This is a genomic window from Bradyrhizobium sp. WSM1417, assembly GCF_000515415.1.
In the GTDB taxonomy this organism is placed as follows: domain Bacteria; phylum Pseudomonadota; class Alphaproteobacteria; order Rhizobiales; family Xanthobacteraceae; genus Bradyrhizobium.
In genome coordinates, this window is record NZ_KI911783.1 from 6,486,396 (window position 1) to 6,597,191 (window position 110,796).

114 protein-coding genes and 2 pseudogenes (2 of these 116 running past the window's edge) are annotated in these 110,796 nt (G+C 62.8%); 43 read left to right on the plus strand and 73 right to left on the minus strand.

Features of this window, described 5'->3' with window-relative positions; genetic code table 11:
- The 9 genes from BRA1417_RS0131680 to BRA1417_RS0131720 all read right to left on the minus strand — a co-directional run.
- A protein-coding gene (locus BRA1417_RS0131680) for a DUF3363 domain-containing protein (RefSeq protein WP_027519222.1) crosses the window boundary here: on the minus strand, positions 1–622 show its 5' end (the start). Its footprint begins 1,142 nt before the window's first position; 622 of the gene's 1,764 nt are visible here — the first part of the coding sequence; the start codon lies at positions 620–622; the stop codon falls past the left edge of the window.
- Positions 623–872: 250 nt separating this feature from the next.
- Entirely contained in the window at positions 873–1,760 is an 888-nt protein-coding gene (locus tag BRA1417_RS0131685; RefSeq protein WP_245286298.1) for a lytic transglycosylase domain-containing protein, read from the minus strand.
- On the minus strand, positions 1,757–2,260 hold the full coding sequence (locus tag BRA1417_RS0131690) for a S26 family signal peptidase (RefSeq protein WP_027519224.1): 504 nt from the start codon (positions 2,258–2,260) through the stop codon (positions 1,757–1,759). The genes BRA1417_RS0131685 and BRA1417_RS0131690 overlap by 4 nt, the downstream gene beginning before the upstream one ends.
- Positions 2,257–2,721, minus strand: a complete 465-nt coding sequence (locus tag BRA1417_RS0131695) for a DUF2840 domain-containing protein (protein ID WP_027519225.1) — start codon at positions 2,719–2,721, stop codon at positions 2,257–2,259. Before BRA1417_RS0131695 ends, BRA1417_RS0131690 begins: the two co-directional genes overlap by 4 nt.
- A 289-nt stretch (positions 2,722–3,010) precedes the next feature.
- Complete coding sequence (locus BRA1417_RS0131700; RefSeq protein WP_027519226.1) at positions 3,011–3,892, minus strand: replication initiator protein A; 882 nt, start codon at positions 3,890–3,892, stop codon at positions 3,011–3,013.
- A gap of 22 nt (positions 3,893–3,914) precedes the next feature.
- Positions 3,915–4,196: an AlpA family transcriptional regulator gene (locus tag BRA1417_RS0131705; RefSeq protein ID WP_027519227.1), complete on the minus strand. Its 282-nt coding sequence runs from the start codon at positions 4,194–4,196 to the stop codon at positions 3,915–3,917.
- A 131-nt stretch (positions 4,197–4,327) separates the two neighbouring features.
- Positions 4,328–4,600: a DUF2285 domain-containing protein gene (locus BRA1417_RS45770; protein WP_245286373.1), complete on the minus strand. Its 273-nt coding sequence runs from the start codon at positions 4,598–4,600 to the stop codon at positions 4,328–4,330.
- A gap of 307 nt (positions 4,601–4,907) precedes the next feature.
- Complete coding sequence (locus BRA1417_RS0131715; RefSeq protein ID WP_027519229.1) at positions 4,908–5,102, minus strand: transcriptional regulator domain-containing protein; 195 nt, start codon at positions 5,100–5,102, stop codon at positions 4,908–4,910.
- A 164-nt stretch (positions 5,103–5,266) separates the two neighbouring features.
- Positions 5,267–5,539 (minus strand): hypothetical protein, encoded by a 273-nt coding sequence (locus BRA1417_RS0131720; RefSeq protein ID WP_027519230.1) that lies wholly within the window; start codon positions 5,537–5,539, stop codon positions 5,267–5,269.
- A 205-nt stretch (positions 5,540–5,744) separates the two neighbouring features.
- Here BRA1417_RS0131720 and BRA1417_RS0131725 point away from each other — a divergent pair, with 205 nt between their 5' ends.
- On the plus strand, positions 5,745–5,972 hold the full coding sequence (locus tag BRA1417_RS0131725) for a helix-turn-helix domain-containing protein (RefSeq protein ID WP_027519231.1): 228 nt from the start codon (positions 5,745–5,747) through the stop codon (positions 5,970–5,972).
- 58 nt (positions 5,973–6,030) lie between these two features.
- Here the strand turns inward: BRA1417_RS0131725 and BRA1417_RS0131730 are convergent, their stop codons facing one another.
- Positions 6,031–6,351 carry a DUF736 domain-containing protein gene (locus tag BRA1417_RS0131730; RefSeq protein WP_018458991.1) on the minus strand — a complete coding sequence of 107 codons (321 nt, stop codon included), beginning with the start codon at positions 6,349–6,351 and terminating at the stop codon, positions 6,031–6,033.
- Between the two features lie 625 nt (positions 6,352–6,976).
- Here BRA1417_RS0131730 and ltrA point away from each other — a divergent pair.
- Positions 6,977–8,503 carry a group II intron reverse transcriptase/maturase gene (ltrA, locus tag BRA1417_RS0131735; protein ID WP_027515706.1) on the plus strand — a complete coding sequence of 509 codons (1,527 nt, stop codon included), beginning with the start codon at positions 6,977–6,979 and terminating at the stop codon, positions 8,501–8,503.
- Between the two features lie 663 nt (positions 8,504–9,166).
- Here ltrA and BRA1417_RS0131745 read toward each other — a convergent pair.
- The 5 genes from BRA1417_RS0131745 to BRA1417_RS0131765 all read right to left on the minus strand — a co-directional run bounded on the left by BRA1417_RS0131745 (position 9,167) and on the right by BRA1417_RS0131765 (position 13,397).
- A complete protein-coding gene (locus tag BRA1417_RS0131745; protein WP_027519232.1) occupies positions 9,167–9,649 on the minus strand; it encodes a hypothetical protein in 483 nt (160 codons plus the stop codon).
- A gap of 133 nt (positions 9,650–9,782) precedes the next feature.
- Positions 9,783–10,706 (minus strand): DUF2493 domain-containing protein, encoded by a 924-nt coding sequence (locus BRA1417_RS0131750; RefSeq protein ID WP_027519233.1) that lies wholly within the window; start codon positions 10,704–10,706, stop codon positions 9,783–9,785.
- A 331-nt stretch (positions 10,707–11,037) separates the two neighbouring features.
- A complete protein-coding gene (locus tag BRA1417_RS0131755; protein ID WP_027519234.1) occupies positions 11,038–12,099 on the minus strand; it encodes a toprim domain-containing protein in 1,062 nt (353 codons plus the stop codon).
- The gene (locus BRA1417_RS0131760; protein ID WP_027519235.1) at positions 12,099–12,341 is read right to left on the minus strand and encodes a hypothetical protein; all 243 of its coding nucleotides are present in this window, start codon (positions 12,339–12,341) and stop codon (positions 12,099–12,101) included. The genes BRA1417_RS0131755 and BRA1417_RS0131760 overlap by 1 nt, the downstream gene beginning before the upstream one ends.
- Before the next feature lie 105 nt (positions 12,342–12,446).
- Positions 12,447–13,397, minus strand: a complete 951-nt coding sequence (locus BRA1417_RS0131765; protein ID WP_027519236.1) for an ArdC family protein — start codon at positions 13,395–13,397, stop codon at positions 12,447–12,449.
- Between the two features lie 1,612 nt (positions 13,398–15,009).
- Here BRA1417_RS0131765 and BRA1417_RS41250 point away from each other — a divergent pair.
- Positions 15,010–16,119, plus strand: a complete 1,110-nt coding sequence (locus tag BRA1417_RS41250; protein ID WP_051448422.1) for a hypothetical protein — start codon at positions 15,010–15,012, stop codon at positions 16,117–16,119.
- A gap of 47 nt (positions 16,120–16,166) precedes the next feature.
- Here the strand turns inward: BRA1417_RS41250 and BRA1417_RS0131780 are convergent, their stop codons facing one another.
- Positions 16,167–16,949: an enoyl-CoA hydratase/isomerase family protein gene (locus BRA1417_RS0131780; protein ID WP_027519238.1), complete on the minus strand. Its 783-nt coding sequence runs from the start codon at positions 16,947–16,949 to the stop codon at positions 16,167–16,169.
- 133 nt (positions 16,950–17,082) lie between these two features.
- Positions 17,083–19,173: a molybdopterin-dependent oxidoreductase gene (locus BRA1417_RS0131785; protein ID WP_027519239.1), complete on the minus strand. Its 2,091-nt coding sequence runs from the start codon at positions 19,171–19,173 to the stop codon at positions 17,083–17,085.
- Between the two features lie 250 nt (positions 19,174–19,423).
- Between BRA1417_RS0131785 and BRA1417_RS0131790 the strand changes: the two genes are divergently transcribed.
- The 4 genes from BRA1417_RS0131790 to BRA1417_RS0131805 are packed head-to-tail and all read left to right on the plus strand — an operon-like array spanning position 19,424 to position 23,693.
- Positions 19,424–20,380 carry a tripartite tricarboxylate transporter substrate binding protein gene (locus tag BRA1417_RS0131790; RefSeq protein ID WP_198034933.1) on the plus strand — a complete coding sequence of 319 codons (957 nt, stop codon included), beginning with the start codon at positions 19,424–19,426 and terminating at the stop codon, positions 20,378–20,380.
- Between the two features lie 15 nt (positions 20,381–20,395).
- The gene (locus BRA1417_RS0131795) at positions 20,396–20,866 is read left to right on the plus strand and encodes a (2Fe-2S)-binding protein (protein ID WP_027519241.1); all 471 of its coding nucleotides are present in this window, start codon (positions 20,396–20,398) and stop codon (positions 20,864–20,866) included.
- On the plus strand, positions 20,863–22,998 hold the full coding sequence (locus BRA1417_RS0131800) for a xanthine dehydrogenase family protein molybdopterin-binding subunit (RefSeq protein ID WP_027519242.1): 2,136 nt from the start codon (positions 20,863–20,865) through the stop codon (positions 22,996–22,998). The genes BRA1417_RS0131795 and BRA1417_RS0131800 overlap by 4 nt, the downstream gene beginning before the upstream one ends.
- A complete protein-coding gene (locus tag BRA1417_RS0131805; RefSeq protein WP_027519243.1) occupies positions 22,995–23,693 on the plus strand; it encodes a substrate-binding domain-containing protein in 699 nt (232 codons plus the stop codon). Before BRA1417_RS0131800 ends, BRA1417_RS0131805 begins: the two co-directional genes overlap by 4 nt.
- A 9-nt stretch (positions 23,694–23,702) precedes the next feature.
- On the opposite strand, the gene BRA1417_RS0131810 is transcribed toward BRA1417_RS0131805, so the two are convergent.
- The 4 genes from BRA1417_RS0131810 to BRA1417_RS0131825 all read right to left on the minus strand — a co-directional run bounded on the left by BRA1417_RS0131810 (position 23,703) and on the right by BRA1417_RS0131825 (position 27,422).
- Positions 23,703–24,509, minus strand: coding sequence for an SDR family NAD(P)-dependent oxidoreductase (locus BRA1417_RS0131810; protein ID WP_027519244.1), 807 nt, complete (start codon positions 24,507–24,509; stop codon positions 23,703–23,705).
- 24 nt (positions 24,510–24,533) lie between these two features.
- On the minus strand, positions 24,534–25,826 hold the full coding sequence (locus BRA1417_RS0131815; RefSeq protein WP_027519245.1) for a TRAP transporter large permease: 1,293 nt from the start codon (positions 25,824–25,826) through the stop codon (positions 24,534–24,536).
- Positions 25,817–26,365 carry a TRAP transporter small permease gene (locus tag BRA1417_RS0131820; RefSeq protein ID WP_027519246.1) on the minus strand — a complete coding sequence of 183 codons (549 nt, stop codon included), beginning with the start codon at positions 26,363–26,365 and terminating at the stop codon, positions 25,817–25,819. The genes BRA1417_RS0131815 and BRA1417_RS0131820 overlap by 10 nt, the downstream gene beginning before the upstream one ends.
- An 85-nt stretch (positions 26,366–26,450) precedes the next feature.
- A complete protein-coding gene (locus BRA1417_RS0131825) occupies positions 26,451–27,422 on the minus strand; it encodes a TRAP transporter substrate-binding protein (protein WP_027519247.1) in 972 nt (323 codons plus the stop codon).
- A 323-nt stretch (positions 27,423–27,745) separates the two neighbouring features.
- On the opposite strand from BRA1417_RS0131825, the gene BRA1417_RS0131830 reads away from it, so the two are divergent.
- Positions 27,746–28,522, plus strand: a complete 777-nt coding sequence (locus BRA1417_RS0131830) for a cyclase family protein (RefSeq protein WP_027519248.1) — start codon at positions 27,746–27,748, stop codon at positions 28,520–28,522.
- On the opposite strand, the gene BRA1417_RS0131835 is transcribed toward BRA1417_RS0131830, so the two are convergent.
- Together BRA1417_RS0131835 and BRA1417_RS0131845 are read right to left on the minus strand one after the other, a co-directional pair.
- Positions 28,519–29,247 (minus strand): Crp/Fnr family transcriptional regulator, encoded by a 729-nt coding sequence (locus BRA1417_RS0131835; RefSeq protein ID WP_007601607.1) that lies wholly within the window; start codon positions 29,245–29,247, stop codon positions 28,519–28,521. The two genes, BRA1417_RS0131830 and BRA1417_RS0131835, sit on opposite strands and share 4 nt — an antisense overlap.
- Positions 29,248–29,743: 496 nt before the next feature.
- On the minus strand, positions 29,744–30,454 hold the full coding sequence (locus BRA1417_RS0131845) for a helix-turn-helix domain-containing protein (protein WP_027519249.1): 711 nt from the start codon (positions 30,452–30,454) through the stop codon (positions 29,744–29,746).
- 148 nt (positions 30,455–30,602) lie between these two features.
- On the opposite strand from BRA1417_RS0131845, the gene BRA1417_RS0131850 reads away from it, so the two are divergent.
- Positions 30,603–30,920, plus strand: a complete 318-nt coding sequence (locus BRA1417_RS0131850; protein ID WP_027519250.1) for a cytochrome c — start codon at positions 30,603–30,605, stop codon at positions 30,918–30,920.
- Between the two features lie 6 nt (positions 30,921–30,926).
- Here BRA1417_RS0131850 and BRA1417_RS0131855 read toward each other — a convergent pair whose 3' ends face one another.
- From BRA1417_RS0131855 to BRA1417_RS0131865, 3 genes are read right to left on the minus strand one after another with little or no spacing between them, the layout of a single operon-like run.
- The gene (locus BRA1417_RS0131855; RefSeq protein ID WP_027519251.1) at positions 30,927–32,030 is read right to left on the minus strand and encodes an MlaD family protein; all 1,104 of its coding nucleotides are present in this window, start codon (positions 32,028–32,030) and stop codon (positions 30,927–30,929) included.
- Between the two features lie 3 nt (positions 32,031–32,033).
- Positions 32,034–32,801, minus strand: coding sequence for an ABC transporter ATP-binding protein (locus BRA1417_RS0131860; RefSeq protein ID WP_027519252.1), 768 nt, complete (start codon positions 32,799–32,801; stop codon positions 32,034–32,036).
- Between the two features lie 2 nt (positions 32,802–32,803).
- A complete protein-coding gene (locus BRA1417_RS0131865; protein WP_027519253.1) occupies positions 32,804–33,940 on the minus strand; it encodes an ABC transporter permease in 1,137 nt (378 codons plus the stop codon).
- A gap of 175 nt (positions 33,941–34,115) precedes the next feature.
- On the opposite strand from BRA1417_RS0131865, the gene BRA1417_RS0131870 reads away from it, so the two are divergent.
- On the plus strand, positions 34,116–34,391 hold the full coding sequence (locus tag BRA1417_RS0131870; protein ID WP_027519254.1) for a hypothetical protein: 276 nt from the start codon (positions 34,116–34,118) through the stop codon (positions 34,389–34,391).
- A complete protein-coding gene (locus BRA1417_RS0131875) occupies positions 34,392–34,880 on the plus strand; it encodes a phage holin family protein (protein WP_027519255.1) in 489 nt (162 codons plus the stop codon). It begins immediately after the preceding gene.
- Between the two features lie 9 nt (positions 34,881–34,889).
- Here BRA1417_RS0131875 and BRA1417_RS0131880 read toward each other — a convergent pair whose 3' ends face one another.
- Positions 34,890–37,583, minus strand: a complete 2,694-nt coding sequence (locus BRA1417_RS0131880) for a bifunctional acetate--CoA ligase family protein/GNAT family N-acetyltransferase (protein ID WP_027519256.1) — start codon at positions 37,581–37,583, stop codon at positions 34,890–34,892.
- Positions 37,584–37,653: 70 nt separating this feature from the next.
- Positions 37,654–38,493 (minus strand): universal stress protein, encoded by an 840-nt coding sequence (locus BRA1417_RS0131885; protein ID WP_027519257.1) that lies wholly within the window; start codon positions 38,491–38,493, stop codon positions 37,654–37,656.
- Between the two features lie 194 nt (positions 38,494–38,687).
- On the opposite strand from BRA1417_RS0131885, the gene BRA1417_RS0131890 reads away from it, so the two are divergent.
- The gene (locus tag BRA1417_RS0131890; protein WP_027519258.1) at positions 38,688–40,220 is read left to right on the plus strand and encodes a bifunctional aminoglycoside phosphotransferase/ATP-binding protein; all 1,533 of its coding nucleotides are present in this window, start codon (positions 38,688–38,690) and stop codon (positions 40,218–40,220) included.
- A gap of 12 nt (positions 40,221–40,232) precedes the next feature.
- Complete coding sequence (locus BRA1417_RS0131895; protein WP_027519259.1) at positions 40,233–41,204, plus strand: CHAD domain-containing protein; 972 nt, start codon at positions 40,233–40,235, stop codon at positions 41,202–41,204.
- Here the strand turns inward: BRA1417_RS0131895 and BRA1417_RS0131900 are convergent.
- Positions 41,201–43,051 carry an alpha/beta hydrolase gene (locus tag BRA1417_RS0131900; protein ID WP_027519260.1) on the minus strand — a complete coding sequence of 617 codons (1,851 nt, stop codon included), beginning with the start codon at positions 43,049–43,051 and terminating at the stop codon, positions 41,201–41,203. The genes BRA1417_RS0131895 and BRA1417_RS0131900 overlap by 4 nt on opposite strands.
- A complete protein-coding gene (locus BRA1417_RS41255) occupies positions 43,048–43,467 on the minus strand; it encodes a hypothetical protein (RefSeq protein ID WP_245286299.1) in 420 nt (139 codons plus the stop codon). The genes BRA1417_RS0131900 and BRA1417_RS41255 overlap by 4 nt, the downstream gene beginning before the upstream one ends.
- 184 nt (positions 43,468–43,651) lie before the next feature.
- Here BRA1417_RS41255 and BRA1417_RS0131910 point away from each other — a divergent pair, with 184 nt between their 5' ends.
- A complete protein-coding gene (locus tag BRA1417_RS0131910; RefSeq protein WP_027519261.1) occupies positions 43,652–44,380 on the plus strand; it encodes a CBS domain-containing protein in 729 nt (242 codons plus the stop codon).
- 45 nt (positions 44,381–44,425) lie between these two features.
- Here the strand turns inward: BRA1417_RS0131910 and BRA1417_RS0131915 are convergent, their stop codons facing one another.
- From BRA1417_RS0131915 to BRA1417_RS0131930, 4 genes are all read right to left on the minus strand, one after another.
- The gene (locus BRA1417_RS0131915; RefSeq protein WP_027519262.1) at positions 44,426–44,890 is read right to left on the minus strand and encodes a RidA family protein; all 465 of its coding nucleotides are present in this window, start codon (positions 44,888–44,890) and stop codon (positions 44,426–44,428) included.
- A gap of 15 nt (positions 44,891–44,905) precedes the next feature.
- Complete coding sequence (locus BRA1417_RS0131920; protein WP_027519263.1) at positions 44,906–46,597, minus strand: benzoate-CoA ligase family protein; 1,692 nt, start codon at positions 46,595–46,597, stop codon at positions 44,906–44,908.
- A 145-nt stretch (positions 46,598–46,742) separates the two neighbouring features.
- Complete coding sequence (locus tag BRA1417_RS0131925; RefSeq protein WP_027519264.1) at positions 46,743–47,234, minus strand: MarR family winged helix-turn-helix transcriptional regulator; 492 nt, start codon at positions 47,232–47,234, stop codon at positions 46,743–46,745.
- Between the two features lie 21 nt (positions 47,235–47,255).
- Positions 47,256–47,447: a hypothetical protein gene (locus tag BRA1417_RS0131930; RefSeq protein ID WP_156949011.1), complete on the minus strand. Its 192-nt coding sequence runs from the start codon at positions 47,445–47,447 to the stop codon at positions 47,256–47,258.
- Positions 47,448–47,511: 64 nt separating this feature from the next.
- Here BRA1417_RS0131930 and BRA1417_RS0131935 point away from each other — a divergent pair, with 64 nt between their 5' ends.
- Both BRA1417_RS0131935 and BRA1417_RS0131940 read left to right on the plus strand, forming a co-directional pair.
- A complete protein-coding gene (locus tag BRA1417_RS0131935; protein ID WP_027519266.1) occupies positions 47,512–48,687 on the plus strand; it encodes an ABC transporter substrate-binding protein in 1,176 nt (391 codons plus the stop codon).
- A gap of 29 nt (positions 48,688–48,716) precedes the next feature.
- Positions 48,717–49,172 (plus strand): cupin domain-containing protein, encoded by a 456-nt coding sequence (locus BRA1417_RS0131940; RefSeq protein WP_007601580.1) that lies wholly within the window; start codon positions 48,717–48,719, stop codon positions 49,170–49,172.
- Between the two features lie 2 nt (positions 49,173–49,174).
- Here BRA1417_RS0131940 and BRA1417_RS0131945 read toward each other — a convergent pair whose 3' ends face one another.
- The 4 genes from BRA1417_RS0131945 to BRA1417_RS0131960 all read right to left on the minus strand — a co-directional run bounded on the left by BRA1417_RS0131945 (position 49,175) and on the right by BRA1417_RS0131960 (position 54,566).
- Positions 49,175–50,425 carry a flavin-dependent oxidoreductase gene (locus BRA1417_RS0131945; protein ID WP_027519267.1) on the minus strand — a complete coding sequence of 417 codons (1,251 nt, stop codon included), beginning with the start codon at positions 50,423–50,425 and terminating at the stop codon, positions 49,175–49,177.
- Positions 50,426–50,479: 54 nt separating this feature from the next.
- Entirely contained in the window at positions 50,480–52,831 is a 2,352-nt protein-coding gene (locus BRA1417_RS0131950; RefSeq protein ID WP_027519268.1) for a bifunctional salicylyl-CoA 5-hydroxylase/oxidoreductase, read from the minus strand.
- 93 nt (positions 52,832–52,924) lie between these two features.
- Positions 52,925–53,761 (minus strand): enoyl-CoA hydratase family protein, encoded by an 837-nt coding sequence (locus tag BRA1417_RS0131955; RefSeq protein ID WP_027519269.1) that lies wholly within the window; start codon positions 53,759–53,761, stop codon positions 52,925–52,927.
- A 43-nt stretch (positions 53,762–53,804) separates the two neighbouring features.
- Positions 53,805–54,566, minus strand: coding sequence for an SDR family NAD(P)-dependent oxidoreductase (locus tag BRA1417_RS0131960; RefSeq protein WP_027519270.1), 762 nt, complete (start codon positions 54,564–54,566; stop codon positions 53,805–53,807).
- Positions 54,567–54,781: 215 nt separating this feature from the next.
- Here BRA1417_RS0131960 and BRA1417_RS0131965 point away from each other — a divergent pair, with 215 nt between their 5' ends.
- The 5 genes from BRA1417_RS0131965 to BRA1417_RS0131985 are packed head-to-tail and all read left to right on the plus strand — an operon-like array spanning position 54,782 to position 60,488.
- Positions 54,782–55,579, plus strand: a complete 798-nt coding sequence (locus BRA1417_RS0131965) for an alpha/beta fold hydrolase (RefSeq protein ID WP_051448423.1) — start codon at positions 54,782–54,784, stop codon at positions 55,577–55,579.
- Positions 55,580–55,591: 12 nt separating this feature from the next.
- Positions 55,592–56,881, plus strand: a complete 1,290-nt coding sequence (locus BRA1417_RS0131970; RefSeq protein ID WP_027519272.1) for an acyl-CoA dehydrogenase family protein — start codon at positions 55,592–55,594, stop codon at positions 56,879–56,881.
- Between the two features lie 2 nt (positions 56,882–56,883).
- Positions 56,884–58,407, plus strand: coding sequence for a class I adenylate-forming enzyme family protein (locus BRA1417_RS0131975; protein WP_027519273.1), 1,524 nt, complete (start codon positions 56,884–56,886; stop codon positions 58,405–58,407).
- The gene (locus BRA1417_RS0131980) at positions 58,404–59,492 is read left to right on the plus strand and encodes an NAD/NADP-dependent octopine/nopaline dehydrogenase family protein (protein ID WP_027519274.1); all 1,089 of its coding nucleotides are present in this window, start codon (positions 58,404–58,406) and stop codon (positions 59,490–59,492) included. The genes BRA1417_RS0131975 and BRA1417_RS0131980 overlap by 4 nt, the downstream gene beginning before the upstream one ends.
- A 3-nt stretch (positions 59,493–59,495) precedes the next feature.
- Positions 59,496–60,488: a 3-hydroxybutyryl-CoA dehydrogenase gene (locus BRA1417_RS0131985; RefSeq protein WP_027519275.1), complete on the plus strand. Its 993-nt coding sequence runs from the start codon at positions 59,496–59,498 to the stop codon at positions 60,486–60,488.
- Here BRA1417_RS0131985 and BRA1417_RS0131990 read toward each other — a convergent pair.
- From BRA1417_RS0131990 to BRA1417_RS0132015, 6 genes are all read right to left on the minus strand, one after another.
- Complete coding sequence (locus tag BRA1417_RS0131990; protein WP_027519276.1) at positions 60,485–61,531, minus strand: hypothetical protein; 1,047 nt, start codon at positions 61,529–61,531, stop codon at positions 60,485–60,487. The genes BRA1417_RS0131985 and BRA1417_RS0131990 overlap by 4 nt on opposite strands.
- Positions 61,532–61,569: 38 nt before the next feature.
- Entirely contained in the window at positions 61,570–62,337 is a 768-nt protein-coding gene (locus tag BRA1417_RS0131995; protein ID WP_027519277.1) for an ABC transporter permease, read from the minus strand.
- A complete protein-coding gene (locus tag BRA1417_RS0132000; protein WP_027519278.1) occupies positions 62,334–63,119 on the minus strand; it encodes an ABC transporter permease in 786 nt (261 codons plus the stop codon). The genes BRA1417_RS0131995 and BRA1417_RS0132000 overlap by 4 nt, the downstream gene beginning before the upstream one ends.
- Positions 63,116–63,961: an ABC transporter ATP-binding protein gene (locus tag BRA1417_RS0132005; protein WP_035968938.1), complete on the minus strand. Its 846-nt coding sequence runs from the start codon at positions 63,959–63,961 to the stop codon at positions 63,116–63,118. Before BRA1417_RS0132005 ends, BRA1417_RS0132000 begins: the two co-directional genes overlap by 4 nt.
- A 121-nt stretch (positions 63,962–64,082) precedes the next feature.
- On the minus strand, positions 64,083–65,777 hold the full coding sequence (gene ilvD / locus BRA1417_RS0132010) for a dihydroxy-acid dehydratase (RefSeq protein ID WP_027519280.1): 1,695 nt from the start codon (positions 65,775–65,777) through the stop codon (positions 64,083–64,085).
- Positions 65,778–65,855: 78 nt separating this feature from the next.
- On the minus strand, positions 65,856–66,839 hold the full coding sequence (locus tag BRA1417_RS0132015) for an ABC transporter substrate-binding protein (RefSeq protein WP_007601560.1): 984 nt from the start codon (positions 66,837–66,839) through the stop codon (positions 65,856–65,858).
- Positions 66,840–67,083: 244 nt separating this feature from the next.
- On the opposite strand from BRA1417_RS0132015, the gene BRA1417_RS0132020 reads away from it, so the two are divergent.
- Positions 67,084–67,914: an NAD(P)-dependent oxidoreductase gene (locus BRA1417_RS0132020; RefSeq protein ID WP_245286300.1), complete on the plus strand. Its 831-nt coding sequence runs from the start codon at positions 67,084–67,086 to the stop codon at positions 67,912–67,914.
- Positions 67,915–67,958: 44 nt separating this feature from the next.
- Here the strand turns inward: BRA1417_RS0132020 and BRA1417_RS0132025 are convergent, their stop codons facing one another.
- The 5 genes and pseudogenes from BRA1417_RS0132025 to BRA1417_RS0132045 form a co-directional block, all read right to left on the minus strand.
- Positions 67,959–68,504: a flavin reductase family protein gene (locus BRA1417_RS0132025; protein ID WP_027519282.1), complete on the minus strand. Its 546-nt coding sequence runs from the start codon at positions 68,502–68,504 to the stop codon at positions 67,959–67,961.
- Positions 68,505–68,513: 9 nt separating this feature from the next.
- Positions 68,514–69,743 (minus strand): acyl-CoA dehydrogenase family protein, encoded by a 1,230-nt coding sequence (locus BRA1417_RS0132030; RefSeq protein ID WP_027519283.1) that lies wholly within the window; start codon positions 69,741–69,743, stop codon positions 68,514–68,516.
- Positions 69,744–69,931: 188 nt separating this feature from the next.
- Positions 69,932–71,200, minus strand: a complete 1,269-nt coding sequence (locus tag BRA1417_RS0132035) for a CaiB/BaiF CoA-transferase family protein (protein WP_027519284.1) — start codon at positions 71,198–71,200, stop codon at positions 69,932–69,934.
- 234 nt (positions 71,201–71,434) lie between these two features.
- Positions 71,435–71,846 (minus strand): annotated as a pseudogene (locus tag BRA1417_RS45775) (GNAT family N-acetyltransferase).
- 62 nt (positions 71,847–71,908) lie between these two features.
- Positions 71,909–72,208 (minus strand): hypothetical protein, encoded by a 300-nt coding sequence (locus BRA1417_RS0132045; RefSeq protein WP_027519285.1) that lies wholly within the window; start codon positions 72,206–72,208, stop codon positions 71,909–71,911.
- 347 nt (positions 72,209–72,555) lie between these two features.
- Here BRA1417_RS0132045 and BRA1417_RS0132050 point away from each other — a divergent pair, with 347 nt between their 5' ends.
- The 3 genes from BRA1417_RS0132050 to BRA1417_RS0132060 all read left to right on the plus strand — a co-directional run bounded on the left by BRA1417_RS0132050 (position 72,556) and on the right by BRA1417_RS0132060 (position 74,957).
- Positions 72,556–72,747 (plus strand): hypothetical protein, encoded by a 192-nt coding sequence (locus tag BRA1417_RS0132050; protein ID WP_027519286.1) that lies wholly within the window; start codon positions 72,556–72,558, stop codon positions 72,745–72,747.
- Positions 72,748–72,829: 82 nt separating this feature from the next.
- Positions 72,830–73,174: a response regulator gene (locus BRA1417_RS0132055; protein WP_027519287.1), complete on the plus strand. Its 345-nt coding sequence runs from the start codon at positions 72,830–72,832 to the stop codon at positions 73,172–73,174.
- 244 nt (positions 73,175–73,418) lie between these two features.
- On the plus strand, positions 73,419–74,957 hold the full coding sequence (locus tag BRA1417_RS0132060; RefSeq protein ID WP_027519288.1) for an FAD-dependent monooxygenase: 1,539 nt from the start codon (positions 73,419–73,421) through the stop codon (positions 74,955–74,957).
- 727 nt (positions 74,958–75,684) lie between these two features.
- Here the strand turns inward: BRA1417_RS0132060 and BRA1417_RS44405 are convergent.
- Positions 75,685–75,850 (minus strand): annotated as a pseudogene (locus BRA1417_RS44405) (IS5/IS1182 family transposase); the annotation flags it as partial.
- A gap of 341 nt (positions 75,851–76,191) precedes the next feature.
- Here BRA1417_RS44405 and BRA1417_RS41260 point away from each other — a divergent pair.
- Positions 76,192–77,610, plus strand: a complete 1,419-nt coding sequence (locus BRA1417_RS41260; protein ID WP_051448424.1) for a hypothetical protein — start codon at positions 76,192–76,194, stop codon at positions 77,608–77,610.
- 564 nt (positions 77,611–78,174) lie between these two features.
- Here BRA1417_RS41260 and BRA1417_RS0132080 read toward each other — a convergent pair.
- From BRA1417_RS0132080 to BRA1417_RS41270, 3 genes are all read right to left on the minus strand, one after another.
- Positions 78,175–78,390, minus strand: coding sequence for a hypothetical protein (locus BRA1417_RS0132080; RefSeq protein WP_027519289.1), 216 nt, complete (start codon positions 78,388–78,390; stop codon positions 78,175–78,177).
- A 35-nt stretch (positions 78,391–78,425) separates the two neighbouring features.
- The gene (locus BRA1417_RS0132085; protein ID WP_156949014.1) at positions 78,426–79,193 is read right to left on the minus strand and encodes an imm11 family protein; all 768 of its coding nucleotides are present in this window, start codon (positions 79,191–79,193) and stop codon (positions 78,426–78,428) included.
- A 171-nt stretch (positions 79,194–79,364) separates the two neighbouring features.
- Positions 79,365–80,024 carry a hypothetical protein gene (locus BRA1417_RS41270; protein WP_245286302.1) on the minus strand — a complete coding sequence of 220 codons (660 nt, stop codon included), beginning with the start codon at positions 80,022–80,024 and terminating at the stop codon, positions 79,365–79,367.
- Between the two features lie 446 nt (positions 80,025–80,470).
- On the opposite strand from BRA1417_RS41270, the gene BRA1417_RS0132095 reads away from it, so the two are divergent.
- A complete protein-coding gene (locus tag BRA1417_RS0132095) occupies positions 80,471–80,671 on the plus strand; it encodes a hypothetical protein (RefSeq protein WP_027519291.1) in 201 nt (66 codons plus the stop codon).
- Entirely contained in the window at positions 80,668–80,874 is a 207-nt protein-coding gene (locus BRA1417_RS0132100) for a hypothetical protein (RefSeq protein WP_027519292.1), read from the plus strand. Before BRA1417_RS0132095 ends, BRA1417_RS0132100 begins: the two co-directional genes overlap by 4 nt.
- On the opposite strand, the gene BRA1417_RS0132105 is transcribed toward BRA1417_RS0132100, so the two are convergent.
- The 5 genes from BRA1417_RS0132105 to BRA1417_RS41275 form a co-directional block, all read right to left on the minus strand.
- Positions 80,868–81,137 (minus strand): hypothetical protein, encoded by a 270-nt coding sequence (locus BRA1417_RS0132105; protein ID WP_027519293.1) that lies wholly within the window; start codon positions 81,135–81,137, stop codon positions 80,868–80,870. The two genes, BRA1417_RS0132100 and BRA1417_RS0132105, sit on opposite strands and share 7 nt — an antisense overlap.
- 193 nt (positions 81,138–81,330) lie before the next feature.
- A complete protein-coding gene (locus BRA1417_RS0132110; protein ID WP_027519294.1) occupies positions 81,331–81,594 on the minus strand; it encodes a hypothetical protein in 264 nt (87 codons plus the stop codon).
- A 536-nt stretch (positions 81,595–82,130) separates the two neighbouring features.
- Complete coding sequence (locus BRA1417_RS45065) at positions 82,131–82,307, minus strand: hypothetical protein (RefSeq protein WP_198034878.1); 177 nt, start codon at positions 82,305–82,307, stop codon at positions 82,131–82,133.
- A gap of 114 nt (positions 82,308–82,421) precedes the next feature.
- On the minus strand, positions 82,422–82,613 hold the full coding sequence (locus tag BRA1417_RS0132135) for a hypothetical protein (RefSeq protein WP_027519295.1): 192 nt from the start codon (positions 82,611–82,613) through the stop codon (positions 82,422–82,424).
- 441 nt (positions 82,614–83,054) lie between these two features.
- The gene (locus BRA1417_RS41275) at positions 83,055–83,303 is read right to left on the minus strand and encodes a hypothetical protein (protein WP_051448426.1); all 249 of its coding nucleotides are present in this window, start codon (positions 83,301–83,303) and stop codon (positions 83,055–83,057) included.
- Between the two features lie 259 nt (positions 83,304–83,562).
- Here BRA1417_RS41275 and BRA1417_RS0132145 point away from each other — a divergent pair, with 259 nt between their 5' ends.
- The 3 genes from BRA1417_RS0132145 to BRA1417_RS0132155 all read left to right on the plus strand — a co-directional run bounded on the left by BRA1417_RS0132145 (position 83,563) and on the right by BRA1417_RS0132155 (position 86,678).
- Positions 83,563–83,748, plus strand: a complete 186-nt coding sequence (locus BRA1417_RS0132145; protein WP_007612773.1) for a hypothetical protein — start codon at positions 83,563–83,565, stop codon at positions 83,746–83,748.
- Positions 83,749–84,027: 279 nt separating this feature from the next.
- On the plus strand, positions 84,028–85,314 hold the full coding sequence (locus BRA1417_RS0132150) for an NRAMP family divalent metal transporter (protein ID WP_027519296.1): 1,287 nt from the start codon (positions 84,028–84,030) through the stop codon (positions 85,312–85,314).
- A 149-nt stretch (positions 85,315–85,463) separates the two neighbouring features.
- Positions 85,464–86,678 (plus strand): mandelate racemase/muconate lactonizing enzyme family protein, encoded by a 1,215-nt coding sequence (locus tag BRA1417_RS0132155; RefSeq protein ID WP_027519297.1) that lies wholly within the window; start codon positions 85,464–85,466, stop codon positions 86,676–86,678.
- Positions 86,679–86,684: 6 nt separating this feature from the next.
- Here the strand turns inward: BRA1417_RS0132155 and BRA1417_RS0132160 are convergent, their stop codons facing one another.
- The 4 genes from BRA1417_RS0132160 to rocF all read right to left on the minus strand — a co-directional run bounded on the left by BRA1417_RS0132160 (position 86,685) and on the right by rocF (position 90,031).
- Positions 86,685–86,981, minus strand: coding sequence for a hypothetical protein (locus BRA1417_RS0132160; protein ID WP_027519298.1), 297 nt, complete (start codon positions 86,979–86,981; stop codon positions 86,685–86,687).
- A 111-nt stretch (positions 86,982–87,092) separates the two neighbouring features.
- The gene (locus BRA1417_RS0132165; RefSeq protein ID WP_027519299.1) at positions 87,093–87,635 is read right to left on the minus strand and encodes a c-type cytochrome; all 543 of its coding nucleotides are present in this window, start codon (positions 87,633–87,635) and stop codon (positions 87,093–87,095) included.
- A complete protein-coding gene (soxC, locus tag BRA1417_RS0132170; protein ID WP_027519300.1) occupies positions 87,622–88,893 on the minus strand; it encodes a sulfite dehydrogenase in 1,272 nt (423 codons plus the stop codon). Before soxC ends, BRA1417_RS0132165 begins: the two co-directional genes overlap by 14 nt.
- A 160-nt stretch (positions 88,894–89,053) precedes the next feature.
- The gene (gene rocF, locus BRA1417_RS0132175) at positions 89,054–90,031 is read right to left on the minus strand and encodes an arginase (RefSeq protein ID WP_027519301.1); all 978 of its coding nucleotides are present in this window, start codon (positions 90,029–90,031) and stop codon (positions 89,054–89,056) included.
- A 257-nt stretch (positions 90,032–90,288) separates the two neighbouring features.
- Between rocF and BRA1417_RS0132180 the strand changes: the two genes are divergently transcribed.
- A complete protein-coding gene (locus BRA1417_RS0132180) occupies positions 90,289–90,549 on the plus strand; it encodes a hypothetical protein (protein WP_027519302.1) in 261 nt (86 codons plus the stop codon).
- Between the two features lie 18 nt (positions 90,550–90,567).
- Here the strand turns inward: BRA1417_RS0132180 and BRA1417_RS0132185 are convergent, their stop codons facing one another.
- Both BRA1417_RS0132185 and BRA1417_RS0132190 read right to left on the minus strand, forming a co-directional pair.
- Positions 90,568–93,309 (minus strand): EAL domain-containing protein, encoded by a 2,742-nt coding sequence (locus BRA1417_RS0132185; protein ID WP_027519303.1) that lies wholly within the window; start codon positions 93,307–93,309, stop codon positions 90,568–90,570.
- A 59-nt stretch (positions 93,310–93,368) separates the two neighbouring features.
- A complete protein-coding gene (locus BRA1417_RS0132190; protein WP_027519304.1) occupies positions 93,369–94,652 on the minus strand; it encodes a FecR domain-containing protein in 1,284 nt (427 codons plus the stop codon).
- 129 nt (positions 94,653–94,781) lie between these two features.
- On the opposite strand from BRA1417_RS0132190, the gene BRA1417_RS0132195 reads away from it, so the two are divergent.
- The 3 genes from BRA1417_RS0132195 to BRA1417_RS0132205 all read left to right on the plus strand — a co-directional run bounded on the left by BRA1417_RS0132195 (position 94,782) and on the right by BRA1417_RS0132205 (position 98,168).
- A complete protein-coding gene (locus tag BRA1417_RS0132195) occupies positions 94,782–96,575 on the plus strand; it encodes a ShlB/FhaC/HecB family hemolysin secretion/activation protein (RefSeq protein WP_027519305.1) in 1,794 nt (597 codons plus the stop codon).
- 155 nt (positions 96,576–96,730) lie between these two features.
- Complete coding sequence (locus tag BRA1417_RS0132200; protein ID WP_027519306.1) at positions 96,731–97,561, plus strand: alpha/beta fold hydrolase; 831 nt, start codon at positions 96,731–96,733, stop codon at positions 97,559–97,561.
- Positions 97,562–97,850: 289 nt separating this feature from the next.
- Positions 97,851–98,168 carry a c-type cytochrome gene (locus BRA1417_RS0132205; RefSeq protein ID WP_027519307.1) on the plus strand — a complete coding sequence of 106 codons (318 nt, stop codon included), beginning with the start codon at positions 97,851–97,853 and terminating at the stop codon, positions 98,166–98,168.
- A gap of 189 nt (positions 98,169–98,357) precedes the next feature.
- Here BRA1417_RS0132205 and BRA1417_RS0132210 read toward each other — a convergent pair whose 3' ends face one another.
- From BRA1417_RS0132210 to BRA1417_RS45075, 3 genes are all read right to left on the minus strand, one after another.
- The gene (locus BRA1417_RS0132210; RefSeq protein ID WP_027519308.1) at positions 98,358–98,699 is read right to left on the minus strand and encodes a phasin; all 342 of its coding nucleotides are present in this window, start codon (positions 98,697–98,699) and stop codon (positions 98,358–98,360) included.
- 131 nt (positions 98,700–98,830) lie between these two features.
- Complete coding sequence (locus BRA1417_RS45070) at positions 98,831–99,016, minus strand: hypothetical protein (RefSeq protein ID WP_027519309.1); 186 nt, start codon at positions 99,014–99,016, stop codon at positions 98,831–98,833.
- A 288-nt stretch (positions 99,017–99,304) separates the two neighbouring features.
- Positions 99,305–99,553 (minus strand): hypothetical protein, encoded by a 249-nt coding sequence (locus tag BRA1417_RS45075; protein WP_198034879.1) that lies wholly within the window; start codon positions 99,551–99,553, stop codon positions 99,305–99,307.
- A gap of 195 nt (positions 99,554–99,748) precedes the next feature.
- On the opposite strand from BRA1417_RS45075, the gene BRA1417_RS0132225 reads away from it, so the two are divergent.
- Positions 99,749–100,105 carry a hypothetical protein gene (locus BRA1417_RS0132225; RefSeq protein ID WP_007612800.1) on the plus strand — a complete coding sequence of 119 codons (357 nt, stop codon included), beginning with the start codon at positions 99,749–99,751 and terminating at the stop codon, positions 100,103–100,105.
- Positions 100,106–100,151: 46 nt separating this feature from the next.
- Here BRA1417_RS0132225 and BRA1417_RS0132230 read toward each other — a convergent pair whose 3' ends face one another.
- Together BRA1417_RS0132230 and BRA1417_RS0132235 are read right to left on the minus strand one after the other, a co-directional pair.
- Positions 100,152–100,727 (minus strand): hypothetical protein, encoded by a 576-nt coding sequence (locus BRA1417_RS0132230; RefSeq protein ID WP_027519311.1) that lies wholly within the window; start codon positions 100,725–100,727, stop codon positions 100,152–100,154.
- Positions 100,728–100,773: 46 nt separating this feature from the next.
- A complete protein-coding gene (locus BRA1417_RS0132235; RefSeq protein WP_027519312.1) occupies positions 100,774–101,301 on the minus strand; it encodes a GcrA family cell cycle regulator in 528 nt (175 codons plus the stop codon).
- A gap of 165 nt (positions 101,302–101,466) precedes the next feature.
- Here BRA1417_RS0132235 and BRA1417_RS0132240 point away from each other — a divergent pair, with 165 nt between their 5' ends.
- Positions 101,467–102,075, plus strand: a complete 609-nt coding sequence (locus tag BRA1417_RS0132240) for a S24 family peptidase (protein ID WP_007601486.1) — start codon at positions 101,467–101,469, stop codon at positions 102,073–102,075.
- A gap of 96 nt (positions 102,076–102,171) precedes the next feature.
- Complete coding sequence (locus BRA1417_RS0132245; protein WP_027519313.1) at positions 102,172–102,447, plus strand: hypothetical protein; 276 nt, start codon at positions 102,172–102,174, stop codon at positions 102,445–102,447.
- Positions 102,448–102,589: 142 nt separating this feature from the next.
- Here BRA1417_RS0132245 and BRA1417_RS0132250 read toward each other — a convergent pair whose 3' ends face one another.
- Positions 102,590–103,564 (minus strand): quinone oxidoreductase, encoded by a 975-nt coding sequence (locus BRA1417_RS0132250; RefSeq protein ID WP_027519314.1) that lies wholly within the window; start codon positions 103,562–103,564, stop codon positions 102,590–102,592.
- 223 nt (positions 103,565–103,787) lie between these two features.
- Between BRA1417_RS0132250 and BRA1417_RS0132255 the strand changes: the two genes are divergently transcribed.
- The 3 genes from BRA1417_RS0132255 (at position 103,788) to BRA1417_RS0132265 (ending at position 106,466) form a co-directional block, all read left to right on the plus strand.
- Positions 103,788–103,988: a hypothetical protein gene (locus tag BRA1417_RS0132255; protein WP_007612817.1), complete on the plus strand. Its 201-nt coding sequence runs from the start codon at positions 103,788–103,790 to the stop codon at positions 103,986–103,988.
- 148 nt (positions 103,989–104,136) lie between these two features.
- The gene (locus BRA1417_RS0132260; RefSeq protein ID WP_007601482.1) at positions 104,137–105,084 is read left to right on the plus strand and encodes a MoxR family ATPase; all 948 of its coding nucleotides are present in this window, start codon (positions 104,137–104,139) and stop codon (positions 105,082–105,084) included.
- A 5-nt stretch (positions 105,085–105,089) separates the two neighbouring features.
- The gene (locus BRA1417_RS0132265; RefSeq protein WP_027519315.1) at positions 105,090–106,466 is read left to right on the plus strand and encodes a VWA domain-containing protein; all 1,377 of its coding nucleotides are present in this window, start codon (positions 105,090–105,092) and stop codon (positions 106,464–106,466) included.
- 18 nt (positions 106,467–106,484) lie between these two features.
- On the opposite strand, the gene BRA1417_RS0132270 is transcribed toward BRA1417_RS0132265, so the two are convergent.
- Positions 106,485–106,667, minus strand: a complete 183-nt coding sequence (locus BRA1417_RS0132270) for a hypothetical protein (protein WP_027519316.1) — start codon at positions 106,665–106,667, stop codon at positions 106,485–106,487.
- A gap of 351 nt (positions 106,668–107,018) precedes the next feature.
- Here BRA1417_RS0132270 and BRA1417_RS0132275 point away from each other — a divergent pair, with 351 nt between their 5' ends.
- Both BRA1417_RS0132275 and BRA1417_RS0132285 read left to right on the plus strand, forming a co-directional pair.
- Entirely contained in the window at positions 107,019–107,240 is a 222-nt protein-coding gene (locus BRA1417_RS0132275; protein ID WP_027519317.1) for a hypothetical protein, read from the plus strand.
- A gap of 217 nt (positions 107,241–107,457) precedes the next feature.
- Positions 107,458–108,777, plus strand: a complete 1,320-nt coding sequence (locus BRA1417_RS0132285) for a dicarboxylate/amino acid:cation symporter (protein ID WP_027519318.1) — start codon at positions 107,458–107,460, stop codon at positions 108,775–108,777.
- 10 nt (positions 108,778–108,787) lie between these two features.
- Here BRA1417_RS0132285 and BRA1417_RS0132290 read toward each other — a convergent pair whose 3' ends face one another.
- Positions 108,788–110,161 carry a hypothetical protein gene (locus BRA1417_RS0132290; protein WP_027519319.1) on the minus strand — a complete coding sequence of 458 codons (1,374 nt, stop codon included), beginning with the start codon at positions 110,159–110,161 and terminating at the stop codon, positions 108,788–108,790.
- A gap of 97 nt (positions 110,162–110,258) precedes the next feature.
- Positions 110,259–110,796, minus strand: the 3' end of a protein-coding gene (locus tag BRA1417_RS0132295) for an allantoate amidohydrolase (RefSeq protein WP_027519320.1). Its footprint extends 722 nt past the window's final position; only the last 538 of its 1,260 coding nucleotides appear in the window; its start codon lies beyond the right edge, outside the window; it ends in the stop codon at positions 110,259–110,261.

Genomic DNA, 110,796 nt, shown 5'->3' on the forward strand with positions numbered 1-110,796 from the left:
GGGAGATCACGAGATCGGCCCCTTCCTGATCCACCCCCCGAACGAGCAGGTGGACGTGAGGGTTGTCAGTATTCCAATGGTCGACAGCCACCCAATCGAGCCGCGTCCCGAGATCGGTCTCCATCTGCCTGGCGAGATCGCGGGTGAACGCCTTCAGGTCGGTCATGTCGCCGGCATGCTCTGGCGAGACGATGAACCGGAAATGGTGCCGGTCGTCCTTGCACCGGTCAGCAAAGGCCGCGCTATCGGCACGGTCGCAGCCCTCATCGAACATCTCGGCTCTCTCGCCGCTTCGGGTCACGCCGTCGCGCTTCAGATATGACAGGTGGGCGGTCAGCGGGGCTGAACGGAAGGCTCGCCCTTTGTGACGAACCACGCGCGCCTTCACCACAACGCGCCGCGTCGGGCTGAACAATCTGGCGCGGCTAAAGGCGAGGCGTCCGCGGCCAAACGTGGAGCGCCCATAGGCCGCCGAACGCCTGCCCGCCGCGGTCTGACCCGAGGTGTGTCCCGCTTTCTTCGCCGCCCGCAGCACCTGACTGATGAAGCTCTTTTGCTTTGGCGCGCGTGTACTGCGGATGCGCCCGGGCCGAACACGCAGATCGCTGTCGCCTGCGGTCATGCCCGGGCCTCCAAGCGAGCGAAAGCGCCTACAGTGCCGAACTTGTCCTTAATTGTATTGTTCAAAATGCAAAGCGCGGCACGCGCGCCGACCGACCGGCACGCCGGAACGCAAGCCATGCCAATGGCTTTCGGTTCGACCGGCGAGCCCCTTTTATCTCGCCGTCCTGCTGTCGTGTTTGTCCACCGCTCTCCCCATTCCGCCCATTCTTCTCCAGAGCACGCCAACGCATGCGAGCTTGCGCGTTCCATCATTGCGCGCCTCCCGCATCAGATCTCGCGACAAACAACCCTGTTGCTTGTGGCACAATGGCCGAGACGTCGTGCACGGAGGCAATCGTCGGAGCCCGTTTCGGTGGACGCCTGGCAGCGCTCTTTGGGCCTTCAGGCCGCACAACGAAGAGCGCTCCCGCGGATGACCGCAGACGAGCGACTGCGCTGGAAGTAGTAAGGTCGCTGCCGATGACTGGCGCGAGCTTCAGCAAATAGGCTTCGGTCTCTGCTGGCAATGGGCGGCCGGCAAGACGCTCATCGTAACGAGCAGGCCCCGCGTTGTAGGCTGCAAGCAAGCCCGGCGCACCGTAACGGTCGCGCAGTTCGCGCAGGTACGCCGTACCTGCAAGTATGTTGTCATGAGGATCATAGGGGTCGTTGCCGAGGTCGTACCGCAGACGCAGCTCCGCCCAGGTTTCCGGCACGATCTGCATCAACCCCATGGCGCCCCTGGGTGACTTGGCGCGCACCTCTCCGGCGCTTTCGACGTCTATGACTGCCAGTATCCAGCGCACCGGGATGCCGAAACGACGCGAGGCGGCCTCAACGAAATCCGCAAATGAATTGCCAGTTCGGTAACTCGCTGTAGGGTCTGCCGGTCGCGTCTCGGCGAGAGCAGCAGCGTTAGTCTCGGTTAGTGCCACGAACAGCAGTACGGCAGCGCACAGGCTCATCTCGGACAAATGCAAGCGTGCCGGCGCGCTCGCGCCTGTCCCGCGAAAAGCAGCTTCGCGCCGGCCTTTCGGTCGCCCTGGACCGCCTCTGCGCGCGTCGGCCTTGCAAGCTTTGGCCGGGACGGAGGAATGGTCCTGCACTTGATCGAACAGAGGAATGGAAGGACGGAAACGTAGAATACGCACGATCACTCCTCCCACGTCCACACCGGGAGGGCACGGCCGATCACGGCCGATGCCGGAAGAACTCCAAAATATCGGCCGTCAAGCGAGTCGTCTGACTGCCAGTTCATGAGGAACAGCTCACCGTCGCCAACCACGCGACAACCCTGCCATTTCGGCAGCGGCCGGCCACGACCATCGCGCTCTCGCGCCTCGCCCATCACAATGTCATCGACCGAAATCGTGAGCCCGCTTCGGCAGACCGTCTGCCCGGGCAGCGCTAAGACCCGCTTGAGCATGGGGATGCCGACCGGCAGATAGCCGTTCAAGTCCAGAAAGGTCGCAAGCAGTTCCGGCGGCTGAACGGCGACCAGCTCAGTGACCTGGAACCGTTTTGCCGGTCGCAGCCGATAGAGACCGATTGGTACGCTCGCTGATGCATTCCAAATGTAGAGTGGAAGCGGCTCCAGGACGGTTGTCGCGACAAGCGCAGCAGCGGCTCCGAATGTTGCAGTCAGCGTCTTCCTCATCGCATCACCTTCTGACGATGACGCCAGGCTTGGTGGCGTGCCTTCGTGTAAGGGCGGGGGTTTTCGTTGACGGACAGGCGATTATGAACGTGATGCCAATGATCAGGCGCGACGGCGGCAGGATCGATGCCGAGTGCCTCAACGGCATCGATCATCTGCAGCACGCGCTCGACCTTCGGCCAGCCGGACAGACGTAGCAAAATCTCTCCGCCGGGTGTCACATAAGGGACGGTAGAGCAGCGCTGTGCCGGTGCAACCGCGCGCAAGATGTCGATCCGCGAAATGATCGTGCCAAAATCGTTGGAAGTCCAACGGACGAAGGCAAAGATGCTGCCGGGCGCAAATGACAGGACACGCCGGTGACGATCAAGCTTCCGTTCCTTGACGATGCGGCCGAACCGAATGCGGTTTTCGATGCGCTTCTCGAGCCACAACACTTCCACTTCCGTGAGATCGCTCATGCGGCGGCTCCCTGACGCTGGAGCTGGTAGCCGTGAGCTTGAGGCTCGGTGGAGAGTGTGCGTGGCCTGCAAAGGCAGGCTGAACTGTCGGACTGCCGTTGCCGAGCGCCGCCAACGTGGCTTTCGGCCTGCTCCGTTAGAAGAAATCCGAAGGATTTCTGGTTAGTGAAGTTAGACCAGCGGGAAGGCGCGGAAAAACAAGCTCTTAAGCTCGATTTCGGTCCCCGATAGCACCAGGATCGTGTCCCCGATAGCACGAGGGTTGCGGTCCTCGATAGCACGAGCTGATTCACAGGTTGTCCTCCGAATTTGGAATGAGACCGCGGCGGCGCAAGCGTGCCGTTAAGGGATCAACAGGCGTAGGTGCGAAGTTCAGTCGCTCCGTACCTTTCGGATCGCGCGTGAGCGCGAGCTGATAGCCGCGCAATGTCTGGCGCTGGACGATCTGGCGGACGTCGTAAGCAAAGAGCTTGAGCGGCGAGATGATGCGGGACTTGGCATAGAGGTGCACAAGATCAAAGCTCCAGCCGCCATCTTGGCGTCCACCGTGCTTGCGCACGAGCCGGTAAAGCCACCGCTCAAGCCCGCCCGTGAGATCGAAATAGGCGCGGTCGATTGTCAGAACGAGTGCGTCATCGATGACGCCGGCATAGAACCAATTCGGCAGGATCAGCTCGAGCCCAAATGGACGACCCTTTGCATCGGACGTCTCCTTCCACTCGTTGATCCAGGAGAAGCGATGCCGCCGGCGCTCTGCCGGCTGGCGGATCGAGGTCATCACGGTCGTTGACTGATGTCTGTCGAGACCTGCCTTCAGCCGGTCATAGTCGCTTGCGCTGGTGCCGCGGCCTACAAACGTCAGAATTTCGTAAGCCGTTGCAGCCATCAGGCACGACGGCTTTAATCCGGCGTTACGAGCTTCAACGATCTGGGAAGCGGCCGAGATCAGAACGTCCGCATCCCAAATGGTCGCCATGCCCTGTTCCGGCACCGCTTGGACACGAATTGCGATCGCGCAGGCACGGAAGTCGATCGGTGCAATCCGCTTCGTTTTTGCAAGCGAGAAGAACGGATAAGCCATCAGATCCTGCGCATCGCGCGGCGCGAGATCCCCTGGGAGCGCCCGAAAGAGCTTAAGGTGGTCACGCTCGGAATGTTGTTTGCGCCGCATGGTCACTGCCCTCACGCGACGATCAGCGACGTTCCTGGCCCGCATACGGGCGTAGCACCGGGTGCTTCTTAGCCGGAAGAACAGTGCCCTTGCCGGGATCCGACGTTGACGTCTTGGCGCCCAGATCAACCCATGCCTTCAGATCATCCAGGGCGTAGACAACACGTCCGCCAATCTTCCGATACGTCGGGCCGGTGCCGTACGTCCGGTGCTTCTCAAGCGTGCGTCCCGAGAGACCAAGATAACGCGCGGCCTCCGGTGTACGCAGGAAGCGCGGGGGCAGTCCGGTCATCGCATCGGGCATTTGAGCACTCCAAGGTGACGACGCACCGCGCATGGCGGGGTCGGCGTATGTGCGGTCATCATGGAGAAGCGCGGTCTCGGAGGGGGATGCCGAATATCGAGGGGTCGATTTTCGGCACCCCAGCAAGGACGCTACTCGTCCCTGCGCCTGGGCCGAAGCAGCTTGCGATATCCGCCGCGCACAAATGCGAGGCCGCTTTGTACAAGGCGACGGGTTCGGCTGCGCAGATCGTGTGTTTTCCAGCCGCGATCCGATATGCGCGGCTTGCCAAACAGAGCTTCTGCGATGTTGCGATAAGTCGCGCCAGTGAGATACGCCGCGGCCGCGCGAAGGGCTGCGCACAGTCGTTCACGCCGCTGTTTGGGAACGCGATGAAACGGAGGCCCTGGCGCGCGTCCATTCATCGCGCGCCACAGTCGCGTGGCGGCATGCGCGCGCGCCTCCAAATCGCCGTCAAACGGCAACTCGGCCACACAGCGAGCGCCTGCGATCAGCGGCTGTTTCGACCAGATGCGATGCTCCACTGAACCGATTTGCAGCACGGCGTGCCAGCCGTCAGCGGCTCGGCGCACCTGACCAGATGCAAGATCAAGCGGCGCCTGAGGCGTTGGGCTTTGACCAGGCGTTGAAGCGGTTACAGTGACCGGGACGACGGTCGGGAGAACTTCGGGCGCCCAAAAGATTGTCTGCTCGTGGAACGACCTCTGGGGGTCATGGGCGAAAGCAGAGGCCCCACCTCCTCCTGAACTCCTCGGTCACCGCGCCATCTGAGTTGTTAACGATGATCGCATCGTAGTCACGTTGGTAATCCACGTTCATACGAAGACCTATCCAGGCGATTTCAGTGATCTCGGCGTTCTCTAGGCTCTTAAACGAATCCGGCGACCGCCAGTCGAATTCAGGCATTGCTTCCGCCCCATTGCACTTAACGAACAAGGATTGCGGCGCAATAATTATGAACGAGGCGGTTGAAGGAAGCCCCTAGTTTGGCACCACGTGGTGCATGAGAATGACCACCGATTAGCGGGAGAAAATCGTTCTTGCTGCAATCTCCAGCCAGCGATTTTCTTCTATTTTGAGCCGGCGCCGCGTAAAAGACGTCCCTGCTCGGTGACCCATTTTGCGCGTGCAAGATGACTCTGATATGCGGTCCGCGCACGCTCCGGCTCTCGCTCTGGATCGATATGCAGGACGATTCGAGTGACCTCCTGCCAGTCCGCTCCCTGACCCTCCGCCTGCAAAAGGCGAATGTACGTGACGACATGCTGTTCGTCATAGGCCGTAAGCACCGGGTCATTCGGCGCACAGTCCGCCACACCTGGATCGAGGGAGGGTTTCTGCATCATACCCGCTTTAAAACTCCCAGAAACTACGCCATGGTTTGGTCGCAATCCAGACCTCCGTTGCCCGTTAGAATCCTGGATGTTCATTCAGCAGATCGGCAGCCAAAGGCGGCCGCGCTCATGGCTGACAATGGATAGCACGTTTTGATACGAATAGGAACGATCGTTCCTAGAACGATCGTTCCGGCTCAGTTCCCATATCGCCATGGATCTCAAAGAGATCATGGCTGTGAACCTGCGTCGGAAACGCCACGATCTACAAATGACGCAGGAGGAACTGGCCGAGCGCGCGTGTTTAAGCGCGCGTTACGTCGGCGCCGTCGAGCGCGGCGATGTATCGGCAAGCGTCACCGTGCTCGGGCAAATTGCTGAAGCTTTGGGGGTCGAACCGGGTGACCTGCTCAAAAAGGTTGCGCGGCTTAGCAAATCGTAAGCTGGCTCAGGTCAGCGCGCCCCGCCCGGCGGACCGGACGGGGCTTGGTGGGGTGCTCTTACTCGCCGTTTTTGCGCGGCCGCGACCAGAGCAAGGTGTAGCCTTCACCGCCTTCGTCATCGAACAGGTTCGCGTAGATCGGCGCGTTGAATGAGGGGTCGTCGAGCTTGAGCGAGAGGTAGTCGCGGCCTTCCTCCGAGCGCTTCGACCAAGCTGCACCGATCTCCGCCCTGCCCACGTAGATGCGGTGGCTAGGAGCGTTGTCGTTGGAGCGGTTGGTCTCGGCGACGATACGGACGCCCCTGGCTTGCAGGCTCAGGGTGACGATCTCGCCCTGGAAATCGTTGCCGACCTTCTTGAAGGAACCGATGTTAGCCATGTCACTTCTCGTGCGCCAAGAGTGACGGGTGGAGTCCGTCACGCGCACTTGTTGCCCCTGCGGGGTGGGAGACCCCGCAGCCCACGTGCCGCAAGCACGGGGGTTGAAGCAGACGGGTGAGGTAAGCCGGGTGCCTCCGGCGAGCCATAAATGAGCAGAACCCGTCAAAGTCGGACGACCCGGGACTTCCGTCCGAGGCTGGTCCGGCGAGCGTACCTGCTACGGAAAGAGTTATCGAACCGATGTTTGAAGCCTCGTTGCAACATGGAATCCGCCGAACCGGAAGTGGGCGGATCGGTCGAAGGACCGGAGGAGTGCCGATCTCCGCTGAGTGGACGGGGATCAGGGACGTGCGTGATCGCGCACGTCAGCCAGCGGCCCAGCTTGCGGTGACCGTTGGCCGGAATCCTCACGGGGTAGAGTCGGTCCCTAAGGCAGGTGAAGGGACGTCAGGTGAACTTGGGAACCTTGCCGTGTTCTCTCGCGCCGGATGGCGCGAGATGATCGAGGCGACCGATGATTGGCGCGGCAGGGGGCGGAGTCTTCGTATTAGTCGGAGGGCGGGAAAGCCGTCCACATGGCGAAGGGAGACAGTGGGTGAAGCAAGCCGGCAGGAGGCGGGCCGATGAGGCCCGGCGCGGTGAATACCGCGTTCGTCCTCGACATGCAGCGCAAGCTTCACAGGTGGAGTGTCGCGAATGCCGAAAAGGTGTTCGCGGATCTGTTTAACATCGTATGCGACCGCAGGACGCTTTTGGAAAGCTGGCGTCGGTTGACCCGTAACAAAGGCAGCCGCACACCGGGTACCGATGGCGTCACGCGGAAGACGGTCGAAGAGCGGCTGGGCGGTGCAGTACGGTTCATCGACGATATCCGCGATGAACTACGCAGCGGCACCTATCGGCCCGAGCCTGTCCGGCAAAGGCTGATCCCCAAACCGGGTAAGCCCGGCAAGGTGCGTCCGCTCGGCATTCCGACGCTCAAAGACCGACTGGTGCAAATGGCTTTGAAGCTCGTGCTGGAGCCGATCTTCGAGGCGGACTTCTATCCGACCTCCTATGGCTTCCGGCCCGGCCGGAGCACCCATGACGCGCTGGCGAAAATCCAGCGACGACTGCACCCCACACCCAGCGGCACTTCCGAGTACCGCTTCGTGATCGAGGGTGACATCAAGGGCTGCTTCGATGCCGTCGATCATCATGTGCTGATGGAGCGTGTGCGCCGACGCATCGGGGATCGCAAGGTCCTCAGGCTCGTGCTCGCCTTCCTAAAAGCTGGTGTCATGATCGAGGGCACCGTCCGCCACCCTGTTACGGGCACCCCGCAGGGCGGCATCATCTCGCCGTTGCTGGCCAACGTCTATCTGGCGGCCATCGACGAGAGATACGGACGGTGGTCGATGCGCCCTCGCGAACGACCGCAGAATGCAGCCGACCGGCGGCTTTACGATCGCCGGAGAAACAGGCCGACATTCTACGCCGTACGTTACGCCGACGACTTCGTCGTGCTGACGGACGGGACCCGCGAGGAAGCAGAAGCCGAAAAGTTTGCGTTGGCGCAGTTCCTCAAAACGGAATTGCGCATGGAACTGTCGATGGAAAAGACCAGGATCACCGGCGTCGGGGAAGGCTTCGACTTCCTCGGCTATCGAGTGGTGCAGACCAAGGCACGCCGCACCGGTCGTATGGTCGGTAATCTCTTCATTCCGAAGAGCAAGCTGAAAGACCTGCGCCACAAGATCAAGGTCAGGGTGAGGGCGACGCCGACAGGCCAGGCCCTTGCCGATCTCATCGACGATCTCAACCCGGTCATCACCGGATGGCGAAACTACTACCGCTACGCCACGTGGGCCACGCGGGACTTCGCCAGTCTGGATTGGTGGCTGTGGGAGCGCATCGGGCGATGGCTGCACAGAAAGCATCCTAAGACGACGTGGCAAGAACTGCGTCGTCGCTTCCAGGCAACAGCGCCCGACAGCCGCTGGCGATGGGTCGACGGACCGAAATCGCTGCGGTTCTTCCGGGAAGGCGGATCACTCCACTTCCCGCACCGGGGCATACGCATACCGAACGGATGGAACGATCCTGGCGAGAAGTTCCGCAAAGGAGCCGATCGCTTCTGGGCGTCGTTCAACACCCTCATGGACGCGTGAGGATCACACGCGGCGTAAGCCGCGCATGGAGAGCCGGTGGCTTGGAAACTTGCACGCCCGGTTCGGCGAGAGGGGCGCAGAAACCATCCGTCGCAAGACGGACAGGCGCTGTGCCCCTACTCTACCTGTTGTGTTTCGAGCCCGCGACCACCGCGGCCTCAATGGCGATCTAAAGGCCGAGGACGATCGGCGACGCACCCGCTTCAGGGCCGGAGCGCAGCGGAGGACGCCGTTGTGGCGACTTTCTTGTCTCGCGAGGAATGGGCGAAGCCCAGGGGAAGAAAGTCGCATCAACGGCGTTGCGGCTCAGACGATCGAAGCGCAGCCGGTCTTCGGCCAGATCAAGCCATCAAAGAGGCCACTTGGTCTGCGTGCTGAACCGCAATCTTGAGGAGAAGACTGGCGAATCTCGGTTGTGCTGCACAAGGGCTTGGTACGGTTCGGCGCAGAAAGAGAAACCATCCGCTGCAAACGACGGTGTTGTCTCCGAAGGACTGACCAGGGGCGACACGCCGCACTATCGCGGCAATGTGGATCGGACTTAAACGGCCGCGGCTTGGTCGAGGATCTCCGAGAAGAGCTGCTCCTCCCCACACAGGTCCCGCCCCCGTTCAACGCCCCGATCTATGGCGAACCTGTTCGATGACGAAGACGGTGAACGGGTCATCCCTCAGGCTTGGCGGCCGTAAGAATTGGCTGGCACGGATTCTGCCCCACCCCACCCGATTCAAACGAGCGGGTCTCTGCAAATGCGATCAATTGCGTCCACGCCGTGCCGCCAATGCAAACCGCGCCCAGGCAAGCCAAGACCTCACGCCAGGTCAACGAGGGCACTCCGAGCTGCGACGCGGCGGACACGACCTGATAGCCAGCGACGCCGGCAGGAACAGAAAATGCTGTGGCGATTGTGATGCGCAGGGCAAAGGATCTACTAGCGGCGACGGCGACCTGGCCAAGGACAAGTGTCAGCGCACCACCGGCCCTTCCGATAAGCAGGGCGCCAATGACACCAGCGCCGCTTCGAAACGCCGCCATTCCGATACTCAGTGCGGCAGAAAACGGCAAAGCGTACACTGCGAGCGCAAAGATCGCCCAGCAGAACAAGCCAATGCCGAGCGTGTTGAGAACAAGCCCAAGCGCGAGCATGGTGGTGGCTCCATGTGCACAGACTTACCGGTCGCGCCTTCCACCACCACCACGGCGCGGATTCGGACGTAAGATCGAAACGAGGCAAAGTTGCGGCGTGCAACTCCACCTTGTCTTCGACACGAGCCGGCGCTCATGCGCCGCCGAACTTCCAAACGGGAATGCCGAGCCGCTTCGCCTTGTCGGCGAGGTTGTCCTGGATTCCCGTGCCCGGGAAATGCATGACGCCGATCGGCAGAAGCTCAAGCAGAGCATCGTTGCGCTTGAACGGCGCCGCCTTAGCGTGTTTCGTCCAATCAGGTTTGAAGGCGATCTGTGGCACCTTGCGGCTCGTCGCCCATTTCGAGGCGATCAGTTCGGCACCTTTCGGGGACCCGCCATGGAGGAGGACCATGTCGGGGTGCTTGGTATGAACCTTGTCGAGGCGATCCCAGATGAGGCTATGGTCGTTGAAGTCGGGCCCACCGGTGAGTGCGACTTTAGGTCCTGGTGGCAGCATGACCTCCGTCTCGGAACGACGCTTGGCGGCGATGAAGTCGCGGGAGTCGATCATTGCCGCGGTGAGCGTTCGGTGATTGACCAATGATCCCGATCGTGGGCGCCAGGTTGAACCGGTGTGGACCTCAAATTGTTCGATGGCCTGGTCGCGGAAGAGCTCCAGGCAGTTGCGGCGCTCGATCAGCGTTATGCCTTCGGCCGTTAGGCGCTCGAGTTCGACCGATCGCACTTCCGAGCCGTCCTGCTCGCGCTGGCTCTTGTGCTGCGCTTGTTCGTTGTCGTCGAGCTGCCGCTCAATGCGGTCGACGGCCCGGTGGAACAGGTTGACAGTCGACCAGAGCAGATCGTCTAGGTCCGGCTCGAGCCGCGTGTCGGTCAGGGTGGCAACCAGGGCGTCAAACATGTCCGCTATGGCGCCGACGATCATCTTGCCCTCCGGGAGCGGTCTTGGATCGGGTTGGTCGTCGAAGGGACGATAGCCGAAAAGCTCTATTTCCGTGAGGATGTGGTCGGTCGGGGAAGAGGCATGCGGCGGTTCGATGTCGTCATGGTCGGTCATGGGAAGAGGTCCTTTGCCGGATCGGCCGCGACCATCGCGGCCTTCGTGGCGATCCTCTGACGGCGGGCGGACCGGGCCAGCACCCGACAGGGCCGAAGCGGCAGCGGAGGATGGCGGAGGCCGGCTATTTTGCTTCGCGATGCAAAGCGCGCGGCCAACCGCGTGATGTGTCTTCGCATCGCGGGCGCGCGGCGGAAAATAGCCGGACGTTCGCCATTGCCGGCCCGGGCCGCTTGCCGTTCGATCGCCCTCTAGAAGGCCGAGGTCGCGTCCTCTTCCGCTATTGGCCTCGCCTACGACCGGCCTATCAACGTCGATCGAAGACCGGGAGCTATTCCGCGGCCACCGTCGACGAATGCACGAAGCGGACGACGTCCTCTGGCACAAGCTGAAACCGCAGCGCTGCTCGGAGGGCTTCGAGACCGAAGACATGCAGATCTTCGTTGAAGTCGCCCAGCCGCGGCGATAGCGGGATCGCTTCAATACCGGCGTTTGCTGCGCGCTGGCTGAGAATTGCCAGCACCGCATCACCGGCGGCATCGGCATCGCGCGCAATGTAGAGCCGGCGCAGGCTAGACGGCAGCGCCATGGCGGAGAGGTGATTAGCCGAAAGCGCTGCCGCCATCGGCATCGTCGGCAGCAGGTAGCGTAGCGAAAGCATCGTCTCTATACCCTCGCCGGCAGCGAGCACGTTGTCCACCACGCCGAACCGAACGGCGTTGCCGAGCAGATCGCCCATGGTCCGTCGTGGCGTGTCGACCGGAGCCTTGCCGAGCCGAACACCATCAAAGCCATCCGGGTCGAGCCAAGTCCGGTGCACGCCGGTGATCCGACCATCAAGATCCGTGACGCGGGCGATCATCGCCGGCCAGGTTTCAGTCGGCAAAAGCTCGTCGGGCCGATAGTAGCAACGTGGGTGGAAGCGCAGGCTGCCATCATGGTGGACGCGGGTTATTCCGCGGCGCTGCAGGTACGTTTCAGCCAGTGTCCCCTCAATCGGGCTGGATATCGCAAAGAGCCGACTGGCGGCTACCTGCGATCCGGGCGGTACGGCTGGGGGAATAGGTCTTGGGGCGGGTTTCTGCTCAGAACGAGGCAGGTTCAAAAAGCGCCTCGCCTCCTCGGCGACCTCACGAAAGTCTCGCAAAGCCAGAGTTTCGCGGATGATGTCGAGCAGATCACCATGCGCGCCGGTTGCGGCATCGGCCCACTTGCCCGCCGCTCCCTTCGGCGATTCCTGGAGCCGTACAAATAGTGAGCGGCCCGGGTTGTTGTGGACGTCGCCGACCACCCAATACCGCCCCGCCCGCTTGCCATTGGAGAGATAGTGTCGGCATACCGCCTCCGCCTCGCGCGCGAGGCGGCGTGCCAGTTCGCAAGGTTGGCGGGACATCAGGCCGCCTCCTGCCAGCTGGCACCTTCGACTGGATACCGGTCGAGTATCTTCGACAGCATCTCTATGCCGCTTGCGTCCATCCGTACGAGCATCCGGAGCTTACAAAAGGTGATCTCTCCGAAGAGGCCGTGGCCTCGCAAGCTCTTGCGCATCTTGGACTTGGATCTCGACACTTCGATGCGCTTTCCACGGATCACTCCGACATCGGCCGACGTGATCTTTTGGACAGCTTTTGGCATGTTGATTCTCCACGACGGGCAGCCGAGCCTCTCTCTCGGCCTCCAACCCGTCACGGAAACGACCCTGCCCCTCTTACTCTTGTGCCGCGGCCACCGAGCAGAGCCTTACGCCGCCTGCAGGTCCTCCCTCGGCATGTCGCCGACGGGTTCAGGGAGAAAGCCAAGCAGATAATCGGCAACCTTGCTGGCCTTGGAAGCAGCCCGGATAATTGCACGACTGTCCTCGCGCAAGACTTCAAGCCAAGAACCGATATAGTCGGCATGCCGCACCGTCGGCACGATGCCGAGCGAGGCGCAACTGAACGCAGACGAGATTTCCGCAACCAGCTCCTCGAAGGCATACTTCCTAGTACCGTAGTTGCCTGACAGGTCACGGTTGAGACGCGATGGATGGCTACTGGCGTGCGCCAGCTCGTGGAGAGCCGTTCGATGCCAATTGATTGGTTCAAAATAGGCCTGCGGAGGCGGCACCTGCACATAATCTTCGGCCGGCATATAGAAGGCACGGTTGCCGCCGATGCGGAAGTCGATGCCGGTCGCCTTGATCAGGTATTCGACCTGCGGCTCGATCAGGCCTGGCGGCGGAGGCGGCGCCGTTGATGCGATCTCTGGAGCCAGGCCGCCACATTGATCACAGTTGAAGACCGTGAACTGCTTGAGGAACGGCATGGCCTGCGCTTCCTCGCCGGTCTCATGTGCGCGGCGTTTTTCGCTGGCAGGCACAAAGCGGTCGGCATAGACGACGGTCGTGCCGCGCTCGCCCTTGCGGACGTGACCACCGAGCGACAGCGCCTGGCGGAAGGTAAGCCAGCTCTGCCCTATGAATCCGTGTTCGATAGCAGCACCCCATAGAACTAAAATGTTTATGCCGCTGTATTGGCGGCCGGACGCCGCACTCTTCGGCAAGGCCAGAGGCCCCTTCGCCGCCGCGGTGCCCCAAGGCTGCACCCACGGCACTCGGCCAGCCTCCAACTCGGCGATAATCTTGTTGGTGATGTCGTCGTAAAGGTTGGCCCGGTCCTGGCCGATGCGCGCGTTAGGATAATGTCTGGACATCGCGGGTCTCCGCGACGGGGACCGCGAGCCTCTCTCGCAGCCTGTAACCCGTCACAGCAAAACCGCGCCGACACTCTGACTCTTACCTCTACCCGAGAGGATGCGAATCTGCGACGCAGTCCGCCTTCCATAGTGTTCATGGGCATTGAGTTGAGCTACCCAGGGCCGCAGGCCCGACCAGGCGTGCGCCTGGGGCGCATCGCCTCAAGGGAAAATGGCACCCGGAGAGCGTGAGCATAGCGACCCGAAGGGACACGCGGGTCCGAGTGCAGCGACGAGACCGGTTCAATAGCGGCACCCGGGAACGGGGCAGTGATAGCGATCGCCGCAAGGCGAGCCCCTTTTCCGAGTGCCCTCGGCGAGGAGCTCCGCTATCCCTGCGCGAGGGATCGAAGCCGGATGGCCGAGACGCAGCGCGGCTCGGTTCACAAGAGCCCGTTGCGGCGCAGCCGCACGCGCGCAAGCGGGAGAACTCGCCAGGGGTTGACCAGAGGACCTCGTTTCGTCGCGTGAGTTCGTCGGCGCGTCGAAATCCCTATCTACCTATTCCGGCGCAGTTATGGTTGCATTCGGCCTTGCATCGCCCATCCGGCTCAAGCGCGTCACGAGAGGCCTGCAGGTCACGGAGACCTGGAAGGACTCAGTCCCCAGTACGTGAGCAATAACTGAACCATTCGAGCAATAGCCGGCCAAGCAGTGCTCAGCCCAGCAATCATAGCCTGCTGAGTTCAACCCGCACGTTCAAATTCCGACGCTCGAAAGCGATCCGAAGGCTTCGATACAAGTCTTCCATCGAACCTGTCGGATTGACTATTGATCTATCATCCAAAGCAGTTGACTGCCTGCTACCGGCCTCAGCCAACGGAGCGCCGCAACTGTTCCCCTTTTCTTTCGCGAGCGACATTGGCGTTCTTGGAGAAACTGCACACCGAAGGCTTCCTTTTCGCGCGCCAATCCAACCTTTTCCCGCCCGGCCGCGCTTCGCGGTAGAGGTGCAAACTCTTTGGCGATAACACTCCGCTTAATCCGCGATCCGAACTCTCGCTCCCCCGACCAGGGGCAAAGAGCAATCTGGATCGACCAGATCCCGTCTCGTTCGTCAGTGAAATCAGCACATGTTACACCACGGGCATTCAGCAGTCAGATCAAACCGCTTAGGCTCGCCGCGCACCGCACGACCTGCCCGCTACCCTCTCGCTAGAACCTGGCCCACGATGATGAGGGCGGACATGGCCGCCGCCTACCTTGACTTTGGAGACACGAGCGAACTCATGCGCGCGATCAGCCGAGGAGACGCCCCCCCACCAATCGGCTTTCGCGGAACAGGGCGCCTGCGCCAGCCAGTTTGGTCGAAGGCGACTATGGATCACTTCGCAGCGTCGATCGGAAAAGGAGATCTTAAGCAGGGGGAAGATCTTTTATGCCTGGTGTGATATCGCTTGGGAAGGCACCGCGTCTGCCTCGGTATTGTCGCCGCAAAATATTGGCGAAGAATAGAATAGCCTACTATTTTGAACCCCCAACCTGGGCTCGTCGAGAGGGCTGCGATTTAAACCCTGAAGCTCTGGGCTGCGATTACGCAAGTGCCGTCGAGCGGGTAGAGAAAGTTCTCTTGCCGGCGTTCGACAGTTGGCACTCACGGGGTCTAAGCGACATCGTGCCGGCGACTATCGAACCCGGCACGTTCGATTGGCTCGTCGGCGTCTTCCAAGCTCACCAGAAGTGGACAGAAATCGAAAGCGCTACACAGCGGCACTACACAAAAAGTCTCGCGCTGTTCGCCAATCACGAGCTGAAAGATGGAAGTCGCGTTGGGTCTAAGCAGCTGTCCGATTTCACCAAAGCGTTCGTCGACGCAGTTTATGGAAAATTATTGTCCGTGACGAAAGTCGATAACAGTGGAGAGGTCGTCGTTCGCGAGCGCCGTCGCTATGTCAATATGGCTATGGCGTCGTGCCGCCGGGCTTGGTTCGTTGGTCAGCGTGCTCAAGAAAGGATCGTACCGGCGACCAATCCGTTTTCCCGGATGGGATTGAAATCTCGTCCGCCTGGGCGGCCCATAGAGCCCACACCGACCGCAACTTGGGATGAGCTCGTCGCCTTCAGAGCTGCCGCGAGAAGGCTTGATTACCGCTCGATCGCAACAGCTGCTCTACTGTCGTGGGAGTGGCTGCAACGAGAGCAGCACGTCTTTGGCGCCTTCGACATTTCGCATTATCGCCCCAGCGAGCGGCCAAATAGCGTCAGAATCGTCCATCCGAAGAATGGAGAGGAGGCCTGGTGGCCCCTAACGGACGAAACTGGCGCCCCTCTCTTCCCTGAGCTTATGGAGGAACTTGACGAGATCAAAAGGACCACCCTCTCCGGCCTGGTATTCCGGCGTGACCATGCGCATCGTCAGTCGGCAATCCCGCTACCATGGATTACCCCGCGCAAGGATCTCCGCCATCTACGTAGCGTGGTAAAAACAATTATCACAGAGGCTGGCCTACGTCAGGAGCTTTCTTTTCGGTCCTTCCGACACGGAGGATTTACTGAAGGCGCCGACAGCGATCTCACGGATGCAGAGTTGCGCGCGGCTGGCCGTCATAGATCAAGTCGCCAACTGCCAACTTACGCCAAGCGGACTGGCAGGCAGTTGATCATTGCCACAAAAAAGCGTCGCGAGGAGCGGACAAGATCTCTGCTTATTCGGCTCAACGCCAATCTCTCCTCCGAATAAGGGCAGTCGGCCGACGGCAGCGCCGACGAATGCGCTGAAAGGATCGCCTATTTTCCCGTCCATACCGGCTTGCGCTTCTCGCTGAACGCTTTCAGGCCTTCCTTGGCGTCCTCGGTCATCGCGAGCAGCGCGATCTGGCTTTCGGTGTAGGCGATGCTCTCGTCGAACGACATCGAGGCGATGGCGCGCATCGCGTATTTGCCGCGGCGGATCGCGGTCGGGGATTTATCAACGATGCGACCGATCAGCCACTCGACCTTGGCGTCCAGCTCGGCCGCGGGCACGACGTAGTTCAGCAGGCCCGCTGCCAATGCCGCTTTCGCGTCGAACGGCTCGCCGGTCAGCGCCCATTCGTTGACGAGCCGCGGCGGGGCGATGGACTGCAACAGGCTCAACACCTGCATCGGGAATACGCCGACCTTCACCTCCGGCAGGCCGAAGATGACGTGATCGGCGGCGACGGCCATGTCGGTCATGCAGAGCAGGCCCATGCCGCCGGCCATGCAGACGCCGCCAACGCGCGCAATCGCGGGCTTGGTCGCGTTCTGCGACAAGCGCAACAGATCGGCATAGTCGACATTCGGCTTCGAATGATCCATCGCGAAAGCCGCGCCGGAGTTCTGCAGATCCGCACCGGCGCAGAACGCCTTGTGGCCCGCCCCCGTCAGCACGATGATGCGGACATCCCTGTCGTCATGGGCGTCGCGATAGCCGCGTGCGATGCCGGCGATGACCTCGCCATTCAGCGCGTTACGTTTCTCGGGACGGTTGATGGTGATCCAGAGCGCCTGCCCGCGCTTCTCGGTAATCACGGCTGTGGTGTCGTTCATGGCACGCTCGCTTCCTTGGGCTCCCGTTTAGCGGCCATTTGCGGCAGCTCGGGCGGAAGGTGCAAGGACAAACTGCGGCACGGCGCCGCTTTAGCGCCTCGACACAAACTTGAAAGGCGATCGAAGCGCAGACTCAGGCTGCGACCGCTTTCCTGATCCAGACCTTGTTGTCGTGGAATGCGGCGCCGCCAATCGGCGCGATCGTGTCCGCCCCCGTCAGCATGTTGATGCCGCGGTCACCGATATGGTTCTTGTTGGGATGAACGGACTCCGCGATCAGCACGCCGCGCCGCACGCCCTCGAACAGCGTGGCGATCAGCGTGGTCTCGCCGCGGGTGTTGCCGAGCGTCACGGCGTCGCCATTGGCGATGTCGAGCGCGGCCGCATCCAGGGGATGGATCATCACGCTCGCCTTGCCCTCGCGCGCCTGGGAGGACGGCGTCTCGTTAAAGGTGGTGTTGAGGAAGCTGCGCGACGGGCTGGTGGCAAGCCGGAACGGATGGACCTGGTCGGAATGCTCGATCACCGCCCAATGGTCCGGCAGCGACGGCATCTTGTCGAAGTCACCCATCTTCTGGCCGAACGGCGGATGCGCCCAATCGGCCTTGAAATGGAATTTCCTGTCGGCATGGGCGAAGCCGTCGAGATAATGCGACGTGCGGAAGTCCGGCTGCAGGTCGCGCCAGAGATCGGCTTCGAGGCCTGCAATGTCGCCGTGGTCGCTCAGCTTCAGCGTCGCGTCGATCAATTCACGCGGCGTCAGCTCGAACCCCGGATGGCTGGCGCCAAGCCGCGGCGCCAGCGCCTGCAACACCTCGTGGTTGGAGCGGCATTCGCCGGGCGGGTCGATCAGCTTCGGTCCGACCGAGATGTGCTGGTGGCCGCCGCCGTAATAGAGATCGTCATGCTCCATGAACATCGTCGCCGGCAGCACGATGTCGGCCATCTCGGCCGTCTCGGTCATGAACTGCTCGTGCACCGCGACGAACAGATCCTCGCGCGCAAAACCCTGCCGCACCAGCGCCTGCTCCGGCGCCACCGTCATCGGGTTGGTGTTCTGGATCAGCATCGCCTTGACCGGACCCTTGCCGTGCAGGGCCTCGGAATCGCTGGTGAGGATGCGGCCGATCTGCGACTGGTCGAGCGCGCGGATGGTTGGGTCGATGGCGTCGTGGCCTTCGATGATGGATTCGTTGAAGTGCCACAGCGCGTAATTGTTGAAGAAGGCGCCGCCGCCTTCATACTGCCAGGCGCCGGTCACCGCGGGAATGCAGTTCGCGGCATGCATCTGCGCCGCGCCGTTGCGCGAGCGGGTGAAGCCGTAGCCGAGCCGGAAGAAGGTCCGCTTGGTCTCGCCGACCAGTTTGGCAAAAGCCTCGATCTCCGCCACCGGCACGCCCGAGATCGCGAAGGCCCATTCGGGCGTGCGCGTCTTCAGATGCGCCTCGAGCTCGCCGGGGCAGTCGGTGTACTTGTCCATATAGGCGCGATCGGCATAGCCGTCGCGGAACAGGACATGCATCACGCCGCAAGCGAACGCGCCGTCGGTGCCGGGCCGCAGGATGATCTTGATATCCGCCTGCTTCATGGTCTCGTTGTCGTAGATGTCGACGGCCGCGATCTTGGCGCCGCGCTCCTTCCGGGCACGGGCGGCGTGCGTCATCACGTTGACCTGCGTGTTGACGGGGTTGGTGCCCCAGATCACCACCAGGTCGGACAGCGCCATCTCGCGCGGATCGACGCCGGCGATCTTGCCGGTGCCGATCGCGAAGCCGATGCGGCCGACATTGGCGCAGATGGTCTGATAGAATCGCGAATATTTCTTCACATGCGTGAGCCGGTTGAGGCCGTCGCGCATCACCAGCCCCATCGTGCCGGCGTAATAATAGGGCCAGATTGAGTCCGCGCCGAATTCGCGCTCGGCCTGGTTGAAGCGTTCCGCGATCTCGTCCAGCGCCTCGTCCCAGCTGATCCGCGCGAATTGGCCGGAGCCCTTCGCACCCGTTCGGCGCAGCGGATACATCAGCCTTTCGGGATGATGAATGCGCTCGGCATAACGGGCGACCTTGGCGCAGACCACGCCGGCCGTATAGGTCTGCTTTTTCGAACCGCGGACACGACCGATGCTGCGTCCCTCGACCACCTCGACATCGAGGGCACAGGCCGACGGGCAATCATGCGGACAGGTCGAATGGCGGATTTCGATCTTGGCGTGCTGGTTCATGTCCAATTTGGTAACACCAAAGTACCTGTCAGCCGAGGGTATTTATCCGGCAACGCCCATGCGATTTGCTCAAGTCGCGCGCCGCCGGTTCCTGCCGCGACCGCGAAGAGCGGCGCCGCCACACCGAAAACCGCAGGATATTCCAGGCACCATCGGCCTTGTGAGGCGTCGACAGTCCGCCTCACCTGCCGCTACAGTGCCGGCCAACAAGAACGACATCAGGGAGGTGGGTGTGACGGCGCGACAATTCATGCTGGCGCTGGCCGCCGGCCTGCTCAGCGCATTCTCCGCAGCCCCGTCCCTGGCGCAAGACTATCCCAACCATTCGGTCCGCATCGTCGTGCCCTTCGGCGCCGGCGGGCCGGCCGATGTCGCGGCCCGGCAGATCGGCAACGCGCTCCAGGAGAGTTTTGGCCAGCCCTTCGTGATCGAGAACCGCACCGGCGCGGGCGGCGTCATCGGCACGGTCGAAGCGGCGAAGTCGCCCGCCGACGGCTACACGTTGTTGATGATGTCCAACACCCAGACCGCGAACGAATCCCTGCTGACGCCGGACAAGCGCAAATACGAGCTGATGCGCGACCTCGCGCCGATCGCCCCGGTGAACGCTTCCGATCTCGTCATCGTTGTGAACCCGCAAGTCGCAGCGAAGACGCTGCAGGAGTTCGTCGCACTCGCCAAGTCGCAGCCAGGCAAATTGAACTACGCCTCCTCCGGCCAGGGCACGCCCTATCACATGGCCGGCGAGCTGTTCAAAGCCATGGCCGGCATCGACCTCGTCCACGTGCCCTATCGCAACAGTGGCGAGGCACGCAGCGGCGTGATCGGCGGGCAGGTGCAGATGATGATCGACGCCGTGCCGGCGATGGCGCCGAACATCGGCGAGAACCAGGTCCGCGCGCTCGCGACCACCGGCAAGCAGCGCTCAGCGGTGCTCCCGAACGTGCCGACCGCGATCGAGGCGGGGCTCGCAGGCTATGAAGCCACGATCTGGCTCGGCCTGATGGCGCCAGCCGGCACGCCGAAGCCCGTGATCGACAAGCTCAATGCCGCCGTGAACGCAATGGTGAAGCGGCCCGACATCGTCAAGCTCTGGACTGCGCAGGGCGCGGTGCCGATGTCGATGACGCCGGAGGAATTCGACAAATTCCTGCGCGGCGACATCGAGAAGTGGGCCGACGTGGTCAAAAAGTTCGACAAGTCCTGAGACCGTAGAGCGACAATGCCCAGCATTCAATTCCAGCTCAACGGCACGGCCGCGGCCGTGGATGCCGATCCGGATCAGACGCTGCTCGACGTGCTGCGCAGCCGGCTCGGCGTTACAAGTCCGCATTTCGGCTGCGGAGCCGGCGAGTGCGGCGCCTGCCAGGTCATGGTCGGCGACCGCGCGATGGCCTCGTGCGACCTGCCGATGTGGTCGGTCGCGGACAAGGAGGTCGTTACGGTAGAAGGTCTCGGCACGGCGGAGCAACCGCATCCGCTGCAACGCGCCTTTATATCCGAGCAGGCGATGCAGTGCGGCTATTGCGTCTCGGGAATCCTGATCAGCGCGGCGGCGCTACTGAAGCGCAATCCGTCGCCGACGGAGGCGGAGGTGAAAGCGGCGCTTGATCGCAATCTGTGCCGCTGCGGATCGCACAACCGCATGGTCCGCGCCGTGCTGCGGGCGGCCGCGGAGATGGCGGCATCATGAGTGCGCCGTCCCCTGCCCCGACACTGCCGGTCAGCCTTGTTGCCAATCCCAAGCTGTCATCCTGGCTGAAGCTCGTCGGCGAAGGCCGTGTGGCGATCTCGCCCGGCAAGGTCGAGATCGGCCAGGGCATCGTCACGGCGCTAGCGCAGATCGCAGCGGACGAGCTCGACGTCGATATTGGCCGCATCGAGATGATCCGCGCCTCCACGGCGGCAAGTCCGAACGAAGGCGTCACCTCGGGCAGCCTTTCGATCCAGCAGTCCGGACGCGCGCTGCGCCACGCCTGTGCCGAGGTCCGCCAGCGCTTCCTCGCCGCGGCATCGGAGCGTCTCGGCGTCGATGCGTCGCTGCTCGACATCCATGACGGCACGATCTCGGGCCCCGGCAATGTCAGGACCAGCTATTGGGAGTTGGCCGGCGACGTCTCGCTCGACCACGACGCCAAAGCGGGCGCGACAGCGAAGATCGTCGCCAAACGCACTGTGGCCGGACATTCGGTCCAGCGCGTCGACATTCCCGACAAGGTGTTTGCGCGGCCGCGCTTTATCCATGACTGCCCGCTGCCGGACTTGCTGCACGGACGCGTGCTGCGGCCGGACATCTCGGGCGCCAGGCTGATCGCGCTCGACGAAACGGCGACGCGAGCCGTTCCCGGCCTCGTCGCGATCGTCTGCGACGGCGGCTTTGCCGGGGTGGTTGCCGACAGCGAGACAGCGGCGGAAGCCGCGCTGAAAGCCTTGCGCAAGGGGGCGACATGGTCGGCCGGCGAGCCGCTACCCGATGAAGATGATCTCGCCGGGTTCCTGATGAGCCAGCCGGTCGAGACCACTGTCATCGACACCAGGACCACTGCAGCAACGATAACGAAAGCTGCTCGCACCCTCCGCCGGCAATACATCCGTCCCTACATCGCGCATGCCTCGATCGCTCCATCCTGCGCCATGGCCCGATGGGACGGCGATCGTGTCCATGTCTGGACGCACAGCCAGGGCGTCTATCTGCTGCGGGCCGACCTCGCGATTGTGCTCAAGCTGCCGGCACAAAATATCGTCGTCGAGCACATGGAAGGCGCGGGCTGCTACGGACACAATGCCGCCGATGACGTCGCGCTCGATGCCGTGCTGCTGGCGAAAGCGGCCGGCGGCCGTCCGGTGCGGGTGCAGTGGTCGCGCCACGACGAGATGGCCCACGCGCCGTTCGGCGCGGCGATGGCGATCGAGATCGAGGCCGATCTCGATGCGGACAACGAGATCGTCGGTTGGCGCCATGCGATCTGGAGCAACGGCCACGCGGCGCGGCCGGGGCGCGCGGCGCAGCCCGCGCTGCTTGCCGCAAGCGAAATTGCGAACTCCTGGCCGCGGATGGTCTCGACCAATCCGCCCGCGGCCAATGGCGGCGGCGGCGACCGCAACTCCGTTCCGCTCTACGACCTCCCGGGCTGGACGATCACGAGCCACCGGCTCCTGACCATGCCGGTGCGGACCTCGGCGCTGCGGACGCTTGGCGGACAAGGCAATGTGTTCGCCATCGAGTCCCTGCTCGACGAGATCGCCACCCTGCGCAGCGAAGACCCGATCGCGTTCCGCCTGCGTCATCTGCGCGACGAACGGGCAAAGGAGGTCATTCGCGCGGCGGCACGACGTGCGCAGTGGAAACGGCAGAAGCAGGCCGGCATCGGTCATGGCGTCGGCTTTGCCCGCTACAAGAACACGGGGGCCTATTGCGCCGCGATTGCGGAGATCGAAGGCACTGATGACATCCGCGTCAAGCGGCTGACGCTTGCGGTCGATGTCGGCGAGGCCATCAATCCCGACGGCGTCATCAACCAGATCGAGGGGGGCGCGATCCAGGCGACGAGCTGGGTGCTGAAGGAACGCGTCCGCTTCGACCGCACGCGCATCACATCGACGTCCTGGACCGACTATCCGATCCTCACCTTCAGCGAGGTGCCAATGGTGGATGTCGAGATTGTCCAGCGGCCGGAGATCGAGCCGGTCGGCGCCGGCGAGGCCGCCCACGGCCCGGTGACGGCGGCGATCGCGAATGCCGTTTACGATTGCCTCGGCGTGCGCGTGCGCGACCTGCCGATCACCCGCGACAAGATCATTGCAGCCATGGAGCAGGCGTCGTGACGACAGTGAGCATTTTGAGTGGAGGCGCGGCGCAAGGCCTGGTGCGCGGCCTCAGCGATCCCTTCAAGACGCAGACCGGCTTCGGCATCGACGGCGAGTTCGGCGCGGTCGGCATCATGGCCGACAAGCTGCGCGCGGGAACGGCGGCCGATCTCGTGATCCTGACGCAGGCGCTGCTTGCAAAGCTTGCCGAGGAGACGCTCGTCGTGCCCTCCTCGATCTCGGATGTCGGGCGGGTCGAGACCGCGCTGGCGGTCCGGAGCCGCGACCCCAAGGTGACCGTGAAGACCGAGACCGATTTGCGCGAGGTACTGCGCAGCGCCGACGCGATCTACGTCCCTGATACGAAAGCCTCGACGGCGGGACAGCACGTCGCAAAGGTGCTGGATCAGCTCGGCATCGCCTATGAGGTCGCTTCGCGCCTCAAGATCTTTCCCAACGGCGCGACGGCGATGCGGGAGCTGGCGTCGTCCACTGCGACGCGTCCGATCGGCTGCACACAGGCGACCGAGATCATCGCGACCGACGGCATCATGCTGTCGGGAGCGCTGCCGCCGGGCTGCGAGCTCGTGACGATGTACACGGCCGGCGTGACCACGCGTACCGCACATCCGCAAGAGGCGGCCGCGCTGATCGCGTTGCTGACCGGCGCAGACCGCAAGGATCTGCGCCAGCGCGCAGGCTTCACCGGCTAGATAGCCGCCCTATGTGTGCAACTGGGTGAGGCCGGTCGGCGGTCCGTCCACGGCGGTCCAGCCACCATCGACGAACAGCGTGCTGCCGCTGACATAGCTCGCGGCGTCCGAGGCGAGATAGGCGACGGCGGTAGCGACCTCGTCGGCGCTGCTCCAGCGGTTGAACACGGTATGGCCGGCGTAGAGATTGTAGATGTCGGGGCGCTGCTTGAACGGGCCGGTCAGCGCGGTCTCGGCAATGCTCGGCGCAATCGCGTTGACGCGCACGCCGGAGCGTCCGACCTCGGACGCAAAGCCCTTCACCAGCAGGCCGATGGCTGCCTTGGTCGAGCCGTAGACGCCGAGACCCGGCTCGATGGTCACCGCGCGCACCGAGGAGCAGGCGATGATGCTGCCGCCCTTCTGCTCGACCATGATGCGGCCGAAGGCCTGGAAGAACCAGACCGTGCCCTTGATGTTGAGGTTGAGAACGCGGTCGAGATCCTCCTCGGTGTAGTCGAGGATGGTCTTGCGGATGTTGAGCCCGGGCGTCGTCACCGCGATGTCGAGCCGCGAAAATTTCTGCATCACGGTCTTGGCCAGCGCGTTGACGTCCGCGGCGCTCGCCGCGTCACACGCAGCCGTCTCGGCCCAGCCGCCCTTCTCACGAATGCCAGCGGCGGTTGCTTCAGCGGCGTCAAGCGCGCGATCGGCGCAGACGACACGGGCGCCGAGCCCGGCCAGCGCCTCGGCCGACGACTTGCCGATGCCCGAGGCAGCGCCCAGCACCACGGCCGTCTTGCCGGTGAGATCGAAGAGCTTGCGATAGTCAGTCACGGATCAATTCTCCCTGCGTTGCTGCTATCCCTTGTAGCCCATCAGCAGGCGGGGCAGCCACAGCGAGAACGCGGGGACGTAGGTCACGAACATCAGAGCTGCAATCAGGGCGGTGTAGAACGGCAGGATGGTGCGCATCACCGCGCCCACCGAGATGCCGCCGATGGCGCAACCCACGAACTGCGTGGTCCCGACCGGCGGGGTGTTCAGCCCGAGGGCGCAGTTGATCAGCATCAGCATGCCGAACTGCACCGGATCCATGCCCGCCTTCATCGCGATCGGCAGGAAGATGGGCGTGCAGATCAAGATGGTCGCGGCCATGTCCATGAACGTGCCCAGCACGAACAGGATGACGTTGATGAGCAGGAAGATGACCCAGGGCTGCGTCGAGACCCTGCTCATCATCTCGCCGGCGAAGTCGGCGACCTCGTAAAGCCCCATCAAATACTGGAACATGGTGGAGACGCCGATCAGCAGCAGCACCACCCCCGTCGTCTTCACCGCCTTGGCCGCAGCGCGCAGGAAGTTCGGCAAGGTCATGGTGCGGTAGATGAAGAACGTCAGCAGGATCGTGTAGGTGACCGCGACGGCCGCGGATTCGGTTGCCGTGAAGACGCCGGACAGGATGCCCGCCAGGATGATACCGACGATCAGAAGGCCGGGCAGAGCGGCCGCGAACGAACGGAAAACCGCGGGCCAGCCCGGGAATTTGCCGGCCGGATAGCCGCGCTTCACCGCGACCGCGTAAGCGGCGACCAGCATGCATACCATCAGCACCAGCGCCGGCAGGAGGCCGGCGGCGATCAGCGCACCGATCGAGACCTTGCCGCCGGCGGCGAGCGCATAGATGATCATGTTGTGACTGGTCGGCATCAGCGCTCCGACCAGCGAGGCATGGGTGGTGACGTTGACGGCGTAGTCGGTGTCGAAACCTTCCTTCTTCATCATGGGGATCATCACCGCCCCCATCGCCGACACGTCGGCCACGGGCGAACCGGACACGCCGCCGAACAGCGTGCAGGCGACCACGTTCGACATGCCGAGCCCGCCGCGGATGTGTCCGACGAGATTCTTGGCGAGCTGCACGATCTTGTCGGCGACGCCGCCATGCAGCATCAGCTCACCGCTGAAGACGAAGAACGGGATGGCGAGGAAGGAGAAGATGTTCATCCCCGACATCATCTGCTGGAAAATGACGGCGACCGGGAGGCCTTCGTAGAGGATGGTGCAAATCGCCGACAGGCCGATCGCGAAGGCGACCGGGACGCCGAGGACGAGAAAGCCGAAGAAAGTGGCGCCGAGAATGATCAATTCCATGAGGGGACGACCTCTTCGCCGCGCAGGAGGGCGATGATGTGCTCGATTGAAAAGGAGACGATCAGGACGCCGGATGCGATCAGCGGCACGTAGCGGATGACCTCGGGCAGCCCGAGATTGGGGATCTTCACCGTTCCGACCGAGGCTCCGAGGATCCAGCCGTTGTAGGCCATCGCGACGCCGAACCCGGCCACCAAAACGTGGATGACAAGCTCGATTTTCTCTCGCGCCTGGTCCGGCAGCATCACCAGCAAGCTGTCCATGCCGATATGCCCGGCATCGCGCACGCCGACGGCGGCGCCGATCAACGTGACATAGAGGATCAGAACCAATGCAAGGTTCTCCGTCCAGGTCGGGCTGGAATTGAGCACGTAGCGTCCGAACACCTGGTAGAAGACGATGGTGACGATGACGAGCAGTCCGGTCACCGACAGATACATCCCTAGCCGAGCGAGGGGAGCATTGATCCGGGACAGCAAGCCGGTGGACGGGCGTCCGGCTACGTCCAGTTCGTGGTCTGCGACGTGAGGGTCTGTCATCCGGGTCTCCTTGCAAGTCTCCTTGCGCGCCTCCACTGCGTCGGTCCGGCGTCGCCAGTCGGCGCGCCGGACCGACGCTATGGTCTTACTTCGTGTCCTGGATACGCTTGACGAGGCCCTTCAGCTTCTCGTCACCGGCGAACTTGTCGTACACCGGCTTCATCGCGTCGACGAACTCCGCCTTATTGGCGATCGTCACGACCTGAACACCGGCCGCTTCAACGGTCTTGCGGGACGCCTGCTCACGCTCGTCCCAGAGCTTGCGCATGACGGGAACCGATTCCTTGGCCGCCTTGCGGACCATCGCCTGATCTTCCTTGCTCAGCGTGTCCCAGACCGTCTTCGACATCACGAGAACTTCGGGCGCGAGGGAGTGCTCGGTGACGTTGTAGAACTTGGCGGCCTCGAAATGGCGCGAGGACTCGTAAGACGGCCAGTTGTTCTCGGCAGCGTCCACCAGACCGGTCTTGAGAGCGGTATAGACTTCGCCATACGGCATCGGGGTCGGATTGGCCCCGAGGCTCTGGATCATGCCGACCCACAGATCGGATTGCTGGACGCGAATTTTCAGACCCTTGACGTCCGCGAGCGACTTGATCGGTGCCTTGACGGTGTAGATGGACCGGGCGCCGCTGTCGTAATAGGCGAGACCGATCAGGCCTGCGGGCGCCATGGCCGCCAGGATCTCATCGCCGATCGGCCCGTCAAGGACGGTACGCATGTGCTGCGTGTCCCGGAAGATGAAGGGCAGGCACAACGCGATGGTTTCCGGCACGAAGTTGTTCAAGGGCGATGCGTTGATCCGCATCATGTCGAGTGCGCCGATCTTGAGCTGCTCGATGGTGTCCTTCTCGGAGCCCAGCGCACCGTTGGGGAACACTTTCACGCCGAGCTTGCCGCCGCTCGCCGCTGCGAGCTGCTTGCCCATGAACTTGACGGCCTCGACGGTCGGATAATCGGCCGGATGGATGTCGGCGGAACGGAAATCGCGTGCGGTCGCCAAGGGGGCTGAGACCGCCATCAGAGCGGCTGTGATGACCCCGGTAAGTATCTTCATCTGAGCTTCCTCCTGAGTTGATTATGTCGTTGGGCAGATGCTGCGGGCCGCCTTGGGTCGCTCCACTTCCGGTGTGAAGTCAAGCGCCATTGTCGTCCCTAGGGCGCGCGGCATTCTCTGTCCAAGCCAAATCCGGCATCGATCGATGCTAGAGTTGCATCGATGGATCAAGCCGGCTTTGGGCAGACAACCGGCCCATCGTCCCATTTTTCCGAAATCATCTGTCGTCTGGCGCGGCAAGCGTTCATGCGCGTTGCTTGACGCCGCCGGTGGGGCCCCCTCAAGATGCTGCGAAACAAAACGGACCATCCCGAGGAATGCCCATGCCGCGGAAGTTGATCGACATCTCCGTGCCGCTCAGAAACGACGTGACGGCGGATCCGCCGGGCAATCACCCGACGATCCAGTACATCGATCACCAGCAGGGCCTGCCGCGGATGCTGCAGTTCTTCGAGGGCCTCACGGCACAGGACCTGCCGGACGGCCAGGGCTGGGCCGTCGAGCAGGTCTCGCTCTCGACCCATAACGGCACGCATCTCGATGCGCCCTGGCACTTCCATCCGACCATGAATCGCGGCGAGCCGTCATGGACGATCGACGAGGTGCCGCTGGAATGGTGCTTTCAGCCCGGCGTGAAGCTCGACTTCCGGCGTCTCCCCGATGGCTATGTGGCGAGCGCCGACGACGTCGAGAAGGAGTTGAGGCGGATCGGGCATACGCTGTCGCCGCTGGAGATCGTCGTCGTCAACACCGGCGCCGGCGCCAGGTTCGGCCAAGCCGACTATGTCAGCTCAGGCTGCGGCATGGGCTATGAGGCCACCATGTATTTGCTCGAACGCGGCGTGCGGCTGACCGGCACCGACGGCTGGAGCTGGGACGCGCCTTTCGTCCATACCGCGAAGAAATACGCCGAAACGAAAGATGCCGGCCTGATCTGGGAGGGCCACAAGGCGGGGCGGCACATCGGCTATTGCCATCTCGAGAAGCTGCACAATCTCGACCAGCTGCCTTCGACCGGGTTCACGGTCTCGTGCTTTCCGGTGAAGATCGAGCGGGCCTCCGCGGGCTGGACCCGCGCCGTCGCGATCATCGACAGCTAGCTGTCGAGCCCGCTCTCGGCGAGTTCGCGCAAGGCATCCATGTCGAGCACGACGATGGCGCCGTGCTCGAGGCGAACCCAGTTGCGGCCCGCCCAGGCGCGCAATTGCTTGTTGATACTCTCGCGCGTCATCCCCACCATCTCGCTGATCTCCTGTTGCGTGATGGCAAGCGTGCCGCTGCCGGAGTCGAACTTGCGCTCTTCGGTGAGGCCGAGCAGCGCGCTCGCGAGCCGGCCCGGCAGATTTTGCAGGATCACCTGCTCGACCTGCTGGCTGGTCCAGCGCAGGCGCGCGCAGAGCAGCTCGATGAATTTCATTGCGAGCGCCGGCTGGCTCTTCACGAACGGCAGGAAGTCCCGGCGATCGATGATGTAGAGCTCGCAATTGGTGTTGGCGGTCGCATCGGCCGACCTCGGGGCGCCGTCGAGCACCGCGATTTCGCCGAAGATCTCTCCGGGACCGATCAGATTGAGAATGGCGTTACGGCCGTCGGGCGACGAAGAGGAAATCTTCACCGTCCCAGTGATCACCGCGAACAGATTGTTGCCGGGATCGCCCTTGGCGGCGATCGTCGCGCCGCGCTTCACCGTGGTGTGCTTGGCGTAACGGCAGAGCTGATCCAGCGCCTCCGGCTCCAGATCCGCAAAGATCGGGTGCTTGCGCAGGACCGATAATTTATTCCCCGCCGCTTGTCGGGGGTCGTCGCCGGTCTTGTCCTGAGGCACGCCACTGGGCTCCTAAGACTGCGAGGCACTGGGGTCCCTGCGTAGTCAGTGTAGCCCAGTTTTTCAACCGGAAAGCATGCTCTCGATTTGAGGCAAACGCGGCGAAAATGCCGCGGTCAGGTGCGAAGCCGGCAGCCGAAGGATGAGCCAATGCGTCCTAGGCGATGCAGAGTTGCAGGCGCCGCACGCCGCCTTGCGTTGAGGCGCTGCCAACCCTCCCGGACTCGCACGGCATAGCCCACGCCGCGGGCGCCGCAAATGCGACCGCGATCTCAGGAGCTTTGACGCTTGACGTCTGACTTGAGCCGGCCTGGACTGGTTTGCCGGTCTGCCCAGACCAGTGCCCCGGCGAATGTGACAAAGATTGCCACGACAAAGATGCTCATAAGCAACGCGTCAGCCGGCATGATGCCCTCCCCTGTGGTTTCAGGCATTATTCGAGGCACCCGGCCGAATGCATTGATCCCGATCAAAATCGAGCCGCGCTGCGTCGAAATCAGGCTGCGGCCAAGGCCTCGACCTTTGCCGCATCGAGCAGGCTGATCCCGCCATGAATGATCTCGATCACGCCGTGGCGCTCCAGCTTGGTGAAGGTGCGGCTGACGGTCTCGATGGTCAGGCCGAGGTAGTCGGCGATGTCCTGGCGGCTCATCGGAAGCGGAACCGTGTCCGACGCCCCCTTCAGCGAAACCAGCCGCTCGCGCCAGCCCAGCAGAAAGGCCGCAATTTTTTCGTCCGCCGAACGGCGGCCGAGCAGGACCATGTGGTCCCGGGCCTGGTTCAGCTCGCGAATTGCCAGCTCGTTGATCCGCCTGAGGAGGTGCAGCCGGTCCTCGATGAAGCGGCCGAAGGGTACCTTCGCGAACTGGCACACGGTCACCGCGCCGATCGCATCGGCCGAAAAATTGTGCCTGCCCGAGATATTCATCCCCAGGAAATCGCCGGGCAAGGCAAAGCCCACGATCTGCCGGCGGCCGTCGGGCAGCAGCTTGTACAGCCGCATGACGCCCTCGATGAGATTGTAGAACGAGGTGGTGATGTCCTCCTCGGAGAACACGGTCTCGCCCGAGGCAAAATGGACGCGCCGACCGAGATGTTCGAATTCCCGAAGCTCGACCGCATCCAACGACGAACAAACCGCTGATGCCCGAACGGCGCAATCGCTGCAGAGCTGCCAGTTCGGCTCAATCGTGACTACGGGCTTCATCGACCGCTCCAAGCGCCGGCTGCCCATCAGGCCCATTCCGCCGCGCAGCTGCATTTTACTGCACTGCGCCAAAGCCGGTTGACCCAGATCAATTTTGGAGGGAATCCCCGCCCTATTCTTCTCCCAGACTTAAACGGAGTCACTTTACATGCTGCAAGGAACGCTGCGTCACGGGTTGATCGGGTTGCTTCTGATGACGCCTGCCGTGGCGGCCCCGACCGCCGAACAACGCGGCAAGGCCTTTGCGCGCGCCAATTGCGCGCGCTGCCACGCGATCGACCGTGCGTCGAACAGTCCGCTCAAGATCGCACCGCCGCTGCGGGCCCTGCACCAGCGCTATCCGATCGAGAGCCTTGGGGAGGCGCTGGCCGAGGGCATCAACACCGGCCACGCCGACATGCCGGCCTTCGAGCTCAGTCCGGACCAGATCCACGATCTCCTGTCCTACCTCAAGACCCTGGAATAGCCGGCCTCACACCGCCTGCACCGTCCAGCCGATCAGCTCTTTCGCGATACGCGTGAAGGCCCTATCGAACGCTGCGACCGCTGGGACCGGTTCGACTTTGTCGAGCTTCTCGCTGGTCTCGACGAGACGCGAGGCGATCACCTTGCCGTTCTTGTCGACGATCCGGGCCGACAGGCCGATCTCGACCCGTGTCTCCCCTTCGGTGGCAATGCGGAAGCGCCTGATGTCGATCAGCAGCTGATAGTCCGCTTGCCCGAGATCGGCCGTTCGCAATGGCGCGTGGGCGATGTCGTAGTTCTCGAAACTGTCGATCAACCGCGCCTGCACCAGCTTGGGAATGCTGTCGGCCCAGAGGAACTCGGCAAAGCCCGGATTGTCGCCGCCAGGGGCGAACAGCATGCGCTGGGTCTGCAGCATGGCGACCGCGGTCGGCTCGGGGACCGCCAGTGACGCCGAGAGCGTCTTGCCGGCCGGACCGAGGTTCTGCGGCGTGCGCAGGTCGTAGGTGACTTTCTGCGCCGGCGTTCCGCCGCCGGTCATCTTCTCCAGGCCCGCCAAAATGCCGTCAATCTTGCCGGTGTTGCGCGCAAGCCCGTCGGAGAAGGTCTTGAGATTGGCGATGGTGTCCTTCAGCGGGCCCGAATTGTCCTCCAGCACGGTGTCAACCCGCCGCAGTGCATCCCGCGCGGCCTGCGTCATGCTCTGGCCCGCTCCGGCCTCGGCAATCAGGGTCGGGGGCTCGCCGGATTTGGTGACGATGATGCCTCCCTCCAGCGTCACCACCGGCACGCCGGTCAGTCCCTGGAAATCGAGCCCGACCCTGGTGTCGGCGCGCACCGGGGTGGTTGAAGCAACCGATATCGTCGCATTGACGAAGCGCGGATTGTCCGGCGCAAGCCCGAGCTGGGTGACCTCACCGACGCGGATGCCGTTGAACAGCACGCCGGCGCCGACCAGAAGACCGGGCACCGGGCCCTGGAATTGCACGTGATAGCTCGTGCGCGGTCCGATGCCGCCGGTGTTGTTCAGCCAATAGACGAAGCCGAACACAGCGAGGATCGCCGCCAGGACGAAACTGCCGATCAACACGTAGGGAGCGCGGGTTTCCATGTCTCATCTCATCTCGTGTTGCAGCATCTGCGAGCGCTTGCCATGGAAATAGGCGCGCACCCAGGGATGCTCGGATTGCAGCAGTTCGCGCATCGGACCGATCGCCACGATCTTGCCATCGGCGAGAGCGGCGACCCGATCGCAGACCGTGGTCAGGCTCGCCAGATCATGGGTGACCATGAACACGGTGAGGCCGAGGGTCTTTTGCAGGGTCCCGATCAGCGCGTCGAAATCACCCGCCGCGATGGGATCGAGGCCCGAAGTCGGCTCGTCCAGGAAGAGGATCGGCGGATCAAGTGCGAGCGCGCGCGCCAGCGCGACGCGCTTGGTCATGCCACCGGACAGCTCCGCCGGATATTTATCGGCGTCCTGCGCCCGCAGTCCGACCATTTCGAGCTTGGCGATCGCGATCTCGTCCATCAGCTCCTGCGACAGGACGAGATTCTCACGGAGCGGAAACTGGATGTTCTGCCGGACCGTCAGCGAGGAGAACAGCGCGCCCTGCTGGAACAGGATGCCCCATGTCGTGGCCGCGCCTTCGGTGCGGCCGCCGATCGGCCGTCCCGTGACCTCGATGGTCCCGCCTTGGCGCGGGATGAGGCCGATGATAGTTCGCATCAGCACCGACTTGCCGCCACCGGACGCCCCCACGAGTCCGAGGATCTCACCCCGGCGCACGTCGAGCGACAGATGATCGAGCACGGTCTGCCGGCCGAAGCCGACCACGAGGTCGCGGACGCGGATCGCGAACTGCTCCTGCGATTCGCCCATCATCACATTCCAATCGAGGCGAAGAAGATTGCGAACAGGCCGTCGAGCACGATCACCAGGAAGATCGACTTGACGACCGACGTCGTGGTCTGTCGTCCCAGCGACTCGGCGCTGCCCTTCACGCGCAAGCCCTCGCTGCAGGCGACGATTCCGATCACCAGCGCCATGAACGGCGCCTTCAGGATGCCCACCTCGAAATGGGCGACCGAGATCGCGTCGTGCAGCCGCGCGATGTAGATCGCCGGCGCCATGCCGCCGTAGAACTGCGCGACCAGGCCGCCGCCATAGAGTGCGGCGATCGATCCGATGAAAGCAAGGATCGGCAGCGCAATGACCAGGGCCGCAACCCGCGGCAGGATCAGGACGTGGACGGGATCGAGGCCCATGGTCGAGAGCGCGTCGATCTCCTCGCGCATCTTCATCGAGCCGAGCTCGGCGGTGTAGGCGCTTCCCGAGCGGCCGGCGACCATGATGGCGACGATCAGCACGCCGAGCTCGCGCAGCACCAGGATGCCGACCATGTCCACAGTGTAGGACTCCGCACCGAACCTGCGGAAATGGAAGAAGCCCTGCTGGGCGATGATGGCGCCGATCAGGAAGGTGATCAGCACGACGATGGGGATGGCCTGCCAGCCGATGCGGTAGAGCTGATAGATCAACGATGTCAGTCGCAGCGAGCGCGGCCGGCGCAGCACGCCGATCACGGCCATGAACAGCGCGCCCAGCATTTGAAGAAAGATCGTGATGTCTTCGCGCGCGCCGACCGTGGACTTGCCGAGATCGTTCAGCCTGAGCAGAACAGGGTTGGGTGCGGGCGTCGGCGCCGGCGTGTGGCGGTTGACCTGACGCACCTCGTCCATCAGGCCACTGAAATGGTCGGCGACACCGATAAACTCGGCCGACCTGCCGGATGATGAAGCTCTGCGCGACAGCTTTTCCAGGACCCAGGCGCCGAGCGTGTCGAGCGCGCTGACGCCTGACATGTCCAGCGTCACGGTTCTGGATCGATCGACATCCGCCCCGACCGACCGGGACAACGTCTCCAGCATCGACACATTCGCGGCAATCCACGGCCCTTCCGGGCACAATTTCAGCTCTTCGCCGGAGGGCGTTGCCAGCAACAGCGGTTCGGAGTTCACGCTTCCACCTCATCGGGACAACCGGGTCCCCATTCAGCCGGTCATTCTAGGCCGGCATGTGGCAGCCGGTTTGACCTGTCTCAAGACCACGACGCGTCTGCCTCCTTGACGCAAATCAAGCGCGGTCGCGCCGGCGGGTCCTAAGTTTGATTCCATCAACGGGGAAATCAGATCCATGTTCGACAGCGACAGGATGAGCGAAGAACTGCGCACGCTGAAGGTTGACGTCACACGCTTGCTGAGCACCGCCGGCGAGGAGATGTTCGACAGTTCGAAAGCCCGTGCGGAGGCGCTTGCCGATCAGATCAAGGCTGCGCTCGCCGAGCTCGGCGAGACCGTCGACGAGGAGCAGGAGCAGCTTCAGGGCCTCATTACGGACCGCCCGATCACATCACTTGCCTCGGCCTTCGCGCTCGGCGTGGTCGTCGGCTTCATGCTGCGGAGGCACTAGGTGAACACGGAAAATGTCGTCAAACATCTGCGTGTGCTCTGGCGTACCGATAGGATCATCGCGGACATCAGACTGCGCCACCTGCTGATCGGCCTCGGCCTGCGCGCCTTTGCGGCGCTGATCGCCGCATTCGGGCTCCTGATGCTGGAGCTCTCCGCCTATTTCGCACTGGTGCAGATCTGGAGTGCCATTGGCGCGGCGGCCATCCTCGGCACCGTCAATTTTGCCATCGCCGCAATTCTCTTTGTGATTGCCGGCCGGCCTCCTGCAGGCTGCGACATCGAACTCGCCAACGAGATTCACGGCGCATCCATCGAAGCACTTCAGCTCGAGGCACGCACATTCCAGGCCCAGGTGTCGGGGGCCGTACATCATCCGCTCAGCACGATCTTGCCCGTGCTGGTGCCGCTGATTGCGGTCCTGATCAAGACTTTGCGGAAAACGGCCAACGAGGCCCCCGCCGCAAATCCGGCTGAAGCGCGCTCATAGCGGTCGCGCTCAGAGTTTCAGCCTGACGTCGCAAATATCCGGTTCGGTGGGATCCGGCTTCACCTCGAAGCCGAGCTGCCGGCACATTTCGAGCATGGTGGTGTTCTCCCTGAGAACATCACCGGAGATCGCTTTGAGCCCCTCCGATCTCGCGTAGTCGATGATCAGCTGCATGAGCGCCCATCCCAGACCCTTGCCCTTGAGATCGGACCGCAACAGGATCGCATATTCACCGCTCTCGTAGATCGAGTCCGAGTGGAGTCGGACCACGCCAACCATCTCACCGGTCGCCTCGTCGAACGCGATGAAGGCCATCGCGCGTGCATAATCGAGTTGGGTCAGGCGCGCGATGAACTCGTGGGTGAACTCCTTCATCGGCGCGAAGAAACGCAGGCGAAGGTCGTGCGCCGTGACATGACGCAGGAATGCGTGGATGGTCGGCTCGTCCTCCGGACGCAGCGGCCGCGCGAAGATCCGCCAGCCCTCCTTGAGCTTGAGGCGGCGCTCCCATTGCGACGGATAGGCCCGAACGGCGAAATTGGCAGCGCCGGAGCCCGCAAACTTCCTTTGCGGCAGCCCGACCGCGACGCGGGCATCGACCGCGGTCACGCCGGTTTCATCCGCCAGCAGCGGATTGATGTCGAATTCGCGGATCCCGGGAATGTCGGCGGCCATCTGCGCCAGCTTGACCAGGACCATGGCGACGGCGTCGGGCTTCACCGCCGGCACGTCCCGGTAAGCGCGAAGCAGCCGTGACACACGCGTGCGGTCGATCAGGTCGCGGGCCAATTGCAGATCAAGCGGCGGCAGCGCAAGCGCCTTGTCGTTGATGATCTCGACCGCGGTCCCGCCGCGCCCGAACACGACGACGGTGCCGAAGGTCGGATCGTCGGCGAGGCCCAAAATCAACTCGCGCGCCTTCGCCTTCACGACCATCGCCTGCACGATGACGCCCTCGATGCGGGCTTGCGGACGCAGCTTGCTTGCCCGGGCGAGGATGTCGGTGGCGGCGGCGCGCACCGCGTCGGGCGTGGTCAAATTGAGCACGACGCCGCCGACATCGGATTTGTGGACGATGTCGCGCGACATGATCTTCAGCACGACGGTGGCGCCTTGCGCAAAGATGTCTTTCGCGTAGGCCACCGCCTGCTCGACATCCGCCGCGGCGTGTGTGGGCACCATCGCGATATCGTAGGCTTCGAGCAGGTGCTTGATCTCGACGGGTTCGAGCCATTGGCGGCCATCTGCGATGGCAGCAGCGACGATCTGCTTCGCAGCACGTGCGTCCGGCACGAACGTATCGGGCATTGCGGGTGGAACCTGGCTCAGCTCCTCCACGACTTCGCGATGCCTCACAAGGTACATGAAGCCGCGCACGGCGTCGTCCTCGGTCGGATAGTTCGGGATGCCCGCGCCGGACAGTGTTTCGATGATGTTCTGGTCTGCCCCGATCCAGGCGGCAAGCACCGGCTTGGCCCAACTGCGGTGCTTCTCGCGATATGCCTTGACGCGTTCGGTCACCATCGTTGCGATATCGGCAGCCGAGGCGATCGCGGTCTGCACATTGAGGACGAGGACCGCATCGTTGTCGGGATCGGCGAGCAGCACCTCCAGCGCCGCCGCATAGCGCGACGCATCGGCGTCGCCCACGATGTCGACGGGATTTGCGCCGGACCAGGTCGGCGGCAGCGCGTCATCGAGTTTCTTTCGGGCGTCCGCCGAGATGGTCGCCGGAATGCCGCCGAGCTCTACCAATCGGTCGATAGCGAGGACGCCGATGCCGCCGCCATTGGTCAGGATGGCGAGGCGCTTTCCCGCCGGCGATTCGACGCGGCCGAGCGTCTCGGCGCAATCGAACAGCTCGCGGAGATCGGAGACCCGCAGGACGCCCGCGCGCCGGAACGCCGCGTCATAGACGGCGTCGGCGCCCGCGAGTGCACCGGTATGGGTGGCGGCCGCTTTCGCGCCTTGCGCCATTCGGCCGGACTTCACCACGACAACGGGCTTCACACGCGCCGCGGCACGCGCGGCCGACATGAACTTGCGGGCGTCCTTGATGGCTTCGATGTAGAGCAGAATCGCGCGGGTCTTGTGATCCATCGCGAAATAGTCGAGCAGATCGGCAATATCGACGTCGATCTGATCGCCGATCGAGACGATGCCGGAGAAGCCGACGCCGCGCTGTGCGGCCCAATCGACCATACCGGCCGCGATTGCGCCCGATTGCGAGATCAGCGCGAGATTCCCCGGCCCCGGCATGTGCGCGGCAAAGCTCGCATTGAGGCTCACGCCGGGCATCATGATGCCCAAGCAGTTCGGCCCGATCAGCCGCATGCCGTATTTGCGGGCCGCAGCAATGGCGGCCTCGTGGAGGGAGCCCGGTCCGTGACCGAGCCCGGCCGAGACGATCAGGGCACCCGCCGAGCCGCGTCTCCCGGCTTGATCGACAATGCCGGGAACCGCGCGCGCCGGCGCGGTGATGACCACAAGCTCGGGCACGAACGGCAATTGATCGAGGCTGTCCACGGCCGCGATGCCGCCGATCTCGGCATGGCGCGGATTGACGAGGCCGAACTGCCCCGTGAATCCAGCCTTACGTATGTTCTCCAGAACGGCGCGTCCAACGGAGACCGGGCGGGCGCTGGCACCAACGAGCGCGACCGAACGCGGCGACAGCAGGTTCTTCAGACGATAGGTTGACATGAAAGCAAATGCGCCCGGTCGGTGGCGGTTCCGATGGTTGACGATCAAGCCCGATAGACTGGCGACCCGCCTAGTACGAGATCATAACCCAGCACGGTGGCTCGCCAATGACAGTCTTTGTCACACCGCCCCAAACGATCTCGTTCAGGCGCGAATGATGGTAGGCGCCCATCACGATCGCATCGATGGAATGGGAATTCGCCCAGCTTCCGAGCACCTTGCCAGTCGAGCTGCCGTTGCCCTTCGCGGTTTCGAACGAGGCGTAGACCCCGTGTTCTCTCAAATGATCGACGAGAGCCGTCCCGGACTGCACGATCGCGTCGGACTTGTCGTCCGCCACGGTCACCACGCGAACTACGGCGGCTGCCTGAAGGATAGGCAGCGCGTCGCCGACCGCACGCGCCGCACGCGCCGAGTGATCCCAGGCGATCATGACGTTCTCGAATTCCGGTCGCAGTTCGTCCACATGCTGCTCCGGGCAGAGCAGCACCGGCCGCCCGGATTCGAACAGCAGCGTCTCGATGATGTGCTCGGTTCGGCTGTCGTGTGGCTTTACGGGGACCAGCGTGAGATCGCTGAAGCGCCCGTATTCGGCCAGGACTGACGCGATCTGGTCTGCCGGAACCCTGGCCGACCGGCTTTGAGCGCGAATGCCGGTGCGGGAGGTTGCACGGGTGAACGCACCCAGGAGATCCTGCGTGTCGCCCGCCCCAAGCGATCCGTTTGCCTCGGCCGCATCGGAATCATCCGGGAGCATCACCTTCGGCCGCACGAAAACATCCTCTTCGAGCGCAAGCGCGGTGATCCTGGCGCCGAGGTCGGCGGCAACGGCCACGCATTTCTCGATCGCAGCAAGGGCCGGGCCGCGTGGCTGGCCGACGAGCGGCAGAAAGACGTCCTTGATGGGCATCGGGATTCTCCTCAGGCGCCAGAATAGGCTGGCTTTGGTCGGGACGCTTGATCCTCGTCAAGCCCGGGAGCTCCCGACCGGTCGGAGGGAGACACGCGTTGACCGAAGTCAAGGACTGGCCGCGGTCTGCTTCTATGGATTACCCTGATCGCGGGGCGAGCCGCCTTCCGACGCATCTGGACGTAGCAGCTGGAATGACAGACGATTCTGCGACCCAGGACCGTATCTTTGCGGCGCTCACCGATTCCGCTGGGCATCCGAACGTGAGGCGGATCGATACGCACGCAGCTTCGGTCTTTCTCGAAGGCAAGCGCGCTCTGAAAATCAAGCGCGCCGTGAAATTTCCGTTCCTCGATTATTCGACGCTCGAGAAGCGCAAGGCGGCGTGTGAGGAGGAGATCAGGATCAACCGGCCGCTGGCGCCGCAGATCTATCACCGCGTCGTGCCGATCACGGAAGAGCCCGATGGATCGGTGAAGATCGACGGAAGTGGCCGGCCGCTCGAGTATGCGGTCGAGATGTCGCGCTTCGACGAAAGCCGGACGCTGGATCATCTGGCCAAGGCAGGCCCGCTGGATGCAAATTTTGCCTCGGCTGTCGCCGACGCGATCGTGGCTTCGCATGCGCAGGCTGTTCGCGCCGACGGATATGCATGGGTTTCCTCCATTCCCGGCCTGATCGATGGCAACAGCAATGGCCTGCGGACCGGCAATCATTTCGAAACCGAAGAGATTGCAGAACTCGGCAGAGACTCGCAAGCAATGTTCCTCCGCCTCCGGCCTTTGCTCAAAGAGCGCGGCCGTCAAGGCTTCGTGCGCCGCTGCCATGGCGACCTGCATCTTGCGAACATCGTGTCGATCGACGAGCGGCCGGTGCTGTTCGACGCGATCGAATTCGACGCCCGGATCGCAACCACTGACGTGCTCTACGATCTCGCATTCGGATTGATGGACCTGTTGCACCACGATCAGCCACGCGCGGCCAACATCGTGCTGAACCGTTATCTCGCCGCGACGCCAGTCGAAAATCTCGACGCGCTCTCCGCACTGCCGCTATTCATGTCTATCCGGGCGGCGATCCGCGCCCAAGTCGCGCTGGCACGGCTGAAGCCGCCGCATTCCGATGATCCCAGCATTCTCGACGAGGCACGGCGCTACTTTGGCCTCGCCCGCGCGCTGATCCAGCCGCCCGCTCCCCGACTGATTGCAGTCGGCGGACTGTCAGGCACCGGAAAGACGATTTTGGCACGCGCGCTCGCGCCGGACATTACGCCGCAGCCGGGCGCCGTCGTGCTGCGCAGCGACCTCGTCCGCAAGCAGATGTTCGGGGTCGAGGAAACGGACCGGCTGCCGGCATCCGCATACACGCCGGCGGTCACGGCCCGCGTTTACGACATGTTGGCTCGGCACGCCGGGCGGGTGCTGGCGCAAGGCCATTCAGCGATCATCGATGGCGTGTTCGCCCGCGAGGACGAACGAGACGCGGTCGCCGCACTGGCGCGCGAGCGCAAAGTGCCGCTAAGCGGCCTCTTTCTGGTTGCGGACCTTGCGACCCGGCAGGCGCGGATCGGCGGCCGCCGGGGCGACGCATCCGACGCCACGCAGGAGGTTGCCGCGCTGCAAGAGCACTATAATATCGGCCATGTCGGTTGGGCGACCATCGATGCATCCGGGACGCAAGAGCAGACGCTCCAGAACTGCCGGGACGCGATCGCCGGGAGCAAGTAAGGCAATCTGCAAATGGCGCGACCCAGCACGAGTTCGACGGCCGCGCGCGTTAAGCCTTCGGCGAGGCGCAATGTCCTGCCCGGCCGCCTCAGCCCGAGCATGGTCTGCGACACGGCCTTCCGGATCATCACTCGCCGTCACCTCGCCGCTGTTCTCGCCCAGCATGACGGCACCTGCCGCGGCGACCCCGAGGCGCTGCACCAGATCCGGATTGCACTCACGCATCTGCGCACCGCCATCCGCTTCTTCTCGCCGATGGTCGATGACGCCGTGCGGCCGGAGGTCTGGACCGAACTGAAATGGTTGAACAGCCAGTTCGGCATGGTACGGGACCTCGACGTAGCGATCGAGCGGGTCATCGCCGAAAGTGGCGGCGAGTTGACCGTGATTGCCGAGCTCCAGCACTGGGACGAGAAGCGCGCCGAGAGCCATCGCCAGCTGGCGCGCGCGCTGCAATCCGCGCGGTATCGCCGTCTTGTCGGACAGACGTCAGCCTGGATCGAGAGCGGCCCGTGGTCGACCCGGCGCAGCAAGGAAGCCATCAGGCTGCGCCGCTGCACGCTCGCCGACCACGCAACAGCGAAACTCACGGAATGGGAAAAGACGCTGCTCAAGAAAGCGCGCAAGCTCCGCAAGCTCGACGTCGAGAAGCGGCACAAGCTGCGGCTTCTCAACAAGCGGTTGACCTATTCGATCGAGTCCTTGGACGACCTATTCGCCGACGAATCGCTGGCCAAGCAGAAGTCGATCCTCAAGCAATTGCGCAAGGCGCAAAAATCTCTCGGGCAATTGAACGACGATGCGCGAGGGCAGGCCCTGGCGGCGTCGTTGAACGAGACCGTCCCCGAGGCGGGCATTCGCTTCCGCAATCGCAAGCGCGAAAAGAAACTGTTGCGGACCGCCTCGCGCGCCTACCACAAACTCGACAAGGCCAAGCCGTTCCGCTCCGCCGACCTTGCGCCGAATGCGGAGCCTGAGGACTAGGTGTGGACGTAGTCTCCCGGCGCATCGGGCAGGCTGTCGACGTTCCCAAACCCCATCCGTGGCGACTCACCGAGTTCACCAGAGCGGGCAGTCAGCCATCTGGACCATTCTTGCCACCAAGATCCCTGTGCGCGCGGTGCCAGTTTCAGCCATTCATCGTGGTCGACGTAGGGCGCATCCTCCGCCTTGGTCATGACTTGGTAGCTGTGCCTGGGCTCCTCAGGAGGCGCGACGATGCCGGCGTTATGACCTCCACTCGTCAACAAGAAGGTCACATCGGCATCGACCTGATAGTGAATCTTGTAGACGGACTGCCACGGGGCTACGTGGTCCCTGACTGTGCCGACGACAAACATCGGCGCGTGGATGTCGGAGAGTGATATGCTCTTGCCGTCGACGCGGTAGCGACCTTCAGCCAGGTCATTGCCGAGGAACAGCTTGCGCAGGTATTCGGAATGCATGCGATAGGGCAAGCGCGTAGCGTCGGCGTTCCAGCTCATCAAGTCGCTCGGCGGTGCGCGCTCGCCCAGCAGATAGTCGTGCGAGAGCCTCGACCAAATTAGATCGTTGGAGCGCAGCAGCTGAAAGGCGCCCGCCATCTGCGTCGTATCGAGATATCCCCGCTCCCACATCATGTCTTCGAGAAACGAGACCTGACTCTCGTTGATGAAAAGCGTCAGCTCGCCCGCTTCGGTGAAATCTGTCTGCGCAGCGAGCATCGTGATCGTCTTCAGCCGGTTATCGCCGTCGCGCGCCATCGCGGCGGCCGCGATCGACAACAGCGTGCCACCGAGGCAGTAGCCAAGGGCATGAACTTTCCGGCGCGGCAAGATGCAGGCGATCGCATCCAGCGCAGCAAGGACGCCCGATGTGCGATAGTCATCAAACGCCACGTCGCCATCGCTCGCGTTCGGATTGCGCCAGGATATCGCAAATACGGTGAAACCCTCGCCGGTCAGATATTTGACGAGCGAGTTCCGCGGCGACAGGTCGAGGATGTAGTATTTCATGATCCAGGCTGGCACGATCAGGATCGGCTCCGGCCGCACCTTTTCGGTGGTGGGATGATACTGAATCAACTCGATCAGCTCGTTGCGATAAACCACCTTACCGGGCGACGTCGCGACGGTTTTGCCGACAACGAACTGTTCGTTGCCTGCCGGCTTCCCCGCGGAGAGTATGCGCATCAAGTCCCTGGACCAGTTCTGCCAGCCGAGTACGAAATTCTCTCCTCCGCTCTGTAAGGCTTTCCGAAGGACCTCGGGATTGGTGGCGGCAAAATTCGATGGTGCAAGCATGTCGAGCATCTGGCGCCCTGAGAACTCGACGATTGCCTCATTCGCGGGCGTGACGCCGCGTACGCCGGTCGCGGCATCGTGCCACCAGCGCTCTCCGAGGAGAAACGACTGCGCCATCAAGTTGAAAGGAGGGCTTTGCCATAACGGCCCTGCGAAGCGACGGTCCTGCGCTTGAGGCTTGATCACCGACCAGGGGTTTTGGCCTGGTGCAGCGGCATGCGCGACGGCGTCGAAATATTGGGTGCTGTCCCGAACGATGTCGCGCGCCCTTTCCAGTTGGCGCTGCGGTGCTGCTGCAAGATGCGAACTCCAATCGAGATAGGCGAGCGACAGCGCTAAGGGCGAAATTCCACCCGTGAATCGCGCCAGCATCGCATGGAAGGCCCGATCGAGCGGATATGGTTCGGGCACGGACGGCGCATCGGCAGCCGGAATAGGCTGCTGGACGACCGCGGCCGGCGTTGCGGAACTCTTTACCAGATCGAGGGGCGGCTCGGACGCCAGTTGCCCTTCAGCCAACAGGAGGTTCGATGCCTGCGCAACGTTCATGGCTGAATATTCTTGTTCGTTTCGGACTTTCCGTTAGCGCCCGCGCCGGTCACTCGCGACCGCGGGTTGAGCATGCCGAAGATGGCTGCCGCGACCCGTTCGCCATGCCGAAGATACCGATCGCAGTCGCGACGAATGAAGTCGAGCTGATGCTGGCTGCATTCCTGGTACATGGTCGTCCAATCCTTCACGGAGTGAGAGCCGGCCAGTTTCGACGCGAACTCCGCAAACAAATGCGTTTCGGTTTGCGTTCGGTCCAGGAATTCGTTGGCCATGAACACGACCTCTTCGAATATGAGCCCCTGCGCACCAAGAGCGGTATCCAGTGCACGCTGGTTCGCGCTGGCTAGCCCTGCAATTGGATTTAAAGGCAATGGTTCGGCCGCAGGCTCTTGCAACTGGACGAGCTCACTCACGATCAGTCTCCTTGGGGTGCTTCTCCATCAGGGTACGGCCAACCCGGCCGGGAACGTTGAGCTGCATCAAGTCGGGCTACGCACCCGCCGCGGCGGACTTTCCTCGCTTGACCTGCATCAAATCGAGTGGCGATGCCGAGATTAAGCTGAACTTCAGACGTCATCACAATCAGCGGAGTCCGCCATGCGTGCCCATCAGATCATGACCCGGTCGGTCATCTCGGTTACCCCCGACACCAGCATCGTCGAGGCGGCAAACATCATGCTGAAGCGGCATGTCAGCGGTCTCACGGTCGTGGATGATGCCGGCAAGCTGGTCGGCGTAGTCTCGGAAGGCGACTTCATCCGCCGCAGCGAAATCGGAACGGGACGCAAACGCGGGCGCTGGCTGCGGTTCATTCTGGGATCCGGCAAATCGGCCAGCGATTTCGTCCACGAGCACGGCCGCAAGGTCTCGGAGGTGATGACCTCTTCACCGGTGACCATCACCGAGGATACGGCGCTTGCCGAGATCGTCGATCTCATGGAACGGAACAATGTGAAGCGTCTGCCGGTGATCCGCGGCGACAAAATCGTCGGCATCGTGTCGCGGGCGAACCTGCTCCAGGCGGTGGCGGACCTCGCCCGAGACGTACCCGACCCGACCGCGGACGACGATCACATTCGCAGCCGCATCATCGATACCATGGAGAAGAACGAGTGGTGCCCGTTTGGGCTGAACGTCATCGTCCGTGACGGCATCGTTCATCTCAGCGGCGTCATCACCGAGGAGCGCGCGCGACAGGCCGCGGTCGTCGCAGCGGAGAACGTCAGCGGCGTGAAGAAGGTGCACGACCATCTTTGCTGGGTCGACACCATGTCAGGAATATACCTGAACTCGCCCGAGGACGATGACCTCGCCAAAGCAAGCTGACCAGGCAAGCTGACCAAGCCAAGCTGAGCGCGCACCGACCGCAGTTCAGCGCGGGATGACGGCGGTGGCTTCGATTTCGACGCGCGCCGCTTTCTCGACGAGGCGGACGACCTGAACCAGCGCCATCGCCGGGTAGTGCGCGCCGAAGATGGTGCGATAGGCCTTGCCGAGCTCTTTCAGGTTCGTCAGGTACTCGTCCATGTCGACGACGTACCAGGTCAGGCGCACCAGATGCTCGGGCTGCGCACCGGCCTCCGCGAGGATCGCGGCGATGTTGCCTAGCGTTTGGCGCACCTGCGCGACAAAACCCTCCGCGAGACGCTCCTCGGCATCCCAGCCGATGACGCCGCCAGTGACGACGATGCGTCCCTCGGCGGCCATGCCGTTGGCATAGCCTTTCGGCACCGGCCAACCGGACGGCTGGAGCACCTGCGCCCTGGCGCAGGTTTCATCCTCGGCTGCTGTCGGCAGCACCGCGAGATGCGGGCCTTTCGGCGTCGTTACGGACAATTCTCTATCCTTCTCTCATCCCGCCGCGACGCCGGAGGAGGTCACCGCGGTCTGCGCCAGTTGCCGCAGGGCAAAGCGCTTTAGTTTGCCGGTCTCGGTCTTCGGCAGTTGCGTCACGAACTCGATCGCGCGCGGATATTTGTACGGCGCGATCTCGCGTTTGACATGCTCCTGCAACGCAGCCACGAGCCCGGCGTCCGGCGTTACGCCCGGCGCGGCAACGACATAGGCCTTCACGATCATGCCGCGCGCCTCGTCCGGCGCGCCGACGACCCCGCACTCGACGACGGACGGATGCGTGAGCAGCGCCGCCTCGACGTCCGTGCCTGCGATGTTGTAGCCGGCCGACACGATCATGTCGTCCGAGCGTGACTGGTACCAGAAATAGCCCTCGCTATCCATCAGATAGGTGTCGCCCGTGATGTTCCAGCCGTTCTGGACGTATTTGCGCTGCCGCTCGTCGGCGAGATAGCGGCATCCGGTCGGCCCGCGCACGGCAAGCCGTCCCATCACGCCCGGCGGAACGTCATTGCCGGAATCATCGACGATCTTCGCTTCATACCCCGGCACCGGCTTGCCCGTCGCACCGGGGCGGATCTCGTCCTCGGTCGCGCTGATGAAGATGTGCAGCAACTCGGTCGAGCCGATGCCGTCCATCAGCTTGATGCCGGTCGCCTTCAGCCAGGCATCGAATGTCGGCTTCGGCAGCGTCTCGCCGGCGGACACGCATTTGCGAAGCGAGGAAATATCACGGCCCGGAAGCTTGGCAATCATCGCCCGGTACGCGGTCGGCGCGGTGAAACAGACCGTGGTCTTGTACTGCTCGATCGCACTCAGAATCTCGTCGGGCGCCGTCTTCTCCAGAACGACGAAGGAGGCGCCGATGTGCATCGGAAACAGCACGCCGCCGAAGCCAAACGTGAAGGCGAGCGGTGCCGAGCCGACGAAGCGATCGTTCTGCTCCGCGCGCAGGATGTTGCGCGCATAGCCATCGCAGACCGCCAGCATGTCACGGTGGAAATGCATGGTGCCCTTGGGATCGCCGGTCGTGCCCGACGTGAAGGCGATCAGGCAGACGTCGTCGGAGGCGGTATCGACAGCTTTGAAGTCCGGACTTGCATCCCCCATCAGCGCCTCGAGCGAGTCGCCGGCGCCGTTGCCCCAATAGACTACGCGCTTGAGGCCGGGGGCTGCGGCTTTCGCCTTCTCCACTTCGTCGGCGAGCTTGCCGTCGCAGAGCGCGAGTGTGATCTCGGCCTTCTGGATCGGATAGGACAGCTCCTTGGCACGCAACAGCGGCATCGTCGCGACGACGATGCCACCGGCCTTGATCACCGCGAGATAGGTCGCGACCATCATCGGATTGTTGGCCGAGCGCAGTAGCACGCGCCCGCCGGTGACGAGACCAAGCTTGCCGACCAGCACATTGGCGATACGGTTCACGAGCGTTTGCAGCTCACGATAGGTGTAGCTGACGGCCGGGCTGATCACGCAGGGAGCGTCGCCATGTCCCTGTTCGACCCAGCGGTCGAGGAAGTAGCTGACGCAGTTGAGGCGGGGCGGATATTGCAGTTCCGGTCGCGTGAAGACGAATTCCGGCCAGAGCTCGGGTGGCGGAAGATACTGCCGCGCGAACGTATCGACATGGGCTGTCGCGGCATTGTCGTCATGCGAGCCCGAGACTTGAACCTTGGCGGCGTTGGCCATCGCACGCTCCTTTCAGCATGGAAAGCACCCGGCAGCACTAACTTGGAAACATTTTAGGCTTAAAGCAATTTCGTGCAATAGCGGATTTTGGGCATCCGTGCTTTTTCGGGCGGCAAATGGGATGGATGGGCACGTCAGCCGCGGACTAGGCCCGGCGGCGACCGGCCGATTTCTGCGCCGATGCCTTGGTCTTGGCGAGCAGCCGCATCAATTCGCGCACCTCCTTCGGCGTCAGGTCGGCGAAGAGATCGGCGATCCAGGTCTCGTGTTCCGCGGCCATTCTGCGAAATTCGGCGCGACCGAGTTTGGTCAGCCGGATCACCTGGACGCGGCGGTCCGTCTCCGACGTGCGGCGGTCGAGATGACCGGATTCCACGAGGCGCTCGACGAGACCGGTTACGTTGCCGTTCGACACCATCATGCGCTTGGAAACGTCGGACAGCGTCATGCCGTCGGGTGCCTTGTCGAGCTGCGCCATCAGGTCGAAACGGGGCAATGTGACGTCGAAGCGCTGCCGCAACCGGCCGCGGACCTCGCCCTCGATCAGGGTCGTGCAGGTCAAGAGGCGTAGCCACAGCCGAAGCTCCTCGGCGTGATCCTCCGGAGTTTCGACGGCCTTGGTCTCGGAATCGAGCATGTTGATGCAGTCACTCACGGCCTAGCATTGGCGCCCGGCACGGATTCCCAACATTTTCAGCTTCAAATAAATCGAAGCCGGCTGCAAGCCTAAAGCCGCAACAATCGACCGCATGCCGATTTCTTTAGGCTTCAAATAATTGGCGCGCCGCTTGCATGCACCGCTGCCCGCAGATGACGACGCTTTGAGCTCGCTTGCCGCGGCAGCAATCATCGGCATAAACTTGGATTGGAGTAGCGGCTTGCAACGCAAGTCCTGTTGTCACGGGGGAGAGATCATGAAGACGCAAATGACGTTGGCCGCAGCCGCCTTGCTGCTTGGCACCGCGGTGAGCCCTTCCCTCGCCCAGGAGAAAATCAAGCTGGGTGTGATCGTAACCCTCTCGGGACCCGCCGCCGCGCTCGGCCAACAGGTTCGCGACGGCTTTGCGCTCGGGGTCAAGGATCTTGGCGGCAAGATGGGCGGCCGCGATGTCGAGGTCGTCGTGGTCGACGACGAATTGAAGCCGGACGCAGGGGTCACCAAGGTCAAGGGCCTTCTGGAGCGCGACAAGGTCGACTTCGTGGTCGGTCCGATCTTCTCGAACATCCTCCAGGCGATTCACCGGCCGGTCACGGAATCGAAGACCTTCCTGATCAGCCCCAATGCCGGCCCGTCGACGTTTGCCGGCAAGGACTGCAACCCGTTCTTCTATGTGACCTCGTATCAGAACGATCAGGTGCACGAGATCCTCGGCAAGGTCGCGCAGGATCGCGGCTACAAGCGCATGTATCTGATGGTGCCGAATTATCAGGCCGGCAAGGACTCGGTCGCCGGCTTCAAGCTCGACTACAAGGGCGAGATCGTCGAGGAATCCTACATGCCGCTGAACACGCTGGACTTCCAGCCGGAGCTTTCCAAGATTTCATCGCAGAAGCCGGATGCGCTCTTCACGTTCATGCCCGGCGGCCTCGGGGTCAATCTCGTCAAGCAATACCGGCAGGCCGGCCTTGCCGACAGCATTCCGGTGCTCTCGGCTTTCACGGTGGATGAATCGACCTTGCCGGCGCAGCAGGACGCCGCAGTCGGCATGTTCGGCGGCGCGAACTGGGCGCCCAATCTCGACAATCCCCAGAACAAGAAGTTCGTCGCCGCCTACGAGGCCGCCTATAACGGCGTGCCGGGCACCTACGCCTTCCAGGCGTATGATGCCGCGATGCTGATCGACAGCGCCGTCAAGGCCGTGAAGGGCGACCTCTCCAACAAGGACGCGGTCGCGGCCGCTCTGAAAAAGGCCGACTTCACCTCGCTGCGCGGCGCCTTCAAGTTCAACACCAACGGCTATCCGATCCAGGATTTCTACCTTACCAAAGTCGCCAAGCGCGCGGACGGCAAGTTCCAGACCGAGATCGTCCAGAAAGTCTTTGAGAATTACGGCGACCGCTACGCCAAGGACTGCAAGGCGGCGAACTAAGCCGCAGGTCGCGTCGAGGGAGGATCACAATGAAGAGCGAAATCACCGGCATCACACGGGCCAATGAGGGAATCCAGGGCATCTCCTGGAACATCCTCGGCCAGACCTATGTGCCGAAGAGCAATACGGAGCACAGCTTCTCCTGGCATGCGACGCTGCCGCCGGGCACGTTCGTGCCGCCGCACATTCATCCGGACCAGGATGAATATCTCTACATGCTGGAGGGCAAGCTCGATTTCATGCTCGGCAATTCCGAGTCACAGGCGACCGCGGGCGACCTGATCCGGCTCGGCATGGGCGTGCCGCACGGCATCTTCAACAAATCGGAGCAAACGGCGAAGGTGCTGTTCTGGGTGTCACCGACACGCAAGCTGTTCGACCTGTTCTGGGGCCTTCACAACATGAAGGAACAGAAGCCCGAGGACGTGGTGGCGATGGCGGCCGAGTTCAACATCCACTTCCTGCCGCCGCCTCCCGGCGGCTAGCTTCAGGCGCGCACCGCCGCAAGTCCCGGCACTGCGGCGAAGCCGGCCTTGGTGGCATAGCCGCGCACGATCGCCTCACGCTGAGAATAGCTCAGCACGTTGTCGATATTGTCGAAACCATCAGGCGCGAGCTGCTCGACGGCGTCGATGACGCCCTCGGGGCCGCCGCGCCGGTTGGAGCGGACGATGTCCGCAGTCATGGGCAGGCGCTTCTTCTCGTATTCAAGCAAGGCTTGGCGCGGGTGCTCGGCGCGCACCAGCGCGTCGGCGAGGCAGCGCGCATCGAGGATGGCCTGCGAGGCACCATTGGAGCCAACCGGATACATCGGATGCGCGGCATCGCCGAGCAGCGTGACTCTGCCCGATGACCAATAGGGCAATGGATCGCGGTCGCAGGTCGGATATTCGTAGAACTCGGGCGTGGCCGAGATCAGGCTCTTCACATCGACGTAAGGCACCGAGAAGCGCGCCACATGCGGCATCAACTCCTCGCGCCGGCCCGGCCGCGACCAGTCTTCCTTCCGGGGCGGCGGGGCATTGCCCTCGCCGACCTTCACCAGCACCGCCCAATTGGTGAGACGGCTCGCCGGGCTCGATCCCTCCGCGATCGGATAGATCACCACCTTGGCGTTGAGGCCGCCGGCGACGATCATCGATTTGCCGGTGAGGAATAGCGGCCAATCCCGCGCACCGCGCCATAGCATCAGTCCGTTCCAGCATGGCGGCCCCTCGCCCGGGAACAGCGTGTCACGGACCCGCGAATGGATGCCGTCAGCACCAATCAGGATGTCGCCGCGCGCGGTATGGATGTGCGCGCCAGCGCGATCGAAGAAGTAAGCGGTGACGCCGGCCTCGTCCTGCGTGAAGGCACCGAGGCGGCAGCCGGTGTGGATGGCCTCCGGCCCGAGCCGCTCCTCGACAGCCCGATGGATGACGCCCTGAAGGCGGCCGCGGTGGATCGAGAATTGCGGCACATCGTGGCCGGCGTCGATACCGCGGGCCTCGCGCCAGACTTCCTGGCCATGGCGGTTGAGGTAATAGAGCTGGTCGGTGCGGATCGCGACATCGTCAAGCTGCTGGAGCAGACCAAGGCCCGCCAGCTCGCGCATGGCATGGGGCAGCGTGTTGATGCCGACGCCAAGCTCGCGGATGGTGTCGGACTGCTCGAAGATCTCGCAAGCCAGGCCCCGCGAGCGCAGCATCAATGCGGTGGTGAGACCACCGATACCGCCACCGACGATAATCGCCTTCATCGCCCTCACTCCACTCGGTACACACCAGGCAACGGGCTAAATTCGCACGGGCGGTCACTCCGCCGCAAGCGGCTTTGTCGCCTCCGCCTTGAGCTCGGCCCGGGTCTTGGGCTTAGCCTTAATTCTCAGCTCCTCGAGATCCTGCCGGTCGCGCACGCTGTTGCGGAAAATCTGATCTTTTCCGGGAAGATATTGCGGCGGGCAGAACGCGTCGTCCGCCCCGTACCAGGCCGCCGCCCGCATGGTGAAGGAGGGATCGACCAGATGCGGCCGCCCGAGCGCGACGAGGTCCGCCCGGCCGGCAGCCAGGATGGTGTTGGCCTGGTCCGCCGTCGTGATGTTGCCGACGCACATCGTGGCCACGCGCGCCTCATTGCGGACCTGGTCGGAGAACGGCGTCTGGAACATGCGCCCATAGATCGGCTGCGCATCGCGCACGGTCTGCCCGGTCGAGACGTCGACGAGATCGACGCCGGCTTCGGCAAACGCGCGCGCGATCGCCACCGCATCATCGCCGCCGATGCCACCCTCGGCCCAGTCGGTCGCGGAAATGCGCACCGACATCGGCTTACGCGACGGCCACGCGGCCCGCAGCGCCTCGAAGATTTCGAGCGGGAAGCGCAGGCGGTTTTTCAGCGAGCCGCCATACTCATCCGTGCGGGTGTTCGTCAGCGGCGAGATGAAGCTCGCAAGCAGATAGCCGTGGGCGCAGTGCAGTTCGAGCATGTCGAAGCCACAGCGTTCGCCGCGCTCGGCCGCCGCGACGAAAGCATCTCTCACCGCGTTCATGCCGGCCCGATCGAGCTCGCGCGGAACCTGGCTGTCGGGGAAATAGGGCAGCGGAGACGCCGAAAACACCTCCCAGCCGCCCTCCTCGAGCGGACGATCCATGCCGTCCCACATCAGCTTGGTCGCACCCTTGCGCCCGGCGTGCCCCAGCTGCAGGCAGATTTTTGCGGCTGAATTGGCATGGACGAAATCAACGATGCGTCGCCAGGACGCCTCCTGCTCGTCGTTCCACAGTCCTGTGCAGCCGGGCGTGATGCGGGCCTCGCGGGCGACGCAGGTCATCTCCGTGAAGATCAGGCCGGCGCCGCCGATCGCGCGCGATCCATAATGCACCAGGTGGAAATCGGTCGGCACGCCCTCCTTCGCCGAATACATGCACATCGGCGACACCACGGCGCGATTGGCGATCTCCATCTCACGCAGCCGGAAGGGCTGGAACAGCGGCACCATCGGCTTTTCGGTGTCGACGTCGAAACCGCTGTCACGAACACGCTTGGCAAACGATCTTTCGACCTCCGCCACGAAGTCAGGAGCGCGGAGTTTCAGATTGTCATAGGTGATCGCCTTCGAGCGCGTCATCACGCCGAAGGCAAACTGCACGGGATCGAAATCCCAGAAGCGGTCGACATGCTCGAACCAGACCAGCGAGACGTCAGCGGCGTGCTGCGTCTTCTCGACCTCTTCGCGGCGGCCGTGCTCGTAGACGTCCAGCGCCGCCTTGATGCTGGGCGCCTTCTCCATCGCCTCTGCCAGCGCGATCGCGTCTTCCATCGCGAGCTTGGTGCCCGAGCCGATCGAGAAATGCGCGCTCGCCTTGGCGTCCCCGAGCAGAACCATGTTGTCCTTGACCCAGCGCTTGCTGCGGATCATCGGGAAGTTGCGCCACGTCGAGCGGTTGGTGAGCAGTTGGTGCCCATCGAGGAACCAGCCGAAGATCTCGGCCATTCGCGTAGCCGACTGGGTCTCGTTCAGCCCTGTGAGTCCGGCGCGTTCGAACGTGTCGGGATCGGTCTCGAAAATCCAGGTCGAGTGCCCGGCTTCATATTGATAGGCATGGGCGATGAACGGTCCCCACTCCGTCTCCTGGAAGATGAAGGTGAAGGCATCCAGCGGCTTGGTCGAACCCATCCAGGCGAACTTGTTGGCACGGAGATCGACCTCCGGCGCGAAATGATCGACGTATCTATCGCGAAAGCGGCTGTTGATGCCGTCCGCGACCAGGATCAGATCGGCGTCGGCGAAGCGTGATTCGTCCTCGACGTCCGCTTCGAAGTTCAGGACGACCCCCAGTTCGCGCGCGCGCGCCTGCAGGATCAGGAGCAGCTTTTGCCGCGAGCAGCCACAAAAGCCGTTGCCACCGACCCGATGGACCGTTCCGCGGAAGTGCACGGCGATGTCGTCCCAATAGGCGAATTCCTGGGTGATGCGGCGGTAGCTGGGAAGGTCGTGCTTCTCGAAATTATCGAGCGTGGCGTCCGAGAACACCACGCCAAAGCCGAAGGTGTCATCGGCGCGGTTGCGCTCGTACACCGTGATCTCAGCGCTCGGCCGCTGCTTCTTCAGCAGGATTGCAGCGTAGAGACCCGCAGGTCCGCCACCGATGATCGCGACTTTCATGGGAGCCTCGCCAATTCGACCCGGCGAAACTATTTTAAGCCTAAAATAATCTCGCGCAAGTCCCCAATGCGACCGGCTGCCGCAAAGCCCGCCCTAGTCGCCCCTGAAGACCGGCTTGACCTTGTTGGCAAAGGCCTCGAAGGCCCGTTCGAAATCGGCCGTTGTCATGCACAGCGCTTGAGCAACGGCTTCCGCCTCGATCGCCTCCTCCACCGACATCGCCCATTCCATGGCCAGCATCCGCTTGGTCATGGTGTTGGCGAAGGTCGGTCCCTCAGCAATCTGCTTGGCCAGTAGCTGTGCCTGGGTCAGCACCTGCTCCGGCGGGACGAGGCGGCTGAAGAAGCCCCAGCGCTCACCCTCCTCCGCAGTCATGAACCGGCCGGTGTAGAGCAACTCGGAAGCGCGGGACTGTCCGATGATCCGCGGCAGGATCGCGCAGGCGCCCATGTCACAACCGGCAAGGCCCACCTTGTTAAAGAGAAATGCAACCTTGGCCCCGCTCGCCGCAAGCCGCATGTCCGACGCCATGGCGATGATCGCGCCAGCGCCTGCGCAGATGCCTTCAACCGCAGCAACGATCGGCTGCGGACAGGCCCGCATCGCCTTGACGAGGTCGCCGGTCATCCGCGTAAACGCCGTCAGCCCCTTGGTGTCCATCTTCACGAGCGGACCGATGATCTCGAACACGTCGCCGCCGGACGAAAAATTGGCACCAGCGCCGGTCATGACGATGGACTTGACCGCATCGTCGAACGCGCAGGCGCGAAAGAAATCGGTGAGTTCGCGATAGCTCTCGAAGGTCAGCGGATTCTTCCGTTCCGGACGATTGAGCGTCACGGTTGCAACACCATCGACGACGGCTAGCAGGAAGTGCTGCGGCGAATAGTCCGAAAGCGGTAAGGTCACGGGATTGGCTGGTCTGCTCATACGATCTCCTTGGCTTTCTTGTTCCGTGCCGGTGCCATGCGCGCTAAATCTCACCACCGGCAACGGCGATCGCCTGCCCGGTGATTGCGCCGGCGCCCTCGCCGCACAGCCAGAGCACGGTATCCGCGACCTGCTGAGGAGAGATCAATCGTCCCTGTGGATTATGCTTTGCGAGCTCGGCAATGGCCTGCTCGCGGCTACGCCCCGTCTTTTTCATGATGTTCTCGATGCTGCCGGCGACGAGATCTGTGTCGGTGAAACCGGGACACACTGCGTTGATGGTCACATTGCTGCCAGCCATCTCGAGTGCGAGGGACCGCACGAGACCGACCACAGCGTGCTTGGCCGCGGTGTACGCGCTGACATAGGCATATCCCTTGAGCCCCGCCGTCGACGCGATCGCGACGATACGGCCATAGGGGCGATCTTTCATCCCGGGCAGCACAGCGCTGACAGCATGGACCACGCCCATGAAATTGACATCCATCATGCGCGCGAACAGGGCGCTGTCGGATTTGGAGAACGGCGCGGACTCGGCGCTTCCCGCGTTGGCGATCAGAATATCGATCGGCTGGCGTGCACTCGCTTCGCCGATGGCGGCTTTCAATGAGGTTTCGTCCGAGACGTCGGCGACGGCCGCAAAATGCGCTGCTCCTGCATTGACAGCTTCTTCAAGCCTCGCAGCGTTCCGCCCAAGAACGGTCACAGACGCACCGGCCTCGACGAGCGCTGCTGCGATCGCGCGACCGATGCCGCGACCGCCACCGGTCACCAGCGCGTGCGGCGAATGCGGTAATCCGGACATGCGCTGGCTTCCTTGCATTCTGCTGATCGCTCTTCTCGATATATTTTAACCTTCAAACTTTTGCAAACGAGGCTCGCTCGCCCTTAAGAACAACCGCACACCGAAGAGCGGCCCGAAAATTGCTTTAAGTATAAAATTATCGCTTCCCATCCCTCACAGGCCTGTTAGCATCGAAGGGCCAAGCAAAAGGATGTCGCGTGTCGCAGCCTGCGCCAATGATAACAAAGGACGGCCGCTTCGCCTATGAAGCAGCGGGCGATCCGGGCGGGACACCTCTGATTTTCCTGCATGGCATCGGCGGTGCGGCACGGGCGTGGCGGCAGCAGCTTGCCACATTCGGTGGCCGCTTCCACACGATTGCATGGGACATGCCAGGCTATGGCGGATCGGCGCCGCTCGCCAGCGTCAGCATCGCTGCCCTGGCGGATGCGCTTCAGCAATTCATCGAGCAGCTTGGGGCGAGCAAGCCAATTCTGGTGGGCCATTCCATCGGCGGCATGATCGCCCAGAAATGGCTGGTGCAATTCCCAAAACTGGCGCGCGCGGTCGTGCTGGCGCAGACCAGCCCGGCGTTCGGCAAAGCCGACGGCGATTGGCAGAAATCGTTTATCGCCGCACGGCTCGGGCCACTCGATCGCGGCGAAACGATGAAGTCGCTGGCGCCCTCTCTGGTGAAGGAACTGGTGGGCGACGATCCTGATCCCAGGGGAATGGAGCTTGCACGGGAGTGCATGGCAAGAGTGCCCGAGGCGAGCTATCGCGCCATGATGCTGGCCTTGATCGGCTTCGACCAACGCAGCACCCTCAAGGATATTTCCATCCCGACGCTGCTGCTGTCCGGCTCCAAGGACAACAACGCGCCGGCGCCAATGATGGCAAAGACGGCAACCTACATTCCATCTGCCAAGTATGTCGAGTTGGCCGGTGTCGGCCATCTCGCCAACCTGGAGCGCCCCGATGCCTTTGACGAGGCCCTCGGCCGGTTCCTGAACTCCGTCGCGATCAACACGTAGGATGACTGCGCAATGACCATGCAAGTCAGCAAGACCATCGGCGCGACTGACAAGGTCGCGCTGGATGCGCCGATCTTCGATCCCGTCGCATTCCGACTAAGCGACGAGCAGGCCGGCATCATCGCGCGGGCGCGCGAGATCGGCCAGAGCGTATTCGCCGGCCGCGCCGCGACTTACGATCGCGAGGCCATCTTCCCGTCGGAGAATTATCGCGACCTGCATCGCGTCGGCTTGCTCGGCATTGCCGTGCCCAAGAAGCATGGCGGGCTCGGCGCGGATTATCAAACCTATGCTTTGGCGGCAGCCGAAATCGGCCGCTATTGCGGCGCGACTGCGCTCACCTGGAACATGCACGTCTGCTCGACGCTGTGGTCGGGCCCGCTCGCCGACGATCTCGATATGGATACAGAGACCCGCGCCGAGCACGAGGCGCGACGTGCAGTCCACTACAAGCGCATCGTCGAGGACGGCGCGATCTATTCGCAGCCTTTCTCGGAGGGCGGTGCGGCAGCGGCAGGCGGCGTCGCTTTCGGCACGGAAGCACGGCCGGTCGAGGGTGGCTGGATCGTCAACGGCAAGAAGATCTTTGCATCGCTCTCCGGCCATGCCGACTATTACGGCGTTCTCTGCACGGAGATCGAGGAAGGCGAGAAGGCTTCGCGCCGCAATACGCTTTACCTCGCCATCCCCTCGAAATCGGACGGCGTTTCGGTCGTCGGCGACTGGGATCCGCTCGGCATGCGCGGAACGGTCTCGCGCACGCTGCTGTTCAAGGACGTGTTCGTGCCCGCAGATTCAGCGCTGATGCCGCGCGGCGTCTATTTCCAGGCCGCGATGCGCTGGCCGCACATGTTCCTGACGCTGTCGCCGACCTATATGGGCCTTGCTCAAGCCGCCTATGACTTCACCGTGCGATATCTGCGCGGCGAAGTACCGGGCATGCCGCCGGTCAAGCGCAGGATGTATCCGACCAAGCAAATTGCGGTCGCGCAGATGCAGATCAAGCTCGAGCAGATCAAGGCGATCTGGTTCCAGGCAGTCACCGAAGCGCGCGCCAATCCGAGCAAGGAGCAGGTGCTTCGCGCTTATGCCGCACAATATTCGGTGATGGAGGGTGCCAATGAGCTCGCCGCGCTCGCGATCCGTACCTGCGGCGGTCAGGCCATGCTGCGCTCGTTGCCGCTGGAGCGGATCTATCGCGACAGCCGCTGCGGCTCGCTGATGCTGCCCTGGACAGCCGAGCTCTGCCTCGACCGGATCGGGCGCGAGGCGCTGTACGAGGCCGGCGAAACGGACGACTGACGGTGGACCTCTGCAGTCTGATCGATCGCAACGCGGCGTTCGCGCCAGACAAGACAGCCATCGCCTTCGAGGGCGGACGGTTGAGCTATGCGGCATTCGCTGCACGCATCGAGCGGACGGCGGAGACGTTGAAGCAGGAGCTCGGCGTAGGCCGGGGCGACCGCGTTGCGATCCTCAGCCTGAACCGGCCGGACTATCTGGTTCTGCTCTATGCCTGCGCGCGGCTCGGAGCGATGCTGGTGCCCCTGAACTGGCGGCTCGCTGTCGCCGAGCAGCTTTTCATCCTCAACGATGCCGGCGCCAAGGTCCTGGTGCTCGAGCAGGCATTTGAGGGGGTCCTTGCCGAGCTCGAGGGGACCGCAATCGTCGGGCTCGATTTCGAGCCGCCCCGCGGCATGACGTTCGAAAACCTGTTGGCTCGGAGCCGGGGCATCGGCCGCAACCCGCACACCGATCTCTCCTGTCCGCTCCTCATTGTCTACACATCGGGAACGACCGGACGGCCCAAAGGCGCGGTGCTGCGCCAGGAGGCGTTGTTCTGGAACGGCGTCATGAGCCAGCACATGCACAACATGACGTCCGATGACCATGTGCTGACGCTGCTGCCGTTCTTCCACGTCGGCGGCCTCAACATCCAGACCACGGCAGCAATCCAGCTGGGCGCGACGGTCACGGTTCACGCACGCTTCACGCCGGACACCGCGCTTGCAGCCATCGAACGGGAACGCCCGACCTTGACCGTGATGGTGCCGGCGATCATCCAGGCGGTGAGCGAGCATCCCGCCTGGCCCACGACCGACCTTTCGTCACTCAAAGCCGTCGCGACCGGCTCGACCATCGTGCCGCCGCATCTGATCGACCGCTTCGTCGCGCGCGGCGTCCCGGTGCTTCAGGTCTACGGCTCAACGGAAACATGCCCCATTGCAGTCTACACCCGGCTTGGTGGCGATCTCTCGCGCGCGGGGTCGACCGGACTTGCCGGCCTGTGCTGCGAAGCGAAAGTGATTGATCCCGCCGGCAACGAGGTGCCGGCGGGAGCGCCGGGGGAGATCGCGGTGCGCGGCCCCAACGTGTTCTTCGAATATTGGGGCAATGCGGACGCCACGCGCGATGCGCTGCACGACGGCTGGTATCGTACCGGCGATATCGGCCTGTGCGACGCGGACGGCTATTTCTGGGTGCGCGACCGCAAGAAGAACATGATCATTTCCGGCGGCGAGAACGTCTATCCGGCGGAGGTTGAACGCGTCTTGCTCGAACATCCCGATGTCAGCGAATGCGCCGTGATCGGCCGGCCCGATCCACGCTGGGACGAGGTGCCCGTCGCCTACGTGATCCCGCGAACCGGCTGTCGGCTCGCAGCAGACACGTTGAAAGTTCATCTTCAGGCACAACTCGCCCGCTACAAGGTTCCGCGCGACATCGTTTTCGTCACCGACCTGCCGCGCACCGCGCTAGGCAAAGTCCAGCATTTCCTGCTGAAGCAGCTTGATGCGCAATCGCGCACGCAAGGAGAAGCATCTTGAAGATTGCGGTTCTGGGGGGAGGAAACGGCTCTTTCGCGGCCGCAGGCGATTTTGCGCTGTCGGGACATGAGGTCCGGTTCTGGCGCCGCGACGCGGACCAGGTCGCTGCACATCGCACCGCCGGCTCGCGCATCCTGGTGAAGGATCATAACGGCCGTCACGACGTGAAATTGGCGCTGGTGACGACCAGCATCGCCGAGGCCGTCAACGGCGCAGAGCTGATCCTGTGCCCCGCCCCCGCCTTCGCACAGCCTGATATCGCCCGGCTGCTTGCTCCACATCTGCGGGATGGACAGGTCGTGTTTCTGCCGCCAGCAACGTTCGGCTCGATGGTCTTCGCCCAGGCTGCGCGGGATGCCGGCAACCACGCCAAGGCGTGCTTTGCCGAGACCGGAACCTTGCCCTGGCTGACCCGCAAGCACGGCCCGTTCGAGGTCGCGATCACCATCCGCGCCAAGCGGCTGCCGGTCGGCGTTTTCCCGCTCGATCAGGCGCCGCGCGCCCTTGAGGTGATCGGACAGGCTTTCCCCGGCGCGGTCGAGCCGTGCGGCGATGCTCTTTCGGGTGCGCTGATGAACGCAGGTCCGATTATCCATCCGCCCCTGATCGTGATGAATGCAGGCCCGATCGAGCATTTCGACAAGTGGGACATCCACAAGGAAGGAACGCAAGCCGCGATTCGCCGTGTCACCGACGCGCTCGACGCTGAACGGATTGCCGTGCGTGAGGCGCTCGGATATGGCGCACCGCATTTTCCGCTCGCCCATCACTATGCTAGGGAAGGCGAGGTGTGGATGTACGGCCGCGGCTCGCACGACCGGCTGACCGATTCCGGCGACTGGCGCGAGCGGATCGTGCTGACCGAGCACCGCTACATGAGAGAAGATTTGCGGCTTGGGCTATCGCTGCTGGCCTCAGTCGCCGGCCTGGCGAGCGTGGCTACGCCGCTGGCCAAAGGATTTCTGGCCATCGGTGGCGCAATCTGCGGTGAGGATTTTACGCAAGGCGGCCGAACCCTCGCGACGCTGGGCCTCGGCAATCTCGGCAAGGCCGCTTTGCAGACGCTTCTTCGCAAGGGATTTTGACCGATGACCAACCGGGCCACAATCGCCTGTCTCGGGGCCGGCCGCATGGGCCGCGGCATCGCCGTCGCGTTCGGCTACGCGGGGCATATGGTCACGATGATCGACATCAAGGCCCGTTCAGCCGAAGATTTCGCCAGGCTGGAGGCAGATGCGCACGTCGAAGTCAGGAAGACCTTTGCCAGCCTGGCGAAGCTGGGGCTCCTGACCGAGGCGGATGTCGATCCGCTGATCGCGCGGGTCTCGGTGGTGCCGGCCAGCCAGAGCGATGCGGCACTGTCCGATGCGGGAATAGTCTTCGAAGGGGTCCCCGAGATCGTCGAGCTCAAGCGGGATGTGCTGGGGGCGGCCTCAAAACAAGTCGGCCCCGATACGATCATCGCATCGACGACGTCGACCATCCTTGTCGACGATCTCTCAGGCGCGATCGTGAATCCTCGCCGGTTTCTCAATGTGCACTGGCTCAATCCGGCCTATCTGATCCCGCTGGTCGAGGTTTCGCCAGGCAAGGCCACCGATCCCGCTGTCATCGACGAGATCAAGGCGCTACTCGAAGGCATCGGCAAGGTGCCGGTGGTCTGCGCAGCGACTCCCGGCTTCATCGTCCCGCGCATCCAGGCGCTGGCGATGAACGAGGCCGCGCGCATGGTCGAAGAAGGCGTCGCCAGCGCAGAAGACATCGACAAGGCGATCCGCTACGGCTTCGGCTTCCGCTACGCCGTGCTCGGGCTGCTCGAATTCATCGACTGGGGTGGCGGCGACATCCTCTACTACGCCAGTCGCTATCTCGAAGACGCACTCGGCAGCGACCGCTATCGCGCGCCGGACGTCATTTCACGGAACATGCAGGAGGGCCGGATCGGCCTGCGAACGGGCGCAGGCTTTCTCGATTATTCAGGTATGGACATCGACGCCTATCGGGCAAAACGGCTTCAGGCCATGGTCGACCTGCTCCGTCACTTTGACCTGGCTCGCCCGCCGGTGCTCGATCGGAACTAGCCGAACACCTCCTGCAGCACCCCTTCACGCACCACGGCGGCACCATCGAGCTCGATCGTCGTCCCCATCATCGGCAGATCGAAATGGCCCGCCGTGTACCGGCCGGCGAATTCGTTGGCACCGGTCGAGAACAGGAAGTTGCCGGAGACGGCACGAATTTCCGTGCCGTTGGTGTCGCGCTGGTCATACATCGACAGCGCCTCGTAGCGCGCGGCCGGATTCATGCCGAAGCCGACATGCGACACCGCATAGGCTTCCCTATCGCCCCAGGCGGCAAGATAGGCACGCATCATTGCGGCATCCGTGCCCTCGCCTTCCAGCTCGACGACATAATCGTCCTTCAGTGTCATCTTCACCGGCGAGGTCAGGTAACGCTTGAAGGTCAGGTTGATGTCGCCGGGCGCCATCACCAGCGTGCCGTTGATCGTTCCGCTCTTGGGGAAGCTGACGACGATGCCCCCGGGCCAATGCGCCAGCGTACCGGGCTTGTCCGTCCAGCCCCACACGCCGACCGTGGACGCGCCAACCATATCGACGTCGAGCGCCGTGCCGGCTTTTGACGTCACCCGCATCCGCTTGGTCCCGCGCAGCATCTTCGCCGCGGCGCGAACGCGCTTCTCGAGCGCGGAATCCGGCACCATCCGCTCCAGCGCCTCGGGATGCTCGTTGGAAATCACCAGGATGCGCGCGCCGGCTTTGAGGATCTCGGGTGTCTCCACCGCATGCATCAAGCCCTCTATGGTGCAATCCACCACAAAGCCGGCTTGTTGAAGCGCAGTGATGACCGGGCCAAGCCGCTGGATCGCCTCGCTCGCCCCTGTCGAGCGAACCGGAACGATATTGCGGTTGCGCGGGGTCGGCATGACCACGTGAAACGGGCGGGCGCCCATCCGCAGCAGCGCGAGCTCCGCCAGATGAACATTCAACGCACGTGACTGGGTTTCCGAGAGGATCGCCGCGGTATCGCCGGCCTTGACGGCGCATCGCTCAAAAATCTCGCAAAATGCGTCGATCCATTTTGCCTCGATGCGATCAGCCAGCATGGTCTACTCCCGGTCTTCCTGTTTCTTCTTCGTCAGTTTCATGCTTCGGGGAAACCCCGCAGCAGATAGGCACGCACTGCCCCCAGCAGGCCATTGAGGATCAAGCCCAGCAGCGAGATCGTGATCAGCGGAACGAACATATCAACGGCCTGAAACGTCCGGGCCGCCGTGACGAGGACGTGTCCGAGCCCGTCGCTCGACGTGATCATCTCGGCCAGAAACACCACGATGCAGGAAATGACAAGGCCGATCCGGCAACCGGTCAGGATCGACGGCATCGCGGCCGGCAGCACCACCTTGAACAGGATCTCATAGCGCGGCGTTCCCGCCGCCATGGCCGACCAGATCAGCTTCTGCTCCACCGTCGACGCGCCGTAATAGGTAGACAACAGAATGGGAAAGAGTGCATCCGCCGCCACCAGCGTGATCTTCGATCCGTGACCGAAGCCGAGCAGCAGCAGCAATGCTGGATAGAGCGCGACCTTTGGCAAGGGTGCAAGCACGCGAACGATCGGCCGAACCACGGCGTTGATAGCCGGATTGGCGGCAGCGGCGATGCCGATGCTGACACCGAGCACGACCGCAATCGCGAAGCCGGCAAACAGCCGGATCAGGGTCGCCGCGATCTCCTGCTGAAACGTCCAGGTCAGGAGTTGCTGAAGCAGCCTGCTGAATACGTATCCAGGCGGCGGCAGCAAGACCGCAGGCGCAAAGCCAAACGATACAAGGCCTTGCCACAGCGCGATCACCAGCACGATCGGCGCAAGCCCGAGAATGATGCTGGTGGAGCGAAGCTGCGGCATCATGAGAAGCTCAGCGGCATGTCGAACTGCGGTTCAGACCAGCGCACCAGCCTTGCGCGGACCCGCTCGAAGATCGCATCCAGGCAGATTCCCATCGCGCCGACGATGATGATCATCGCAAAGACGGTGTCGTATTGGCCCATGTCGAGAGCGTTGAACAGGATGTTGCCGGCGCCGGACTGACGGGCGATCATCTCGCTGGTGATCATCGTGATCAGCGCCAGCACGAGTCCGGTGCGGCAACCGGTCAGAATTTCCGGCAGCGCCGCCGGCAGTACGATCCGAACCAGCCGTTGTGCAGGCGAAAGCCCCATCGCGGCACCCGACCACAGCATCTTCTCTTCCACCGCCTTGGCGCCCTCGAAGCTGTGATAGATCACGGGCAGGCTGACACCGAGGAAGATCACCAGCGTCTTCGTGATGTCGCCGACGCCGAGCCACAGCATGATGATCGGCATCAAGGCGGCCTTCGGCACCGGGTAGATCACCATCAGGAGCGGATTGAAGAACGCCGCGACGGCCCGGCTGCGGCCCATCAACAGGCCGAGCGGAATGGACACCGATACCGCTATGCCAAACCCGACCGCCATGCGGCGGAGCGAGGCCAGGATGTTGATCAGCGATTCCCTGTCGCCGAGAATGTCCGGAATCGCCCGAATTGCTTCGATCGCCGTCGGAAAGCTGTCATTCTTCAACGCGAGGGACGCCGTCTGCCAGATCGCGAGCAATCCGATGCAGGCAAGCACCGGGGCAGCCCGTCTCGCCAAGACGGCGGGCGATATCATGACGGAGACCCGACAGGGTCGGTCTCGTCGAACATCCGCTCGATATCGACAACGTATTTCTGGTAGCGTGGATCGAGCAGCAGCTCGCTGCGTCGGCGCGGCCGCGGCAGATCGATGTCGATGACCTCGCGGATGCGGCCGGGAGACTTCGACATCATCACGACCTTGTCTGACAGGAACACCGCTTCGTCCACCGAATGAGTGACGAACAGCACCGTCTTGCGATCACGCCCCCAGATATTCAACAGATCATTCTGCAGCCGCGTTCGCGTGTGAGCATCGAGCGCGCCGAACGGCTCGTCCATCAACAGAACCTCAGGATGGTAAGCCAGGGTTCGAGCCAGCGCTACGCGCTGCTTCATGCCGCCGGACAGCTCCTTGGGATAGAAGTTCTCATAGCCCTTGAGCCCGACCATTTCGATCAAGGCCCGGCTCTGTGCTTCCGCCTCGGTGGTGCGCACGCCCTGCTGGCGAGGGCCGTACATCACATTCCCCAGCACGGTCTTCCACGGAAACAACGCGAATTCCTGAAACACCGGGCCGCGATCCGGCCCTGGTCCCGTGATCGTCCGTCCCTTAATCTTTGCTGAGCCGCTGGTCGGGTTGACGAAGCCGCCGACGACGTAAAGCAATGTCGACTTGCCGCAGCCGGACGGACCAAGGATGGAGACGAAGGCTCCCTCCTCGATCGCCAGAGAGATGTCCGATAGCGCCACGTGATCCTTGCGCGCCGAGGTCTGAAATACCTGAGAGACACGCTCGATCTCGATGATCGCAGAAGCCGGTTTTTGCGGCGTCACCGGTCTCACCCATTCGCTCGATCTCGAAGGCACTACCTTCATCCCGTCTCACTTCATTCGCGCGAACCCTGCGCAACAGGCTTGCTGAATATCCTCCGCCAGCGACGCGAGCTTAGCAAGAAACTTGCCAGACCATTGGCTGTTTTCGGGCAAGTGCGCCGCGTCATCCGAACCAGGGCCATTCCGCGGGCCCCTCATGCGTCACGGCTCCGCCCGGTGCCTGGCCAACCAATCGCGCATATTTGGCGAGGGCGCCGGCGCGGTGACGAAGCGGACGCGGCTTCCAATCGTGTCGGCGAGCAGTGAGTTCTTCCTCGTCGACCAGCATATCCATCCGCCGGTTCGCAGCATCGATCCGGATCCTGTCGCCATCGCGAACCAGCGCCAGCGGACCGCCGACGAAGGCCTCGGGAGACACATAGCCGATGCACATTCCGCGCGTGGCGCCGGAGAAGCGTCCATCCGTGATCAGGGCCACCTTCTCGCCCATGCCCTGTCCATAGATCAGCGCGGTGACGCCGAGCATCTCGCGCATGCCGGGGCCGCCCACCGGCCCCTCGTTTCGGATCACGAGAACCTCGCCCGCCTGATAGTTGCGATCACGAACCGCAGCGACGCAGGCCTCCTCGTCTTCGAAAACGCGCGCCACGCCTTCAAAGAACTGACTCTTCAGGCCCGCGACCTTGATGACCGCGCCGTCCGGACAGAGGTTTCCCTTCAGCACGGCGACGCCGCCATCTGGCATGATCGGCGCGCGAGCGGCGTAAACGACCTCTCCGTCAGGTGCATTGGCGGCACCGTACTCTTCGGCAAGTGTACGGCCTGTGACAGACAAGCAGCTGCCATCAATATGCCCGCTCTGGATCAGCTCCCGGATCACCACGGCGGCACCGCCGATATCGTAGACATCCTTCGCTGTATATTTGCCTCCAGGCCGCAGGTTTCCGATCAGCGGCGTCCTTGCAAAAACCTCGCCGACATCATCGATCGTGAATGCGATGCCGGCCTCGTTCGCGATCGCCGGCAGATGTAGCGCAGCATTGGTCGAACCGCCCGTGGCGGCCACGATTGCCGCACCGTTTTCCAGGGATTTCCGCGTCACGACGTCGCGCGGCAACGGCCCGCCGCGCTCCAGCATCTCCATGACGAGGCGCCCGGCCCGCCTGGATATCTGCGCGCGTTCGGCATAGACACCCGGCACCATCGACACGTTGGGAATGGTGAGGCCCATCGCCTCCGACACCATCCCCATCGTGTTGGCAGTGAATTGGCCGGCGCACGCGCCGATGGTCGGCAGGCAGGCGCGTTCGATCCGTTCGAGCGTGGCGCCGTCGATCTCTCCGGTCATGAAGCTGCCGACAGCCTCATAGGAGTCGAGCACGGTCAGGGTCCGCCCGTCCACGCGGCCCGGCAGCGCGCTGCCGCCATAGATGAAGATGGACGGCACGTTGCACCGGACCATGCCCATCATCACGCCGGGAAGCGTCTTGTCGCATCCGCCGTATCCGATCAATGCATCGTAGGCGAGACCATGAACGACGGCTTCGACCGAGTCGGCAATCAGCTCCCGCGAAAACAAAGAGAACTTCATCCCCTCGTGATTCATGCTGATACCGTCGGAAACCGATACGGTCGAAAACTCGCGCGGCGTGCCGCCGGCCTCTTCGATTCCGGTCTTGGCCGCTGCGACCTGAAAGTCGTGCGTCATGTTGCAGGGCGTCTGTTCGCCCTTCATGCTGACGACGCCGACCATCGGCTTGGAAATCGCAGCGTCGTCGAGCCCCATGGCGCGCATGAACGCGCGGTGCGGAGCCCGGTCGAGACCATCCGTCGTGATCCGAGATCGGAGCTTCTTCATACGTGAATCTTCTTCATGCAACGTCCCGGATCATCCTGGATGCCGCGACGTTCTCGCTCGGTTCATTCGCGCGATCGCCTATTGCAGCGGAGCGACAATCGTCGAATGCTTGAATTGCGCGACATCCAATTTCGGCAGCATCCCTGTCTCCGCGTAGATGTCCAGCATCTTCTGGATCGCGGGGAAATTCGGTGCAGCGCCCGGATCGCGGCCAAAATCATTGTCCTTGAGCAGATAGGTCTCGAGAACCGGAATAGGTGCTTTCAGGACTTCGTTGACGACCTTCAACGTCTCTTCGCGGTTTGCCAGCGCTTTCTTCATGCCAGAGGTAATGTCGCGCACGTAAGCCTTGACCAATTCCGGATTCTTGTCGACGAAATCGGCACGGCAGGCTTCCAGGATGTGCACGATGTTCGGCATAGCCTGCGACAGCGAGAACAGTTTGCGCGTGCCGCCCTTCGCCTCCGCGCGCGCGGCAAATGGCTGGTTCATGTTGACCGCATCGACGCGGCCCTGCCGCAACGCATCTTCGGAGACGGCAAAGCCGACCTCGACCAGCTTGATGTCCTTGGCCGGATCGATGCCATTCTGCTTCAGCAACAGATTGAACGGGCCCTGGGTGCCGCCGCCGATCACGGAGATCCCGACCGTCTTGCCTTTGAGATCGGCGATGGTCTTGATCGGGGAGTCGTCCATGACAGCCCAGTAGACCGAGAAACCACCGGCCTTCTCGAAGACGTGCTGCGCCACGATGTAGGCCTTGAGGTTGCCGCCAACCACGCCGTTGGCGAGCGACAGCGGTGCCTGCGTCGCGCAATCCAGCGCGCCGGCCGCCAAGGCCTGCGTCATCGGAGCGGTGCCCTGAAACTGGGTCCATTCGATGTTGTAGGCCTTGCCGATATTGGGAAACTCAGCCGGGCGGCGCATCATCCAGTATTTGGATTCTTCGGCCGGAATCGTCCAGCCGACACGAATTGTCTGCTGCGCCCATGACGGGCCCGCGCTCGCGCTCACGGCCGCTGCCGCCCCCAAAGCCAGGATCCACTTCGAAACGGTTCGCATCGTGCCCACTCCGCTGCCCAGGCGCCGACCGGCGCCATCCAACCCGACCGCGGCAAATGTTTCATGGTTCAAACAATCAAGCAAGCCATGCAGGCCGGGCGGTTTCGTCGTGGGATACGCCCTATATGGTAGTGCAGCGTCGCACAGCAGCAGATGGAGGCAACCTATGGCTGAGGCAAGCAAGACAAACCCGCAAGGCGTCGAGCGGCTCGGCTATCTCGGCCTTGGACTGATGGGGACACCGATGAGCCGGCGCCTGCTCAACGCCGGCCATCAGATCACTGTCTGGAACCGTTCGGAAGGGAAGATGGCCGCGCTCGTCGAAGCCGGTGCGACGCGCGCAGCCAGCCCACGCGACTTGATAGAGAGCTCGGATATCATCTTCATGTGCGTGACGGATGCTGCCGCCGTGGAAGAGGTGATCTTCGGGCCCGCGAGCATCTCAACAGCGCCCGGCGCGGGTAAGCTCGTGGTCGACTTCTCGTCCATCCATCCCGATGCTGCACGGGACCTTGCAACGCGATTGTTAGCTGCGAACGGCGCGGGCTGGATCGATGCGCCGGTGTCCGGTGGTACCAAGGGCGCCGAGGAAGGCACGCTCGCCATCATGGCCGGCGGAAAAGCCGGCGATATCGAGCGGGTCCGCCCCTACGTGCTGGCTATGGCACGCAGGTTCACCCACATGGGGCCGACCGGCGCCGGCCAGACCACAAAATTATGCAATCAGGTGATCGTCGGATGCGCGATGGCAGTTCTTGCGGAGGCGACACGCCTTGCCGTGAACGCCGGAATCGATGCCAACCGCTTGCCCGAAGCACTCGCCGGGGGGTTCGCTGACTCCATTCCGTTGCAGCTGTTCGTTCCGCGAATGGTCCAGGGCATTCACTCACCGCCGCTTGGTCACATCGCCACAATGCTCAAGGACCTCGATACCGTCGCCGATGTCGCGCAGACGACGTCGACCCCGGTGCCCATGGCCTCGCTCGCCGGACAACTTTTCAGGCTCGCCAAGGCCGCGCGAGGCGCGGATGCGGATGCGCTCGAAATCTACAAGCTTTCGGCAGGGGTGCGCTGAACCGTCGAGCGCGAACTGAAGCACGCTTGCAGTGACTGCTTGCGCTAGCCGTCGGCGAGAAATCGGCCGAACGCGCCGCGCGCGAAGAGCAGCGGCTCCTTCGCATTGTAAGTATAGGCCTCGACCGCACCGAGAAAGATCACGTGGTCGCCGCCGTAATAGCGATTGACTGAGCGGCATTGAAAATTGGCGACGCTCTCGGCGAGCACCGGCGCGTTGCCGAGGCCCGGCGTCCACTCGACACCCGTGAACTTGTCATCAGACGATTTGGCGAATTTGCTCGCAAGCGCCTGTTGCGAAACGCCAAGAACGTTGACCGTGAAATGACTGGCGTTCTGGAAGATGGTCAGACTAGAGGAATAGACGACGAGGCTCCAAAGAACCAGCGGCGGATTCAGCGAGACCGAGGCAAACGAATTGCACGTCAGGCCATAGGGCTTGCCGTCAGGCGCAGCGGCCGTGATGATCGTCACCCCCGTGGCGTAGGTTCCTAGCGCACTGCGGAAATCACGGGGATCGATCGGCGAGTTGTCGCTCGCGAGTTCGTTGGCCGGATCGGGAACGGCCGGCTGCTTCGGCAGATCATTCATCGGCCGGCCTCACAGCGTGAGATTCTCGGACGGCAGGCCTAACGCCACGCGTCCATAGTTGGTCCCGGCTGCATCGAAATTGAACGCGAGATGCGAATTGATCGCGTGCGCATCGCGGAACTGCCGCTGCAACGCGCCCGTCGTGAACAGGCCCCGTGCTCCGCTCGCGGCAAACAGCATCGACACCGCATCGGTGCAGAAGTTCACTGAAAAGGCCCCGTCGCGCCGATATCTGGTCTTGGTCGCCATATCGGGGATATGACCCCGCCGTGCATCCTCCATGGCATTCAGACAGGCCGATCGCATGATCAGGCGTGCAGCGTCGATCTTCGCCGAGGCCTCGGCGATCTTGATCTGGGTGCTTTGAAAGTCGCTCAGCCTGGCGTGGTTGTAGGTGGAAATGCGATGACGGACGACCTCCGCATAATCGTCGAGACACGCCTGCGCGTTCCCCAGCGCGACGCCGGAGAGGACGTAGGGAAACAGCGAGAACACGGGGAGCGCATACAGTGGGTTGGGATTGAGCTTGCTTCCCGGCGTCGGACCGCCGTCAAGATCGCCGACTGCAACCGTCATTTCCTCGGGCACGAAAGCGTCCCTGACCTCCACGTCGCAGGACCCTGTCCCGCGCAGACCCGCGACGTTCCAGGTGTCGAGGACCTTGTAGTCGGCTTTCGGCAGCAGAAATATCCGATACTCGATGCCGTCCGCCTCGTCGTCGGAGTAGACGACGCTTGCAAGCATGTTCCATGCGCAGGAGGCAACGCCCGAGGAGAACGGCCAGCTGCCATGGAGCCGGTATCCGCCCTCCACTCTCGTGGCACGTCCGGCGGGAAAAATGAACGAGGACGCGATCAGTGCGTCCGGATCAAGGCCCCAGACCAGATCCTGCGCCGTCGACTCGAACATGCCGAGCATCCAGTGATGGCTCGCCAGATTGGCCAGATTCCACGCCACCGACGCGTCCGCCCGTCCGAGCAGGTCCGCGCAGTCGATCAAGGCGACATAATCGAGTTCTGCGCCGCCAATGCGCTTCGGCTGAAGCATCCGGAACAGGCCCGCGTCGTGCAGATCCTTCTCCGTTTCGGGCGGCAGATGCCGCAGCTCTTCCGTCCGCGCCGCCCGCTCTCGCAGCCGTGGGACGAGCGCGCGGGCCTTCGCGACCATTGCCACATGGGCAGGTTCATCGGATCGCGCCCCCGCGGCCCGACCTACGCTCGGCTCTTGACCAGGCGCCATTCGTATCCCTCGCTTTCATGCATTTATGCGGCGAGACCCTTGCCAAATCAAGCCAAGGCCGCGCTGGCTGGGTATGGTCGCCCTGAACCCGGCTGCCAGGAAGGATGCGATGCCGCGAAGGCGCCAGCATCGCCAAGCCGTGATCCGCAAGCCGCGCGAGGCCTGGCCTGTAGGATCAACGCTCAGGCTCAGCCCGACGAGGCAGGTTTGCCCGAGCCGAAGACGCCCATTTGGGTGAACTGGGATATCCGACGCTCGTCGTAACCGAGCGTGTCACGCAAGACCTGCTCCGTGTGCTCGCCCAGCAATGGAGCAGCCACAGGATCAATCGGGCCGGTCAAGCTCATGGCAATCGGCGGCTCGATGTTCGGGACCCATCCCGCCGTACGATGTGGAATCCGGTTCAAGCGATGGCGCGCTCGCGCCTCCGGTGCATTGAACCCCTCCTCGACCGTCCGGAGATAGCCGACCGGGATATTGGCCAGCTTCATCTTGGTCATCCAGTTCTCGAGGGTGTCGCTTGCAAAGACCTCCGCGATGGCTGCTCGCAAGAGCTCCTTGTGCTCGGAACGCGCCCTGCGCGTTGCAAACTGCGGATCGGTGATCAGATCCGGCCGGTTCAGCACCTCGACCACCAGCCGGCGATAGAGCCGGTCGTTCGCGCAGGCCATGTAAAGCGGCCCATCAGAGGCCTCGTACACGCCGACGGTAGGGGAGCCACTCGGCGAATTGCCAAACCGGCCGGGATTTTCGCCGTTGATCAGATAGGCCATGCCATAGAAACCGGTCATGCCCATCGCGACGTCGAACAGGGCGACCTCGACATGCTGACCGCGATCGAGCCGATCCCGCGCCAACAGCGCCATCAGGATGGCGTTGCAGGCAGACATCCCCGTCGCCATGTCCACGATGGGCGGGCCGGTGCGAACCGCAGGGCCATCGGCAAATCCGTTGAGCGACATGAAGCCGCTTTCCGCCTGCGTGATCGGATCAAAACCGGGACGCGAGGCAAACGGTCCGGTGCGCCCGTAGGCGGAGATCGAGCAATAGACTAGCCGCGGATTGAGCGGCGCAACAGCTTCATAGTCGAGGCCAAATTTCTTCATGACCCCGCCGGAAAAGTTCTCGACGACCACGTCGGCCTTGCGAATCAAATCCAGCGCAATCTCACGAGCCTCCGGCACGGTAAGGTCGAGCGCGATGCCGCGCTTGTTGCGATTGAGGCTCAGATAGGCAGCACTCTCTCCACCGATCTCGGCGTGTTCATACGCACGCGTGTCGTCGCCCCCGTCTGGATTCTCGATCTTGATGACGTGTGCGCCGAAATCAGCAAGCGTCTGCGTACAGGCCGGGCCGGCAACCACACGCGTGAAATCGACGACCAGCAGACCATCGAGCGCGGTAGGCGCGCCCGTCGCCCGCGACGAACGTTCCGGCAATTGAGGCTTGGTGGGCATCGACGGCGCTCCCTTACATCGGCTTATCGTTGCCGAATTTTCCACAGGAGCAAACTTAAAGCCCGGCACCGCGGACTTCGCAAGTCCTTCGCCCGCATCGCTTCAATACGCAAACAGGGCCGGCAGCTATCAAGCTGCCGGGCCTTGAACGTTCCGTGTTTCGCTTCATCTCGCGCGAACCATTTTTGCGTTGCGTGAATCGCGTTCCGCACCACGGGAAACTTGGCTCCTCGTTCAGCGAAGCGGCTTTCGCCAGTACCGTATGCGGCCAAGCCCAGGGCACATGGGGTTCGAAAAGCCGATAGCCCGCCCGGATGAATTATTGGCAGACACCGGATTGTCCGTCGTATCCGGGACGATGCTGTCCCGTCCAGTACGCCGTGCCCTTGCCTCGATCACCCGCATCAGCCTGCACTGGAGGTCACGTCCCCGGTGCCGCTGCAACACACCCTGGAGCCATTTCGAACGTGTGTTGACGGGACGACATCGGCGAAGCTACTGGCTCATCGCCGTGATAGGCAAGCCACCACGCCCCTAACTTGAATTGCGGCAAGGGAGCCGCATTGAAGTACGTCAACCGGTGAAGGTCAACCAATGTATCGGCGATGTCGCCATCGGATGCATCGACGATGCGAATTCTGTGCATGAGACGGTCCGTTGGGTGACGACGACGTGAGTGGAATGCAGCAATGTCGTCGCGGCTGAGGCTCACTTGCCGAGCACGACCTTGACGCTTAGCCCAACCACACCCATCAGACCGGTGGCGATCACCGTAATCACGGCCTTGAGCGTGTAGCTCTGCGCCTGCTCGACGCTCGTTCGCCATCGGCGCAGATGCTGAAAATCCGCCCTTAGCTCCTTTCGATCGTCATTATCAATTCCGAAAGACGCCAGCATCGATGCCACCGTCCGCAATACGATGGCATCAAAGTTCGCCTGCTGAAGCCTGTGTTGCTCAGCCAGCATCTCGGCAACCATCGCCCTGACTTCATCATCTGTCATCTTCACCGCTTGATGATCCTTTCAAAGTTCTCGAAGCCGCGCGTAGCGAAGTAGGAGACACCAAATTGGCTCCGGAGACCGCAGCGGCGCGAGCACTGGCCCGGCGCCGTGGGCCCCCACGTTCGCGCGTCCGCGACCAGCAATGGTACGGCCGGCGGCGCACCAGGTTCGACGAGTGGCTGCAACGCGCCGCGGTCATCCGATCTCGATCGAGACGAAAAAACCCGCGGCGGAAGCTTTCCGCGCGGGTGAACCAAACTCGTTTCGATGATGCCATTCTGCCAGTGTTTTCGCTCACGTGTCAAACGAACGAATTCGCTTAAGCCGCGTTAGGCGATCAGGAGGGCCGGCAGATGACACTCAAGACGACCTCACAAAACACGTCGCCAAATCTTCCTGGACGAAAGCCGCGCAGCGACAAGGAGCGGGACACGCTAGAAGCCGTCGTTGAGGACGCCGGCGACAAGGACTGCGATCTCGTGAATGGCGAGGGCGGCCCCATCGACCTTCCCACCAAACCCGGCCATTTGTCGAAGGACGATTAGGCCGCTCCGCAGACGGGGGCGCATCTCGCCGGAACTTACGCCACGGCGGCCGCGTTTATTCCTTCAGAAGGAACGTTGTGCGATGAGCCATACCGTACTGGTTGTTGACGACGATCCCAGCGTGCTCGACGTCATCGTTGAGATGCTGGAAGATCTCGGCTGCGAAGTCATCAGCGCCCGGAGCGGCCACGATGCGCTCGACCGGCTCAAGCAGAACCAGGATATCTCCATCCTCATCACCGACATCAACATGCCTGGCATGGACGGTCATGAACTGGCCGAGCGGGTCAGGCGAGACCGCCCGGAACTGAAGATCCTGCAATTGTCCGGGCGTGAACCCCGGCGCGACGGCCTTCCCATGATCAGAAAGCCGTTTTCGTTCGAGGAACTCGCCAGCACCATGCAGCGGACCACCGGCATCTGCTGAAGGTCGCAAGCCCAGAAAACCCAAAACAAAACCCGCAGCGGATCGCGTCCGCGCGGGTTGAACCAAACTCTTTTTCGATGATGGCATCATGCCGGTGTTTTGCCCGGCGTGTCAACGCGGCGAACGCGGACAAAGGATTCTCTCTTCCCACTCAGATATGTGGTGTGCAACGGGCTTGCTTCAAGCCCCCGACCCTGCCGTAGAACCCTCGACCCGAACACCATCCAACACCGAGGGTCATCACATGCCTGTACTGCTTCCGACGTCCCGGACGCGCGACCACGTCAAAGGGGCTGGCGCCCGCCACGCTCAAGACCAAGTGAAAGACCACGCGGTGGTGATCGCCGGCGCTGGCCCGACCGGCATGATGCTGGCCGCGGAGCTCGCGCTCGCGCATGTCGACGTCGCCGTGGTCGAACGGCGCGCCGACCAGGAGCTAACAGGCACGCGCGCCGGCGGCTTGCACGCGCGCAGCATCGAGATCCTCGACCAGCGCGGCGTCGCGGATCGCTTCCTGCGCGAAGGACAGATCACCCAGCTCGCGGGCTTCGCCTGGACCAGGCTCGACATCAGCGACCTCCCCACCCGCCACGCTTACGGGCTCGCCCTGCGGCAGAGCCACATCGAGCGCATCCTGGCTGACTGGGTCAGCGAGCTCGCGGTGCCGATCTATCGCAACCGCGAGGTGACGTGTTTTGCGCAGGACGAGACCGGCATCGACGTGACGCTCTCCGGCGGCGAGACCTTGCGCGCAAACTATCTGGTCGGCTGTGACGGCGGCCGCAGCCTGGTGCGCAAGGCCGCCGGCATCGACTTGGTCGGCACAGGTCCGACGCTGAGCAACCTCATGGCCGAAGTCGAGATGCGAGTGGAGCCGGAATGGGGCCTGCGTCACGACGCGCTCGGCTTTCACGGCCTCAGCAAGACCGAGAGCGGGCGCGTGCTGGTCGTTGTGACGGAAGCGACGCTCGATCGCACCGGCGCGCCTGGCCCCCGCGATCTCAGCGAAGCCCTCGTCGCCGTGTACGGCACCGACTTCGGACTCCACAGCCCGTCCTGGATCTCCCGTTTCACCGATGCGGCACGGCAGGCCGTGTCCTATCGCAGCGGACGCGTGCTAATCGCCGGCGATGCCGCGCATATCCATCACTCTGTCGGCGGGCAGGGCCTCAACACCGGTCTGCAGGACGCGGTCAATCTCGGTTGGAAGCTCGCGCAAGTGGTCAAGGGTTTGTCGCCCGAAACCCTGCTCGACACCTACCACGCCGAGCGCCATCCCGTCGCCGCGCGCGTGCTGCGCAACACCATGGCGCAAATCGCCCTGCTCCGCCGCGGCGAGGACGGCCTCAAGGCCGCGCGCGAAATCGTCTCCGAACTGCTCGGCATGGACGAGCCGCGTAAGCGTTTTGGCGCGATGATGAGCGGGCTCGACGTGCACTATGATCTCGGCAAAGGACACGCACTGCTCGGGCGCCGCATCCCCGATCTCGATTTGACACTCGAAGGGCGTCCGCTGCGACTATTCACGCTGCTGCACGACGCGCGGGGCTTGCTGTTCAATCTTGGCGAGAAGAATAGCTTCGATACCGCACCATGGGCTGATCGCATCAAAACAGTGGATGTCAAACACGACGGCGCCTGGGAGCTTCCGAACGTCGGACAAGTCGCAGTACCAGGCGCCGTGCTGGTGCGGCCGGACGGGCACGTGGCCTGGGTGAGAGATCAAGGTCATCACGGACTTGCGGACGCGCTGACGAGGTGGTTCGGGGCGCCTGCGGCTTAACGAGAAGCAGTGCACCCGCCGCCGAAACAAACAGCCCGCGGTTCGCCGCAGGCTGTTGAGTATCAGGTTTTTGCAACGCGACTCAAGATTCGGAGGTTGCGCCGCTCATCGGCTTTCGGTGCGGCTGCGTTTCCGGGCAAGCCAAATTCCAGAGCCGGCCTTTCCGGTTCATATGCTAGCCCATCGCCGATCCATTGTGGCCATCCGGTGCCCCTACCTGCTTCAACGCGACTTCGACGCCCCTTTCGCTTCCGTGCTCATGCCTCATCCTGCGAACTGCTTTAGAGCGCGGCTGGAACTTCACAATTTCAGACATAGGGAAAATGCCTCTACAGTTTCAAATCAGTTATTCGAGACGCAAAATCCGCGGCGCAAGGCCCGGCGCGGGCGAAAACAAACTCGTCTCGATCATGTTATTCTGCCAGGTTTGCCCGACGTATCAAATCCATTGGGCTCTACGATGCTATGCTGTCCATCGTTGAGAACACCCGCTTCACTTCAATAGCAGCCGCCTTGTGCAACCGAAGTAAATGGTGCGACGCGTCCAATAGCGGCCCTTGTTGAGCATCGTTTCGCATGTCCGCTAAGGGCCCAGCCCCTGTGAAAACAGTGAAACTTGAGGCCTACCGGCGCATTCCGCGGCCACCGGGGCTTTGATGCGATGGGATCGACCTCCTGACAACCAGAAGCTTCATCTAGGGGCTGATTTGGCTGCGAAGAGCCGACCTCATGCCTGCATCGCCCCTAGCAATCCGCCTACGCCCACGATCATAATCGCGCGCTTGATGTTGTAGGCGAGCACATTGAGCGCCATCTCGATCGCCACCTTTGGCAACTTTGTGGTGAGAAAGTGTGTTGCTCCCATTCAACCCCTTCATCGTGCCGAACGGATGAGATCACGCGAACGGCCTTGCAACCGGCGCGGCCCTTTAATCGACACGAGGAGGCGCAACTAATGCTCGCCGGCGACCAAGCGGTCAACGCATCTTCCACGGGCGCGTTCGGCGAGGTGAGGACCATGAAGGCGGCCCAATGCGAACTCGCGTCCCTGCGGCCGGCCCACTTTAAACGATCATCAGTTCCACTAAGGCTTTGCTAACCAAGCAATCTTTCTGGGAGAAATTGCCCCATGGCAGAACCGCTCTTTATGAAACTGGAAGTGATTGCTCGTCTAGGTTGATCACAAAAAAGAAGTCGCAGCGCCTTCAAAGACCCCAACAGCAAAAGCGATCGCGTGAAAAAAGACACTATCGGCACGTCGGCCGATCCCGGCCTCTGCATCAGTCCTAACGAGACGTTGCCCACGAACTCGCCGCTTGCGATCGGCCTAGTGATGGTGTGCGGGTTTGCAGGCCTTGGGCTCCGTTACCTCGCCCGGGAGCACGCGACCGACGACGCCTTTCAGTTCCTGATCCCGTGGTATGTCTTTGCGCGCGATCACGGAGTCGCCGGGCTGGCCGAAGCCTTTACCAACTACACGCCGTTTTACAGCTACCTCCTGCTGATTGCCACCCGATTTGATTGGCTGGGCGAGCCACTTTCCCTCGTGAAAGCGATCTCGGCAGTCTTCGAGTTGGGCTGCGCGATCGCCGTGGCCCAGATCGTCTGGAGAGCGACAAGGCTGCCATTGCGCGCCTCCCTGGCCTTCTGCGCTGTCTGGCTTGCACCGACGGTGATCTTCAACGGCGCAATGTGGGCGGAGAGTGATTCGATCTGGACCTTCTTCACGCTGGTTTCCGTCGCGCTGTTCATGCGGGATCGAAACGGCGTTGCGTCATTTGCGATGGCCTTTTCGGTGAAGGCTCAGGGCGTGTTCCTGGGACCCTTCGTGCTCGGCATGATTCTGCGCCGCAGGATTCACTTGGCATGGCTCGCCACCGTTCCCGGGATCTATGTGGTTCTCGCCATTCCGGTTCTCGTCGCCGGCAGATCCCTGACTTCCGTGTTCGCAGTCTATTTGGACCAGGCTCACACCTTCGATCGCCTCACCATGAACGCAGCGAACATCTGGGTGTTGGCTGGCGGCATGCCGTACGCGATTGGAGTCGCCCTCGGCATGGTGCTCGCGGCGGCAAGCGGGCTCGCCTTGTCGATCTTCATCGCGCGCTCCCGACGGGCGGGGCCGGAGTTTATTCTGCTCGCCGCATGTGTATCGCTCATGCTCATGCCGTACCTGCTCCCGAAGATGCACGAGCGGTATTTCTACGCGTTCGAGCTTGCGTCGATCGCCCTGGCCTGCCTCAATCCGCGCTATGTCCCCTTCGCGGTAATTGCCCAGGTCAACGGCATGTTATCCTATCTGGCGTTCGAAAGCGGAATCGTCCTGGGCGTGCTGCCGGCGGCACTCTGCAACACCATTCTCGTGTACTACCTCGTGCTTGATCTTTGGCGCGGCGAACGTGGATTTCGTTTTCCGAGCCTTGCCTGGCTCGGCTTCATCGTGTCGACCGCGGGACTGTTCGCCTATCTGGTCTTCGAGGGGCCCGGTTTGAACATATCGCCCGTGTACCTGCTCACCACCGGTCTCGTCACAGCTGCGGCGCTGCTGCTCCTGAAAGAGTCGCAACAGGCGCCCACCAGCGGTCAAGAAGCAGGAACACCTGGCGTTGCGGAAGAGCAGCTAGTTAACTTAACCAACGAGACGTTCTCTTAGGTCATTATCGCCGGTTCGAGAGTATGAGCGTCGTTTCAGGTCTTCCCCGAGAAGCGAACAATCGCCGAACCAGTGGATAGGGCTCAAACGGGCCAAAAGGAGTCTTCCTCACATCGCCGGTTGACTGGCTTGAGCGCACCTAAATGTCGGTCCCTGTCATCGCGCCTTAAGAGTTTTGTATGACTATATTGGCACGGGCTTGTCCGATGCTGATGAAAGTGAGTGTCAATAACTGCTTTTTTCGGGCTTGGTATTCGTAATGGACGTCGACGGGAAAGCTACGTTCGCGTTCGAGGCGAAGAATTTCCGGAAGGCGTTCGAATTATACCAAGAGGACTGGTTCGTGAGGACCTGATGATGACGTCGAACGGCGTGCCGCTTTGCTTCTCGACGGCGAAGTTGATAGTTCGCAGGGCTGACGAGTCCGAGATTGTCATCTATCGGAACGCCGCACTCCAGGCTCAGACCGAAGACTTGGTCCTAGCATATCTGGTCAATTTAGACCGAGCATGGTTCGTGATTTCATGAAATCCAGCCTTTCAGGGCGGTCGCTGCTACCCACTCTCAGGGGAAGAGCACTGCAAGAACGCCGTCGACGAAGGCCTGACACTCAGCGTGCGTTTTGAAGGCGCCCTTGTACTTGCCGAACAGGAAAACCGTTCGGCCGTGTCCCTTTCCGAAGAAGTATTGGCCCACGTGCTGGCCGCTCCCATCCTTGAGTTCAATGGTTAGGAGGCTCTGGGCTGATTTGAGGTCCGTTTCGGGTAGCTTAATCTGCACGGTATGTGTCCCCAGGATTGAGCTGCCCCGACAGTTTAGTATGACCTGCACTGACTATGCATCAGACCGGCCGACTTGCAGGCATCCTTCATGTCTTGATCGCATACGACGTCAGCCTCGCTATGAGCCATACGAAAGATATGGGCTTCGCCGACTGCAGCCTCCGTAAAGACCAGCTTGGAGCCAAGCATGGTCAAGTAGACCTTCTTTCCGAATTGGAGCGAGCGAGGATTGTCCTCAGTTCGGATGGTCAAACGCGATTGCGATTCATCAAGTGCATCAAGGACGCGAACAACATCGCAGAGCCAATAGTCCGGGCCATCGTAACTACCATGCGGCACTCGCACCGTGCACGGCACAAACACAAAGGCCCCCGGATCAAGCCGCTCCAATACTGCTTTTGTCCGATCCGAAACGAGCCACCATCCGTAGTAAGGCTCCAGGTCAATCGGCAAGCTGCCAGCCGATCTATCAACCACGAAGGGCGCAGGCGTGGTAGAAGCCGGCAGGCGGAATACCTTGTAGGGAGGAAGGATACTTTCGTCCTCGAGCCAATAGCCCGCCTTGCCTCCCACGCCGTAGTCGGGACCCATTTCGTAAAAGCGGCGCTTTCGCGCTCTGGGTCGTTTCGCGATAGAAACTGCCCTTTCCTCGCCCATGACTACATCCCATTGAACATGATGCCCATCGGGGCACGGCGAAGGACTACCATCCACTGCCAATAAAAAAGCCCGCGGCAATCCCCGCGGGCTCAAATTCATCTCGATGATGGCATTCTGCCAGTGTTTTGCCCGACGTGTCAAATGACCTATCCTCAATGGGATGCACGCAGCTCCCCTCGCGTATCGTTCCGGTCAATCATGCCAAACCGTCGGTACAGAAAAGAACAGGCAAGCCTTCGAATCGATCGGAGGTCTGGTAGCGGGCCGAGAAGCGCTCGCGCGAATCTCGACCGAATGTATCGCCGTCTTTGATCACAAGCCCGTGCTCAACCAGATAGAGGCAAGGCCGTCCACCTTGTTGATCAGTGTTGGAAGCGTCAGCTTGTGGGTCTCGAACTCGATTTCACGCTCAGCAAAAGCTGACAGCCCCATCGTTACTGCTCCGATGCCTGTCTTTGATCGGAACGGCAATATGTCCACCCACAGTGAGGAAGGATAGTCTGGATACGGCGCAAACGATCGGCTGGACATGTCCAACCATAGTTCGGCGGATCGTGCGACCTTGCCATTCCATACAACAGCGCAACATTCCGGCATGGTCGCGATCAATGCGCCGATGACAGCCGTCGTCAGACGAGCGGCGGGCAACGGACGCTGATTTTGGCCAAGCACTGAGACGATCAGATGCCCACGGTGCCGCGCCGCGGCCGCCTTAGCCTGCGGCCATGTCGTGGAAGCGCGCGACCACAAGCCGGGATCGTCAGGAATGCGCGCCGGCATGGACATGACGGCAACGAGGTCGTTGCCGCAGCGAATGAGCGGCGAGTTTGCCTGAACCTGTTGCGCGTCTCCGTTCTCAGCACCCTCAGTTGCCAGCTCAGGATGTCGCGCACGGATGGCCTTGGCAACCGCCAACATATCCGGCGTCACGGGATTATCCAATAAGACCAGAGAGAGAATCGAGTTACTCATCGACTGCCCCGGAAAAATTGCGGCGAGCCCGACAACTTCCGCTCGCGCCCAGAGGTTGAAACTTTGCTTCGTTAGAACAAATCAAGAACGTCGTCAATCGGTATTCCTTACCTGCATCATGAGACCACGCAACATCGATCGATCTAACCAATTTCGCCGTTGTCATTTGATGCAGGAACATTCCCGCCCTTGCCAAGTTTTCCCGATACCCTTCCCCAAGGGTGACCCCAAGGGCCCCAGCTCAATGCCCCCAAGCCCCCCGCGAGCTGGGGCCTCTTTTTTTGCCGCGCTGCACTTCCAAAAGATTCTTCCAAACAACTAGCAAATGACAACGACGGCCCGAAACCGGCGGCCTAGGCTTGATCCATCACCGCGCCTCACTCGGCATCGATCGGCAACGACAACGCCGGGGTCGCGCTCCCGCCTGCTCGCACGATGGACATGCCATGCAGAAGCGCCGACGTTTCAAGCAGACCACGACACTCACCGAACGTCTCGCCGAGGAGGCCGCGCGGCTTCGCGAGGAAGCGCGCACGCTGGCGCCGGGGCGCCGCCGCGAGATGCTGCTGCGCCGCGCGCGGCAGGACGAGACCGCCATGCACATCGACGCCTGGCTGCATTCGCCAGGGCTCAGGGCACCGACATGATGCAGCAATATCGCGCTTATCTCGTCGGCGACAACGGCGTGTTCCGCTCCGCCGAAGCGTTCGAGGCCGCGTCGGATGCGAACGCCCTCACCTTCGCGCAGCAGTTCACGCGGCACGGCAAGGTCGAGGTCTGGCAGCTCGGCCGCAAGATCGCCGTGCTCGAGCCCGAGTCATTCCCGCCGGGCGTTCTCACGCGTCAATGATCGCGTGATGCCGAGGGCGTCCTGAAGGTCTCGAAGGCGAACGAGAACTTGACCTGCATCACCGGACCTTTGGCATCGCGGACGTCGATCGCCATGGTCTGCCTGCCGCCCGCGGGCGGCGCGGAGAGGATGGCATCGCGCGCCATGTCCGCGACCGACTTGGCGGCCTCCGCCTGAACGGCCCGCGCGCTGGCCAGCTCCAACCCTTCCTCGTCGAGCGCTACACCGGTGTCGTCGCGCAGGTCGAAATAATATCGGGGCATGCGGCCTCCTTTGCCCGTAATAGGTCCGAAGCGGCCAAAGGGTTTCCGGCGCAGCGAAAAAATCTGGCGGAATCAACAGGTTCCTGGAACTCCGCGTTCCCGTCCGCGCGCGACGCGGAAGCACCTGGTGTCGCGTGCGTGCCCGGTCTCTTCAGGAGATGGAAGCGAGCGGGGCGAACCGACATTCGGCCCTTCACTCCTCCGCAAGTTTCCCGACGATATAGGCATCCACCGTCTCGGCGAACGAGCGCTGCACGCCGACCGCAGTCCCATGCTGGTCGAGCGCGTCGCGCTGGAGCACGCGCAGGCCACGGCCGCGCATGCAGGCCGGCGCCGTGTTCAGATATTGATCGATGGCACCTGTCGCGAGCGGGATGGCCTTCGGGTCGCCCCTTGCGATCAGAAGTCGCAAGAGGCTCTGGCATTCGGCAAACCTGGCATGGGATGAGCGCCTCACGCGCGCGATTTCGCCGGCCGCTTCACCGGCTGGGTGTGGGTGCCGAACAGCGCAAGCAAAAACGCGACTTCTTCCTTCGAACCGACCTGGATCATGATGATCTCCTTTTCGCTAGGTTGGTCGGACGCAGCCGGCGGGGCGTTCGAGACAATCTGGTTTCAGCACTGTTTCAGGCGTGTTTCGTCGGGGCGCACCATGTCCATGGTCGCCTGAATAGGAACAGCTTGTGGGATCAGAAAGTTATTCGGGCGTCGGTCCGGATGCACGACCGGCACCCCCAACGGCCTCAGCTCGCCCCCCGGGCTGGGGCCGTTTCTTCTCCCACGCAAATTCAACGCGAGCGCGCGTTCCGGTCTCGCATGGGTTTCTCCCAGGACAGCTTGTTGCAACCGGAACACCGGAAGATGGCGATCGCCCCCTCGGGTGAACTGACCGCGTCGATGAAGGTCATGGGCTTGTTGCACGCGGCGCAAATCGGCCGCTGCCTGGTGTCTTGATTCGCCATGCGCGCAAACGCGGGACTGCGGAAGAGGTTTCTATCGTTCTGGAGGTTCAGGGTGCCAGATTTTCGGAACCTGTTGCTGAAGTAGTGCCATCGATGCCGCGATCTGCTCGCGAGAACGGCGCAGCATTTGTCGTGTCGCCTGGCTTGCATCGAGCTGGTGCATTTTCTGCCGGTCGAGATACGCCTCGAATTCCTCGCTGGTGAGCATGACAAGCTCCCGTGTTGCCGCCCATTCGCAGACTAGGTCGAGAGACGATTGAGGACCGCTCAGAAGTGAACACATCGCGGGATGGCCGCCTGCGGGCTTTCGACCCAGCCGGTCTCAGGGTCCGCGCTTCTGCGTGACGAGCCGCAGCGCGATGCCGTGCTGCCAGGCGCGCACCCTCACGGCGGCTTCGCTGCGACCAAGCTCGCCGGCGATCTCGTCCGGCCGCCAGCCGGCTTCGGCCAACGCCTTCAGCCGCTCATGCTCTTCCGCTGTCCACTTCTTCAACAACGGGTAGCGTGATTGCATGGTCGGAAGCTGTCTCGCCTGCGGGATCGATGCAGGCGACAAGCGCGCGAAACGGGCGAAGTTCCTATCGGACGTTGCCATGAGATCTGCGACGGGGCGTCCCGCAGATGGGCCGACGACGGCGCTCGCTCAGATCCAGACGTCCTCGTCGCACGAGTCGCACCGATAGATCAGGATCGAGCAATCGCGCCTCACATCGAAGATCGAGGTCAGGCAGCGCGTATCCCTTTCGCATTTGGGGCACGCCGGCCTTGGCTTGTAATGGTGATCCGGCCGCGTTGCCGGGCCTGCTTGCTGTTCACTGCTCATCTCATTCCTCGTTGGAGGACTGAGTTCCTAAGTACCAAAGTGGACATCCGTTCCAATCACGCGGGTGGCGCTTCGAATAGAAGAGAGGGCCTGGACGCCGCATGATCGCGCGCGCTGATCATCGGCTTTGTCCTAAACGATCAAGCGGGTTTGTCCTGAACGATCAAGCCGGCTTGCTGTTGGCGGGTCCCCCCCCCGCAGTTCGTCCAGGCTCTCGACGGTGCAGATGCGCGCGGCGCGGCGGGCCAGCTCGTCGTAATTTTGCGCCACCTTGCGCAGCACGTCCCGCGTCTCGGGATATTCGCAATTGTCCGCCTTGGTGCGGAATTCTTCCGCCCGCATCCGCCAGTAGCGCGGAGGGTGCATCCGCTCGGCTCCCATGGGCCACTCCCCTCGATTGGTCCAACTGTTCATGTTTCTTAATGAAGAGCACGTCCGGGAGTTCCCGCGCAGATGTTCCGATTCCGATCACACGTGCAGATTGCGCAGGGATTGCAGCTGACGACGACAGCATCTCGCGGGAAAGATCGACTTTAGTTCAAATGCAGCAAGGCGGATTCGGCAGGATGCAATGGGTTCGCGCCATGCTGGAACATGTCCCTTGCGACAGACGCAACGGGATAGCTCGGAGAGACCGTCGATGTATGTCGTCGCCGCCGCGTTGCTGGTGCTGTCGGGACTGTTCTACTCCGCGAGCCATCACGAGATCGGCTCGTTCGGCGTGACCATGTGCACCTATGGCAGTGCGTTCTGCGACAACCCGCTGATCGTCTTTTCCGGCGCCGCGCTCGCCGGCGCCTGGGGCATGTTCGTCAGCATCAAATAGTCCGACCGCACGCGCTCAGGGACAAACGTCACGCCGGCGTACGTGCGGGGTTGTCGGTTTGCGCGACGGCCGGCCAGGCAGTCCTCGCGCTTGGGATGCGCGCAAAAGCGGGCACCCGGGAATTCTTCGATGATGCACTTATACAGTGTTTTGCCCGACGAGTCAAACTAAGATTCGCTTTATCAGAAATGAGCGAAGAGCGCGTTACGCGTGGCCCGGGAACCTTGTTCCCTCCTTAGCATTTGTGAAGGACGCGCCCCGACCGAGGTCCCTCCTGCCATGACCGACAGTGCCCTCACCCCGACGAAATCCGCGCCGACGCTGTTGCAAAGGCTGGGGCCGGGTCTCGTCACCGGGGCGGCCGACGACGATCCGTCCGGCATCGCCACCTATTCGCAGGCCGGAGCGCAATTCGGTTACGGACTGCTCTGGACGGTGTTTCTGACCACGCCGTTCATGATCGCCATCCAGCTCGTCAGCGCCCGGATCGGCCGCGTCACCGGCAAGGGGCTCGCCGCCAACGTCATGCAGATCGCGCCGCGCTGGGCGGTGCTGTCGCTGGTCGCCATGCTCGTCGCCGCCAACACCTTCAACATCGCAGCCGACATCGCCGCGATGGCGGAGGCGCTCTCGCTCGTGATCGGCGGCCTCAACCACGAGCACGCGCTGATCTTCGCGGCGGGCTCGACCCTGCTGCAGGTGTTCCTGCCCTATCGGCGCTATTCGCCGGTGCTGAAATTTCTCACCTTGGCGCTGTTCGCCTATGTCGCGACCGCCTTCACCGTCAAGATTCCGTGGAGCACGGCGCTGCTCGCGGCGGTGTGGCCGAAGACGAATGTCAGCGCGGACTATTTCATGATGGTCGTCGCCGTGCTCGGCACCACGATCAGCCCGTATCTGTTCTTCTGGCAGGCCTCGCAGGAGGTCGAGGAGATGAACCAGGGCAAGCGCGACAAGCCGCTGCGCGAGTTGAAGCGCGGCGGCAGTCCGGAGCTGGCGCGCATCCGGGCCGACACCCTCTCCGGCATGCTGCTCTCCAACGGCATCGCCTTCTTCATCATCCTCACCACCGCGTCGGTGCTGCACGCGAATGGCGTCACCAACATCAATTCGGCGACGGAGGCCGCCGAAGCGCTGCGGCCGCTCGCCGGCGACTTCACCTTCGCCCTGTTCGCGACCGGCATCATCGGCACGGGACTGCTCGCGATTCCGGTGCTGGCGGGCTCGGCCGCTTACGGCGTGGCGGAGATCTTCGGCTGGCGCGCGACGCTGGAGGCGAAGCCCGACGAGGCGGTCGGCTTCTACACCATCATCGCCGCGGCGACTGCGATCGGCTTCGGCTTAGGGTTCACCGGGATCGATTCGATCCACATGCTGGTCTGGAGCGCCGTGCTCAACGGCATCGTCGCCGTTCCGATCATGGCCATGATGATGCTGATCGTCTCGAGCAAGGCGATCATGGGCCGCTTCAAGGGCCGCTCATGGCTCGTCGCGCTGGGGTGGCTCGGCACCGCGCTGATGGCCCTGGCCGTGCTCGCTTTGCTCGGCTCGTCCGCGATCGGCTGACTAGCCTTGCGACAATAGCCGCAAAACGTCGCGTAAGGGCTGCAGCGGGCTTCACGCCGATCCGTGGTTGGCCTAACAATTGCGGCCAAGGCCGGGTCTACGACGAGGCTTCAAGAAAAAACAGAGCCCGGCCGGCGACAGGGAGCGACATGACCAGATCATCAAAAGCAACGAGTCTCGAAATTCTCGCCTGCGACGCCGGCTGGCGAAACTACCACTTCGTCAAGCTGACGACCGAAGACGGCATCGTCGGCTGGAGCGAATTCGACGAGGGCTTCGGCTCGCCCGGCGTCGGCGCTGCGATCCAGCGGCTGTCCGCCCGCGTCGTCGGGCAGAACGTTTTCCGGCACGAGCGTATCTACGCCGAGCTGTTCGCGGCCACGCGTCCCGCCGCCGGCGGCGTAGTGGCGCAGGCGCTCGGCGCGATCGAGAATGCGCTGCTCGATGCCAAGGCGAAGTGTCTCGGTGTGCCCTGCTACGAACTGCTCGGCGGCAAGATCCGCGACCGTGTCAGGGTTTATTGGTCGCATTGCGCGACGTGGCGGATCAATCATCCGTCCTGGTACAAGCCGCCGATCGAGAACCTCGACGGCGTCAAGGCAATGGGACGCGAAGTGCGCGAGAACAAGTTCACCGCGCTCAAGACCAACATCTTCTCCTACGACGACGGCAAGCCAACCGGTTGGCGACCGGGCTTCGGCTCGCCCTTCGCCCCCGAGATCAACGTCGATCGCAAGATCCTGCGCGACCTGCGCATGCATCTGGAAGCGATCCGCGACGGTGCAGGCCCTGAAGTCGACATCCTGCTTGACTGCAACTTCAACGCCAAGACCGAGGGCTATCTGGAGATCCTGCGCACCATTGCGGACCTCGACATGTTCTGGATCGAGATCGACAGTTTCAATCCGGAAGCGCTTGGTTACATCCGCAGGCAAAGCCCGCATCCGATCTCGTCATGCGAGACGCTGTTGGGATTGCGCGAATTCCTGCCCTATTTCCGCGAGCAGGCCATGGACGTCGCGATCATCGACACGCCCTGGAACGGCGTCTGGCAGTCGATGAAGATCGCAGCCGCTGCGGAAGCGTTCGAAGTCAACGTTGCGCCGCATAATTTCTACGGTCATCTTTGCTCGATGATGAACGCGCATTTCTGCGCCGCCGTGCCGAACCTGCGCATCATGGAGATCGACATCGATCGCCTCGCGTGGGACCGCGAGCTTTTCACGCATGAGCCCGAAATTCAGAACGGCCATTTGGTCATTCCGGACCGGCCCGGCTGGGGCACCGATCCGAACGAGGAAGCCCTTCGCGCGCATCCGCCGAAGACCAGCGGCGGATTGCTCAACTACGGCCGCAAGGGCTAGGGCGTCTTACGGCGTCACTGGATTGACGGTTGGGGACGTCTTTGGCCCCGGCCGCGCCGGCTCGATCGGTGATTTCGGTTCGGTCGGGAGAATTTTGGCGCCTGCGGCGCGCGCGGCTTCACCCGTGGTTGCGTACATCGCAACGTGGGCGGGCTGCGTCTTGGCCCGATTCCATGGTCCGTGATCGACGACGAGCATCGCAGCAATCGTCACCGCGGCCACAATCAACGCGATCACGCCGGGATGGCGAAGCGCTGAGGACATGGAATTTGCGAAGCGATCCGTTGCCATCGTGGAATCCATAGGTTTTTCCTCTCGCAGGTTAATGCAATCGGGTCCTGCGAGTTCCGCCCTTGGTCAATGCAAGTTCCAAGCGGGAACCTGAGCGCCACAAGGCATAGCGCCACAAGGCATTCAGTGTTTCACATCCGGCCGGGTATCGCCGACGAACCGGTCGCGGTTCGGCATTTTGACAGCCGCAAGCGATTTGGCATCGAGCGTCGCATCCGCTCCTACCAGTCCATTCAGGTTCAGAATATACGCGGAGACCGCATAAACCTCCTCATCGCTTAACGATTGCGGCGCGTTCTGCGGCATCGCGCGGCGGATGTAGTCGAACAGCGTCGGCGCATACGGCCAATAGCTACCGACCGTGCGGATCGGCTTTGGCGTTGCGATCGTGCCCTGGCCACCGACGAGCCGGTCACCGAGCCCGCCCTCGCCCTTGTCACCATGGCATGATGCACATTGTTGGGCGAACACCTCGCGCCCATGGCTGACCGAGCCACTTCCGTTCGGCAGATTGCTGCCGTCGCGGCCGATGTCGATATTCCAGCCCGCGATCTCCGCAGCTGTCGCGGGGCGTCCGAGGCCGTACAGGCTTTGTGCTTGCGCTCCGCTCGCGAACGCACACAGCAAGATGACGACAGCAATGCCGCAAGTCTCACGCCAGCGCATTGGTCACCTCGCCGTCAGCCGCGATGCGCCACGGCCAGATCGCGTTATTGTGGTAGAAATAGTTCTCGCCGCGCACCGCGAGCAACTCGGAGAGCGTCGGCTGCACATAGCCGGTCTCGTCGATGGCACGGCTCTGGATCACGGCAGGCTTGCCGTCCCACTGCCAGGGCAGGCGAAAGCGTGTCAACGCTCGCGTCAGCACCGGCTCCTGCAATTGCGCCGATTGCCAACTTTTTCCCTCGTCGACGGACACTTCGACGCGCGCGATCTTGCCATGCCCGCTCCAGGCGATGCCGGTGATCTCGTGGAAGCCGGGCGCGCTCAGACGTTGGCCGCCGGAGGGCCTCGTGATGATCGACTTCGCCTCCATGTAGAACGAAAATTCACGCGCGGTGCCGTCCGGCAGCAGGTCTGTGTATTTCGAGGTCTCCTCGCGCGAGTAAACCGGCTCGGCCGTCACATGCAGGCGGCGCAGCCACTTCACGCTCATATTGCCCTCGAAGCCCGGCAGGAACAGCCGCAGCGGATAGCCCTGCTGCGGGCGCAGCCGCTCGCCGTTCTGGCTGTAGACCAGCATGGCGTCCTCGAGGCATTTCTCGATCGGGATGCTGCGGGTCAGCGCAGCAGCGTCGGCGCCCTCGGCGACAACCCATTTGGCGTCCGGCTTCAACCCGGCCTCCTGGAGCACCAGCTTGAGGCTGACGCCGGTCCATTCTGCACAACTCACCAGACCCACAAGGTCTGACGCGGTCTTGCCGTAAGGCTTGCTGTAGCCGGGATTGCCGGAACATTCGAGAAAGTGGACGTGCGATTCCGACGGGAAACGCCTGAGATCGTCCATTGTGAAGATCAGCGGGCGCTCGACCAGCCCGTGCAGTATCAGCCGGTGCTGGGCCGGATCGATGGTCGGAACGCCGCCATGATGCCGCTCATAGAACAGTCCGTTCGGCGTGATGATGCCATCGAGCTCCTGCAATGGCGTCCGGCTGGAGGCCGAGATGTACTGCTTGAGAGTCTTCGAGATGTTCTTAACGACGCCCTTCTCGAACGACGATGGCGCGCCATAGAGCTGGCCCCCTGTCGGCTCGCCCGGCGCCTTCATCCATTCGGGAATGTTGGGTGGAAGGTTGTTGGTCCCGGCGGCAACCGATGCGCCGGCGCCCAGGACAGTACCACCCGCAGCGGCAGCGCTGCCGCGCAGAAAGTGACGGCGAGTCGTCCCCGCGGATTTGTCGTCGGCGTCGCTCGTGCTGCTCATGTGCGGACCCTCGGATGAAGCGCGACCCGCATGAAACATTCTGCGACGAGCATTTGCAATTCGCACCTGTTTCAAAAACAGGCGATTTCGATCTGGACTGATCTAAATCCGGTGCCGACGACGGCAATTCTCTTCTTCGCAACGCAAAAACGGCTCGTCGTCACTCGCCCGGCGCGATCGCATTGCTCGGGGTTGGCCGGTCGGCGATCTGCTGGCCGAACAGGCTGCCGATCAGTTCGACCGCGGTGCGCGCGGTGCGGCCACGCTCGTCGAGGAACGGATTGAGCTCGACGATGTCGACTGAACCGACTACGCCGGAATCGTGCAGGAGCTCCATGATCAGATGCGCCTCGCGATAAGTCGCTCCACCCGGCACCGTCGTGCCCACGCCAGGTGCGACGCTGGGGTCGAGAAAATCGACGTCGAAGCTGACATGCAGTACGCCGTTGCTGGCCCTGACGCGCTCTATGACGCGGCGGATCAGCACGGCGACGCCGAATTCGTCAATCTGGCGCATGTCGACAACCCTGATCCGGCGCGAGCGCATCAACTCCTTTTCGAGCTTGTCGATCGAGCGCGCGCCGAACAGGTCGAGCCTGTCGGGATCGATCGAGGCGCGCGGATCGTCGCCCAGCAATCCGTCGAGGCCGGGTTCGCCGCACAGAAATGCCGCGGACATGCCGTGCATGTTGGCAGTGATCGTCGTTTCCGGTGTGTTGTAGTCGGCATGGGCATCGAGCCAGAGCACGAACAGCTCGCGTCCGCGCTCCTGCCAGTGACGTGCCATGGCATTCACCGACCCCATCGACAGCGTGTGATCGCCGCCGAGGAAAATCGGCAGCGCGCCGGTTTTCGCGATCTCGTAGCCTCTACGGCTCAGCACGCGCGTCCAGCGCTGGATTTCGCGGTAGTGATTGGCATTCTCCGGGGGCCTGTCTGCGAGGTCCCGGAGCTCGGCCACCGAGAGATCGCCGTAATCGACGACCTCGAAATCCAGGCTCTCGAGCAGTGTCGCAAGGCCGGCGGTGCGGAGCGCCGCAGGGCCCATCAGCGTACCGCGCTGCGAAGCCCCCATGTCGATGGGAGCGCCGAGCAAGGCGATGCGCCGGGCTCGATCCGTTGTGGTCCGGTCGGTCACAGCTGTCTCCTGAGATCAGCAAGATTGAGCCAGCCTAACAGAGATTCGCATCCGTCGTTTCACGGGGGCAGTCCGCGCAGGGGCGCATCGGAACAAAAGCCCGCGCGCCGAATTGCTCATTCAAGGCCGGTACCCGCCGTAAAAACCACGGCGCCTGTCGCGGATAGCCAAAGGTCATCTGACCCGCTGTTCAGAACGAGCGCTCGCGCGGATAGCCAAAGGTATCGGCCTCCGTCACATGATCGGAGGTCGCGCACTTGAGCACGGAGATCCCGCAGTCCACCTCACATCCTGGCATGGCCGAGCGCGCCATCGATGCCGCGACGGACGTTTCCCGCACCATCGGTGAAGTCGCGGGTGGCCTGCATGCAGCTGTCGACCGCATGACCTCTGCTATCGACGAAGCGCGAAAGCCGGGCCGGCCCCTCGCGACCGTCGCTGCGATCACGCGCGAAGCGCCACTCGCCAGCCTGTTCGTTGCTTTCCTGTTCGGGGTCGCGGTCGCGCGTCGGCGCTAGAAATCGAGCGGGCCCCGTTCAGGCGGCGCTGACGGCTTCGCACTCGGCTGCGAGGAATTGCCGCTCGAATGCTTCCGCCGGCATCGGACGGCCGAAGAAATAGCCCTGGCCTTCCTCGCATCCCATGCTCACCAGGAAGTCGGCCGTAGCGCGATTCTCGATGCCCTCGGCCACGACCGTCAGGCCGAGCTGTTTGCTGAGGCCGATGGTCGACCCGACGATCGCGGCATCGTCGGAGTTCGCGAGCAGACCGAGCACGAACGACCGGTCGATCTTGAGCCCATCGAGCGGAAACTTCTTCAGATAGCTCAGGCTCGCATAGCCAGTGCCGAAATCGTCGAACAGGACGCGGACGCCGAGCTGCTGGATGCGCTTGAACATGTCGAGCACGCGAGCTTCATCGTGAAGCAGGATGTCTTCGGTGACCTCGAGTTCGAGCAGCGATGGGGTGAGCCCCGTCGCTTCGAGCATTTCCGCAACCGAATGCGCGAGGTCGCCGGAGTGGATCTGCGAGGGCGACAAATTGATCGCGACCCGCACTCTGTCGCCGGACAATTCCCAGGCGCGTGCCTGCCGGCAGGCGGTCTCCATCACCCAGTTTCCGATCCGCTCGGACAGGGCTGAGCTGTTGACCACCGGCATGAACTCTCCCGGCGAAACGTAGCCGCGCACGGGATGCCGCCAACGGATGAGCGCTTCGGCTCCGACCAAGCTGGCGTCGACCAGGCGAACCTGGGGCTGGTAGAACAGCTCGAACTCGCCCCGGTCCGCGGCAAGCGCCAATTCGCTCTCGAGCGTCAGCCGGTTTTCCAGCTCCTCCCGGATCGCGCTCTCGAAGACCACATAACCGCCGCGCCGCGTCAGCTTTGCCTTGGTCAACGCAAGATGGCCGTTGCTCAGGAGCTCGTCGGCGCTGTGTCCGCCTTCCGGATGGACGGCGACGCCGATGCTGATCCTGACGCGATGCTGCCGCGTGCCGGTCGCAAGCGGCGCTTCGAACGCGCGCGCGATGCGCTCGGCGAATTCTGCGATCGGCTCGTCGCCATCGGCGCCTTTGCGCGCAATGGCGAATTCGTCTCCGCTAAGCCGGGCAACGACAGCGCCGTCGCCCGCCTCGGCTTTCAGGCGACCAGCGACCGCCTGCAGCACGAGATCTCCGGCGGAATGACCGAGCATGTCGTTGATGCTCTGGAAGCCGTCAAGCCCGATCACGAGCAGCGCGACCTCGCAAGGGCGCTGCCCCGCATCCGCGATCTTGCCGACCAGTCTGGCATGCAGCGTGTTGCGGTTGGCAAGACCGGTCAGTGCGTCGTACTCGGCGAGATATCTGACGCGTTCGGCCTCGCGCTTGCGGACCGAGATATCGCGCAGGATCGCTCCGTATTGAAAGCCGTCCGTTCCCTGCCAGCCCGAGAAGCTCGCCTCGACCGGGAAAGTTTCACCGTTCTTGCGCCGTCCTTCGAACTCGACGACGACCGCCCCGCCGGGGACCAGGAGGGCCTGGCGCGCGGCATCGCGCATGGACGGCCTCGCGTCACCGTCCACTGACACGGCGCACAACGTTTCGAACGGGCGGCCGATGATCTCGGCGGGCATATAACCGAAGATCGCACTGGCGCCGGGATTCCACACGGTGATCAGCTGACCTTCGTCGGTGCAGACGAGGCCATCGCCGAGCGACATCGCGATACGATGAAAGCGGCTTTCGGCGATGCGCCCCAGCAGACCGCGGAAATCGATTTCGTCGAGTGCGATTGCCGTCAGATAAGCGACAATCGCGATGTGGAACAGCGATGTGTCGATGATGAAGGGCCATCTTGCCTGCACGAGGACCGCAACTAGCTCGAAGGCCGCCCCGGCCGAGATCAAGATTGCGACGCGAATTCCCGGTGCGAAGCGGCGCCACGAATACACCATCAGCAGGCAGATCACCGCGAGACCCAGGATCATTCCGGTATCGGAAGTCCAGCGCAGCATCCGGTTCTGGAGGATCGATTCCGCTGCCAGCGCCTGGAGGATGGGTCCGGAGATGATGCGCCCGTTAGGAACGCTGAAGCGGTCGCCGAGTTCGAGCGCCGTCGCTCCAATGATGATCTTCTTGTCTCTCAGCCTGTCGAGAGCGGCGGCTTTGCCGCGGAGCACGTCGACATAGGAGACACTTGGAACGGAGCCCGCCCGAATGCTGAAATCGATCAGGAACGGCGACCGCCGATTGGCGTCCTGCCCGGCCAGCACGACGGCCATCGACGGCATCAGGGCATCGCCGAGCTTCTCGCCGAACGGATATCGGCGAACGAGCCCGTCGGATTCGATGGCGACATTGACCAGCGCGGGCCACGACTGGTTGCCGAACGGCTTCAGGGGGCGATTGATGTGAGCTGCGCCGCCATTCGGCGCCGGCTGCTTGAAGGACGGCAGGATGGTCGAGCCGCCTGCCTCACGCAGCGCGTTGACGAAAGCCTCGTCGGAGGCCGGATCCGATGGCGAGCTGAAGTCGACGTCGAAAGCGACGTCCTGTGCCCCCGCGGCCTCTAACCTCTGCAACAGTTCCGCGTGCAGCCGGCGCGGCCAGGGCCATACCCCGATCTGGTCGATTGAGGGCGCGTCAATGGCCACCACGACGACGTTGCCGCTCGCGGCACGCGATTGCCATGTGAACCGCAGGTCGGTCAGCGCGTTGCGAAGCGCACCATGCCACCCCGTGGACAGCACGATCGCCAGCGCGGTCACGACTAGAATATGCGGACGATAGCGCTTCACTCCGATCCTCCCGCGCACCCGCTTCTGCGGTTGCGCCCCCTCATCCCCAGGAAATCGCCTCAGTGCTTGTTGTGGCCAAAGGCATTGCCGTGGCCATTGCTGCCGTTGCCGCCGCCATTGCCGTTGCCGTTACCGTTGTTGCCCCTGCCGTTACCGGTGGCACCGTTGTTGCCGTTACCGTTGCCGGAATTCCCATTGCCGGAATTGCCGTTACCGGAGTTGCCGTTGCCGGAGTTGGTCTTGCCACCGGAATTTCCGCTGCCGCCGCCAGAGCCGTCGCTGGACGCACCGGCCGTGGTCGCGGCTATTGTCGTGCTCGCAGCCGACGAGCTGGTGCTGCCAGCCGTCACGCCGCTGCTCGTGGTTACCGCAGTCTGGACGGTGCTGTTGGATGCGTTTGTGCCCGCTTTCGAGTCGCTCCAGACCGTCTCGGTGCTGGCGTGCGCGTTGCGCACCTGTCCGGGGGCACCGCCGCCATGGGCGAGCCCATGCGTGACCTTGTGGACGTTCAGCTTGACCTCGCCGAGCGAGTTCGAGATGCGTACGACGCCGGGCTTTGCAGCAGCACCACCCTTGGACGCGTGAGCTCCAGCCGCCTGTTGCGATGGCTTGAGCGCGCCGGCCGCCTTGGTGCCCTTGTCGATCGGACCGAGCGCATGGATCGCATGGCCGTTCGCGGGGTTGCGCGGGGCCGACAGGCCCGATTTCGGCACGGGGACGCGCTCGATGCTCGAGGCGCGCGGCTTGCCGTGCTCGATCGGATTGAAGGTCCCGGCGCCGCTCAGGCTGAGACCAGGCTTGCCATGCTCAAAGACGGTGGCGGCCTGCCCCGGCAGGACCTGGGCGATCTGTCCCGTCTTGAAGTCGGAGACCTCGACCTGGCCGCGAAGCACGCCGACCTTGGTGCTGCCCGCGGTCACGGTGACGCTGAACTGCGTTCCCTTGACGACAGCGGCGAGATAAGGCGTCTCGACCTCGAAATGCTTGAGATTGCGCTTCTCGACCTCGAGCAGGATCGAACCTGCCTGCTGGATGATGGTGGTCGAAAGGCCCTCCTTGCTCTCGGTCGGCAAGCCGACCACCGAGTTGGGAGAGATCAGGATCGTCTCCTCGCCGCGGACGAGCAGCACGCGGCCATTGCGTCCGGTGCGAATGGTGTCGCCGGGCTTGAGCGCCTCCTGCTGATTCAACGAGACCTGCTGCGCGCCGCTGGTGGCGACCCAGACCTCGCCGGTGGCCTTGCCGACCGACCAGACGCCATCGTCGGCGGCGGATGCGGCGGAAGCCGTCCCCAGGATCAGCGCAGCCGCGAAGGCGCACCGCATTCCAATTTTGCTCAGCATGACGATCCTCAGTCCGCGTTACAGCCGCCTTGAGGGGTATCCGAAATCATTCAACATAGGATTATCGGGAAGCGGCCAGCGGAGCGGTCGCGTTAACGGTTCATTGACCATAAAAAACTATGAAAAATCATGTGGCTAACGAACCCTTACCGCTTCACGGGCACATCTCCGTCAAACTACGGGGACAGACTCGTTGCGCGCGTAGGGAAGCGGCACCTCGTTACCACAGCGGTGTTGTTGGCGCCGTTCTTCGCGGGAGTCCCTCAGGCTTTCGCACAGGCGAACCAGCCGGGCTTCGATCCGCGCCAGCCTGAGAAATATTTTGAAAACCAAACCGAGCGGGAATCGCTGAGCCGCCCTCCGGTCAGGCTCCCAACAGTCGACCAGCGCAACACCGGCGGCGATACCAAGCCTCAGTTCGTGCTGCGCGGCGTCAACGTCAGCGGAGCCCGGGCCGTTTCCCCCGATCGCATTGCCGCGGTCTACCAGCCCTATGTCGGCAAGAAGGTTTCGCAGGCCGATCTCGCCGCGATCGCCGGCGCGATCAGCGATCTCTACCGTGCCGATGGTTTTCACTTGAGCCGTGCGATCGTGCCGCCGCAGGATATTGCCGACGGTCTGCTCCGAATCCGGGTGGTCGAAGGCGCTATCGTGCAGGCCGAGCTGAAAGGCGACGGCGCCGAGCAGTTCGGCGTGCGACCGATGCTTGGGCCGGTTCTGGCCGAGCAACCGTCGCGCCTGGCAACGCTGGAACGTCAGCTCTTTCTCGTCAACGGCAGACCTGGCGTCCGGATCACCGATACCGCACTGGAGGAAATCGGCACTGCAACCGGCCGATTCCGCCTCATCGTCTATTTGAAGACCTGGCACGTCTTCTCCTCATTCGGTCTGGACAATCTCGGCTCATCATCAGTTGGTCCGTGGCAGACCTACGCGACCGGCGCGTTCAACTCCTATCTCACGCCCGGCGACACGCTGGCGGTCAATCTGTCGACCATCGCCAACGATCCCCGCCAGCTCGGCTTCGCACGGCTGTCCTACGATGCGCCCGTCGGTGTCGACGGCGTGCGTCTCGGCGGGTCCGTCCTGTACAGCGCGGTCAGACCGGGTGATGCCCGCCGCCTCGACAGCGACATCACCACGACCGAGGCGTTCGAGCTGCGTGCCAGCATCGTCCCATTGCAGTCGCAATTGTCCTCGCTGACCCTCACCGCGGCGACGATGTTCAGCAACGTGTCCGAGCATGACCTTTATGGCCCCTGGTACAATGACCACATCAGGACCGTGAGCCTGACCGCCGACTACCGGCTTCAGGACCATTTCGGCGGCACGAATTTCGCGACGCTGACTTACCGCCAGGGCCTCGACATCTTCGGTGCCTCGCATTTCGACGACGATCTTTTGTCGCGCGATGGCGCGTCATCGAACTTCTCGGTGCTGAACCTCTGGTTCACGCGCTACCAGACGCTCAACGAGGTCTGGTCGCTCAAGCTTTCCGCTGCGAGCCAGACCGCGTCACGGCCGCTGTTCACCTCGCAGCAATTCTATCTCGGTGGCGCTGCCTTCGGGCGCGGCTATGGCGCAGCAGAGATCAGCGGGGACAACGGTCTTGCCGGCTCTCTCGAACTGCGCTTCGACCAGAAACTCAACTACCGCTACTGGACCGGCTATCAGCTCTATGCCTTCGGCGACGCCGGCGCCGTCTGGAACGACGGTTACCGCCTGAACGACGGCCTGTCGCTAACCTCGGCCGGAGCTGGCGTGCGGTTCTTCCTGCCGGACGATTTCCAGGCCGATCTCGGCGTGGCCGTCCCCCTGAGCTACCGGGCGCCCGACAACGACCGCCGCAGCCCCCGCTTCCTGTTTACTCTGTCAAGCGCGCTGCGGCTCTGCCCCGAACGCGGCAAGGGCGGCTGTCTGTAAACCCCTTGTCCTTCGCGCGATGGCCCCGGGCATGCGGCTCTTTTGGGGCGCGGCTCACAGACTTGCCTAAATTTAATCCCGTAACCTGCTCACGATCGCTCGATCCGGGAGTTCCCAATCGCCATGTTCAGTCAAAAGTGATTTGAGACGGAACCATGAAAAAGGTTTTTGCTGTTCTGGCGTTTCTCTGCGTCCTCGGCGTCGGCCAGTACTTCGTCGTCAGCCGGTTCGCGATCCGCCACGAGGTTTTGACCCTGTTCGACGCGGCGCGCCAGCGGCCGATTGCGGTCGAAATCGCCGTACGGCGCGATTACGAGACCAAGGCCAATCTCGGCCTCTGGAAGCTCCCGCTCGCCATCATCAGCAACGGCAATACCGTCAAGGCCACCGAATATTCCTTCCTTGCCAACGTGCTCGCCGCACGCGGTTATCTCGTCGCCAGCATCCAGCAGGATCTGCCGAGCGATCCGCCGCTGATGACCAAGGCCGGCCAGCAATATGTCGGCCGGCGCGAGGTCTATATCCGCTGCGAGGCCAACATCCTCTTCACCTTGGGCGAGTTGAAGCGGCGGCAGGAGAACGCCGACTACGACCACATCACGCTCGTCGGGCATTCTAACGGTGGCGACGTTTCGATGTATGTCGCCCACCAGCACCCGGAGCTGGTGTCGAAAGTGATCACGCTCGACAATCTGCGGGTACCTTTCGTGCTTAGCGACAACATGAAGATCCTGTCGTTCCGCTCGAAGGATCCGCATTTCGTAACCGATCCCGGCGTGCTGCCGACGCCGGAAGAGGCCAAGGCGCGCGGCATCGACATTGTCCACACTGGCGCACAGCACACCGAGATGAGCGATCGCGGTCCCGATGCGGTCAAGGAGAAGATCCAGGCGACACTCGACCGCTTCCTGCGCGACAGCGCCAGCAGCGCGCTCGCCCCGGCTGATACACGAAGCCCGATGATCATGAACCCCGGCGACTATTAGTCCGTCCCCTTTGCGGCAGATCAAGGCTGCCGCGAGCTGACCGCGCTAGAAAGAGCCTCGCCATCTCGGAGAGGCACGTGTCGCACTCCATCGAAAGCCTTGATACGAAAAGACTCGCTACGACAAGCTTTGGCTTGCCCGCCGCAAGGACGCCGAGATTCGCCCGGCATTTCTATCGTTCGGCCCGCAAGCTGCTGCGGTCGATCATCGCCCGCATCGACCTCTCGCAGTTTCCGGGTTCGTGTTGCGGTTGAGGACGGCGTCGCGAGCCAACACACAGGGTTGCCCTATGCACCGGCATTTGAGACGAATCTGCCTGCTGCTTGCAGTGGCCTCGAGCGTGGGCACGTCGTCCGCTCTCGCCGCCGATGCCGATCACGGCGCCGACCTTGCGAGCCGCTGGTGCGCCAGCTGCCATGTCGTGGCGAACGGCCAGACCCGGGCGAGCGCCGACGTCCCCTCTTTCGCGTCCGTTGCGCGCAGGCCCGACTTCAGTTCGGAAAGGCTCGCCTTCTTCCTGCTGGACCCGCACCCGAAGATGCCGAATTTTCCCTTGAGCCGGAGCGAAGCCGGCGACATAGCGGCCTACATCGCATCGCTCCGTTAGCAGAGCGGCCGATCGCTCAAGGCGCCCGCGACAAATGCAAATCCCTGCCTGAGAACCGGCAGGGATCAGCAGAAAGGATGATGGGCGGCGAATGAGGTCCATTCGACGGCCCATCATGGACCGCTACCAGTGCGGATACTCACGCCGTGCAAGTCCCAATCTGTGGACGCGCCGTGAACACACCGAGTATCAGGACTTGCCCTTCCCCGGTTGCATGAGACTGCCGGTCATCTGGCGCATGTGGTCTCCGGCATTGGTGAACTGGCTGCGCAGGAAATCCGATTGGATTCGCATCGCCTCCTGAAGGTCGGTCGCATGGACGAGCTTGCGAGCATGCTCGAATGCCGACTTCATGTTCTGCTCGGTGAATGCGAGCGCCTGCTTCGACACGTCCGTCCCCGCGCCCGGAACGGTCGTCATCGATTTGGTGGCGGCTTCGAAAAACATGCCGAATGCTTTTTCCGCCTGGTCAATCGTCTTCTCGGCCAGGTCGCGCAATTCGGCCGGAACTTCGAGCTTCGGTTCGATCATGGTCGCACTCCTCCCGTTTTCAGAACTGAATACCACACTTGCCGGATCGCCTGCCAGCCTCCAGCCCCGGGGAAGACGTCGCCCGGCGGCCGGCTCTGGCAGGAAAACGGAAGGCGGGCGCGCAGGTCGGCTCAGGACAGGGGGTGTTCGGGAAGGGATTCTTCGGTGGCGAGGTCTTCGACGAGCTTGATGACCTCGAAACGCTGCCGGGGCGCGAGTTTCAGAAAGGCGCGGAGCAGGCGCAGGCTTTCGACAGTACCGCTTGCAGGCGCGCCGAGCTTGAGGTGCAGCTCAGCTGCGAAATTGAGGTTCTTCATCTCGCACCTATGACAAGCATCGGACTTCGTGATCCAACATCGAGGTCCCAACTAAGAACCGAACGCCACAACCGGATGCTCTGGCGACGGCGCGCTTTCGGCCGTGGGGAAGCCGGGTGTATTCGCACGCCGAACTACATGTGCAAGTGGGCACACCTGAGCTGGTTGCAACTATGTCAAGAAACAACCCCCCCGGCAAGTCCAACGGTTGGCGCAGCGATGCTTCGTCTGCATCGCGCCACGGCAATTCCGGATAACAGGAATATGGCCAGCCGTCACCCACCTGCGTCAAGAAGCGTCATCGATCAGGCATGCAGCCTCGATCGCCATCAATCGACGCTTTGTTTCGTCTTGTTTCGGATGTGAATGGACATTGGTGGACGCGACCGAGTGCTCCTTCAGCATATACACGTAATTGTTGAGTCCGGCGTAGGCGGTTGTATCGTCGACGAAATAAACGTGGATCTCGCGCCCTGGATCGCCAGCCACAGCGCGGCCTTCTGGACCAAGAGACAGACTATGGCGTTTGGATTTCATCTAAACCCATCCGCTCGAGCTCTTGGACTTGGACTCGCCTCCTCGCATCAGAATCCATCGGGCTGCATTTGTTTCTGGCCGTGAACCGTTTTTGAGGAGCAAACGACAAAGCGGTGGCGAAACAGTCACGCAGATCACGGGCGCCATGGCCGTGCATTGATCGATTCGGGCGCCCCAGAACCAAAGGACGACGGCATGCTTTCTCGCTGCGATCTCATCAAGGGCGCCGCAGTCGCGCTTCTCACCTTCTCGATACAAGGCGCATGGGCGCAGGAGACCAGGATGAACCTGTTCAAGATCGTCACCATCAAGGACGAAATCGTCGTCGGATTATCGACGGAGGAGCTTCAGGCGCTCGGCGGCAATGATGCCAGTGCCGTTGCACATGCTCTGGCACAGAAGGGCGATCTCACCGTCTGGCAATACAACGTGCATCGCGGTCCGAACGGCGAATTGCAGCAAGCGCCGACCGCCAGAATCGGGCTCTTGGCCAACGCGTCGCTCCGGGTCGAGCCGTATACCACGACCTACCAGATCCTACCGCATCCCTAAGCAGCAGACCGGCGCGCCCGCGACCGAGGTCGCGGGCGCGCCCTTGTCATCTGCGCTGCCCTGCACGCCGTGTCCCCGTTTCCGTCGCAAAGCCGTAGATCAATGCCAACCGGTCCAGGCATTCACGAAAACGTCGGGAAAAATAGTCGGTCCAGCGTTGCGTACGAACGGCGCGACGCTGGCCGATCTCGTCCATGGTGAGGCCCAGCACCAACACGTCGTGCACTAGCGCGGCACCGTCAGTGCCGAGTTCGCGCTCGATCCGGTTCAGCCGCAGCACCGCCTGACGTTGGCTCTCGGTAACCGGCTCGCGCGTGCGCGCGCCATCGACATATTCGCGGGTCGGGTCCATCGCCTGAGGGCCACGCTCGGCCCTCTCCCAATCGTTTTGGAAGGCGCGCCCGCCGCGATACTGCGCCTCGTCGATCTGATGGTGCGCGTGCAGCCGGCCGAGCGGATCGCTGCGGATCGACCGCACGGCCATGATCTTCTCGCCGGGGTCGAGCGCCAGCGGATTGTCCACCTCGACTTCCGCCACCTCCGCATTGAACGGTATCTCACGAGAGCGTCGGTCGTAGACATTCGCCAATTTAATGGACCTGTTGCGTCGGACACGTGCCACTTGGGTACTCCTTGCGAAATTGACGATTGAACGGGCGGTCGTCAGGTCAGGCGGCAGAGACCAGCCGCAGCACGACGGGGCCGGCGACGCGGGCGGATCCAGCTCCGGCGCGACGCGTCAGGCGCGCATGCGGCGCGCAATAGCTCGAGCCCGGCTCACGCGGATGGCCGCAGAAGGTGATCTCCTCCCCGTCCTTGTCGCCGCCATAGGGATAGCGACAGTCCTCGCCCGCGAGTTCGACCAATGGGACCAGGCGCGGCTGGACGCCGACGCAGCGCAATTTGACCGGCGCGGCAGGCTTCATCGCGGATTTCGGCGGCAGGGTCAGCACCGTAGGACGGTGCGGCAGGACAAGACAGGCTCCAGACGGCAGCGCCGGGACGATCGACGGGCTCGTCGTCCGTATCTGCACGACCAGCCCGAGCCGCTTGGCGCGGCCGACCACCGCGTTGCGCGTGTAAGCCGTTCCAAACCTTGCGTTAATCCGTCTTCCGATCTCAGCATAAGACATTCCCTTGAGAAAATAGTCGCGAAGCGCGTCGGAGTGCTCCGACGACCAATGGCCCGGTTCCATGCTGCTGTCCTGTGATGCGCCTCCTCCGATCGCACGATCGCGAGGCGGAGCTTACATTCCGGTATTCCGAAGTCGAAGTCAAGCGGTAATTCTGATATTCATAATTGCATCAATTCCGAATTTCGGATTACAAGAGACGGACGATGGACAATCGAGGGAATCACCATGTTGGACGCTGCAATGATCGAACGGGGCCTGGAAAAGACAGGCAAGAGCAAGGGCGGCCTGGCGGCTGCCATGGGCGTACGGCCCGGCGCGGTCTCGGAGATCCTCGGCGGCGAACGCCTGGTGAAGGCTTCGGAAATCATCCCGATCATGGAGTATCTCGAGCTCAATCTCGCGCCGATCATGGGCCGCGTCGGCGCCGGTGCCGTGATCGAGCCGGATTATGAGCAAGTTCCCCCGGAAGGCCTCGGCGACATCGCGCTGCCCTTTCCGATCATGGAGGAGACCATCGCATTCGAGATCGTGGGCGATTCGATGCTGCCCAAATACGAGAGCGGCGACGTCATCGTGGTCTACAAGGACCAGCGCCATCCCCTGTCGAGCTTCTACGGCGAGGAGGCCGTGGTCCGGCTCAAGACCGGCGAGCGCTATCTGAAGACCATCGAGCGGGGCAAATCCCCCTCCGTCGTCAATCTCACCAGCTTCAATGCCAAGCAGATCGTCGGCGTGAAACTGGAGTGGGTCGGCGAGATCTGCCTGTCCATGCCCAAGGGCCAGCTGGAGCGGCTGCGCGCCAAGTCGGCGCGCCCTCGCAAGAGGAGCAAATAGGCTGTAATTTCCGTTTTTACGAAATTAGCCTTGACTTGATTCCGTTTTCCGGAAATACTCTGCCGTGCTCGACATGGGGCACGGCAGGACCGTTGCATGCAGTATTTCGTCGTGATGATCGACTATGGGCGCCGCGGCCGCGAGGCGGTCGTCGACCCTGAAATCACCAGGCGCGAGGTCATTTCGCGCGTCGCCTCAGGTGAATATCGAAATATCTCGTTCATCCAGGAAATCGTGGAGAATTCGGTTGAAGACGTGACCGAGGCGATCCTCGTTGAGGCTGCCCTGCCCCGGATCCCGCCCGAAGAAGTCGACCTCCAGGCTCTCCGCCTCGATCACGCCCGCGATCTGCGCAAGCACGAGCGGACGTGACGTAGACCCCAGGGTCGGCCTTTTCCGGTCCGATCGAATCGGATCGGACCCTAGATTGTTATTTTGACACGCTTTCTTGACGCGAACCGGAATCCACTTCGCTCGAAAACGCTCTGCCAGCCCACCACGCCCCGTTCGGAGATCACACCGTGAGGACGGTCGATCCCGTGGTCTTGCGCGCGGCGAGATCGGCATGGGCCTTGGCGGCGTCCTTCAGTGGATAGGTCTGGTGCACCTCGATCTTGACCGCGCCGGATTTGACGACGTCGAACAACTCGCCTGCCATCGCGACCAGGCTCTCACGCTTGGCGGCGTAGGTGAACAGCGTCGGGCGGGTGACGTAGAGCGAGCCCTTCTGCGCGAGCAAACCGAGATTGAGCGGCTCGACGGCGCCGGAGGACGCACCGAACAGCGCTGCGACGCCGAGCGGCGCGAGGCAGTCGAGCGACTTCAGGAACGTATCCTTGCCGACGGAATCGTAGACCACCGGCACCTTCTTGCCGCCCGTGATCTCGTCCACGCGCTTCACGAAATCCTCGCGGCTATAGATGATGACATGGTCGCAGCCATGCGCTTTGGCGAGCTTGGCCTTCTCGTCGTTGCTGACCGTGCCGATCACGGTCGCGCCGAGATGCTTGGCCCACTGGGAGAGAATTAGGCCGACGCCACCGGCGGCCGCATGGAGCAGGATGGTATCCCCGGCCTTCACGCGATAAGTCTGCCGGATCAGATATTGCGTGGTGAGTCCCTTCAGCATCATCGCCGCCGCGGTCTTGTCGTCGACACCGTCGGGCAACTTCAGCAGTCGGTCGGCCGGGATCAGCCGCGCCTCGGAATAGGCGCCGAGCGGCGAGGCGCCGTAGGCGATGCGATCGCCCGGCTTCAGATCGGTAACACCGGCCCCGACCTCCTCAACGACACCAGCGGCCTCGCTGCCAAGCCCGCTCGGCAGTTGCACCGGGTAAAGGCCCGAACGGTTGTAGATGTCGACGAAGTTGAGACCGACGGCGGTATGGCGGATTCGTGCCTCGCCCGGTCCGGGCTTGCCGACACTGACCTCCTCCCAAACCAGCACTTCCGGCCCACCAGTCTTGTGAAAGCGAATGGCATGCGTCATGGGCGTTGCTCCCTTATCGTTGAGGACGAAGTCCGAATACCGGATCGGGCTTTGAAATAGGTATTTGGTCCGCCCGTCACAGTACAGAGACGTAACAAGAATGTCACAGCGAACGACAAACCTCCGCCGTTCCGCCTCTGTTCGAAAGAGTTGATGTCGGCCTTGCGCCAGCCGGCAGTAGCCTTCGCGCGGGTTTGGAGGTCGTCTGCGAAGGAGAGCCGAGATGCCAGCTTATGTACAGCATCATCAGGATATCGAGATCGCGCCTGTGATTTGCCCTGCTTGCATGGGGTTCCTTCCAATGTATGTGCGCGAGGTCGAACCGCATTGGAGTCTTGCCAAGATCGACTTCGTCTATGAATGCGCCGATTGCGGCGCCGAGGTCAGACAGACGATCCGCAAGCCGGAGTTGCTGCGGCACTGATCGCGCGGCCAGTAGCCGCCCGACTATTTGCGTTGAGCGGAAAAAAACGCCCATTGGCGCGGGTCTGGCCTCTCCCAAACGAGGCTTGTTCTTTGCCGTGAACGCAGGCAGAACAAGCCTCGATCAAGACCTTTGGGAGCGCCTTTTCGTGGCTGAACAGAAGCCCTCGACAGCGATCGAGGCAGTGGAGAGCGGCCTCGCCGCGCAAGGCTACATCGCGAGCCGGCAGATCGCGACCGCTGTCTATTTGTCCCAACAGATCGAGAAGCCGATCCTGGTCGAAGGCCCCGCGGGCGTCGGGAAGACCGAGCTTGCCAAGGCGATCGCGGCCTGGCGCGGCCTGAAGATGATCCGCCTGCAATGCTATGAAGGCCTCGACGAGGCCAAGGCGCTCTATGAATGGAAATACGCCAAGCAGCTTCTCTACACGCAGATCCTCAAGGACAAGCTCGGCGAAGTCCTGGGCGGCGCGCAGACTTTGCACGCTGCACTTAATCAGCTCCACGATTTCGGTGACGTGTTCTTCTCCAAGGAGTTCGTCGAGCCGCGGCCGCTGCTGCAAGCTCTGGAGCAACCGGGCGGCTGCGTGCTCCTGATCGACGAGATCGACAAGTCGGATGCGGAATTCGAATCGCTGCTGCTGGAAATTCTCTCCGACTTCCAGGTCACGATTCCCGAACTCGGCACCGTCTCCGCGATCACGCCGCCAACGGTGATCCTCACCTCGAACAGCGAGCGCGATCTCGGCGACGCCCTGAAACGGCGCTGCCTGCATCTACACATCGGCTTCCCCGAGCAGCGGCTCGAGGAGCGCATCGTCGAGAGCCGCGTCCCCAACATTTCGCAGACGCTGCGGCGGCAGATGGTCGGCTTCATCCACGAAATCCGCTCGCTCGACCTGAAGAAGCTGCCTTCGGTCAGCGAGACCATCGACTGGGCGCGCGTGCTGGTGCTCTTGCAGGCCTCGGAGCTCGACACCGAGATCGTCAAGGACACGCTCAACGTGCTCCTGAAATACGAGGCCGACATCGAGGCGGCTCAGCCTCAGATCACGACCTTCATTGCCAAGGCAGCACGATCCAACGTCTTCGGTTGACGCCGATGCGCGAGAATATTCATCGTTTCTTCCGTGCGGCACGGGGCGCCGGCGTCCATGTCTCGCCTGCCGAAAGCATCGACGCGATGCGCGCGGTCGCGCAGGTCGGCGTTTCCGACCGGACCATCCTGCGCGATGCGCTCCTGTTGACGCTCGCCAAGTCGCAGGACGAAAAGCTCGCGCTCGGTGACTGCTTCGATCTGTTCTTCAGTCAACCGGAGCCGCGGCAGGAACAATCTGAAGCCAACAGCAACGATGTTTCGGAGGACGCGGATCAATCTCCATCGTCCGGCGAGGCCAGCGATGCGAGCGGCGGTTCTCCTCCCGCAGAATTGGGCCCCCTCGCGCAGATGCTGCTGTCGCAGGATCGCAATGCGATCACCGCCGCGATCGCCAGCGCCTCAGGTGCGGCCTCCCTGTCCGACATCCGCTACTCCACCCAGCGAGGCATATTTTCCAGCCGCATCCTCGACGCCATGGGGCTCCAGCGGCTACGCGACGATCTCGACGAGCTGACCGCGACCAATCCGGCACTGGCCGAGCGGCTTCGCGCCGCGCTCGATGCCTTGCGCGAAGCCGTTCGCGACACCGTCGCGCAGGGGCTTGCGCTCTATGCCCGCGAGGAGGCTGAAAACCTCCGCAACGAGATTCTGCGCAACGCGCCGCTTGCCCGCATCGAGCGGCGCCACGTCGCGGAAATGCGCACTCTCATCCGCCAGATCGCGCGGCGCCTTCGCGAGCGCTATTCGAAACCACGCAAGCGCCAGCGGCGCGGTCATCTCGACGTCCGCCGCACGCTGCGCCGCAACGCTGCCTGGGGCGGCATCCCCTTTCTCACGGCCTGGAAGCGCAAGCATCGCGACCGGCCGAAGATCGTGGCGCTCTGCGACGTCTCGGGCTCGGTCGCGCAGGTCTCGGATTTCTTCCTGCTCCTGATCCACTCGCTGCACGAGGTGGTCGACGACGTCCATTCCTTCGCGTTCTCCTCGCATCTGATCGAAGTCAGCGACGTCCTGGAATCGAAACCGCCGGAAGAGGCGATGGCCGAGATCATGTCCAAGGTCGGCTTCGGCTCCTCGGACTACGGCTCTTCGCTGGCCGATTTCGACAAGGAATTTATGAGCACGCTGACGCCGCAGACCACGGTGATCGTGCTGGGCGATGCCCGCAGCAACAATCTCGATCCGCGCGCCGACATTCTGCGCCGCATCTCCGAGCGCTCGAAGCGACTGGTGTGGCTCAATCCCGAAGGACGTCTCGCCTGGGGCTTTGGCGATTCCGAGATGCCGCGCTATGCGACCTTCTGCAGCGTGGTGCGCCAGTGCGCCACCGCGCAGCAGCTCGAGCGCGCGGTGTCCGATATTGTGGCGACTTATCAGTAGGCCTTACCCAAGCCGACGTCAGTTTCGCATCAGCTCCGTCTGAGCCACATTGCACTCCCGGAAATGATAGGCGATCTCGTCAAGCGCGCGCTGCTCCCATTCCTGAGCTTGCGCAAGCCAGAAAACCCGGCGCTGGAAATCAAGCGCGGCGCGCTCCCGGCACAGGGATTCCTGACTACGAATTTCGACCAGTCTGTTCATGCACTCCACTCCTGCCGTGTGAAGCCATTCTCCGTGAACCAGCGTAACAGAATCCCGAACCCTTCGTCTCATGATTTCTGTGCATATTGCGACGCAGAATGGGACAGCAGCGCTTCCTGTGCAGTGCGGTAGTTTGCCGACCAACATGAAGCCCACATCATCAATATGTGATCGAGGCTCCGGACGGTCCTCGTGATCGAGCGGTCTTAACGCTTGTGGCGCAATGGCGTGCAGCAATTTGTGAAGAGGAGTTCTAAACACCTCACCGAATTCCCGACTCATTGTCGTCGCACGGTCTTCATGCAGCGCCTCTAACAGAGGCGCACGAACGGCACTACGGCTTGAGGCAACATGAGCAACGACATCGACTTCGATCTTTCGCCGGACCAGTGGGAGGTTCTGAAGGCGCTCCGCAACCCGGTGTCGAACGGTCGCCTTGCGAAGGCCTATCTCATCGAGAGCCTCGTCAAGCTCGGTCTTGTCGCCGTCTGCGACGGCGTTCCGGTCATGACGTCGAGTGGACGCAAGGTGCTGGTACGCGGATCGTGTCGGCTGCTGGATCTGGCGGCGTGACGCGGCCACCCGCGCGCGGAACATGACAATACGACCGCAAAATCGCCTGTCCACCTGACCGATGACACCTCGAACGGTCTCCCGGTGCCGATGCGGATGCCCAGTCGCACCGCAAAAAGCGACCAAATAGACCTCCTCCTCAGCGAAAACCGCGACAATCTGGCACGCCAGTTGCTCCTTTCGACGATCGAGACGTCGTAAAAACGGGGGAGTCACCATGTCGACCATTGCCGCGGCCCCGGCCGCCGAGCCAAAGCCGCTCTACACATCGCTATTCGTTCAGGTCCTGGCCGCGCTGATCCTCGGCATCATTCTAGGGGTGGCCGCGCCGGATTTTGCCATTTCCCTCAAGATTCTCAGCGACGCCTTCCTGAAGCTGATTTCGATGATCGTGGCGCCGATCGTGTTCTGCGTCGTCGTGCACGGCATTGCCGGTGCGGGCGACCTCAAGAAGGTCGGGCGGGTCGGCGTCAAAGCGCTGGTTTATTTCGAGGTGATGACCACAGTCGCGCTCGTTGTCGGTCTCATCCTGGCCTACACTTTCGGCCCCGGCCACGGCATGAACATCGACCCCTCGACGCTGGACGCCAAGGCGCTCAATACCTATGCCGACAACGCCCACAAGCTTCAGGGCGGCGGCATCGGCTCCTTCCTGCTCAACGTGATCCCGACCACCTCCTTCGACGCCTTGTCGCGCAACGACGTGCTCCAGGTGCTGTTCTTCGCCGTGCTGTTCGGCGTAGGACTCGCACTGGTCGGCGGTGAGAAAGGCAAGCTCGTGACGTCGATGATCGATGCCGCCTCGACCGTGCTGTTCCGCGTCATGGGGCTTATCGTCCGCGTCGCTCCACTTGGCGTTCTCGGCGCAGTCGCCTACACCGTCGGCAAATACGGCGTCGGCTCGCTCAAGCAGCTCGTCTCACTGGTGGCGCTGTTCTACGTCTCGGTCGGCATCTTCGTGCTGGGCGTGCTCGGCGGCGTCATGGCGCTTGCCGGCATCAACATCCTCAAATTCCTCGCCTACCTGCGCGAGGAGTTGACCATTGTGCTCGCGACCGCCTCGTCGGACGCCGTGCTGCCGCAGATCATGAAGAAGCTGGAGCGGATGGGCGTGAAGGATTCCGTCGTCGGCCTTGTCATTCCGACCGGATATTCCTTCAACCTCGACGCCTTCTCGATCTATCTCACGCTCGCAGTCGTCTTCATCGCGCAGGCGACCAACACGCCGCTCTCCTTCGGCGACCTCCTGCTGGTGCTCGGCGTATCCCTGATCACCTCGAAGGGCGCGCATGGCGTACCGGGCTCCGCGATCGTGATTCTGGCGGCGACGCTGAACGCGGTGCCCAGCATCCCTGCGATCGGCCTCGTGCTGGTCTTGTCGGTCGACTGGTTCATCGGCATGGCACGCGCGGTCGGCAACCTCACTGGCAATTGCGTTGCGACCGTGGTGGTGGCCGCCTGGGAAGGCGACCTCGACCGCGCCAAGGCGGCGAAGGTCCTCGACGGCGGCGAGCTCGTGGACGTAACGGCGGGGTAATGACCGCCGTTCAGTCATTCCACTGGAGGAGCGGCGTTCCATGCGCCCTCCTCCAGACAGAGAGGAAACGCGGAAACCAGGAGTGGGCCACGGCGCCCTTGTAGGCCCAGGTGCGATATTTCAGGCCCTGCTCCGAGATCAGTTCCTGATAGCCGCCGTGGACTTCGGTCGCGGTGCGGATGTCCTTCAATATTCCTTGCGCGCAGGCGCGGTAGGTATCGCTCCCCGAAAATTCGTCATAGTCCAGCATGCGATCCGCGAACTCGACGTTGAACGTCGGCCAGGAGGACCGTCCCTGGTAGGCGGGAGCCGCGATCTTGTGGATCATCTTGTTCCGCGGATTATCCGCGGATACCAGGAAGTGGAATGTGCCGGGGATGCGAAAGCGCGGCTCCGCGACGATCAGATCCGCCGTGGCTGCGAACAGCGCGCGCTCGGCCGGCTCGCTCATATCCCAGAAGCCGCGATGCACACTGACGAAATCCAGCGCGACCGAGGACGCCGGCGAGCCCGTGGGACCATCAAGAGAATGCCTGATATAGCCGCCCTTGCCGAACAGGTGGAGCAGGTCCCTCTTGTGCTGCGCCAGGTCGCGTCCGAGCCGCCGCTTCAGCTCGTTCTCGTCGACGATTCCGAGCTGCACGCCCCACACGAACGTCGTGTGGACGCAGGCATTGGTGACGAAACGCCTGCGCTCCGCGCGCGTGTCGGTTGCCGCGGAGCGCGGAGCACTGGCGTCGCACAGCAAATAGGTGGAGCCATCATCATTGAACGGTTCGAGCTCGCTTGCGAGTTGGAGGATCGCGCGCTTCAGATCACCGCAATATTCGGCCAGCAGCAGGCGGCCGGCATGCGCGCATTGCGACATCGCCAGATAGGATGACGCTCTCTCCTCGGCAGAGATCATCTGCCGCAGGCCGGCCAGAATGCCGAGCAGCGTATCCGAGGGGCGCGAGAAGTAGTTCACGCCGAGATACCGGGCGCGCCCAGCCGGGACGATGGTCGTCGTGACGACGTTGGCGCGAACCGCTTCCAGCAGCAGGCGGACGCTCTTTTCAAGCAGACGAGCCCGGCGCACCGCATCCTGCGAATCCACGATGGTGTTGGGATCGAGGATGTCGGGATAGAACCAGGCAAAGTCGCGCGGATAGTACGCAGAGGCGTGCGGCGCGCCGGTGACGAGAAAGGACTCGGTCAACGAAAAGGCGCTGTCCATCGAGTGCCGATAGAGGTCCTCGATGGCCGTGAACGGATGATGCGACTTCCTCAGGAATCGATCACCGAGAAAGTTCACCGCCTGAAGCGCGTTGGCAACGAAGGTCGCCGTCAGGCCCTGGTAAAACCGGTTTCCGCGATGGGACGGAGAAGAGATGCCGTTGTTCATAGGCGCCGTCGAATGGTGTCTCGTGGTTCGGCGGGAGACCGTCGCGGCTCTAGACCTGTCTGATTCGTGTCTCTATCCCGTGACTTGCGGGTTCAGTTTAGCCCTCCCGCGGCCGAAAATTCTCGATCAGCCGCAGCAAGACCCGCGCGCCGGCGTCGGCATCGGCGAGCTCGACATGCTCGTCGGGGTGATGGCTGATCCCGCCGCGACAACGGACGAAGATCATGCCGACGTCGGCAATGTCGATCATGGCCATGCCGTCATGCCCGGCCCCGCTCGGCAGCTCGAACACGGAAAAACCCTCCGCCTTGATCGCCTGCGCGATCTGCTCCTTGAGCCAGGGCGCGCAGGGCGCGGTGCGGTTCTCGTGGGTGACGTCGAGCTGAAGCGACAGTTGACGGCGCTTTGCGATGGCTTCGATCTGCCTGACGACATCGGCGACCGCGCGCTTGCGGTGCATGTCGGTCGGCGCCCGCATATCGATGGTGAACGACACCTCGCCTGGAATGACGTTGGTCGCGCCGGGCCTCGCCTGGATGTAGCCGACGGTGCCGACCAGCCCACCCTCGTCGGTGCGGCAAAACTGCTCGATCGCGCCGATGCATTCCGCCGCGCCCGCCAACGCATCGCGCCGA

Excerpts from the sequence above, each read along its gene's own strand:
- BRA1417_RS0131690 (WP_027519224.1), bottom strand. The coding sequence starts at position 2,260 with ATGAGGAAGACGCTGACTGCAACATTCGGAGCCGCTGCTGCGCTTGTC.
- BRA1417_RS0131695 (WP_027519225.1), bottom strand. The coding sequence starts at position 2,721 with ATGAGCGATCTCACGGAAGTGGAAGTGTTGTGGCTCGAGAAGCGCATC.
- BRA1417_RS0131700 (WP_027519226.1), bottom strand. The coding sequence starts at position 3,892 with ATGCGGCGCAAACAACATTCCGAGCGTGACCACCTTAAGCTCTTTCGG.
- BRA1417_RS0131705 (WP_027519227.1), bottom strand. The coding sequence starts at position 4,196 with ATGCCCGATGCGATGACCGGACTGCCCCCGCGCTTCCTGCGTACACCG.
- BRA1417_RS45770 (WP_245286373.1), bottom strand. The coding sequence starts at position 4,600 with ATGAATGGACGCGCGCCAGGGCCTCCGTTTCATCGCGTTCCCAAACAG.
- BRA1417_RS0131715 (WP_027519229.1), bottom strand. The coding sequence starts at position 5,102 with ATGCCTGAATTCGACTGGCGGTCGCCGGATTCGTTTAAGAGCCTAGAG.
- BRA1417_RS0131720 (WP_027519230.1), bottom strand. The coding sequence starts at position 5,539 with ATGCAGAAACCCTCCCTCGATCCAGGTGTGGCGGACTGTGCGCCGAAT.
- BRA1417_RS0131725 (WP_027519231.1), top strand. The coding sequence starts at position 5,745 with ATGGATCTCAAAGAGATCATGGCTGTGAACCTGCGTCGGAAACGCCAC.
- BRA1417_RS0131730 (WP_018458991.1), bottom strand. The coding sequence starts at position 6,351 with ATGGCTAACATCGGTTCCTTCAAGAAGGTCGGCAACGATTTCCAGGGC.
- ltrA (WP_027515706.1), top strand. The coding sequence starts at position 6,977 with ATGAGGCCCGGCGCGGTGAATACCGCGTTCGTCCTCGACATGCAGCGC.
- BRA1417_RS0131745 (WP_027519232.1), bottom strand. The coding sequence starts at position 9,649 with ATGCTCGCGCTTGGGCTTGTTCTCAACACGCTCGGCATTGGCTTGTTC.
- BRA1417_RS0131750 (WP_027519233.1), bottom strand. The coding sequence starts at position 10,706 with ATGACCGACCATGACGACATCGAACCGCCGCATGCCTCTTCCCCGACC.
- BRA1417_RS0131755 (WP_027519234.1), bottom strand. The coding sequence starts at position 12,099 with ATGTCCCGCCAACCTTGCGAACTGGCACGCCGCCTCGCGCGCGAGGCG.
- BRA1417_RS0131760 (WP_027519235.1), bottom strand. The coding sequence starts at position 12,341 with ATGCCAAAAGCTGTCCAAAAGATCACGTCGGCCGATGTCGGAGTGATC.
- BRA1417_RS0131765 (WP_027519236.1), bottom strand. The coding sequence starts at position 13,397 with ATGTCCAGACATTATCCTAACGCGCGCATCGGCCAGGACCGGGCCAAC.
- BRA1417_RS0131780 (WP_027519238.1), bottom strand. The coding sequence starts at position 16,949 with ATGAACGACACCACAGCCGTGATTACCGAGAAGCGCGGGCAGGCGCTC.
- BRA1417_RS0131785 (WP_027519239.1), bottom strand. The coding sequence starts at position 19,173 with ATGAACCAGCACGCCAAGATCGAAATCCGCCATTCGACCTGTCCGCAT.
- BRA1417_RS0131790 (WP_198034933.1), top strand. The coding sequence starts at position 19,424 with ATGCTGGCGCTGGCCGCCGGCCTGCTCAGCGCATTCTCCGCAGCCCCG.
- BRA1417_RS0131795 (WP_027519241.1), top strand. The coding sequence starts at position 20,396 with ATGCCCAGCATTCAATTCCAGCTCAACGGCACGGCCGCGGCCGTGGAT.
- BRA1417_RS0131800 (WP_027519242.1), top strand. The coding sequence starts at position 20,863 with ATGAGTGCGCCGTCCCCTGCCCCGACACTGCCGGTCAGCCTTGTTGCC.
- BRA1417_RS0131815 (WP_027519245.1), bottom strand. The coding sequence starts at position 25,826 with ATGGAATTGATCATTCTCGGCGCCACTTTCTTCGGCTTTCTCGTCCTC.
- BRA1417_RS0131820 (WP_027519246.1), bottom strand. The coding sequence starts at position 26,365 with ATGACAGACCCTCACGTCGCAGACCACGAACTGGACGTAGCCGGACGC.
- BRA1417_RS0131825 (WP_027519247.1), bottom strand. The coding sequence starts at position 27,422 with ATGAAGATACTTACCGGGGTCATCACAGCCGCTCTGATGGCGGTCTCA.
- BRA1417_RS0131830 (WP_027519248.1), top strand. The coding sequence starts at position 27,746 with ATGCCGCGGAAGTTGATCGACATCTCCGTGCCGCTCAGAAACGACGTG.
- BRA1417_RS0131845 (WP_027519249.1), bottom strand. The coding sequence starts at position 30,454 with ATGAAGCCCGTAGTCACGATTGAGCCGAACTGGCAGCTCTGCAGCGAT.
- BRA1417_RS0131850 (WP_027519250.1), top strand. The coding sequence starts at position 30,603 with ATGCTGCAAGGAACGCTGCGTCACGGGTTGATCGGGTTGCTTCTGATG.
- BRA1417_RS0131855 (WP_027519251.1), bottom strand. The coding sequence starts at position 32,030 with ATGGAAACCCGCGCTCCCTACGTGTTGATCGGCAGTTTCGTCCTGGCG.
- BRA1417_RS0131860 (WP_027519252.1), bottom strand. The coding sequence starts at position 32,801 with ATGGGCGAATCGCAGGAGCAGTTCGCGATCCGCGTCCGCGACCTCGTG.
- BRA1417_RS0131870 (WP_027519254.1), top strand. The coding sequence starts at position 34,116 with ATGTTCGACAGCGACAGGATGAGCGAAGAACTGCGCACGCTGAAGGTT.
- BRA1417_RS0131880 (WP_027519256.1), bottom strand. The coding sequence starts at position 37,583 with ATGTCAACCTATCGTCTGAAGAACCTGCTGTCGCCGCGTTCGGTCGCG.
- BRA1417_RS0131885 (WP_027519257.1), bottom strand. The coding sequence starts at position 38,493 with ATGCCCATCAAGGACGTCTTTCTGCCGCTCGTCGGCCAGCCACGCGGC.
- BRA1417_RS0131890 (WP_027519258.1), top strand. The coding sequence starts at position 38,688 with ATGACAGACGATTCTGCGACCCAGGACCGTATCTTTGCGGCGCTCACC.
- BRA1417_RS0131895 (WP_027519259.1), top strand. The coding sequence starts at position 40,233 with ATGGCGCGACCCAGCACGAGTTCGACGGCCGCGCGCGTTAAGCCTTCG.
- BRA1417_RS0131900 (WP_027519260.1), bottom strand. The coding sequence starts at position 43,051 with ATGAACGTTGCGCAGGCATCGAACCTCCTGTTGGCTGAAGGGCAACTG.
- BRA1417_RS0131910 (WP_027519261.1), top strand. The coding sequence starts at position 43,652 with ATGCGTGCCCATCAGATCATGACCCGGTCGGTCATCTCGGTTACCCCC.
- BRA1417_RS0131920 (WP_027519263.1), bottom strand. The coding sequence starts at position 46,597 with ATGGCCAACGCCGCCAAGGTTCAAGTCTCGGGCTCGCATGACGACAAT.
- BRA1417_RS0131925 (WP_027519264.1), bottom strand. The coding sequence starts at position 47,234 with ATGCTCGATTCCGAGACCAAGGCCGTCGAAACTCCGGAGGATCACGCC.
- BRA1417_RS0131930 (WP_156949011.1), bottom strand. The coding sequence starts at position 47,447 with ATGATTGCTGCCGCGGCAAGCGAGCTCAAAGCGTCGTCATCTGCGGGC.
- BRA1417_RS0131935 (WP_027519266.1), top strand. The coding sequence starts at position 47,512 with ATGAAGACGCAAATGACGTTGGCCGCAGCCGCCTTGCTGCTTGGCACC.
- BRA1417_RS0131940 (WP_007601580.1), top strand. The coding sequence starts at position 48,717 with ATGAAGAGCGAAATCACCGGCATCACACGGGCCAATGAGGGAATCCAG.
- BRA1417_RS0131945 (WP_027519267.1), bottom strand. The coding sequence starts at position 50,425 with ATGAAGGCGATTATCGTCGGTGGCGGTATCGGTGGTCTCACCACCGCA.
- BRA1417_RS0131950 (WP_027519268.1), bottom strand. The coding sequence starts at position 52,831 with ATGAAAGTCGCGATCATCGGTGGCGGACCTGCGGGTCTCTACGCTGCA.
- BRA1417_RS0131955 (WP_027519269.1), bottom strand. The coding sequence starts at position 53,761 with ATGAGCAGACCAGCCAATCCCGTGACCTTACCGCTTTCGGACTATTCG.
- BRA1417_RS0131960 (WP_027519270.1), bottom strand. The coding sequence starts at position 54,566 with ATGTCCGGATTACCGCATTCGCCGCACGCGCTGGTGACCGGTGGCGGT.
- BRA1417_RS0131965 (WP_051448423.1), top strand. The coding sequence starts at position 54,782 with ATGATAACAAAGGACGGCCGCTTCGCCTATGAAGCAGCGGGCGATCCG.
- BRA1417_RS0131970 (WP_027519272.1), top strand. The coding sequence starts at position 55,592 with ATGACCATGCAAGTCAGCAAGACCATCGGCGCGACTGACAAGGTCGCG.
- BRA1417_RS0131985 (WP_027519275.1), top strand. The coding sequence starts at position 59,496 with ATGACCAACCGGGCCACAATCGCCTGTCTCGGGGCCGGCCGCATGGGC.
- BRA1417_RS0131990 (WP_027519276.1), bottom strand. The coding sequence starts at position 61,531 with ATGCTGGCTGATCGCATCGAGGCAAAATGGATCGACGCATTTTGCGAG.
- BRA1417_RS0131995 (WP_027519277.1), bottom strand. The coding sequence starts at position 62,337 with ATGATGCCGCAGCTTCGCTCCACCAGCATCATTCTCGGGCTTGCGCCG.
- BRA1417_RS0132000 (WP_027519278.1), bottom strand. The coding sequence starts at position 63,119 with ATGATATCGCCCGCCGTCTTGGCGAGACGGGCTGCCCCGGTGCTTGCC.
- BRA1417_RS0132005 (WP_035968938.1), bottom strand. The coding sequence starts at position 63,961 with ATGAAGGTAGTGCCTTCGAGATCGAGCGAATGGGTGAGACCGGTGACG.
- ilvD (WP_027519280.1), bottom strand. The coding sequence starts at position 65,777 with ATGAAGAAGCTCCGATCTCGGATCACGACGGATGGTCTCGACCGGGCT.
- BRA1417_RS0132015 (WP_007601560.1), bottom strand. The coding sequence starts at position 66,839 with ATGCGAACCGTTTCGAAGTGGATCCTGGCTTTGGGGGCGGCAGCGGCC.
- BRA1417_RS0132020 (WP_245286300.1), top strand. The coding sequence starts at position 67,084 with ATGAGCCGGCGCCTGCTCAACGCCGGCCATCAGATCACTGTCTGGAAC.
- BRA1417_RS0132025 (WP_027519282.1), bottom strand. The coding sequence starts at position 68,504 with ATGAATGATCTGCCGAAGCAGCCGGCCGTTCCCGATCCGGCCAACGAA.
- BRA1417_RS0132030 (WP_027519283.1), bottom strand. The coding sequence starts at position 69,743 with ATGGCGCCTGGTCAAGAGCCGAGCGTAGGTCGGGCCGCGGGGGCGCGA.
- BRA1417_RS0132035 (WP_027519284.1), bottom strand. The coding sequence starts at position 71,200 with ATGCCCACCAAGCCTCAATTGCCGGAACGTTCGTCGCGGGCGACGGGC.
- BRA1417_RS0132050 (WP_027519286.1), top strand. The coding sequence starts at position 72,556 with ATGACACTCAAGACGACCTCACAAAACACGTCGCCAAATCTTCCTGGA.
- BRA1417_RS0132055 (WP_027519287.1), top strand. The coding sequence starts at position 72,830 with ATGAGCCATACCGTACTGGTTGTTGACGACGATCCCAGCGTGCTCGAC.
- BRA1417_RS0132060 (WP_027519288.1), top strand. The coding sequence starts at position 73,419 with ATGCCTGTACTGCTTCCGACGTCCCGGACGCGCGACCACGTCAAAGGG.
- BRA1417_RS41270 (WP_245286302.1), bottom strand. The coding sequence starts at position 80,024 with ATGAGTAACTCGATTCTCTCTCTGGTCTTATTGGATAATCCCGTGACG.
- BRA1417_RS0132095 (WP_027519291.1), top strand. The coding sequence starts at position 80,471 with ATGCAGAAGCGCCGACGTTTCAAGCAGACCACGACACTCACCGAACGT.
- BRA1417_RS0132100 (WP_027519292.1), top strand. The coding sequence starts at position 80,668 with ATGATGCAGCAATATCGCGCTTATCTCGTCGGCGACAACGGCGTGTTC.
- BRA1417_RS0132105 (WP_027519293.1), bottom strand. The coding sequence starts at position 81,137 with ATGCCCCGATATTATTTCGACCTGCGCGACGACACCGGTGTAGCGCTC.
- BRA1417_RS45065 (WP_198034878.1), bottom strand. The coding sequence starts at position 82,307 with ATGCTCACCAGCGAGGAATTCGAGGCGTATCTCGACCGGCAGAAAATG.
- BRA1417_RS0132135 (WP_027519295.1), bottom strand. The coding sequence starts at position 82,613 with ATGCAATCACGCTACCCGTTGTTGAAGAAGTGGACAGCGGAAGAGCAT.
- BRA1417_RS41275 (WP_051448426.1), bottom strand. The coding sequence starts at position 83,303 with ATGGGAGCCGAGCGGATGCACCCTCCGCGCTACTGGCGGATGCGGGCG.
- BRA1417_RS0132145 (WP_007612773.1), top strand. The coding sequence starts at position 83,563 with ATGTATGTCGTCGCCGCCGCGTTGCTGGTGCTGTCGGGACTGTTCTAC.
- BRA1417_RS0132150 (WP_027519296.1), top strand. The coding sequence starts at position 84,028 with ATGACCGACAGTGCCCTCACCCCGACGAAATCCGCGCCGACGCTGTTG.
- BRA1417_RS0132155 (WP_027519297.1), top strand. The coding sequence starts at position 85,464 with ATGACCAGATCATCAAAAGCAACGAGTCTCGAAATTCTCGCCTGCGAC.
- BRA1417_RS0132160 (WP_027519298.1), bottom strand. The coding sequence starts at position 86,981 with ATGGATTCCACGATGGCAACGGATCGCTTCGCAAATTCCATGTCCTCA.
- BRA1417_RS0132165 (WP_027519299.1), bottom strand. The coding sequence starts at position 87,635 with ATGCGCTGGCGTGAGACTTGCGGCATTGCTGTCGTCATCTTGCTGTGT.
- soxC (WP_027519300.1), bottom strand. The coding sequence starts at position 88,893 with ATGAGCAGCACGAGCGACGCCGACGACAAATCCGCGGGGACGACTCGC.
- BRA1417_RS0132190 (WP_027519304.1), bottom strand. The coding sequence starts at position 94,652 with ATGCTGAGCAAAATTGGAATGCGGTGCGCCTTCGCGGCTGCGCTGATC.
- BRA1417_RS0132195 (WP_027519305.1), top strand. The coding sequence starts at position 94,782 with ATGTGGCTAACGAACCCTTACCGCTTCACGGGCACATCTCCGTCAAAC.
- BRA1417_RS0132200 (WP_027519306.1), top strand. The coding sequence starts at position 96,731 with ATGAAAAAGGTTTTTGCTGTTCTGGCGTTTCTCTGCGTCCTCGGCGTC.
- BRA1417_RS0132205 (WP_027519307.1), top strand. The coding sequence starts at position 97,851 with ATGCACCGGCATTTGAGACGAATCTGCCTGCTGCTTGCAGTGGCCTCG.
- BRA1417_RS0132210 (WP_027519308.1), bottom strand. The coding sequence starts at position 98,699 with ATGATCGAACCGAAGCTCGAAGTTCCGGCCGAATTGCGCGACCTGGCC.
- BRA1417_RS45070 (WP_027519309.1), bottom strand. The coding sequence starts at position 99,016 with ATGAAGAACCTCAATTTCGCAGCTGAGCTGCACCTCAAGCTCGGCGCG.
- BRA1417_RS45075 (WP_198034879.1), bottom strand. The coding sequence starts at position 99,553 with ATGAAATCCAAACGCCATAGTCTGTCTCTTGGTCCAGAAGGCCGCGCT.
- BRA1417_RS0132225 (WP_007612800.1), top strand. The coding sequence starts at position 99,749 with ATGCTTTCTCGCTGCGATCTCATCAAGGGCGCCGCAGTCGCGCTTCTC.
- BRA1417_RS0132235 (WP_027519312.1), bottom strand. The coding sequence starts at position 101,301 with ATGGAACCGGGCCATTGGTCGTCGGAGCACTCCGACGCGCTTCGCGAC.
- BRA1417_RS0132240 (WP_007601486.1), top strand. The coding sequence starts at position 101,467 with ATGTTGGACGCTGCAATGATCGAACGGGGCCTGGAAAAGACAGGCAAG.
- BRA1417_RS0132245 (WP_027519313.1), top strand. The coding sequence starts at position 102,172 with ATGCAGTATTTCGTCGTGATGATCGACTATGGGCGCCGCGGCCGCGAG.
- BRA1417_RS0132250 (WP_027519314.1), bottom strand. The coding sequence starts at position 103,564 with ATGACGCATGCCATTCGCTTTCACAAGACTGGTGGGCCGGAAGTGCTG.
- BRA1417_RS0132255 (WP_007612817.1), top strand. The coding sequence starts at position 103,788 with ATGCCAGCTTATGTACAGCATCATCAGGATATCGAGATCGCGCCTGTG.
- BRA1417_RS0132265 (WP_027519315.1), top strand. The coding sequence starts at position 105,090 with ATGCGCGAGAATATTCATCGTTTCTTCCGTGCGGCACGGGGCGCCGGC.
- BRA1417_RS0132270 (WP_027519316.1), bottom strand. The coding sequence starts at position 106,667 with ATGAACAGACTGGTCGAAATTCGTAGTCAGGAATCCCTGTGCCGGGAG.
- BRA1417_RS0132275 (WP_027519317.1), top strand. The coding sequence starts at position 107,019 with ATGAGCAACGACATCGACTTCGATCTTTCGCCGGACCAGTGGGAGGTT.
- BRA1417_RS0132285 (WP_027519318.1), top strand. The coding sequence starts at position 107,458 with ATGTCGACCATTGCCGCGGCCCCGGCCGCCGAGCCAAAGCCGCTCTAC.
- BRA1417_RS0132290 (WP_027519319.1), bottom strand. The coding sequence starts at position 110,161 with ATGAACAACGGCATCTCTTCTCCGTCCCATCGCGGAAACCGGTTTTAC.